The following is a 115,343-nucleotide window of genomic DNA, read 5'->3' as shown; positions in this document are numbered from 1 at the left end:
GCTTTACAAGAAAATTTAATTCAACGTGTTGGAGCAGATAAAGACATTAAAGTTGATGTTCGTGTTGTAGCGGCAACAAATAAAGATTTAAAAAAGGAAATTGAAGAAGGTCGTTTTCGTGAAGATTTATACCATCGTTTAGCAGTAATTTTAATAAAAGTTCCATCGTTAAATGATCGTAGAGAAGATATTCCTATGTTAATTGAGCATTTTACAACTAAAATTGCTGAGGAGCAAGGTATTGTAGAAAAAGTGTTTTCTAAAAAAGCAATTCAATTGTTACAAGAATACGATTGGACTGGAAATATTAGAGAATTAAGAAATGTAATTGAGCGTTTAATTATTCTTGGTGGAGCAGAAATTTCGGAACAAGATGTAAAATTATTCGCAAGTAAATAAATTTGCTTAAAGCTAATTGCTTAAAGCTTACAGCTTAATAAAATGAAATTAAAAAAAATTAACGAAGAGTTACAACAAGGTTTAATCTTACATGGATTAACTGAAGCAAATGAGTTGCAAAGAGATTCTTTCTCTACTTTAAAAAGTGGAGTAGATTGTGTTATTCAATCTGAAAGAAAATCAGGAAAAACAACAACAATTGTAATCAATGTATTGCAAAAATTAAAAGGTTCTTACGAAGAATCACCAAGAGCGTTGATTTTTGTTCAAGATAAGGAACAAGTCTTAGAAATGGTCAGACTATTTGACCAACTAGGAAAATTCAATGATCTAAGTGCTTATGGTGTTCATGAGAAAAGCGAATTAGACGAAGATAAAAATCAAATTTCAATGGGTGTCGATGTTTTAATTGGTACTCCAAATAAATTAAACATGTTGTTTTCTACCGCAGGTTTTAACGTAAACCGCCTTTTAATGGTAATTGTAGATGATGCCGATGTTATGTTTAAAAACAGATTTGACACTATAATTCATAGAATGTCAGAAAGTATAGGTAAAGCACAACGTATTTTCTTTTGTAATGAGATTACTGAAAAAGTTGAAATTTTGGCTGATAAAATAATGGTCGAACCTCTTTTTCTAGAAATAGAAAAAGATGATGAAGAGGTTGAAGGAAATGATGAAGATTAATTTTAACGTATAGTTAATTTAAAAAATAAAGATATGGCGGCAGTAAAGATTTTTTCGGGAAGTGAGATTTTAGCAACTGGTTTGCAACAAAAATTAAAGGAAATAGATATTTTTCCTATTGTTAAAAACAACATGCAAGCAGCAAGAACAGCAGGTTTTGGAAGTGCCGGTTTAGCTGTTGAGTTGTTTATTGAGGAACGCGAGTTGCCTTTGGCAGAACAAGTTATTGAAGATTTTAAAATGAGTCTTTAAAACAAAAAAGCCCTGAATTTCAGGGCTTTTTTTATAATTATTTTTGTTTTTTTATTCAAAAAGAACTGAACCTTTAATATCAACAAGATTCCAAGTTTTACTTACACCATCTTTTCCTTTGTGTAATTCATAACAAGCCTCGTTTATTGCAGCAATAGCTTTTTCTCCACCAAATTCTACTAAATTAAGTGTAGAAGTTAATGTGAATAATTTATTTTCATACGTATATTCCGTTACAATTTGTTTCGTTACATCATTCATTGTAAGTGTCATATAACATTTACCTTCTCTAAAGTTTATTGTCCCCGATAATAATTCAGTGTTTTTTAGAGCACCAAAGAAAATCGTTTTTAATTTATAATCTCTATCTTCATTATTAGTAAACAAACTGCTTACAGGAATTGTAAATGCAGCGCCTTCTAAAACTTCTTCAGGTGTTTCACCTGTTTTAGTGTCTTTTAATTCAATCGATTTAAAACTTCCACCAACAGCAACTTTCTCAGTTGTTTTAAATGCAGTCCAATTTACTTTTGTAGAATCGGTAATAATTTTTAAACCTGAAACCTCTGGAGTTGGTTCAACAACTATTTCTGGTTGTTCTTCTTTTTTACAGCTTGTAGTTAGTAAAGCTACAGCAAATGCAAATACTGCTATTTTCTTCATGTCTTTATATTTCAATTATATTTCAACCAAAGATAAGAAGTTATTTGAATGCAAGCAATTAACATAAGTTAAATCAATCTAAAGTAACACATTTTGCGATTGCTTCATTTCGAAATTAATCTATCTTTGCACCTTTAAAAAGAATTTTAGATTTTTAGATCGCTAGACGTGTCTAAATAATCTAAAACTAAATAATCAAGCAATCTAAGAAAGATGATTACAGTAAACGATATTGCGGTAGAATTTGGCGGAACAGTACTTTTTAGTGAGGTTACTTTTGCTATTAATGAAAATGATAAAATTGCCTTAATGGGTAAAAATGGAGCAGGAAAATCTACACTGCTTAAAATTGTTGCTGGTCAAAACAAACCCACTCGTGGAAATATTTCGGCACCAAAGGAAGCTGTGATTGCTTATTTACCACAGCATTTGTTGGCAAGTGACGATTGTACGGTTATGGAAGAAACATCTAAAGCTTTTGCAGATGTTTTAGACATGAAAAAAGAAATTGACGAAATCAATGAGCAATTGACTATTCGTACCGATTATGAAAGTGATGCCTACATGAAGTTGATTGAAAGAGTTTCGGAACTTTCTGAAAAATACTATGCAATTGACGAAGTAAACTACGAGGCAGAAGTTGAAAAAGTATTAAAAGGTTTAGGTTTTGAACGTAAAGATTTCAATAGACCAACTAAAGAATTTTCTGGAGGATGGAGAATGCGAATTGAATTAGCAAAAATCTTATTAAAGAAACCCGACTTAATTCTTTTAGATGAGCCAACGAATCACTTGGATATGGATAGTATTCAATGGTTAGAAGATTTCTTAATAAATCAAGCAAAAGCGGTTATGGTAATTTCACACGATAGAGCATTTGTAGATAATATTACTAATCGTACTATTGAAGTTACAATGGGAAGAATTTATGACTACAAAGCCAAATATTCTCATTATTTAGAATTAAGAAAAGACAGAAGAGTTCATCAGCAAAAAGCATACGACGAGCAACAAAAATTCATAGCAGATAATCAAGCGTTTATTGATCGTTTTAGAGGAACCTTCTCTAAAACAGAATCGGTGCAATCGCGTGTGAAGATGTTGGAAAAAATCGTTCCAATTGAAGTTGATGAAGTAGATAATTCGGCTTTAAAGTTGAAATTCCCGCCTTCAGTTCGTTCAGGGCAATATCCAGTTGTGGTGAAAGAGTTGCATAAAAGTTATGGAGACAATGTTATTTTTAAAGACGCTAACATTGTAATTGAACGAGGAGAAAAAGTTGCTTTTGTAGGAAAAAATGGAGAAGGAAAATCGACTATGATTAAGGCGATTATGAAAAAAATTGAAATCAACTCTGGAAGTGTAGAAGTTGGTCACAATGCACAAATTGGTTATTTTGCTCAAAACCAAGCCGCTTTATTAGATGAAAAAGCAACTATTTTTGAAACTATAGACAATATTGCAGTAGGAGATGTTCGTACACAAATAAAAAACATATTAGGAGCATTTATGTTCCAAGGAGATGATATTACTAAAAAAGTAAAAGTGTTATCTGGTGGAGAAAAAACACGTTTAGCAATGATAAAATTATTGTTAGAACCGGTTAATTTACTAATTCTGGATGAGCCTTCGAATCATTTAGATATGAAAACGAAAGACATCATCAAAGATGCTTTACGTGATTTTGATGGAACTTTAATTTTAGTTTCGCACGATAGAGATTTCTTAGATGGTTTGGCTACAAAAGTGTTTGAGTTTAAAGACAAAAGAGTAGTAGAGCATTTTGAAGACTTGAACGGTTTCTTAGCAAATAAGAAAATGGAAAGCATGCAAGAATTAGAGAAGAAATAGGTTTTAAAAAATAGATTTTAAACACAAATTCCATTAATAAACACAAATACTTTCGTGCTAATTAATGGAATTTGTGTTTAGAAAAATTAGTCTTTAGTACTGATATTATAATTAATTAGCGTTTTATAAAACCTTGGAAAAGCCCAACTTTTAGTTTTAATCTTTATTGCATTTTAAACATCTCAATTCTATTCATCCAGAAAATTTCGGATTCCAAAAAGACTACCCTCGTTTTAACTATTCGGTCAGTTTTGTCTCTTGGAGATTTTGTTACAAATCTCGCTTTTGAATTTGTAAAGTCTAAAGTGTATTTTTCATCGAAATCTTTTTGACTATCGGAATAAAATGAAATAATATTGTTTTTAACTGTCCACTTTCCTTTACCGTATTTATTTGATTCGGGTGGAATTCCAAACTTAATATTCGAATAATAATGGAAGTAAAATGTTCCATCTTGACTTAAAATTAATTTATATTCAAGTAAATTATTGTCTTTGGTTCCTCGTGTAAGGTTGTAATCGCCAACTATATCTTGCTCTTGCGAAAATATCGTCATACTCGAGATTAAAATTAAAACTGTAATAATTATTTTCATAGAATTAGTTTTTCATTTAATTAATTTACAGCTTCAACCAATCTTATAAACTCCGCTTTATAACCTTCTTTATCGATAGCTTTTCCTTGTAAAGCTAAAGTCTTAATGTCACTTGAAGTTTTGTTGTTTACCAATTTAGAATCGCGTAATTTTAATCCAAACCAAGCAACAGCAGTTGTAAATTTAAAATCTTCAGAAGCTTTTTCTAATGCTATTGATTTGTTCTCAATTACTTGAACCATTTCTATACTTTTATCACCATCTGGTTTTTTGTATCTGAATTTTACCGTTGCCAATTCATCTGAATACTTTTCAGGATTTGTTTTTTGTTCCGTGTATTTTAAAGGATCAATTGAATTGTCAAATGTACTTTCTACACCAGTTGGAATAATTTCGTACAAAGCTGTAACGGTGTGGCCGCTTCCTAATTCTCCAGCATCAATTGCATCGTTTTTGAAATCTTCCGGACGCAATTTTCTGTTTTCGTAACCAATCAATCTATAGTTTTGAACGTGTTTTGGATTGAATTCAATTTGAATTTTTACATCTTTTGCAATAGCAAACATACTTCCTTTAAATTCTTTACCTAAAAAGCGATTTGCTTCTTGAATGTTATCAATATAAGCGTAGTTTCCGTTTCCCTTATCGGCTAAAGTTTCCATTTTACTGTCTTTGTAATTTCCCATTCCATAGCCTAAACAAGTTAAAAACACACCCGATTTTCTTTTTTCTTCAATCAACGTTTCCATATCTTTATTTGAAGATGCCCCAACGTTAAAATCACCATCAGTAGCTAAAATCAAACGGTTATTTCCACCTTTAATGAAGTTTTCAGATGCGATTTTGTATGCCAATTCAATTCCGGCTCCGCCAGCAGTACTGCCTCCCGCATTTAAGTTTTCTAATGATTTGATGATTGTTTCTTTGTCGTTTCCAGAAGTTGGAGGTAAAACTAATCCGGCTGCTCCAGCGTAAACTACAATAGAAACTCTGTCTTTTTCTCTTAATTGATTAACCAATACTTTCATCGATTCTTTCAATAAAGGCAATTTGTTTTGCGAACCCATTGAACCTGAAACGTCAATTAAGAAAACAAAGTTAGAATTAGGTAAAACATCGCTATCAATTTCTTTTCCTTGTAAACCTATTTTAACTAATTTATGCTTTTCATTCCATGGGCAATCGCTATATTCTGTATGAATTGCAAAAGGATGTTTTGACGAAGGTTGTGCGTAATTGTATTTAAAGAAATTCATCATTTCTTCTACACGAACTGCATCTTTTGGTACTTTTTGTCCTTGGTTGATAAAACGTCTAATATTCGTATACGAAGCATTATCTACATCGATTGAGAAAGTAGAAAGGGGTTCACTTTTTGGACTTGTAAATTGATTTTCAATGAAAAGTTCGTAGTCTTCATTGTTTGGTTCAACTACTACAGGTAAAGGTTTTTTGATGTTCTTGATATCGCTTATGAATTTTGCTTTATCTTCTTTATTTAGTCCGTCTTTTGTAACGACCATAATAACGCCATTTACGCCTTGAGAACCATATAATGCAGCGCCTTGAGCTCCTTTTAAAACATGTGTTTCTTCAATTTTTTCAGGTGCTAATTTTTGTAATTCTTCAGCAGTTGTAATTTTATTATCAATAACGACTAAAGCTTGGTTATTAGTTGAAATTCCGCGATTTCCTCTTAAAACAATTCGAGTTGTAGAATTTACATTACTAGTTGAATTAACTTGTAATCCTGATACTTTACGTGATAAGGATTGTGCAGTATTTGAGTTTTGATAATATGCGGGTGCGCTATCATCTAAAATAGCATTTCCAACATATCCTTTTGTTTTTTCCTCTGTTCTTTTTTTAATACTAGTTGAACCTACAACTACTACTTCACTTGCAGTTAAAATATCTTCAGTCATGATTGCATTAACAATATTTGATTTTCCAATAGATAGATTTAACTTTTTCATTCCTGTATAGGTGAATTCTAAAATGTCACCTTCGTTTGCCACAATACTGTATTTTCCATCGAAATCAGTTGTAGTTCCATTTTTGGTTCCTTTTACCAATACATTTACACCTCCAATTGGTCCAAGAGCATCGCTTACAATTCCTGTAATGGTTTTGTAGTTTGTTGCTACATTTAAATGATTTGTTGTTCCGAAATTAAGGAAAGTTATAAGCATAGCTATCCCTAATGAAAAGATTTTGATTTTTTTCATGATACTTTAATTTAATTAAACGAATGATTTATTTAGAAGATTTTATTTCTTTGGTTTACCGTCCTTAGTAGTTATAATTACGACACCCTTTTTACCTTTATCACCATATTCTTTTTCAGCATCTGCTTCTTGTAAGATTACGGTTTTAATGATGTTTTGTTTTGTTAATGGCGCATACGGACTTGTTGGGTTTGGCCCAAAAAGCTCTTGTTCAGAATATTGCACGCCATTAATAATATATAATGGTTCTTTTAATACTATGATAGAATCAAGTTGTGTATTGTTAATATTTCTAAGTTCCTTTTCGTTACTTACTTTCCCATCTATAACTACTAACGGAGATAGTTTTTTAGATTGATAGGTAGTGTCATCATTGATGCTTGAATAATTAGCTTCAAATTGTTCTTTTTTGACACCTTTTGTACTGGTATATTTAGGAATATTGGTTGAAGCAGCATTAAAATAGCCTCTTGATGTTAGTTCTTCTTGTTGGTTTTTACCAAAAGGAATTAATTCAATTTCTTCTTTTGAAACGACTTTATCTTTTTTATCAGCTCTAATATAAGTCACAATTTCATCGTTATTAACAATATTAATTTCTTCTGGATAAATTGTGGCTTTCTTTTTTATAGGACTTGTTGCAACAACAGTTTCGCTAGCGGGTTTATTGATTTGGTTATCCAAAATTACGTCTGCTTCTTCTGAACTTATGATTTGGTTTTCTTGTGTTTCTACTAGAACTTCATTCAATTCTAGAGGTTCTATTTTAGTTTCGTTTACAATTGTAGTCTTGTTTACTGTTTCAGTAGTTGTGTAAAATTGATATCCAATTGTTCCAACTAATACAATTGATGCTGCAACTGCAATTTTTTTCCAATTTGAAGTCTCTTTTTTAGCCACATTAGTGTCTAATTTTTCTTCTACACGTGCCCAAATCTTATCTATTCCTGGAAAGTCTTTTTGTTCAGCATTTTCAGCTGCGTGTTTTATTTTGTTATATAATTTATCTTCTGTTCCCATGACTTATTTTGCTTTTTGATAGTAAAAAGTGTTTACCAATTCTTTTAATTTGCTTTTTGAAGCATTTAATTGCGATTTTGAAGTTCCTTCTGAAATTCCGAGTTGTTCGGCAATTTCTTTATGACTGAATCCTTCAATGACAAATAAACTAAAAATGGTTCTACAACCTTCAGGAATATAATTTAAGAAATTCAGTAAATCCGCTTCTTCTAGTTCGGTAACATCATCAGCTAAAGGTTGGTTGCTGTAACTCACTTCATCAATATATAAATTAAAGTTGATGTTCTTTTTCAGTTGTAACAAACATAAGTTTACTGTTATTTTTCGTGCCCAAGCTTCAAAAGCATAATCTTCTTTTAATTGCTCTATTTTGGTAAAGATGGTATAAAAGGCATCTGCCATTACTTCCTCTATGTCTTCTTCCTTTTTAAGGTACCTCTTGCAGGTATAATACAACTTAGAACCCATTTGCTCATATAATAAGCGCTGGCCTTCTCTTTGTTGTTTTCTACAAGCTTGTATAATTTTTACATCCATTGTATGTGTTGCTTTCTTATATAGAGCATTAAAGTTGGTAAAAGGTTGGGACGACCTTAAAATATTTTTTTAAAATTATAAAAAAAAAGGCGTTAGAAATAGATTCTAACGCCTTTTTAAGATTTATATTAATTGTTATTCTTTAAAAACCATATCAATACACATAACTGCTGCAAGTATTAAAGGTCTAATTTTATCATCTTCAGCAACATTTGAGTTAATATTTAGTACATAATTGTCTGCACTAGTAAAAAACTCTTTTCCTATACCAGCCCATTTTTTTGAAACAGTAGCTAATTCAGTAGTATCTTTCAAAAATTTAAAATTCCAACCAGTCCACTTACCTTGTAAAGTACATAAGTGTTTGTCGTTATTGTCGTGAATTTCAAATTTCCCTCCAAACGAGAAAAACTTTTGTTTGAAAATCCCAATTAAACGATCGTTTTCGTCTAAGACTTCAATATCAGATCTAAAAAAGGTTACACCTCTTTTTACGCTTAGTATTTTTTTGTTTTGATTATCGCTAATCACAATGTTAAATGGAGTCATTTTTTTGTAACTCGTAAAACGGAATATCTTTGTAAAAGCTCCAAGATTTGGTTCTCTACAAGTCATCATTTGAGAACCGTTTTCTGGATTAAAAATATCGAAATTGTTTGATGCTTTAAACATACCAACGTGTTCTTTTACTAAAAACACATTTTTTGTTAAGATTTGATTCATTAAAAAGGATTATTTAGGTTTTTATTTTTTCGGTTATAAAAATACATTTTATCTTTAGAACTTAAATCGAAAGAAATGAAAAACATATCTCTTAATTCGTTAAAAGTTTCCAGTCCAATAAAACTGAAAGATTTACCAACATATATTGATGTTGCTACTTCTGAAAAGAAGAAAGAAAAACAATTGCAAAAAATTAGAGAGAAGTTAAGCAAACTTCAGGATAAAATGTATGCGCATAATAAACAAGGTGTACTTATTTGTTTGCAAGGAATGGATACTGCTGGAAAAGATAGCTTAATAAGAGAAGTTTTTAAAGAATTTAATGCGCGTGGAGTAGTGGTACATAGTTTTAAAACGCCAAATACTAATGAATTAGAACACGATTTTTTATGGCGTCATTATTTGGCTTTGCCAGAAAAAGGTAAGTTTTCGGTTTTTAATAGAACACATTATGAAAATGTTTTGATTACAAGAGTTCATCCAGAATATATTATAAACGAAAATATTCCAGGGATTGAAAAAGTGGAGGATATTACTCCTGAATTTTGGAAAAATAGATTAGAAAGCATCAATGCATTTGAAAAGCATGTTACGTCGAATGGAGTTATCCTATTAAAATTCTTTTTGCATCTAAGTAAAGAAGAACAACGCCAACGTTTATTAAGAAGATTAGAAAAAGAAAAACACAATTGGAAATTTTCTCCAGACGATTTAAAAGAAAGACTGCTTTGGGACGACTATCAAAAATGTTATGAAGAAGCTATTAATAAAACTTCAAAACCATACGCACCTTGGTTAGTTATTCCTGCCGATAATAAGGAAACTGCTCGTTACTTAGTTGCGAAATCTATTTTAGAAGAACTAGAAAAATACGAATTTCATTATCCGGAATTAGAGGATGAGGTAAAAGATAACATTAAAATGTATCACGATAAATTGGCAAGTGAAAAATAGAATTATGAGAGCAGTTTTAACAAATTTTTACTCATTCCCTGAAACATTTTGCCTCAAAAAAATAGTACCTTTGCAGGCTAATTGCAAAAAAAATGACTTTATCTACTTACACAAAAGAGTTTTCATATAATTTAAGATTGGCCTATCCTATTATTTTAGGAATGTTAGGTCATACGGTTGTAGGAATTGTAGATAATATAATGGTTGGTAAACTTGGACCAACAGAATTAGCAGCAGTTTCTCTCGGAAATAGTTTTGTATTCATTGCAATGTCACTAGGAATCGGATTTTCTACAGCTATTACACCCCTTGTTGCTGAAGCTGATGGAAAAAAAGATGTTGATGGAGCAAGAAGTACTTTTCATCACGGATTGTATTTATGTACTATTCTTGGAGTAGCTTTATTTACTATTATCTTTTTTTCTAAGCCAATTATATCATTCATGGGACAACCTGAGAATGTTGTAGAATTGGCAAAACCCTACTTAGATATCGTAGCTTTTTCGTTGATTCCATTAATCATGTTTCAAGCGTATAAGCAATTTGCCGATGGAATGAGCGAAACGAAACTATCAATGTGGGCAACTATAATTGCAAATATTGTAAACGTAGTGCTAAATTACTTATTGATTTACGGAATTTGGTTCTTTCCAGAATTAGGAATCGTAGGTGCAGCTATCGGGACAATTGTTTCTCGATTTGTAATGTTAGCCTATATGCATTACATGATGAATTTAAGAGAACGTTTTCATCCCTACTTTAAAGGATTCAGTCTAAAAGAAATTAAGAAATCAGTCAATATTCAAATCATAAAGTTAGGAACTCCATCAGCAATGCAAATGTTTTTTGAAGTGGCGCTGTTTACAGGAGCAATTTGGCTTTCGGGACGATTAGGAACAACAAGTCAGGCTGCCAACCAAGTTGCGTTGAGTTTGGCATCGTTTACCTTTATGTTTGCAATGGGATTAAGCGTTGCAGCAATGATTAGAGTAGCCAACCAAAAAGGATTAGAAGATTATAGTAAATTACGTTTAGTTGCAGTTTCTATATTTTTACTTGGAGCTATAATGGCGGTTGGTTTTGCATTAGTATTTATGCTGTTTCATGTGCAATTACCAAAATTATTTGTCGATATGAATGATGTATCTACTTTAGTTGAAAATACAGAAGTAGTTACTATAGCTGCCGAACTATTATTAGTTGCAGCAGTTTTTCAAATTTCCGATAGTTTACAAGTGGTTGCTCTTGGAGCTTTACGTGGATTACAAGACGTAAAAATTCCTATGTACATGACTTTTATTTCTTACTGGGTAATTGGTTTTCCAATTTCTATTTATTTAGGGCTTTATACCTCATTTGGAGCATCCGGAATTTGGATTGGGCTTTTAGCAGGATTAACTACTGCTGCTATTTTATTATTCATTCGATTTAATTACCTTACTAAAAAATTAATTATTACTAATAAAAAATAGCTTTATGATTTTAACTTCAATATTAGGTTTTATTTTAATTGTTTTCAGTTTTATTCTTAAAGCAGGAAACCCTAGTTTTTTCAAATTAGTAAATCCGTTAAAATACATAGGAATACTTATTGTCTTACTTGGCGTAATATCTTCTTTATTTGTACAAGTATCTGCAGGGAATGTTGGTGTTAAATCTTTATTTGGAGAAGTACAACCTACCATTTTAGAAAGTGGTTTACATATTGTAAATCCATTAATGGATGTTACTTCATTTGATATTCAAACACAAAATTATACGATGTCTGCCTTAAATGAAGAAGGTGCAAAAACTGGCGATGATGCAATTAGAGTTTTATCTGCCGATGGTTTAGAAGTAGTAATTGATTTAACGGTTTTATATAGAGTTTTACCAACAGATGCTCCAATTATTTATAAAAAATTAGGAGTAAATTATTCTGATAAAATTGTACGCCCGGTTACAAGAACAAGAATACGAGACAACGCAGTTTTTTATGATGCAGTAGCATTATATTCTTCAAAAAGAGAAGAGTTTCAAACCAGAATTTACACTTCTATTGAAAAAGATTTTAAGAGTAGAGGTTTAATTTTAGAGCAATTATTAATTAGAAATATTAATTTACCAAATTCGGTAAAAACTACAATCGAATCTAAAATTAATGCTGAGCAAGAAGCGCAAAAAATGACTTTTGTATTGCAAAAAGAAAAACAAGAAGCCGAAAGAAAAAGAGTAGAAGCACAAGGTATTGCCGATTATCAGCGTATTATTTCATCTGGTTTAACAGATAAGCAATTACAATACGAATCAATACAAGCGCAATTAGAATTGGCAAAATCACAAAATTCTAAAGTAATTATAATGGGCGGTAAAAATACACCGTTTATTATTTCAGACAAATAATCAAATAAAAACATAAACAATAAAATTTAAAATATGGACTTTCCAAAATTTGTAATAGGAGATAACACAGATTACCCAGAAGATATTTTTGTAATTCATTTAGAGTATCCTCGTTTCATTATTAATTTAAAAGATGATGATGTAGAGTTTATGGAAGATTTAGAAGAAGAAAACGAATCGGAATTAGAATCAGAAATGGAACATTTAATTACTATTGCAGGCGAATTCTACGATAGAGAAATGGAACGTTACGAGAAAGCTTAACTTAATATTAAATTTCAGAATTTTTATTAATGAGTGAAAAAGAAATTTGGAGGGAAAGATGGCTTGTCTCAATCAATGAGTTAACATCGATAGATTTACAAAAGAAATCTTGGTTAATGAAAGAGAATGAAAATCCTCATTGGTCTTTTATTGAATTTACAAGTTGTTATTTTGATGACTTATGTCTTGATGATGATTATTTAGATGTTTTAAAAAGTAATTGGGTGTCAACTGAAGAATTTGAAATATTAAAAAATTGGCACTTTAAATTGAAAAGCTATAATCCTCCAAATGATGATTGTTATAATCATGAATTAATATTAAAAGATATAAATTGGATTGAATTAGTCGAATCTGGTAAAAAAGTTAGGGTAGAACTTTTGAATTTTTTTACAAATCCAGAAAACTAATCACTTCCCAAAATACTTTTCTAATAAAATTTGAGCGGCAGCAAAAGGTGAAACTTCATTATTTTGCACCGCTTTTTTATTTTCTTCCAGCAACGTTATAATTTCAGCATGGTTGTAGAAACTATTTTTTAACTGTTCGTTAATGGTTTCCATCATCCAAAATTGGTTTTGTTCTTGGCGTTTATTTTGAAAGTGGTTATTTCCTTTTGCCAATTCAAAATATTCGGTAATTAATTGCCAAACGTTATCAATTCCGTCTTTTTCAATAGAACTACAAGTTGTTACTTTAGGCATCCAACCACTTTTTTTAGCAGGAAACATGTGTAAAGCTCTATTAAATTCGGCTTTTGCTAATTTTGCTTTTGCAATATTATCGCCATCGGCTTTATTAATTACAATAGTATCTGCCATTTCCATGATTCCGCGTTTAATACCTTGTAATTCATCGCCAGCACCAGCAATTTTCAACAATAAAAAGAAATCAACCATACTGTGTACAGCAGTTTCACTTTGGCCAACACCAACCGTTTCAATAACAATCGTATCAAAACCACAAGCTTCACATAAAATAATAGCTTCACGTGTTTTACGAGCAACACCGCCTAAACTGTCTCCAGAAGCACTTGGTCGAATAAAAGCATTTGCATCTTTTACTAATTCTTCCATTCGGGTTTTGTCTCCCAAAATACTTCCATGACTAATAGACGAACTTGGGTCAACCGCTAAAACAGCTACTTTTTTGCCTAAAGAAGTTAAGTGTTTTCCAAAAGCTTCAATAAACGTACTTTTTCCCACACCAGGAACACCTGTAATTCCAATTCTAACCGATTTGTTTGCATGCGGTAAACAACCTTGTATAACTTCCGTGGCTTTTTCTAAATGGGAAATATTAGTGCTTTCTACTAAAGTTATAGCACGACTTAAAGCGGTTTTGTCGCCTTTTAAAATAGCTTCAATTAATTCAGTTGCAGACGGTTGTTTTCTTCTAAATTGCTGAATTTGTTTCGCAACAACATTACTCACCGCTTCGGGTTGGTTAATACCATTTACTTCTGATAAAGCCGATTTGTTTTTTGGTTCTTCCAAAGTCTTTAAGTCTTTGTGTAAAAGTACGAAATTTTTGAAAAAATTACACTTTCATATCAATAATCGAATAATGCTTTTAACTTTGCCTTTCAGTAAAAAGTATGGATAATATTATATTAATTTTTCTTTGTTTGTTTACGGGAGTTGCTTTTCAGTACATAAAAGCATTTCCTGGCAACATGCATGTTTCGTTAAATCAATTTGTAATTTACGTTTCTTTGCCCGCTTTGGCTTTGTATTATATTCCCAAAATTGAAATTTCTACAGCGCTTTTGTATCCGTTAGGAATTGCTTGGTTGGGCTTTGGATTATCATTTCTTTTCTTTTACAGTATTGGTAAATATTACGGTTGGTCTAAAAAGCTAATTGGCTGCCTTGTATTAACTGCGGGATTAGGAAACACATCTTTTGTTGGGTTTCCTGTTGTAGAGGCTTTATACGGCTCTAAAGGTCTTGAAACGGCAATTATTATAGATCAGCCTGGTTCGTTTGTAGTAATGGCGACTTTAGGGATTTTAGTAGCAACAATGTTCTCAAGAGATGCATTGAATCCGCAATCGATTTTAACCAAGATCTTACTTTTTCCACCTTTTATTGCTTTTGGAATTGCCATTATCATCAATATTTTGAAAGTTGACTTTCCAGAACAATTACAAACCGTTTTTCATAGAATAGGCGATACCGTTACGCCAATTGCTTTAATTGCCGTTGGCTTACAACTTAAAATTGAACGAAAGAGCAAACATTTTGGCTTTTTAGGATTGGGTTTGTTTTTCAAATTGATTATTACACCTGCTTTCTTTTATATTTTCTATAAAAAAGTTTTAGGAGGAACAGGTTTAATGATAGATGTTTCTATTTTAGAAGCAGGAATGGCGCCTATGATTACGGGTACAATTTTAGCATCAAATTACGGATTGAAACCAAAGTTAAGTAGCATGATGGTTGGTGTGGGAATTCCGTTATCTTTTGTAACTTTAGCTTTTTGGTATTGGGTATTAATTACTTTTTAAATTATGGTGAATTTAGATCAAAATATAATTTCTTCTTTACAGAATATTGTAGGTTCTTCATTTGTTTTTACAGACGAAGCAACTCGTAAAGACTACGGACACGATGAAACGGAAGATTATAATTTTCCGCCACATGTTGTAGTAAAACCGGCAAATACTTTAGAAATTTCTGAAATAATGAAATTGGCTAATGCCAATGCCATTCCGGTCGTTCCAATTGGTGGAAGAACAGGTTTAAGTGGTGGCGCATTATCTATTCATGGAGGAATTGGTCTTTCTATGGAGCGGTTGAATAAAATTTTAGCTATAGATGAGCAGAATCTGCAAGTTATTACCGAACCTGCTGTAATTACACAAGTTTTAAAAGAAGCTGTTTTAGAAAAAGGTTTGTTTTATCCTGTTGATCCAAGTAGTATGGGAAGTTGTTTTATTGGTGGAAATATTGCTGAAAATTCTGGTGGAGCAAGAGCTGTAAAATATGGAGTTACCAAAGATTATGTATTGAATTTAGAAGTGGTTTTGCCAAACGGAGAAATTATTTGGACAGGTGCCAATACGCTTAAAAATTCTACAGGTTATAATTTAACGCAATTAATGGTGGGTAGCGAAGGAACGCTAGGAATTGTAACTAAAATTGTTTTAAAGCTTTGGCCAAAAAATAATCATAATGTATTAATGTTGGTTCCTTTTTACAAATCGGAACAAGCGTGCGAAGCTGTTTCTGCTATTTTTAGAGCAGGAATTGTACCAAGTGCTTTAGAATTTATGGAACGTGATGCTTTAGATTGGACAATGAAATTTATAGACGGCGTTAGCGTTCCAATTAAAGAAAATATACAAGCACACTTATTGATCGAAGTAGACGGAAATTATCCCGATATTTTATTTCAAGAAGCCGAAAAAATAATGAATGTAGTGGAAGCCTTTAATATTGATGAGGTTTTATTTGCCGATACAGAAGATCAAAAAAATGCACTATGGAAAATGCGTAGGGCAGTAGGAGAAGCGGTGAAATCCAATTCTGTTTATAAAGAAGAAGATACGGTTGTACCAAGATATGAATTGCCTACTTTATTAAAAGGCGTGAAAGAAATTGGAAATAAATACGGATTTCAGTCGGTTTGTTATGGTCACGCTGGTGATGGAAATTTGCATATTAATATTGTAAAAGGAAACATGACAGACGAAAATTGGAAAACAGAAGTGCCAAAAGGAATTACTGAAATTTTCGAATTAACGGTTGCGTTAAAAGGTACACTTTCTGGTGAACATGGAATAGGTTATGTGCAAAAAGAATATATGCCAATTGCTTTTAGTACTATGGAGTTGCAATTAATGAAAGGAATTAAAAAGGTATTTGATCCAAACAATATTCTAAATCCAGGAAAAATATTTCCAGACAATTTATAATAAAAAAGACCTCAATTTGAGGTCTTTTATTATTTTCCTAAGTACTCTAACAATACAGCGTCTGCATTTTTAAATGTTGGGGCTTGTTCAATTATACTGACTGCTTTCTTCTTATTAATTTTCAGCGTAATATCAGCTTCAGTTGTAAACAATAAACCTGTGAAAAATGGAGCTGTGAAATAAGGTGTTAATTCAGATTCTAAATTTTCAATTTCATGAATAGATGTTATCTCATGTTTTTCACCATCATATATTTTTTTAGTATGAGTGCATTTTAAAGTATTTTCTTCTACTATTAGTTTTATGTAAATATTTTGTAGTTCAGGTTTTCCAATCGTTTTTGCTAAAGTCAATTTAGCAAAAGTACCTTTAGAAATACTTTCGTAAACTGCTTTGAAAAACGCAGTGTATGTGATGTTGTTTTCCATTATAAACCTAATTCAGCTTTTACCTTTTCATCGAAAAGCATTGAAAACAATTTGTTTTCTTTGTCTTTGTTTAAAAATTTCCATTTATTATTTGTTAACTCATCTGCCACAGCAATAAGAGTTGAACGCATTTTTATTCTAAACGCATTTTTTTCTTTGTTGTAAGTAACTTCTTCAGCTTTCATTGATGTTTTGAAAATATCAGTCATCATTTCTGCATCTTCCATTGGCTCATTGAAAGTCATTTCCATTACATTATCATGGTCAACTAAACAAAAAGTTTGTTTTCCAATTTTTTTAATAGTACCAAATTTAAAATTAGGTTCTACTTGTACTAGTTTGATAGTAAATTGTTCATTAGACATCATTTGTTCGAACATTTTTTTCATTTGTTCTTTTGGAATGATATCAAATACTTTTGGATATGTTGTTTCAAAAATTGCATCGTAATTCATGTTTGCAGATGATTCGTATGCTTTTTTAGCATCTACTTGTAAAGCAGCCATGTCTTGTGCAATTGCTGAAAAGGTTGTGCTTACTATAAAAGCAATAAGTATGATTGATTTTTTCATTTAGTTATGTTTATTAAAAATTAATGAATTTTCTCCGTCAAAATTTGTAGGACGTTCATCTTCAAAACCTATGGCAAAGTTTAATTTATTTTTAGATATAAATTTTGCAATACATTTTTGTTTTTTTACAATTTTAGTTCCTTCTATAGAAATGATCAGGTCTATTTTAAACGGATTTGTTTTATCATCAACTGTATATTTCATCGATCCTTTTTTTCCTTCCATTACAAAACTTTCTCCTCCAAATTTTTGATTGCCCATAACAAAATAGGCGTAACCATTTTTTTGAAAAACTAATTTTCCAATCTCTCCTTTATCATTTCCTATCCATTCCCCTATTAAGTCATTTTTAGTTTCTAATGGTGCAAATGAGGTAAGTCCAAAAAGGGTAAGTAATAATAATATTAATTTTTTCATTTAGTTATGTTTTTTCAAATATAAAAAATCCTCAACTCTTTTTATGATGTTGAGGATGATTTATTGAATATTATATGTGTTAATTTATTCGTTTACTAAAACCCATTCTCCAGAAGCTAACATTGATTCAGCTTTTTTGAATTTCATACTTTCGCTTTTTCCACTCATAACATGCTTAATTGTAACCGTATCGTTACGGTTAATTTTAGGCATTTCTCTTGTAATCGTTTCCGTTACTTGAGGTCTGTTTTGGGCTTGTTGACCAGCATCTCTATTACGAGAAGCCAATTCATCACTATTTAATACTTCTTCTTTAGATTCAGTATAGTTGCCTTTTTGAGTTACTTGCTTTGCTTCACTAATTTCATTAGGATTTTGAGAAGGTAAATCAGCTTTGAATAAGAACGAAATCACTTCTCTATTCACATTATTCATCATTTTTTTGAATAAGTTGAATGCTTCAAATTTATAAATTAATAAAGGATCTTTTTGCTCGTGAACGGCTAACTGAACAGATTGTTTCAATTCGTCCATTTTACGAAGATGCTTTTTCCAAGCTTCATCAATAATTGCAAGAGAAACATTTTTCTCAAAATCAGTAATTAAAGATTTTGCTTCTGTTTGATATGCTTTTTCTAAATTGGTAACAATGTTTAACGATTTAATTCCGTCTGTAAAAGGAACAACAATACGTTCATACTTACCGTTATTGTTTTCGTATACGTTTTTAACAACTGGAAACGCTTCTATTGCATTACGAGCAATTTTATCAGTATAGTGAGCTAAAACAGCTTTATATGTTCTTGCAGTTATTTCAGTTTCTGAAAGTTTAGCAAATTCGCTTTGTGAAATAGGAGCACTGATTGAGAAACTACGAATTAATTCAAATTCATAATTTTTAAAGTCATTTATAGCTTTATTATCTTGAACAATGATTTCACTTGTGTCAAACATCATGTTTGCAATGTCAACATTTAAACGTTCACCGTGCAATGCATGTTTTCTTCTTTTGTAAACTACTTCTCTTTGAGCATTCATTACGTCATCATATTCTAATAAACGTTTACGAATACCAAAGTTATTTTCTTCTACTTTTTTCTGAGCTCTTTCAATAGATTTAGTCATCATAGAATGTTGAATAACTTCACCTTCTTCAAGTCCCATTCTGTCCATAACTTTAGCAACACGTTCTGAACCAAATAAACGCATTAAGTTATCTTCAAGTGAAACGTAAAATTGTGAACTACCCACATCTCCTTGACGTCCTGCACGACCTCTTAACTGACGGTCAACACGACGAGAATCATGTCGTTCTGTTCCTACAATTGCTAAACCACCAGCAGCTTTTACCTCGGCAGATAATTTAATATCCGTTCCACGACCAGCCATGTTTGTTGCAATTGTTACTACTCCTGGATTACCAGCTTCTGCAACAATTTCGGCTTCACTTTTGTGCATTTTTGCATTCAATACATTGTGATGAATACCACGCATTTTAAGCATTCTACTCAATAATTCAGAAATTTCTACTGAAGTTGTTCCAATTAATACCGGACGACCTGATTGTGATAATACAACTACGTCTTCAATAACAGCATTGAATTTTTCACGAACCGATCTATAAATGAAATCTTCTTTATCTTTTCTTGCAATTGGTCTGTTTGTTGGAATTTCTACAACATCTAATTTGTAGATTTCCCAAAACTCACCTGCTTCTGTAGTGGCAGTACCTGTCATACCAGCAAGCTTGTTGTACATTCTAAAGTAATTTTGAAGTGTTACAGTTGCAAATGTTTGCGTTGCAGCTTCAATTTTCACATTTTCTTTTGCTTCAATTGCCTGGTGTAATCCGTCTGAGTAACGACGACCGTCCATAATACGACCTGTTTGCTCATCTACAATCATTACTTTATTATCCATAATTACATATTCGGTATCTTTTTCAAATACTGTATATGCTTTTAGTAACTGTGTTAAAGTATGAATACGTTCAGATTTTATAGAGAAATCTTTGTATAATTCTTCTCTTTTTTCTGCTTCATCTTCCGTTGAAAGACCTAATTTTTCAATTTTCGCAATTTCAGTTCCAATATCTGGTAAAAGGAAGAAATCTCCTTCTGTATCTTGTGATAAGAATTGAACTCCGTTATCGGTTAATTCAACTTGGTTGTTTTTTTCTTCAATAACAAAGTATAAAGCCTCATCAATTTTAGGCATTTCTCTGTTATTGTCTTGCATGTAATGGTTTTCTGTTTTTTGAAGCAATTGTTTAATTCCTTCTTCCGATAAAAACTTAATTAATGCTTTGTTTTTAGGTAATGCTCTGTAAGTTCTAAATAAATAAAAACCTCCGTCTTTAGTGTTACCTTCTTTAATTAATCTTTTTGCTTCAATTAAACACTCGTTAGCTAACTTACGTTGTAAACCAACTAAGTTTTCTACTTTAGGTTTTAATTCTAAGAATTCATGACGATCACCTTGAGGAACTGGTCCAGAAATAATCAACGGTGTACGAGCGTCATCAATTAATACAGAATCGACCTCATCAACAATTGCAAAATTATGTTTACGTTGTACTAAATCTTCTGGTGAATGCGACATATTATCTCTTAAATAATCGAAACCAAATTCGTTATTTGTTCCATAAGTAATGTCAGCATTATAAGCAGCTCTTCTTTCTTCAGTATTTGGTTTATGATTGTCAATACAATCTACAGTTAAACCATGAAATTCAAATAAAGGTGCTTTCCAAGTACTATCACGACGTGCTAAGTAATCATTCACTGTTACTAAGTGAACTCCGTTTCCAGTTAATGCATTTAAATACATTGGTAAAGTTGCAACTAACGTTTTTCCTTCACCCGTTTGCATTTCAGCAATTTTACCTTGATGTAAAACTACACCACCAATTAATTGAACATCATAATGAATCATGTCCCAAGTAATAGGCTTACCAGCTGCATCCCAAGAGTTAGCCCAATTAGTTTGGTCGCCAACAATTGTAATATATGGTTTTATAGCAGATAGTTCTCTGTCTTTTGCAGTTGCAGTAACTGTAATAGTATTGTTGTCTTTGAATCTACGAGCCGTTTCTTTTAAAACAGCAAAAGCTTCTGGAAGAATGTCGTTTAATACTTTTTCAGAAAGCTCATAAGCTTCTTTTTCAATAGCATCAATTTCTACATAAATATCTTCACGAGCATCTATGTCTTGTGTAGTGTCGGCTTGGACCTTTAAGGCAGCAATTTGGTTGTCTTTTTCTAGCCTAGCTTCTTTGATTAATGCTTTGAACTCTTGTGTTTTTGCCCTTAATTCATCATTTGATAAAGCAGCAAGTTTAGATTCAAAAGTCTTAACTTTATTAACTAGCGGCTGAATAGCCTTTATATCTTTTTGGGACTTGTCGCCCACAAACATTTTTAATACAGAATTTAGTAAACTCATTTTTATTTTTTTCTATAATGGTGAACAAATGTAACCAAAAAAAAGCCTCAATAGGAGACTTTTTTATGTTGTATTCTTTATTTCTTAATACTCATCCTCATTCCAAAGATAATCTTCGTCAGTTGGATAATCGGGCCAAATTTCTTCGATAGACTCATAGATTTCACCTTCGTCTTCAATAGACTGTAAGTTTTCTACCACCTCTAAAGGTGCACCAGTTCTAATAGCGTAGTCGATAAGTTCATCTTTGGTAGCTGGCCAAGGTGCATCACTTAAATATGATGCTAATTCTAATGTCCAATACATCTTATATCGATTTTAGTTTTTGCAAAAGTAATTTTAATACTTAAAAAAGCAATTTTTTTTAGTGTTTTTCTTTAAATTTAAGAACGTTTTCTTTTTGTGTTTAGGAATTTGCATTCCTTTTTGAATATTCACGTAGCAATAGGACTCTTATTTTCGAGGTATCCATTGTACCTCATCTGCCTTTAAATCTAAAGACAACTTTCGTGCCAACACAAAAAGATAGTCAGAAAGTCGGTTTAGGTATTTCATTACTTGTTCATCTGTAGGTTCTATGTCATTTAAATGGGTTGTTAAACGCTCTGCTCTACGACAAACGCATCTTGCAATATGACAATATGACACTGTTGTGTGGCCTCCAGGTAAAACAAAATGTGTCATTGGCGGAAGGCTTTCTTCCATAATGTCAATTTCATTTTCTAAATACTCAATATCTGTTTCTTGAATTCCCAAGTTTTGTAATCTTGGCTGTCCGTTTTTCAACGTTTCTTTTTCTGGTGGAGTTGCTAAAATTGCACCAATTGTAAAAAGACGATCTTGAACTTCGATTAAAGCATTTTTATATAAAGTGTTTATGTCTTGATCGCGAATTAAACCAATGTGAGAATTTAATTCGTCTACAGTTCCATAACTTTCAATGCGGATGTGGTGTTTTGGTACACGTGTACCCCCAAAAAGAGCAGTTGTTCCTTTATCACCTGTTTTAGTATATACTTTCATTTTATGAGTAAATGGTGTTTAGTCTTTCTTAGTTCTTTTAATATTGAAAGGTTTTCTATGGTTTAAGTTTTTAGCTCGGTTTTTTGTAGCCAATCTTAAAGCTATATAGAGAAAAAGCAATATTCCAACTAAGTAAAACATGTTTAGATTAAATTTTATCAAAGATAAGAAAAAGTAGTTTTGACAAGGGCAATATCAACATCAATTTCAAAAGACAATGTTTAAATAATAATATTTTGTGTTTTGTTAGTAATATAGAATTTTACTAATCACTAATTATTTATTTTTTAACATCACTTTCAACAACACCATCTCTTAGTCTGATGATTCTATGTGCATGTTGCGCTACCTCTTCTTCGTGAGTAACTAAAATAACTGTATTACCGTTTGCATGAATATCATCAAAAAGAGTCATGATTTCTAAAGAAGTTTTACTGTCTAAGTTTCCAGTAGGTTCATCGGCAAGAATAATAGATGGTTTGTTTACCAAAGCCCTTGCAACGGCAACTCTTTGTCTTTGTCCACCTGAAAGTTGGTTGGGTTTATGATCCATTCTGTCTGAAAGGCCAACTTGAGTAAGTACTTCAGTTGCTCTTTCGTTTCTATCGCTTTTAGAAAAACCTGCATAAATCATAGGAAGTGCTACGTTGTCTAAAGCTGTAGTTCTAGGCATTAAATTAAAAGTTTGGAAAACGAATCCAATTTCTTTGTTTCTAATTTCGGCTAATTCTTCATCTTCCATTTCACTTACACGCTTTCCGTTTAAAACGTAAGTTCCTCCTGTTGGCGTATCTAAACAACCTAGTAAATTCATAAGTGTAGATTTTCCTGAGCCTGAAGGTCCCATTAAAGCTACATATTCTCCTTTGTCTATAGTTAAATCTATTCCTTTTAAAACATTAACAATTTCATTTCCAAGAGGGAAATCTCTAGTAATATTTTTAATTTCGATTATTGGTTGTGCCATTTCTATTTAGAATTTAGAATTTAGAATTCTGAAAATTTGAATTCTTAACTATTCATAAGTAGAAAAAGAGATGATTTTGTTACAATTAGACTCTTATTTTTTCAAAAATAAAAGAACTTAAAGTTTTATTTGGGTTGATGATGAAGTGTTCTTTTTTTTGTTCTTTTCTAAAGAAAACAATTCCCCATTGAAAAGTATCGATTGTAACAGTAACTTGCGGATGATTTTTAATGACTTCCCAAGCTTTATCCATATCAGCAGACCAATGAATATCATCAAAAATCCAAACAGTGTCGTTCGTAATTGTTGGTAATAAAAGGTCAAAATAGTTTAAAGTCGCTTTTTTGGAATGATTACCGTCGAAGTATATTAATTGATAGTTGACAGTTGGTAATTGACAGTTTTTTAAATAACTTGAAAATTTGGTATTGATACAATCAATGTTTTTGAAATTGAATTTTTGAAATTGCGTTTGGGCTTGATTCATTGTGCTAGGGCAACCTTCTAAAGTGGTAATCTTAGCTTTTAGATTTCCAAGTGATAGAGCAGAAGTGGCTAAGCCTAATGAACTTCCAATTTCAAGGACATCTTCAGGTTGAAAATAATGTGTAATCCTAAATAAAAGTTCAGCGTTTTTTGAAGTAATTCCTGCTGTTTTTGCAATTTTTGAGATTTCCCTCGTATTCGATTTGAAAACTCTAGAGCCTGCGCCAAAATCAGTTACATTAATAGTGTTTTTGTTTACTAAAAGCGAATTTCTATAGTTTTTAAGAATTGAATATTCAGGATAATTGGTTTTGTCGTGAAAACATTTGGTAGCCAAATCATACACAAATGGCGAATGTACTCCGTGTTCGTTTTTGGAGTTGAAAAGGAATTTCAGATAGGATTTAATTATATGTTTCATCTTGTTTTAGTAAATAGTGATAAGTAACTAGTAATTAGTTTTGAATTTGAAAAGCTAATTACTAATTACTCTTTACTAAGAACTTAAATCTACTCAATTTTAGCCGAAAGTTCAAACCAACGTTCTTCTTTAGCTTCCATTTTTTTAATGATGTTTTGTAATTCGTTTGCCTTTTTTTCAATAGCATCGTCTGTTACTTTACCATCAGTAAATAATTGTTCTATTTTAGCTTTTTCGAATTCTAAATCTTTGATTTCTCTTTCGATTTTTTGATATTCTTTTTGCTCATTGAATGTTAAACTAGAAGTATTGTTTTGTTGTTTCCAGTCTTTTTTATCCGCTTTATTGTCTTCTTTTTGTTGAATGTCTGCAGAATCTTCATACGCTCTAAAGTCTGAATAATTTCCAGGAAAATCTTCTACTTCACCTTCACCACGGAAAACAAATAAGTGATCCACAATTTTATCCATGAAATACCTGTCGTGAGAGACTACTAATAAATTTCCAGGGAAATCTAATAAGAAACTTTCTAATACATTTAAAGTAACAATATCTAAATCATTCGTTGGCTCATCTAGAATTAAGAAATTAGGATTCTGAATTAAAACCGTACATAAATACAAACGTTTCAATTCCCCACCACTTAATTTGTCTACAAAATCGTATTGCTTTTTAGCATCAAACAAAAAGCGTTCTAATAATTGAGAAGCCGAAATAATTTTTCCTTTTGTAAGTGGAATATATTCACCGTATTCTTTAATAATATCAATTACTTTTTGCCCCGGTTTTGGATTAATTCCACTTTGTGTATAATACCCAATTTTGATTGTGTCACCTACAATTACCTTTCCAGAATCTGGCGGCATTGTTTGTGTCATAATATTTAAGAAAGTCGATTTACCTGTTCCGTTTTTTCCAATGATCCCAATACGTTCTCCACGTTGAAAAGCATAGGTAAAATCATCTAGAATGACTCTGTCTTTGAAACTTTTGTTCAGCTTAACCAATTCAATAATTTTGCTTCCCATTCGTTCCATGTTGATTTCTAGTTCAACTACATTCTCTTTTCTACGACTTTCAGCTTTTTCTTTAATTACATAAAAATCATCTTGACGCGATTTTGATTTTGTAGTTCTTGCTTTTGGTTGTCTTCGCATCCAAGCCAATTCTTTTACGAATAGATTTTGTGCTTTGTCAATACTAGAATTTTCTGAAGCAATTCGTTCTTCTTTTTTTTCTAAATAGTAAGAATAGTTCCCTTTGTATTGATATAGTTTATTGTTGTCTAATTCTATAATCTCGTTACAAACACGCTCCAAGAAGAAACGGTCGTGAGTAACCATAAATAAAGTAATGTTTTCTTTTGCAAAATATTCTTCTAACCATTCAATCATTTCTAAGTCAAGGTGATTGGTTGGTTCATCTAAAATTAACAAATCGGGTCTGTTAATTAAAATAATAGCTAACGATAAACGCTTTTTTTGTCCTCCAGAAAGTCCTTTTACTTTTACTTTTAAATCGTCTAACTTTAGTTTGGTAAGAATTTGTTTGTATTGTGTTTCAAAATCCCAAGCATTAAAGCGGTCCATGTCGTCAAAAGCGCGTTGATAAACGTCCTCATCTTCAGGATTTTCTAATGCTTTTTCGTAACGTTCAATGACTTTTAATATTTCGTTATCAGAAGCAAAAATGCTTTCTTCAATAGTCAATTCATCTTGTAGATTATTGTCTTGTGATAAAAAAGCCATATTAATACCTTTTCTAAGTATCACTTGGCCAGTATCTGGTTCGTCTAAGCCATTAATCATGTTCATGATAGTTGTTTTTCCAGAACCATTTTTGGCAATAAAAGCTATTTTTTGGTCTTTGTTAATTCCAAACGAAACATTGTCAAACAAAACACGTTCGCCATAAGCTTTTGATATATTTTCTACAGAAAGGTAATTCACAGTGAATTTGGTATTAAGATTTTAAAATGCAAAAGTAGTTTATTGCCTATAATGAAACAATGTTTTGATTGCAAATAAAAAAAGCTGCCTTTTCAGACAGCTTTCATTTCTTATTTTAATACTTCTACTTCAATATGACTTTCGTTGAAAATCTTGATGAAGGATTTAGTATAATCTTCTTTTTTAGCTAAATATTGATTGTCCAAAAACTTTTGTGGATTCACAGCAATCATTGGGTACCAAGTACTTTGAATTTGAATTTGGATTTTGTGTCCTTTTTTGAACGTATGTAAAACATCTTGTAATCTAAAATTTACTTCGGTAGCTTGATTTGGGGTTAAAGCTTCTGGTTTTTCAAAACTAGTTCTAAAACGTGCAGGCATAACTTCACTACGAACCATTTGATGATAATTTGCATACAGTACATTTGGCTTATCAGCATTTTGAGGCTCATTAGCAGGGTAAATATCAATTAATTTTACAATGAAATCTGCATCAGACGAAGAAGAAGCTATCTTTAATTTTGCCATGATTTCTCCTGCCAAAGTTATGTCTTCTGTTAAATATTCAGTGGTGAATGTTACAACATCAGGTCTGTTTAAAGCAAAACGTTGGTCTTCACTCATATAATTTCTTGGAGTAAACCCATTAAAATCACTATGGTTTATACTACTTGGAACCGGATTATTTGGGTCACTATAATATTCAGAAAACAAATCGTTTTGCGATTTTTCTTTTTCTAATTTTCCATTCGAACTTAAATAGAAATTTAATTTAGTACTGTTTTTTGGAGGCCAATTGGCGAATTCATTCCATACTTTTTTTCCAGTGTCAAACATATAAGCTTCAGGCAAGGCAACAGCATTTTTTGAATTACCTTTTAAATAATGTGTAAAGAACTTATATTCAATATTTTTTTGATAAAAAGTAGCAATGCTATCTCCAAAATAAATGTCATTATGGAAATGTTTTCCTGACTCTCTTCCCCATCCACCATGTGAAAAAGGGCCCATTACAATAGTGTTTTTTGCTTTTGGATTATTCTTTTCAATAGTTTTGTAAATGTTTAATGGTCCGGCTAAATCTTCAGCGTCAAACCAACCACCAACAGTCATTACAGCATGGTTTATCCCTTTTAAATGAGGTAATATATTTCTTGATTGCCAAAAACTATCATAATTTGGATGTTCGATGATTTCTTGCATAAAGAAATTGTCTTTATAATATTTGTCACTTGCTTCTTTTACCGTTCCAAGTTCATTATAAAAAATAGAACCATCTTGAGAAGTTGGTCTTATGAATTGACCCATATACCAACCGTCTTTTTCTACTTTCGTTTTTTGGACCCCAAAAACTGGAAAAGTTCTAAAATAACCCATTACAAACGCACCATTGTGATGAAAATCATCAAAAAAGAAATCAGAAATAGGAGCCTGTGGCGAAGATGCTACCAAAGCAGGATGATTTGCAATTGTTCCAGCTGCCGTATAAAACCCAGGATAAGAAGTTCCATATTGCCCAATTTTTCCATTATTATTTTTGATGTTTTTTACTAACCAATCAACGGTGTCATAAGTGTCTGTGCTTTCATCAATATTTTTTTTTGCTTTGTGTTCTACTTGAGGAGTCATATTAGTGAAAAGACCCTCACTCATATATCTTCCGCGTACATCTTGATAAATGAAAATGTATTTATCGTTTTCTAAAAAAGAATTTGGACCAAGTGATTCCTTGAATTTTTCTTCTCCATAAGGAGCAATACTATAACAAGTTCTTTGCATCAACATAGGATACTTTCTCTTCTTTGAAATATCTTTAGGTGTGTAAATGGCAGTAAAAAGTTTTGTGCCGTCTCGCATAGGAATATAGACTTCTTTTTTGTCATAATTTGACTTTATGTCTTCTTGCGAAAACATGTTTAATGACAATAGAATCAGTGATAATTTGAATAAAAATTTCATATTTATGAGCTATTTGTTTATTAATTTAGGAGTGTGAAATATTTTGCACTCCGAAGATATTAAGAATTTCTCAATTAAATAAATTGTTCTTACAAATAGTTTTAAAGTTTAATTATATTCGCACTATGCAACTATCGGTCATCATACTTAATTATAATGTGCGTTTCTTTTTAGAGCAATGTGTTTTTAGTGTTCAAAAAGCATTAGAAGGCATTGATGGCGAAATTATCGTAATTGATAATAACTCATCAGATGATAGTTGTTTAATGATGAAGCAGCTTTTTCCAAATATTAGATTAATTGAAAATAAAGAAAATTTAGGTTTCCCAAAAGGAAATAATATAGGTGTTGCAGAAGCTAAAGGCGAATATATTTGTATTCTAAATCCAGATACTGTAGTTGCTGAAGACACTTTTAAAAAGCTTTTAGCGTATAGCTGTCAGCTATCAGCTCATGGAATTATTGGTTGCAAATTAATCGATGGAACTGGAAACTTTCTTCCTGAAAGTAAACGTGGCGTTCCAACTCCTTGGGTTGCTTTTACAAAGATTTTTGGCTTGTATAAAATGTTTCCAAATTTTAACAGGTTTAATCAATATTATGCACAACATTTGAATGAAGATCAATCAGGAGAAGTTGATATTTTGGTTGGAGCATTTATGGTAATGAAGCGTAGTTTATATCTTGTAGTTGGTGGATTTGATGAAAACTGTTTTATGTATTCAGATGATATTGATTTAAGTTATTTAGTTAAAAAAACAGGAAGAGAAAATTATTATTTTGCTGACACAACAGTTATTCATTATAAAGGAGAAAGTACGGTTCGTGATGGATTTTATATGAAACGTTTTCGCGAAGCAATGCAGTTTTTTTATAGAAAACATTATAGAAAATCGATTTTTTTTGATGTAATGATGCAATTTGGAGCTTTTGTTTTTAGTTTTATTAAAGGAAAACAACAAAAAGTAACACAAGCTAAAATTGAGGAGTATATTGTTTTTTCTAAAAGCGAACTACAATTAAACTTAAAGAAAACAACTACTTGTTTTGCCAGTTTTGAGGATTTTATAAATAATAAAAAAAGGAATATTGAAATAATTTTTGATGCGAATAGTTTTTCGTTTAAAGAAATTATGGCTTTTATGGAAAGGAATAAAGCAACTAATATTACTTTCAAAAACAGAATATTTACAAGTAATTTTTTAATAGGAAGTAATAGCAGTAACGATAGAGGAGAAGTGATTTTAATAGACAACTTGAATAAATAAATAAAATTATGCAATTGATAGTGAAAGCTAAAAACTTTTATTAATTTTGCATTCCAAACTAAACATCACAACGATACAGTAAGAATATGGCAAAATTTGAATTAAAACTTCCTAAAATGGGAGAAAGTGTTGCGGAAGCAACCATTACAAATTGGTTGAAAAATGTAGGTGAAACTATAGAAATGGATGAAGCTGTTCTTGAAATAGCTACAGACAAAGTAGATAGTGAAGTTCCTTCAGAAGTTTCAGGAGTTTTAACTGAAATTCTTTTTAATGTAGATGATGTTGTTCAAGTAGGTCAAACTATTGCAATTATTGAAACAGAAGGTGGTGCTGTTGCAGCAACTCCAACTGCAGAAGTAGCTTCGGCTCCAGTTGCGGCTGTTGAAAAAGCATTAGAAGTTGCTAAAGAGACTGTTTCAAGTGCGGATTTTTCAGATTCAGATAAATTCTTTTCTCCATTAGTTAAAAACATTGCTAAAGAAGAAGGTATTTCGTTAGCTGAATTAGAATCAATTGCTGGTTCTGGTAAAGACGGAAGAGTAAACAAAGAAGATATATTAAATTATATTAAAAATAGAGGGAATCAACCAGTTGCAGTTGCTCCAGTTGCTTCTACTCCAATTGTTGCATTTAAAGATACGACTAAGGCTGCTCCCGTTTCTGTAAACGGTGGGGATGAAATTATTGAAATGGACAGAATGCGTAAGTTAATTTCGGGTTACATGGTAGCTTCGGTTCAAACTTCAGCTCACGTCCAGTCGTTTATTGAAGTAGATGTGACAAACATTGTAAAATGGAGAGACAAGCATAAAGCAACGTTCGAAAAGAGAGAAGGTGAAAAGTTAACTTTCACACCTATTATGATGGAAGCAGTTGCAAAAGCGTTAAAAGATTTCCCAGGAATGAATATTTCGGTTGATGGTGATTACATCATTAAGCGTAAAAATATAAATTTAGGTATGGCTGCAGCTTTACCAAACGGAAACTTAATTGTTCCTGTAATTAAAAATGCTGACCAATTAAATTTGGTAGGTATGGCAAAAGCGGTTAATGATTTAGGTGGTCGTGCAAAAGCAGGTAAATTAAAACCAGACGATACTCAAGGAGGAACTTATACGGTTACCAATGTAGGTACTTTCGGTTCTGTTTTTGGAACACCAATTATCAATCAACCACAAGTAGGTATTTTAGCTCTTGGTGCAATTAGAAAAGTTCCTGCAGTTATTGAAACTCCTGAAGGAGATTTCATTGGAATTCGCCAAAAAATGTTCTTATCGCACTCTTATGACCATAGAGTTGTAGATGGAGCTCTTGGTGGAAGTTTCGTTAAAAGAGTTGCTGATTATTTAGAAGCTTTTGATGTAAACAGAGACGTTTAAAAAATTATAATAAATATTAAACCCGACAAGTTTCTAAAACCTGTCGGGTTTTTTTATATTTGAAAAAAAGAAATCGATGAAAAAACTTTTTATTGTATCAGTTGTGTTTGCATTTCTAGGTTGTAAAGAAGCAATTAAAAACGAAGTATCTCAAAATCTAAAATTAGATGAGGTTTTGTATGAATTCGAAGAGCCTGTAGTTACCGAAAATTTAGTAATGACTACCAAAGAAGATTTGTTAGGTTATTGGGTTGGAGATTACACGAGTGATATAACACCTGAAGAAGAAGTTAAATTTAAAGATTCTGAAGATTATTATGAGGTTAATTATAATAAAAGAATTTCTATTTCTATTGATAATATTATAGATACAATTGTTAATGGGCATCCTGTTGTAAGCGGGAATATAAGGCCGTTTAAAGGTAGTTTGGTTGAAAATGAAAAAGGTTTCTATTTTAAAGTTTCAGAACCTGGAGATGATAAATATGATGGAAAGTTTGAATTTTCAATTTTAAAAAATGATAGTATTATTAATGGAAAATGGCAGGCGAATGAAGTTTTGAGAATAGACAGAAGGCGCTTGAAATTATATAAAAAAGTATTTGAGTACAATGCTGATAATGAGCTAAGTCACGAATATATAGATTGGGATAAGTCAAAAAAAGTAAAGTATAAAGACGTTGATAATGATAAAGAATATGAATGGGAAGACGAAGAATATTTTACAACTACTGGAGCTGTTCTTAAGGTAAATACTTCTAAAGATAAAGTAACGAAAGAATTTGCTGAGAATTTAACGAAAGCAGATATTTTTATTTTAAGAAACTCTATTTATGCGCGTCATGGATATTCTTTTAAAAACCGTCAATTGCGTTCTTATTTTGAAGATTACGATTGGTATATGCCAGTTTTTACTGATGTTAAAAAAACCTTTACCAAAATTGAAAATATAGATTTGCTGCTTTTATATGAAGAAAATGCAGAAGAATATTATGATAGATTTGGAAGATAATGAAAGTAATTAAAGCTTTATTATTAGGAAGTTACTTCTATTTTACATTTTTACTGCTTTTAATAACACTACAGTATGTTCCATTAAACTTTGATGTTATCTTTTTAAAATTAAAACAAGAAGAAGTTAAATTAACGTATTATAATGTTGCTTTTTTTACACATGTTTACTCAAGTGTTTTTTTAGTTTTAATTGGTTGGATTCAATTTTGGCCTTTTTTTAGAAAGAAATATTCCAACTTACATAAGCTAATTGGAAAATTTTACATTCTCGTAATTCTTTTGTTTTCAGGTCCTTCGGCTTTAATAATGGGGTGTCATGCAAATGGTGGAGTAGTGTCTAAAATATCGTTTGTAATATTATCTGTATTATGGATCTTTTTTACATATATGTCTTTTTATTATGCTAAAAATTTAAATTTTAAAGCACATCAAAAATTTGCAATTAGAAGTTTTGCCTTAACATTATCTGCAATTTCATTACGCCTTTTTAAATACATTATTGTATTTTTGTTTCATACTCCACCTATGGATACTTATCAAATAGTATCTTGGTTAGGTTGGATTTTTAATCTAATAATCGCCGAAATAATTATAATTTACATATTTCGAAAAAAAAATAAGAATGGAATTAAAATTAAATAGACCAATTTGCTTTTTTGACTTAGAAACTACAGGGATTAATGTTTCTAAAGATAGAATAGTTGAAATTGCAGTGGTTAAAATATATCCAAACGGAAATAAAGAGAGTAAAACCTGGTTGGTAAATCCTACGATTCCAATTCCTGCTGAAACTACTGCAATTCACGGTATTTCAGATGAAAAGGTTGCAAATGAGCCAACTTTCAATGAACTGGCTCCTCATGTTTACAATATGATTAAAGATAGTGATTTGGCAGGTTTTAATTCAGATCGTTTTGACATTCCATTATTAGCGGAAGAAATGCTCCGTGCGGGTGTAGATTTTGATATGAAAAACAGTGTTTCTGTTGATATTCAAACTATTTTTCATAAAAAAGAAGAACGTACTCTAAGTGCTGCTTATAAGTTTTATTGTGGAGAAACGTTAGAAAATGCGCATAGTGCAAATGCAGATACTGAAGCTACTTACGAGATATTAAAGGCACAATTAGATCGTTATCCGGATTTAGAAAACGATATGAAAACACTTTCTGAATTTACAACTCGTAAGAAGTCAGTTGATTTTGCTGGTTTTATTGCTATGAATAAAGAAGGTAAAGAGATTTTTTCTTTTGGAAAACATAAAGGCGCTTTAGTAGATGATGTTTTAGAAAATGAACCAGGATATTTTAATTGGTTGCAAAATGCCGATTTTCCGTTGTATACTAAAAAGGTTTTAACTGCCATTAAGTTAAGAAAATTGAATACTAAATAAGTGACTTAGTAATTACTATTATAAATGAAAATAATTTGTATCGGTCGAAATTATGCAGACCATATTTCTGAATTGAATAATGAAAAGCCTGAAGAGCCAGTAATCTTTATGAAAGCTGATTCTTCTGTATTATTAAAAAAGTTTCCATTTGTTATTCCTGAGTTTACTAATGATGTTCATCATGAAGTAGAATTGTTGGTAAAAATTAACAAAGTAGGGAAGTATATTGATAAAAAATTCGCTCATAAATACTATGATGAAATTGGTTTAGGAATTGATTTTACAGCTCGAGATTTACAGAGCAAGTTGAAAGAGAAGGGTTTGCCTTGGGAAATTTCGAAAGCTTTTGACGGTTCAGCAGTTATAAGTGACTTTTTACCGAAAAATAATTTTTCTTCACTAGAAAATGTTAACTTTGAGTTAAAGAAGAATAATGAAGTTGTCCAAACTGGAAATTCTAAATTAATGTTGTGGAAAATAGATGAGTTGATTTCTTATATTTCTCAATATTTTACTTTAAAAAAAGGAGATATCATTTTTACAGGTACTCCAAAAGGTGTTTCTAAAGTTTCGGCAGGTGATGTGTTAGAGGGTTTTATTGAAGATAAACAGATGTTTAAAATAAATGTAAAATAATATGGCTTTACAATACAATTTATCGAAAGTCTATGAAATTTCAGAAAATGATACTGATTTTGCACATCAAATTGTCAATCTTTTTCTTACTGAAGTTCCAGATGAAGTTGCTTCAATTAAAATGGGAGTAGAAGAAAAAGACTATACTAGAGTTTATGCCGCAGCTCATAAGATCAAACCATCTCTAGACTTATTAGGTATGGATATTGCTTATGAGGAGAATCTTCAAATTATGACTTGGGCTAAGTCTCAAGGAAAAAGAAAAGAAATAATTGAAGTTTTTAAATCTTTAAAAGATAGAGTAGATATGTCAGTTAAAGAAATTAAAAAAGACTTCAAAATCCACACTTAAAAATTTATGACTGCCTCAATTATAACCATTGGCGATGAAATACTCATCGGCCAAATTGTTGATACTAATTCCTCATATATTGCAAAAGCTTTAGATAAAATTGGGATTGAAACAGTAGAAATGCTTTCAATTTCAGATAAAGAAGAGCATATACTTTCTACATTTAAAAATTTACAAAATAAAGTTGATGTAATTGTTATCACAGGTGGATTAGGTCCAACGAAAGATGATATTACAAAAAAAACTTTTTGCACTTATTTTGATGATACATTGATAAATGATGCTGCAGTACTAAGTCATGTAACCGAATTAATAGAAGGGATTTATAAAAGGCCTATTTCTCAAATTAATAAAGATCAAGCTTTGGTTCCGTCAAAAGCTAAAGTGTTGTTTAATAAAGTGGGAACTGCACCAGGAATGTGGATGGAAAAGGAAAATACAATTTTCATTTCATTGCCAGGAGTTCCTTATGAAATGAAGTATTTAGTTGATGAAGAAATTATTCCATCTTTAGTTCAAAAATTTGAAAGACCATACATTCTACATAAGACCATGATGACTTATGGTAAGGGCGAAAGTTTACTTGCTGAAGAAATTGAAGATTGGGAAAACAACCTTCCGTTATTTATTAAATTAGCTTACTTGCCAAGTCCAGGAAGGGTTAGGTTGCGTTTAACGGCTAGAGGTAAAGATGAACAAGCTTTAAAAGATGCAATTCAAATAGAAGTTGAAAAACTTCAAAAATTAATCCCTAATGACATTGTTGGCTTTGACGACGACGAGCCTATTGAAAGAATTATTGGCAATTTGCTTAAAGAAAGAAACTTAACTCTATCTGCAGCGGAAAGTTGCACAGGTGGAAAAATTGCTCAATTGATAACCTCAATTCCTGGTGCATCTAATTATTTTAAAGGAAGTATGGTTACTTATGCAACTGAGGCAAAAATTAATTTGTTAGACATAAGCGAAGATTTAATTGAAAAATATTCTGTTGTTAGTAAAGAAATAGTTCAAGAAATGGCACTTTCAGTTCAGCGTATTTTAAAGACTGATTATGCGATTGCAACTACCGGAAATGCTGGACCTTCAAAGGGGGAATCGGATGTTGAGATAGGTACAGTTTTCATTTCTGTAGTCACTCCAAAACAAGTTATTATCGAAGAGTTTAACTTTGGACAACCTAGAGAAAAAGTAATAGATCGAAGTGTAAATAAAGCCTTAGAGATTTTATATAAAGAAATTTTAAAAAATTAATTAAAGAATGTTGTTTGATGTTATAAATTTTTGTTTCTTTGCACCCTGATTTTGAATAACGATATAAAGATTATAGAATAATGTCAAGAGTTTGTGAACTTACAGGAAAAAGAGCAATGGTTGGAAACAATGTTTCTCACGCTATGAATAAAACGAAGAGAAAATTCTTTGTTAATTTGTTTAAAAAACGTTTTTATATTCCTGAAGAGGATAAATGGGTTACTTTAAAAGTATCTACCGCTGCATTAAAAACAATTAATAAACTTGGTATTGCTGCTGTTTTGAAAAAAGCAAAAGCAGACGGATTTATAAAATAATTCGATAACCAATAATAACATAGAAAATGGCTAAGAAAGGCAATAGAATTCAGGTTATATTAGAATGTACAGAGCATAAAGCTTCAGGAGTTGCAGGGACTTCTCGTTACATTACTACAAAAAACAAAAAAAACACTCCAGACAGATTGGAAATTAAAAAATTCAATGCTGTTTTGAAAAGAGTTACTTTACATAAAGAAATTAAATAATTTAAATCATGGCAAAGAAAACCGTAGCAACTTTACAAACATCTTCTAAAAGATTAACAAAAGCTATTAAAATGGTTAAGTCTCCAAAAACTGGTGCTTATACATTTGTGGAATCTGTTATGGCTCCAGAATTAGTAGATGATTTCTTAAGTAAGAAATAATTAGTAAATACAAAATATATAGAAAAGCTACTTTCGTTTGAAAGTAGCTTTTTTATTTTTACATTTGTTTATAATTACAATAATAAAATGAGTTTCTTTAAAAAAATATTTTCTTCAGATAAAAAAGACCCTAACCTAAGTGAGCAAGAGAAACAAACTCTTGATAAAGGATTAGAGAAGTCTAAAACAACATTTTTTACTAAACTTTCTAAAGCTGTTGCTGGTAAGACAAAAGTTGATGATGATGTATTGGACAATCTTGAAGAAATATTAGTCTCTTCAGATGTAGGTGTAACAACTACATTAAAAATCATAGGAAGAATTGAAAAACGTGTTGCTGCCGATAAGTATTTAGGCACTAGTGAGCTAAATCAAATCTTAAGGGAAGAGATTGCAAGCTTGTTGTCTGAGAACAATACAGATGATGCAGTTGATTATTCAATTGTTAAAGATGTAAAACCTTATGTCATAATGGTTGTTGGTGTTAATGGAGTTGGAAAGACAACTACTATTGGTAAATTAGCAGGTCAGTTTAAAAAAGCGGGTTATAGTGTTGTATTAGGCGCTGCTGATACTTTTAGAGCAGCTGCAATCGATCAACTGCAAATTTGGGCAGATAGAGTAGGTGTGCCAATTGTAAGGCAACAAATGGGTAGTGACCCAGCTTCTGTTGCATTTGACACTTTGCAATCTGCAGTTTCTCAAAATGCTGATATTGTTATTATCGATACAGCAGGTAGATTACACAATAAAGTTAATTTAATGAATGAATTAACGAAGGTTAAAAGAGTTATGCAAAAAGTTGTACCAAATGCTCCGCATGATGTAATGTTAGTTTTAGATGGTTCTACAGGTCAAAATGCATTTGAACAAGCAAAACAATTTACTGCAGCTACAGAAGTAACAAGTCTTGCTGTTACTAAATTAGACGGAACTGCTAAAGGTGGTGTTGTGATTGGTATTTCTGATCAGTTTAAAATACCTGTTCGATATATTGGAGTAGGTGAAGGGATTGATGACCTTCAAGTATTTAATAAGTATGAATTTGTTGATTCTTTCTTTAAATAATTATGAAAATAGTTTCTTTTTTTAGAAATGCTTCGCCACTAAAATTAGTTGGTATAAGTGTAATTTTGGCTTTGCCAGCTACCTTTTTAGAAGAATCTTTTCCAACGATTTTTATTACACTTCGATTATTTTCTTTTGTACTGTTAATGTATGCAATTGTTAAGTTTCTTTTTAAGGATTAATTACTGCATTGATTTTCTGCCAAAGAACTTCATCAAAATCTGATAATGCAGCTGTTTCATTGTCAGCAGCATTTCCCATTCTAATGATTACTATTTTTCTACTTGGTATAACATAAATTTTTTGATCATTTTTCCCTAAAGCCATAAACATATCATTTGGCCCAGATGGAATAATGCTTCCATTGAATTCAAATTGCGTGCTTGGCAAATGATAACTTGATTTACCGTTAAGCCACCATAAATAGCCATAGCTTAAATTAATGTTTTGTGATGTATTAATTGACTGTGTAAAAAAGTTCTGATTAATAATTTGTGTTCCATTCCAATTACCATTATTTAAAGCAAGTAAGCCAAAACGAGCCATACTTCTAGTATTACTCCAATATACATTTTCAGTAACAGTTTGTAGCCATAAACCACTCATGCCAATAGGATTTTTTAATTTTGTATTAAAATAGTTATTCCAAGTTTGATTTGTAGCTTGGGAAATAACATCTTGTAATTTGAAAAATACGCCATGATAAGCCCATCTTGTCCCGGCGTCTGCAATATACTGAAGGCTTGCTGAATCAATACCATTGATGGAGTCATCTAATCCAGATGTCATTGTTAACAGATGTTTACAAGTAATTAAATTTTCTTTTGCTAAAGGCAAGCTTGTCCATCCTGTGCCAATATAATCTGATACTTTATCATTTATGTTTATGTGACCTTCCTCTTCAGCTATTCCTGTAACGGCTGTTGTAAGGGTTTTTCCTGCACTTGCCCAATACCAAGAACTATTGTCATTATGTCCGTTAAAGTAATATTCCATTACAATTTTTCCGTTATGTAATACTATAAAGCTTTTTGAGTTTTTTAATTCTAAATAATCTAATAAGGGTTGTACTTCGTTTTCATTCCAACCAAGTTCAGTGGTTGTTTTTGTTTCCCAAATAGAACTATTATTAGCTGGAAAATACATCGATTCTATTGGAGTATTTTCTTCAGATTTTGAACAACTGCAAATAAATATACTTAATGCAATTAACCTTGTGTAATTCCAGTTTTTCATACTTCACTTTTTTATTAGATATTAAAAATAAGAAATAGTTTAATTCCGTAATTAATATTGTAATTTTATTTTTTGAAAAGAATACTATTATGAAGCATATAAAAATCATTTTTGGACTGTTGTTTTTATCAATTTTATCTTGTCAATCTGATGTAAAACCAGAAAATTTGGTAGGATTAAATGGTTTTTGGGAGATTGAAAAAGTTGAAATGCCTGATGGCTCAACGAAAGAATTTAAAATTAATGAAACTATTGATTTTATTAAATTTGACAAAATGAGTGGTACAAGGAATAAAGTTATTCCGCAATTAGATGGTGGTTTGTTGTCTAATAATTTATTTGAAAATTTCACTATAGTAGAAAAAGAGAATGTATTTTGGTTTGACTACAAAACAGAACATGCTTCTTGGACTGAAGAGTTAATTAAGTTATCAAAAGAAGAATTAGTTGTGAAAAATAGTAATGATTTAATTTATTTTTACAAAAAAAGAACAGATTTAAAAAAGGAATAAGATGGCAAAGCGATTTAATGAAGAACAATCTATTCAAGATGTTTTAAAAAATTTTATTTCACACAATAAACTTCAAGGAGGAATTGATAAAATAGAAGTTAAAGAAGTGTGGTTTAGTTTAATGGGGAATGGTGTTGCAAATTATACTGAGGAAGTAGAATTAAGAAAAGAAACACTTTATGTGAAATTAACTTCATCAGTATTAAGAGAAGAACTGATGTTTGGTAGAGAGAAAATCATTAAAATGATTAACCAAGAAATAGGAAAAGAAGTTGTAAAAACTTTAGTTTTAAGATAATAAAAAAGCCCTGCATTGCAGGGCTTTTTTATTGAAATATATTTTACTAGAACATTTCTCTTCCAGAAAAATGGAAAGCACCTTCAATAGCTGCATTCTCATCACTATCAGAACCGTGAACTGCATTTTCTCCCATAGAAGTAGCATATTTTTTACGGATAGTTCCTTCTTCTGCATTTGCAGGATTTGTAGCACCAATTAAAGTTCTAAAATCTTCAACAGCGTTATCTTTTTCTAAGATAGCAGCAACAATTGGTCCGCGAGTCATGAACTCAACTAATTCACCATAGAAAGGTCTTTCAGCATGAACTGCATAAAATTCCTTAGCATCAGCTAAAGTAAGTTGTGTTAATTTTAGTGCTACAATTCTGAAGCCACCTTCAGTAATCATATTTAAAATTCCACCAATGTGTCCATTTTCAACACCATCTGGCTTAATCATTGTAAAAGTTCTATTCGTTGCCATAACGTTTATTTTAAATTTTGTGCAAAAGTAGTCTTTTTTTTATTTAGTTTAAAAAGTTTTACACAAACTATTTCCTTTATACACGGATTTAATTAACAATATGATTTTTGTAATAAAACAAGAATGTGAAAAATTGTGAATATCTATTCATGAAATAATAGTATTTTTTTTCTTTAAAAATTATCTTTGACATCCTAAAAAAAATATAAAGATATGAGTGCAACTTGGTATGAGTGTAAAGTTAAATATAGAAAAATTGATGAGAATGGAGTGCAAAAAGTTACAACAGAACCTTATTTAGTAGATGCGATATCTTACACTGAAGCAGAAAGAAGAATCAATGAAGAAATGTCGGCTTATGTTAGTGAAGAATTTAAAATCACCAATATTAAAGTAGCAAACTATGCAGAAATTCATCCTTTTGAAAAAGCTGATCGATGGTTTAGATCTAAAGTTTCATTAGTAGCCTATGATGAAGAAAGTGGAAAAGAGCGAAAAACAAATATGCATTTATTAGTTCAAGCAAATGATGTGAAAGAGGCTTATGATAACACTACTCATGTTATGAAAAATACTATGGGCGACTATACTATTCCTGTTATTTCAGAGTCACCAATTATGGATGTGTTTCCTTATTTTAGTGGAGAAGGAGAGGGTTTGGAAGCTTTAGAAAAATTCAATGCAACTAAAGTCTCTAAAATAGTAATTGAATCAATGGATGATCCATTAGACATTGAAGAAGTAGATACAATAGTTGCTGTAGAATAAGATGTTGAGTTTTAAAAAAATATAATTTAAAAATAAAAGCCTCATTTGAATTAATTCAAATGAGGCTTTTATCTAATTAGGTATAACTTTCTTTATTTTTTTAGTCTATTATTGAACGCGCAACTCTAAATCCGTAAAATTCATGTGTTTTAGATGGAATTGTTGAAATTCTATTTGCAGGACGTAAATAATTGATATTACTATCCCATGAACCACCTCTTACACTTTTTCTTTCTCCCATTGTTGGTCCTTTTGGATTATTTCCATCTTCTACTTTGTAATAATCTTTGTTGTACCAATCCCAGCACCATTCCCATACATTTCCGCTCATGTCGTAAATACCAAGTTCGTTTGGTAATTTAGTTCCTACAGTGTGAGGAGAACCTTTGCTGTTTGCTTTATGCCAGGCAATTTCATTTACAGTTGTGCTTCCGCTAAATTTAGTTTCTTTAGCTTTTTTTCCACCTTTTGCAGCATACTCCCACTCAGCTTCAGTTGGAAGTCTATATCCATTTGCATTAAAGTTACAAAATATATTTGGGCCATTTTGAGAATAAACTGGAGTTAACTTTTCTTTTTTGCTTAACCAGTTGCAATATTGAATTACTTCTTCCCAAGTAACATTGTTAATAGGATAATTATCTACAAAACCCCATGTTGGTTTAACAGGCATTTTTAATTTATTTGCTTTTACATATTCTTTCCATTGCCAAACAGTAACTTCAAATTTACATAATTCAAAATCTTTAACTGTAACAGTGTGTTCAGTTTGTTCGTCATTGTCAGCAGACCTGTCAGAATCCTTTGATCCCATTTTAAATGTACCTCCTTCAACTTTAGTCATAAAGTTAATAGGATTGTTTTCTGTAAAAGAGAAAAAAGTGAATACAGAAATTAAAAATGCGTAGGTTAAAAAAGTAGTTTTCTTCATAATCTTAAGTATGTTAAAATTTTTGCGCAAAGATATTAAAAATATAACATCATGCTTTTTTTTTGTGAAAAATGTAATGAAATATCTGTTTTATTGATAATAATTTAAAGACTAATGTTTTTTATCGATTATAACGCGCAGTTTATCGATTATTATATTTCAATAATAGTGAATTTTTGCTGAAGTGGATCCGTTTTTTGCAATAACTTTTCCAAAAAAGAAGGATAATTTTCTATTTTAACGAATTCTGATAGATTTTTATTACGTTCTTGAAGACTCTTGTTAGGAAATAACTCATTTTGAAGTTGGGTGATTTGAGTGATTTTTTCAGAATGCTTTTTTTTCTCTGCTTTCAATAACCTTTTTTCAAGGTTATCTAATCCTTTGTTTTGTTTTGCTTCTTGAGCTTTTACTGCTCCTATAAAAGATTTATCCGTTTTTTTCGCAATTTCGGTTAAATACTGAAATTGCTTTGATAAATGTAGCTTTTGCTCAGTGAAATCAATTTTAAATTGAGATAACTCTTTGGTTTTTTTCTCAATTAAATTTTCCTGATTTAAAAATAACTCAGCCCAACTTAAATTTAATTTATCCGCCTTTTTAATTTGCTTTTCAGTTGCAATCAAAACCGAATTTCTTAAAAGTAAAATTGGAAAAGTAACATTATTTACTTCAAAATTAGATTTTAATTCAAACCAATAAGCTAATTCACCACCACCACCTATATAGCATAAATTAGGAAGTATTGCTTCTTGATACAAGGGACGTAAAATCACATTTGGGCTAAAGCGTTCTGGGTAATTTTCTAATTCAGTTAAAATTTCAGATATAGAAAATTTCAGATTTGTATTGTTAATTGTGTAAAAATTATTTTCAAAAATTATTCTTTCCCTTAAATCATCAAGTATGTAAAAGAGGTTTATTTCTCTTGGGTTTACCTGAATTTTATATTCTTCTAGTAATTTATTTGTTTTATTTACTTCACTAAACGAAGTTTGGTTTAAAAGTTCGTTTTTAACTAATGGTGCAAATGATTTTTTTAATTCTTTATGATCTCCATCTATAATTACTAAACCTTGATCTTTAAAAAGTTCATTAGTAAGATACCTTGTAGCTTCTGTTAACGTGTTGTGATTTAAGTAGGAGGATTTAAAAAGCTCTCTTAAATAGTCTGCATTTTCTCCTTTTCCTAAAGCTGCTGAGAATTCTTCAAAAACAGTGTCTAAACCACCAGTTGATAATCTTCCAACAGGACCATTACTTTCTTTATTCCACTTGATTTTTTTATTGTTAAAATTAAAATAATTAATTTCTTCAAAATCGTGGTCTTCCGTTGCCATCCAATATATTGGCACGAAATTATATTCAGGATATTTAGCTTTTAGTTCTTTTGTTAAATTAATTACCGAAACAATTTTGTATAAAAAATAAAGTGGACCAGTAAATAAATTAAGTTGATGCCCTGTTGTAATTGTAAAGGTCTTTTCTTCTAATAATTTTTCAATATTTGAAGTTGTTTTATCTGAAGGTTCAATGTTTTGATATTGTTCCTTTAAAGCATCAACTAAAATAGTCCTTATGTCTAAAGAGAAATTTTGTTGTTTTTCTTCTATTTGAAGTTTAAAATTTTCTAATGTTGGAAATCGATTGTATAAAGGTTTTAGTTCTTCTTTCTCATTTAAATAATCTACAATTAGATTAGAAAAATAAGAGGAATTTTGATACGTAATACAGTCGTTTGGCATTTTAAAAATTATTTATTCAAAAATACTAAAAAATATTGAGTCAAAAATTGCTTTAACTTTTCCTTATTATCTAATTAAAGAAAAATGCCCTTTGTGCTCTTTTCCGTTTTCTCTAACTACAACAAACCAATAATCACTCGATACAGCTTGTTCTCCTAAATAAGTTCCGTCCCAGCCAATTGAGTTTGGGCCTAATTGTTTGATAAACTTCCCATATCGGTCAAATATCTTTATAATTAAATTAGGTTCGTTTTCCGAAAATTTAATTTTCCAAAAATCATTAATGCCATCATCATTTGGGGTAAAATATTTTGGATGCATTAATAAATATATTTCTTCAAAATTTATCCCACAGCCATTTTTATCTCTAATGTAAACTGTATATTCTCCGTTTTCTAAATTGTTAAAAACATTACTGTCTTGGTAATCTGCTCCGTTTAATGAATATTCATAATCTCCATTACTATTACTACTTAATGAAACAGAAATTGTATTTTCATTTGCAGTCCAATCAGATGAAATTATTTCAGATATTGTTCCAATATTTGAATTTACAACTGTAAAGTTTTTTGTTGTAGAACAAATAAGTGTTCCGTGATTTTCTGAAACAGTTAACGAATAATTTCCAGGCTGAGAAACTGTAATAGAAGATGTTGTTTCATTAGTTGACCAAAGATAATTATCAAATCCATTTCCTGCAGAAATAGTAATTGATGAACCTTCACAAATTGGCATTACGTCATTAATGTTTAAAACGGGTTTACTAAATAAAGTAAGATTCAATTCTACTACTTGATGACACGTGTTTGGAGAGTCAATTCGCACATAAATAATATGATTTCCGACAGTCAAATTATAATTTGACGAATTATTTATTTGTTCAGAAGCTAACTGATTTTCAGCACCATTTGAAGAAATATAATAACTAAATGTATTTCCAGTTGCTGATATTAAGTTAGAATTATAATTCGTTAGATTAACCGTTTCAGTTCCATTATTTAAATCATCACAAATAGATTCTGAATAATTTGTTGCGTTTAAAGTGTTAATTAAGCTGATTGTAATTGCCAAACGAGTTGGGCTCTCACAATTATTTACTGTTTGCGTTGCAAAATACGTTGAGTTGTTAGCCAATAAAGTTGAACTTGGTAAAATAGTATTTCCATTCTGACTATCGTACCAAATTAAATTTGAACCATTTATAGCAATGTTACCTAATGTTGCATTTGCAGTACTACAAAAACTTTGATTTCCATTTCCTGATGGAGCAGCTGTATTTTGAATAGTTATTGTAACAGGAACTCTATTACTTTCGCAACCGTTTATGGTTTGGCTAGCATAATACGTTATTCCATTTTGGAGAACAGTAGTTGTTGGTAAAAGGTTTCCACCTGTTTGTACATCGTACCAAAGTATATTTTGGCCTGTAATTTGAATGTAGTTTAATGTTGCGTTTTCTTGAATGCAGAATTGTTGAGGGGAAATTAATAAAGGGATGGGTGTGCTATTTACTAGAATTAGAACAGGAGCTTTATTACTTTCACAACCGTTAATTGTTTGACTTACATAATAGGTTGTATTGTTTTGAAGAATGGTATTATTTGAAATTTGATTATTATTGATATCGTACCAAGTTAAATTTTGGCCAGTTGCGTTAATATTATTTAATGTTGCATTTTCATTATCACAAAAACTTTGATTATTTGCAATTGGACTAGATGGTGATTGAGTAATATTAACGGTAACCTCTAGTCTAGTTATACTCTCTGGACAAGTTCCAGACTGATTTGATGCATAATAAGTAGTCCCATTAACTAAAGGTGTTGCACTTGGTAGATGTGTTGTTGACGTAGATGAGCTATACCATTTAATTATTCCTGAATTAGGAGTTAAATTAGAAATTGTTGGGTTTTGACTTGAACAAAAATACTGATTTGAATCACCTATTGGGATTGTTGAGTCACAGTTATCTAACTTTAATGTAAACCGTGAACCAAACTGACTATTTGAAGATAGTGTAAAAGTATCTGATGTTGGATCAAAATCTGCAGTATTACTATAATTACCAACAAAAAATTGACTTTCATTTTTAATTTTAAAATCTGTAAAATAAAAATTTAAGCAATTATTATTGTAATCACCAAGTTTGAAAGCATTTTCAAAATTTCGATTATTGTCAAATTTTATAAAGAAAGCATCCCTTACAAGAGGTGTTAAGAAACAATTATAATTTAATATAAAAGAATTACTTGAAGGATCAGCATCAAATGAATAGTTAAATTCACCAATAATATAAGTATTGTTATTTATGTCAAAATCAATTTTACTAAATTTAAAATAATTAAGTGGGTTTATAGGTGGATATTGTTTAACATCTATAAATTCTCCATTATTAGTAAGCCAGAGTATGTATCTTGTTGGAGCAATAAATACTGAAGTAGAATTAGGGTCAACATCGATGTTATTTCCATTTGGGTTTGATCCATTACCTGCTATAATAATATTATCAAGATAATCAATATTAAAAGTTATAGGAATTTGATTATCTAAAAAAAATTGCCATAGTGTTGATCCATTATTTGAATTAATTTTTTTTATAAAGTACCCAGTACTAATATTACTCTGATTATCTCCATTAGAATAAATTAATATTGGACTCTGTGAATTATCAATCTTAACTTCTTCATAATGATAATTTGTAAATCCAATTCCAAAATTTTTACCCCAAAGGATATTTCCATTATTATCAAACTTTAATAAAAATGAATCTCCACCTAAAGTGAAATTTAATTCAGGATTTGTCATATCAATTTTAAAAAAAGTTTTATAGGAACCTGTAATAAAAATATTATTCTGACTATCTAAAGCTAATGAAGACGAAGAAAAAACATCCGATTGATTAGGATTGTTAAGATTGGTGATTTTTTTTGTTAATAAAATATTACCTGAAACATCAATTTTAAAAATAGTAATGAATTTTTGTATAAATGAAGTTTGTTCATAAATGTCGGCTAAAAGATATATATTTCCATCAGAACCTATCTCAATATCTATTACCCTATCAGATGGTCCAAATATACTACCAAATGTTCTGCCCCAAATAAAATTACCGTTTGAGTCTAATTTTGTCAAAAACAAACTACATTCTGCACTTAAACTTTGTGGCGAATTGTCTATTATTTGTGTGCCAGAAATAGTTGGGTCAAGATCAAAAAAATCCTCAAGAATTATTCCAAAAGTATAACTGTTTTCATTATTGTCAACCTCAAGTAAACTTGAAGTTTCACCACTAAAAGAACCTGAACTAAACTCTCTAACCCAATTAAAATTCTGTCCAAATAAATTAATTTGATTAAAAAAAATTATAATTATAAAAAAACACTTATGTTTCATGTATTAAAAAGCAATAGAATTCATGTAAATATTGAACCAAATATAATCTTTTTCTCAATATAAAAAATACGGGTTTCAGTAATTCACCTAAAATAATTCTACATTTGCAAAAAAAATTCAATTGCAAAACATACTCCTAATTACACCACCTTTTACCCAACTGAATACGCCGTATCCAGCAACGGCTTATTTAAAAGGTTTTTTGAATACCAAAAGCATTTCGGCTTTTCAAATGGACTTAGGTATCGAAGTAATTTTAGAGTTGTTTTCAAAACAAGGTTTGCAAGATGTTTTTCAATTTATCACATCGAGTCCAGTCGAGATGTCGCCAAACTCTAGTAGAATTTATTCTTTACAAAACGAATACATTAAAACCATAGATTCAGTTATTGAGTTTTTACAAGGAAAGCAACCTACGTTAGCTCGTCAAATTTGCAGTGGAAATTTTTTACCTGAAGCTTCTCGTTTTCAATTTCCATTTTCAATCCAGCTCATTGGTAATGTTTCTTCCATTTGGACAAAACGAAGGTTCATTCTAATTTTATTGTCAGCTAAATCTGTTCTTGCTCCATTAAACTTTAGTTGAATATCAGAAACCTTTCCACCGGGTTTTACAATAAAATTATACTCCACAACTTTTGTAGAATCTTTTGGAATAAAAAATACAACATCAATATTGTTGTAAATGTTTTGATAGGTAACTTTTTGAAATTTATGAACATTAGTTATTCCGTTTGGCGCATGAACTACATTATAATAATTATCATAGTCTTAAGATTTTTCTTCAGAAATTAACTTTACATTTTGGTTAGCGTTTAAAAAGTCAATATCAATTCTATGAAAATTATATTTTAAAGAATAATCAGGTGTTTTTGTACCATTATCTAAACTTGAATTAGAAGAATGAAAATCTTTATCTTTTTTGGTTAACGGTATTTTTTCAGTATCATAAACGTCATAAGAAAACCCAGCAGTTCTTAATTGTACATTTAGCCCATTTGTGTTTAATAAAAACCGAACATTTTTATTTTCTTTTCCTTTTTGATCGACAATTTGTCCTTTATTCTCAATAAATCCAACAGACTTCGTTTGGTTTTGCCCAAAAAGACTAAACGTTATAATTGATAATATAAAAAGGTAAAATATTTTCATTACTAAACGAGAGTTAAATTATTAAATTATTTTTTAACGTATTAAAGAGAAATGCCCTCTGTGCTCTTTTCCGTTTTCTCTAACTACAACAAACCAGTAATCACTCGATACAGCTTGTTCACCAAAATAAGTTCCATCCCATCCAATTGCATTTGGACCTAATTGTTTGATAAGTTTTCCATATCTATCAAATATCTTTATAATTAAATTAGGTTCGTTTTCCGAAAATTTAATTTTCCAAAAATCATTAACACCATCGCCATTTGGGGTAAAATATTTAGGATGCATTAATAAATAGATGCCGTCTGAACTAATACCACAGCCGTTTTTATCTCTAACATAAACTGTATACTCTCCGTTTTCTAAATTATTAAAAACATTACTGTCTTGGTAATCTGTTCCGTTTAAAGAATATTCATAATCTCCTAATCCAGTAACATTTACAGTAATAGTATTATCTGTTGGTGTCCAGTCTGTCGGAATCAATCCTGAAATGGTTGCAGGGTTAGAAAGGACTACTCTAAAATTTTTAGTAGTTGAACATATTACAGTTCCATTTGTTTTTGTTACTGTTAAGGAATAATTGCCAGCTTGAGAGATTATAATGCTTGAATTTGTTGAGCCATCTGTCCATAAATAAGTTTCATGTGCAGATTCTTCATTTATTAAAACAGTATAATTTTCACATAGGTAGTAGATGTCTTCTAAATCAATTACAGGAGTAAGTATTAGTGTAAGATCTAATAAAGCTATGTTTGAGCAATTATTTGAGTCTGTAATTCTTACATAAAATATTTTGTTAGACTGATTTAAATCATATGAATTTAAATTTGTAATTAGTTCAGTGCTTATTTGATTTTGGGCTCCTTGTAATGTATGATAATGAGCAAAACTATAATTATTAGCATTGGTTATTAATTGAGCATTAAAGCTTGATAAATTTACAGATTCACTATTGTTATTTGAATTGTCACAAATTAGACTTGAAAAATTAGTTACAACTGGTAGCGGTAAATAATATGAATTGATAAATACATTAGTGGTCAAAGAAACACAATTGCCGTTTCTTCTAACTTTAATCAGTTTTGTTGTTACTCCGTTTAGGTTTGTTAAAACGTTAGATGTTGACCAAGTTAAACCTCCATCAAAACTAAATTCATCACCTACAGTGTTTATCGTCAATGTAGCATATTGATCACAGCCAGCAGGTATTATTGTGTATGTTGGGTAACTTGATTCAAATTTATTCAAATAAGCATATATATTTGGAGAAGTACATCCCAGATTGTTTCTAATTTGCAGAATATAAGTACCCGTACTCAAATTATTTTTAGTATTAGAAGTCTGCCATGTATTTCCTCCATCAAAACTATATTCGTCAGCATTAGTGTTGGTTATGGTAATGCTACCTAAGTTTGTACAATATGGATTAATAGTCGTATATGTTGGCGCACTTAAAAAGACTCCGTAAATACTTGCTACTCTTGGACTTGAAATACATCCGTTAGAATCTTTTACTCTAACTGAATAAGTTCCAATTGGTAAATCATTTGAAATATTACTTGTCGTCCAGGTTAAACCGTCGTCAAAACTATATTCTGAAGAAAAGGTATTGACTGTGATTTTTCCAAATGCTCCACAAGAAGTAGGTTGGGTAGTTGAAATATATGGAGAATTAGACAAAAAAGCTCTAATCGTTACTGTTGAACTATATGATTCACAACCTGTAATGGTTCTAATTTTAACATTATAATTACCAATTGGTAAATTGTTTGCAATTGAATTAGTTGTCCAAGTAATTCCTCCATCATAACTGTATTGAGATGCTGGTGAAGTAACTTCAATAATTCCATTAGGATTAAAACAATCTGGTTGTGTAATAATAATTGTTGGTAATACGGCAACTTGACCCGGTATAATTGTAACACTTGCACTTGAGCTACAACCAAATGAATCAGTTACGATAACGCTATATGTGCCATTGCTTGTAATAACAATGCTTTCTGTAGTTTCACCTGTTGACCATAAATGAGAAACTCCAGGTGAAGCTCTTAAAATTGTACTTCCACTACAAACGTTTAAAATACCTGAAATTGTTGCCGATGGATTTCTTACAACAAGTTGAATTGCAATAATTTTGTAGCAAGTAGCATCTTTAATGACTCTCACAAAGATTGTTGTTGTATAACTTTCATGGTTTGTTGGAAGAGCTATTGCATTTGTATTGTTAGTAGCATCTGTTAAAGTTCTATAATAGATAAAAGTTAAACCAGCTTGACTTCCAATAATTGTCGATTCAGCATCAATTAAATTAAAAAATTCTTTTCCATCACTATTAGTGTCACACAACGTTAAAGTTGCAGGAGCTAAATTATAACTACAATCTGGACTACAATTTAAAAATGAAATATCCCAACCAGGATTAGCATCACTATCTGTAGCAGTTGCAAAATTTGTTCCTGCACAAGTGGTCTGAATTGTACCATAATTGATACTTGCACTAATGTTATAGTTACCGGTTGTAGTATTAGGTAAGCTTCCATTATTTAATTCAAAACAAAATGTTTTATTTATAATGTCTAATGTAACTGGAGTTGAAGATGAATATACTAACGTATTTAATTCATTATAAACATTTATAGAAATAGAATTGACAGTTGCGGCAATACCACCAGAATTAGGAATAGTAAAAGTACCACAAACTGATATTGGTAAAGTAGGACAAATTAGATATAAAGGATCTAAATTGATGCTTCCTTGCAAATTTTCATCTGTATGAATTAAACAAATATCATCCACATAAGCGTATCCAAAATGACCATTCAAACCACATCTTGAAGCCATAAATTCTATAGTAAACTCTTCATTATTTGGAATCGATGAAATATTTAAATTTCCAGTCTGCCAGTTTTGAGTGTAGAGAATAATAGTTCCAGACTGGCTATTCCCTGCTTCTGTAAAAATACAATTTGTAGGGTCTCCAATTAAACAAAATTCATCTACAACAATGCCATTTTTATTAAGAATTCTACCTTTAAAGTAGGGTTGTTCATTTAAATGTCCAGATCCACTTATACTTTGTAAAACAGCTTTAAAGTTAAAAACGACATTGTTTTCATTATTTGTTTTAAACCTTTTTGCTTGTACTATAGATGATGTAGTGCTTGAGTTTTGATGATTGATTTTTAAAAGATATTGGTCAAATCCGTTTATGTTTCCAATGTAATTATCTATGTAATTAGAAGGAACGGTTGTGACCATTAAGTTGTTATTAGATGGATTGTATTGATTGATGTATTGATTTGCTGTAACATTGATAGACTTACATTGCATTGGTGAGTTTGGATTCCCTATAGTGTATTGGAAGTCTTTTAAAACATTACTACCTGCAACAGATTCAAACTCTTCAAAATTACCATTACTACACAAGTGTACAGCTGGTTGCAATTTGCTAAAAGGCATTTTACTTTTAGAGTTTAAAATAACTTCATCTTCCCTCTTTTGTAAAAAAGCAACTTTTTGAATCGAATCGGTTATGATTACTCCATTAATATCTTCAATTATTAAGTTTTCAAACTTATTATTGATTTCTTTGATTTCCTTATTTTGTGAGAATATTGAAATTGAAAATAAGAAGATTATAATGAAGGCGCAATTTTTCATTTTTTTATTTTTTTGCAAAAGTAAGTTTTTTTTTACCTTATAAGTAAGTTAATTCATTATGCATAAGAAATTTTAACATTTAGTGCATTTATTCTGTCGTTTTATATGTTCATTTATGAAATATTAGAAAGTTTTTTTATTTGTATAAAACTTTCGAAATAATACATAGATTAAGTAATATTGAATTTTTAATTTTAAAAATAATCACATTAAAATAATTTTACCTTTGTAAAAATAATTTTCAATTGAAAGAGATTCTATTAATCACTCCGCCTTTTACTCAACTGAATACTCCGTATCCTGCAACGGCTTATTTAAAAGGGTTCTTGAATACCAAAAACATTTCCACTTGCCAAATGGATTTAGGTATAGAGGTAATTTTAGAATTATTTTCAAAACAAGGTTTAATAGAAATGTTTGAAATCGGTGAATCAAAGGAAATTGATTTGTCAGATAACGTTCAGCGAATAGTAGTACTTCAAAACGAATATATTAAAACTATAGATTCGGTCATTGCATTTTTACAAGGAAAACAACCCACATTAGCGCGCCAAATTTGCAGTGGCAACTTTTTACCCGAAGCGTCTCGTTTTGAACAGTTAGATGATTTGGAATATGCATTTGGTTCAATGGGAATGCAAGATAAAGGGAAGCATTTGGCCACTTTGTATTTGGAAGATTTATCTGATTTTATTGTAGAATGTATCGATGAAAACTTTGGGTTCAGTCGCTATGCCGAAAGATTAGGAAGAAGTGCTAATTCTTTTGATGAATTGTATAATGAACTACAGAAACAAACAACCTTTATTGACGAGATTACTTTACGAATTCTAAAAGATAGAGTAGAAGAAGTTCAGCCAAAATTAGTTTTAATTTCAGTGCCTTTTCCTGGTAATTTGTACAGTGCTTTTCGTTGTGCACAGTTTTTGAAAGCCAATTATCCAGAGGTTAAAATTTCTATGGGAGGAGGTTTTCCAAATACTGAACTCCGTCAATTAAAAGATAAACGTGTTTTTGAGTTTTTTGACTTCATTACTTTAGATGATGGAGAATTACCAGTTGAACTTCTTTATCATGCAGTTTGTCACACTGAGCCTGTCGAAGTGCTTTTCAAACGCACTTTCCTTCTTGAAAACAATGAAGTTGTCTACAAAAACAACTCTACAAAACAAGATTACAAGCAAAGTGAAGTGGGAACACCAGATTATTCCAATTTACTTTTAGATCAATACATTTCCGTTATCGAAATTGCAAACCCAATGCACAGTTTGTGGAGCGATGGTCGTTGGAATAAACTGACAATGGCTCATGGTTGCTATTGGGGAAAATGCACATTCTGTGACATTTCACTCGATTATATAAAAATTTACGAACCTATTGCTGCTAAAATTTTAGTAGATAGAATGGAGGAGTTAATTGTTCAAACGGGTGAAAATGGATTCCATTTTGTAGATGAAGCTGCTCCGCCCGCTTTAATGCGTGAAGTAGCCTTTGAGATTTTGCGAAGAAATCTTTCTGTTACGTGGTGGACCAATATTCGTTTCGAAAAAAGTTTTACCCAAGATTTGTGTTTATTGCTAAAATTGTCGGGTTGTATTGCTGTTTCTGGCGGATTAGAAGTTGCTTCAGATAGATTATTAGAATTGATTAAAAAAGGAGTTACGGTTGAACAAGTAGCACAAGTAACACGAAACTTTACCGAAGCAGGAATAATGGTTCATTCTTACTTAATGTACGGTTACCCAACGCAAACGATTCAAGAAACAATTGATAGTTTAGAAATGGTGCGTCAGTTGTTTGAAATTGGCGTTTTACAATCGGGTTTTTGGCATCAATTTGCCATGACAGCGCATAGCCCAGTTGGAATTAATCCAGAGGCTTTTGGTGTTGTTCCAGTTACGAATGAAATAACATTTGCCAATAATGATGTTGCTTTTACTGATAAAACCGGAATTAATCACGATAAGTTCAGTTTCGGATTAAAGAAATCGTTGTTCAATTACATGCACGGAATTTGTTTCGATTATGATTTGCAGGATTGGTTTGATTTTAAAATTCCTCGTACAAAAATTGAACCCGACTTTATTCAGAATGCACTTCAAAAAGAAACTGTTTTTACAACAAAACCAAATGCTAAAATAGTTTGGACAGGCGGAATTCCTTTAGTGAAAAAGTTTACCAAATCTAAAAAAGGAAATTCTTGGGAAATGATGAATTTAACTTTCCATCAAAAAACACATTCATTTGAAATTACATTAGAAGAAGATAAAGGGAATTGGTTGTTAGAGAAATTAGAAACTTTGTCGGTTTCCAATGAAAAACGTATGACGTTCCAACAATTAAAAACTGATTTTGAAACTCAGTTAGAAGATTTTGAATTGTTTTGGTATTCAAAATCTATAAATAATTTAAAAACAAACGGATTATTAGTTTTGTGATAAAATCAACAAAGCAATGAATAAAGTTTGTTTTTATTGCTAATTTATTGAGAAAATAGTTATATATTTAATAAATAATGAAATATATTGATGCTATTTTTTAAAAATAAAAAAGAATCCACCTATACTAAAGTTATTAGCTTACTGTCCTTGGTATCTTTAAGCTTATTGCTTTTAGTGTTAGGTCTTTATTTTTATATGCGAATTCAAGAAAAAGAAATATATAATTCAAGTAATGAGTTGTATAATAATGAAATCCAGTCTTTGTTAAAACTGAATAGTGAATCGTATACTTCTCTTGCAATCGATGCAACTTATTGGGATGAATTTGTTGATTTTACAAAAACTAAAGATTTAAATTGGTTTAATACTTCAGTAGTAAATCTTATTGATACTTATAAACTTGAATACATAAGTGTTTATGACGCTGATAATGAGTTAATTACTCAGGTTTCAACTCCGAAAATTAAAACAAAAGATATAATCCCTAAAGAAGTAATTCAAAATTTATTAAAGAAAAAAGTTGATAAATTTTATTTAAAAATTCCAGAGGGAATAATTGAAGTATATGGAGCCACTATTCATCCATCTGATGATCCTTATAAAAATAAAACAAGCCCGTCAGGTATTTTTTTTATGGTACGCCTTTTAGATAACGAGTATTTTGCAAATATTGAAAAGATTAGCAGCTCAAATATTAATTTTTATACAGGTAAAGAAAAAGTCACTAAAACTGTTTATTCCATTGTTCCATTAAAGGGATATAAAGGCAATGTGATTTCAAATTTATTTTTTAAAAGAGCATATAATATAGATTTTTGGATTACTAAAACTATTTTATTGATTATGGCTTTTGCTATAATTTTTTCATGGTTTATTTATTATTTCTATGCAAACAAATGGGCGAAACTGCCGCTCAGTTTTATTAAAAAAATTCTTAAAGATGGAGATGTTTCTTCTATTAATGCTTTAAAAAGTATAAAAGGAGAATTTAGATACATAGGTATGCTTTTTGAGGAAAATAAATTTAAAGCAGAACAATTAAAAATTGCAAAAATAAAAGCTGAAGAAAGTGATAAGCTAAAGTCATCATTTTTAATGAACTTGTCACACGAAATTAGAACGCCTATGAATGCAATTATAGGGTTTACAGATTTATTGAGAAATTCAAGAATTTCAGAAGATGAAAAAAAGGAATATTTAGATATTATTAATGATAGCGGAAATAATTTGGTTGAAATTATTGATGACCTTGTAGAAATGTCAAAAATTGATTCCAATTTAATTAAACCAAATGTTGAAACTGTTAATTTGGAAGAATTGCTTTTTAATTTAGTAAGAACACTTAAAATACTTAATAAAAATGAAAATGTTGAATTTAAATTTAATACTCCAAAAAGTTCGTTAGATATTGATATTGTTACAGATAATGTTAAATTAAAAGAAATTATATCAAATCTTATTTTAAATGCTTTTAAATTCACTAATGAAGGCTTTGTGATTTTAGATTGTGAAATAGATGATCAGAAAGATAATATAACTTTCAGTATTCAAGATTCTGGAATAGGAATACTTGATGAATTTAAAGAAAATGCATTTAAACGCTTTAGTAAAATAAATACAAAAGGAATTTCTGCAAATGAAGGGTTGGGATTGGGATTAGCTATTTCTAAAGCTTATGTAGAAATGCTAGGCGGAAATATAAGTTTTCAATCTCAAGAGGGTGTAGGTACAACTTTTAAATTTTCAATTCCACTAAAAATTGCAGAAGGAATTAAGTTAGAAAAAAATGTATTTGACCCTAAAACACCAACAGAATTGGGTGATGAAGTTATTGTTCTAGTTGCTGAAGACGATAATATAAATTTTTTATTAATAGAAAAAATAATTAAAAATTTTAATTGCACAGTCGTTAGAGCGAAAGATGGTTTAGAGGCAGTTGAATTTTGTAAAACTAATAATGAAATAGATTTGGTGCTAATGGATATACGAATGCCAAATCTTGATGGTTATGAAGCCTTTAAGCAGATTAGAGAGTTTAATAAAGAACTTCCAATTATAGCACAAACGTCTTATTCTTTTCAAGAAGAGCTAGATAAAATTAAAGAACTTGGTTTTAATGGTTTTATATCGAAACCTTTAGATAAAAACAAATTGTATGAACTTATAAAAATCTATTTAAAAAAATAAATAATTAATCCAAAACGAGTTTCCTTTATCCTTTCTTTTCCTTATTTTTACGCCTCTTAAAAGTAAAAATATGAGTAATCATTATAAACTAAACGTAAACAATACTTTTCAATTTGATGTTGAGAATGATGTTGTTTCTCAATTAGATGCTGTAAGTGTTGAAAAAGATAAATTTCACATTTTAAAAGACAGTACACCTTACCAAGCTGAAATCATTGCAAGCGATTTTATCAATAAAACGTATACCGTTAAAGTAAACAATTCAACTTATACAGTTGCAATTGCAAACGCTTTAGACTTATTGATAAAAGAAATGGGATTTGAAGTAGGAGCATCTAAACAAGTAAATTTCATTAAAGCACCAATGCCAGGGTTGATTTTAGAAATTTCTGTATCAGTTGGTCAAGAAGTAAAAGAAAATGATCCTTTATTAATTCTAGAAGCTATGAAAATGGAAAATAGTATTTTATCTCCTCGTGAAGGTGTTATAAAATCTATTACTATGACAAAAGGAGCAGCGGTAGAAAAAGGAGCTTTATTAATTGAATTCGAATAAGATGAAAAAAATATTAGTTGCAAATCGTGGTGAAATTGCCATAAGAGTAATGCAAACAGCAAAGAAAATGGGAATCAAAACCGTTGCTGTTTATTCAGTTGCAGATAGAAATGCACCACACGTGAAATTTGCTGACGAAGCAGTTTGTATTGGAGAAGCACCTTCGAGTCAATCGTATTTAAGAGGTGATAAAATAATAGAAGTTTGTAAACAACTTGGCGTAGACGGAATTCATCCTGGATACGGATTTTTAAGTGAAAATGCAGACTTTGCTGATTTAGTAGAAAAAAATAACATCACATTCATAGGGCCAAAATCTAAGGCAATGCATATGATGGGGAATAAATTAGCTGCTAAAGACGCTGTTAAAGATTACGATATTCCTATGGTTCCTGGTGTAGATGAAGCAATTACTGATATACCAAAAGCAAAGAAAATTGCCGTTGAAATTGGTTTTCCAATTTTAATTAAAGCAGCAGCTGGTGGTGGTGGTAAAGGAATGCGTGTTGTAAATAATGAAGGTGAATTTGAATCACAAATGGATCGTGCAGTTTCTGAAGCAGTTTCTGCTTTTGGAGACGGTTCTGTTTTTATCGAAAAATATGTAGGTTCGCCACGTCATATCGAAATTCAAGTAATGGCAGATAGCCATGGAAATATTATTTACCTTTTCGAAAGAGAATGTTCCGTACAACGTCGTCATCAAAAAGTTGTTGAAGAAGCACCTTCATCGGTTTTAACACCTGAAATCCGTAAAGCAATGGGTGAAGCAGCAGTTAAAGTTGCTAAAGCTTGTGATTATTTAGGAGCAGGGACGGTTGAGTTTTTATTAGACGAAAACAAAAATTTCTATTTCTTAGAAATGAACACTCGTTTACAAGTAGAACACCCGGTTACAGAGTTAATCGCTGGTGTTGACTTAGTAGAAATGCAAATTCGTGTTGCTCGTGGAGAAGCACTTACTATTAAACAAGAAGACTTACAAATTACAGGTCATGCAATGGAATTACGTGTTTATGCAGAAGACCCATTAAACGACTTCCTACCAAGTGTTGGAAATTTAGAAGTATATCAATTGCCTGTTGGAGAAGGAATTCGTGTAGATAACGGTTTCGAACAAGGAATGGATGTGCCTATTTATTACGATCCAATGTTAGCGAAGTTAATTACATACGGAAAAACGCGTGAAGAGTCTATCGAGTTAATGATAAAAGCGATTGCTGATTATAAAGTAGAAGGAATTAGTACAACGTTGCCTTTTGGGACTTTTGTAATGGAACATGAAGCTTTCCGTTCAGGAGATTTTGACACACATTTCGTAAAAAAATACTATGATGCTGAGGTATTGAAAGCACAAGCGGCAAAAGAAGCAGAAATAGCTGCTTTAGTAGCTTTGAAAAAATATTTAGAAGACCAAAAAGTTTTACGCTTACCAATCAACTAATTGACATGCAAGACAAAATAAAAACATTAGAAGATAAACTAGCCCAAGCCTATTTAGGTGGTGGTGAAAAAAGAATAGCAAAACAACACGAAAAGAAAAAGTTAACGGCTCGTGAGCGTGTTAATTATTTAATGGACGAAGGTTCTTTTGAAGAAATTGGAGCGTTGGTAACCCATCGAACTACCGATTTCGGAATGCAAAACGAAATCTATTATGGTGATGGTGTAATTACAGGCTACGGAACTATTAATGGACGACCAGTGTATGTTTTTGCACAAGATTTCACTGTTTTTGGTGGAGCATTGTCAGAAACACATGCAGAGAAAATTTGTAAAGTAATGGACATGGCTTTAAAAGCGAATGTTCCTATGATAGGTTTAAACGATTCTGGTGGAGCACGTATTCAAGAAGGAGTTCGTTCATTAGGAGGTTATGCCGATATTTTCTATAAAAACGTACAAGCTTCTGGAGTAATTCCTCAAATTTCTGCAATTATGGGACCATGTGCTGGTGGAGCAGTGTATTCTCCGGCTATGACCGATTTTACCATGATGGTGGAAGGAAGTAGTTATATGTTTGTAACCGGACCAAGTGTTGTAAAAACAGTTACTAATGAAGAAGTAACTGCAGAAGAATTAGGAGGAGCAAGTACACATTCAACAAAGTCGGGAGTGGCACATATTACGTCTACAAACGATATTGAATGTTTAGAAGATTTGAAAAAATTATTGAGCTATTTGCCTCAGAGTAATAAAGAATTACCAACGAAATTACCTTACGAATTAAACGATGAGGTTCGAGAACAATTGGCAAGTCTTATTCCAGATAATGCGAATAAGCCTTACGATATGCATGATGTAATTAAAGGTATCATTGATGAAGATTCGTTTTACGAAATTCATAAAAATTATGCCGAAAACATCCTTGTAGGTTTTGCAAGAATTGGCGGTAGAAGTATTGGAGTAGTGGCTAATCAGCCTATGTTTTTAGCAGGTTGTTTAGATGTGAATTCGTCTATAAAAGCAGCTCGTTTTACACGTTTTTGTGATGCTTTTAATATTCCATTATTAGTATTAGTTGATGTGCCAGGTTTCTTACCGGGAACTGACCAAGAATGGAACGGAATTATTGTACACGGAGCAAAATTACTATATGCATTAAGTGAAGCAACTGTGCCAAAAGTGACTGTAATTACGCGTAAAGCTTATGGTGGTGCATATGATGTAATGAACTCAAAACACATTGGCGCCGACTTTAACTTTGCTTGGCCAAGTGCCGAAATTGCAGTAATGGGAGCAAAAGGAGCTTCTGAAATTATCTTTAAGAAAGAAATTAGCGAGGCAAATGATCCTGCAGCGAAACTATTAGAAAAAGAAGCAGAATACGCAGAGAAGTTTGCAAATCCATACAGTGCAGCACAACGTGGTTTTATCGATGAGGTTATTTTACCACAAGATACACGAAGAAAATTATTAAAAGCGTTTAGTATCCTAGAACATAAAACAGTAGATACGCCAAAACGTAAACACGGAAATATTCCTTTATAAAACAAAAAAAAACCACCACAAGGTGGTTTTTTTGTTTAACTTAATATTAAGTTAAAACATAAAATCCAATTCATAGTTTCTCTATCTTGCGACACTTTCTAAAAGAAATGTTTTTTAACTTAACTATCAGATAATGAGGTTTTTTAGTAATTGGATAATTGTTTTAATTCTAGCTTCAACTGGAGTTTTTGCGCAAAACAGTGTGAAACATAAAGTTGAACAAGGCGAATCTATATATTCTATTGCTAAAAAATACGATGTTAAAGAAAATGCTATTTATGATTTGAATCCAACTGTGAAAGGGAAACCTTTGCAATTAAAAACCGTTTTAATTATTCCTTCAAAAGGTAAACCACAAGTTGTAAATGTTATAGAGCTTCCAGAAAGTCATAAAGTATTAAAAAGTGAAACGTTTTATAGTATTTCTAAAAAATATAAAATAACTGTTGCGCAGTTAGAAGCTTTAAATCCAGAAATTTCACCTTCTAATTTAAAAATTGATGATGTTTTAAATTTGTCTAAAGATAAAATTGTTTCAGCACCAAAGTTGGAGTTGCCTAAAGAAAGCGCACCAATAGTTATAGTACAATCTACTGAATTAAGTTCTTTAGAAAATGAAATTGTGTATAAAGTACTTCCAAAAGAAACCAAATACGGAATTTCAAAAAAGTATAAAATTACCATTGATGAATTAGAACGGTTAAATCCTACTATTGTTGGTGGCTTGCCAATTGGAGCTGAGTTGGTAATTAAAAAGAAAGAAGCAGTTGTAAATGCTGTTGTTGAAGAAAATAGTAATGAGTCAGCTGAAAAACCAATTGACACCAATGTTCTTGCAAAAGCAGATTTTTTAATAGAAAAAGCTTCCAATAATTTGGGAACACGTTACAGAAGTGGTGGAACTACTTCAAGCGGTTTTGATTGCTCTGGATTAATGTTTACTACTTTTCAAGAGTTGGATATTAAATTACCAAGATCTTCTACTGATATGGCAAAATATGGATTTGAAGTTTCTAAAAGTAATGCGCAAAAAGGCGATTTAATTTTCTTTACTACCAATAGAAAAGGAACAATAAGCCATGTTGGTATGATTACGGACGTTACTGATGATGAAATTAAATTCATTCATTCATCTACTTCTTCAGGCGTTATTATTTCATCAAGCAATGAAGATTATTATTCAAGAAGATTTGTACAGATTAATCGTGTTTTGAATTAATTTTTTTCAATTATTGGTACCCAAACTTCTTCTTCTGTTTCAGGGTTTTCATGTCCTAAATATTTATCACCCATTACTGTAAAATGAGGTTTATCGTCTAATTTGTATTTAGATTTTGGAAGCCATTCTCCATAAATATATTGTGAAGTATTATAAAAATTGGCACTTGTTCCTTTGTGAATAAAAACCGCATAATCCCCAGCTGGAATTTCGAATGTTTCAAATCCTTCAGGTATAAAATCATAGTTTTTTACTTCAACTAGAGCGTATTTAGTAAATTCAGTGTTAGATTTAAACTCTTCAAAACTTTCTCCGTTATATACTTGAAGTGAAAAAAAATCGGCACTTGCTGCATTTTTTATTTCTTTTAAACGCGGCATTAATTGTTGCCAAATTTTCACAGTTTGATCATTTTCCATTGTTGTTTTAATTGAAAAACCAATGGTTTTTTTGGCTTGTATGTTTTGAATTTTTGGTTCCATATTTTAATTTCCTTTTACGCGTATAAATATTTTGTGTAATAACTCTTTAAAGTTATCGGGTCTTTTTTGACTTAGTTCATAGCTACCGTCTTTATTGAAAGTTAGAGGAAAAATAAAAATTGCTTTTCCATTTTCAATACTCATTGGTCCAAATTTAGTTCCATAAACCATCATTTTATCACCTTCTTTTCTTGCTAATTCAAATCCTTCTGTAAAATTAAAAAAAGGATCTAGTTCCGCAATTTTCATTTTTTCTGTAATAAAAGCAGTATCGTTTTTTTCGTAATGAAAATTCAATATTTTTTTGCTATCAAATAAACTATAATCTGAAAAATAAATTCCTTCTTTGGTCTTTACAATTCCCTGCCAAAAAATAGTATTGAATGGAGTAGGTACAATTTTCAATTTTTCGTAAACTATATTTTGTCTTTTTAACTCCTCTTCAAAATGATTTTTTACAAATAAATTCGCAAATAAACCAAAGAGCAAATAAGCTGTAGAAATCACTAATGAATATTTAATAACAGTTATTCGATTAGCATTACTGTTTTTCATTATAAGTAATGTAATACAACCTATTAGTAGCCAAATGGTGTATAAAGGATCAATTACAAACACATTGTCTAATGCGAAATAAGATTTGTTTATTGGATAGAATATTCGCGTCCCATAAGTAGTACAAATATCTAATAAAGGATGTGTGAATAGTGCTAAAAAACTTGCCAAAAACCAACCTTTATAAGGTGTTTTGTGTTTATATGAAAACCATTTTGCACAAAGTAAACTTAATAGTATTGAAAAAAAGATAGAATGTGAAAAGGCTCTATGAATTGCCAATTGTTCTATAGTGTTGAGAAACGGGTTTAGTAAAATGTCTAAATCGGGAATTGTTCCTAGAATAGCTCCGTACAGTAAGGCCTTTTTTCCGATTTCTTTATCTTTTACTAATGCAAAAGTCGCTGCACCAAGTACAATTTGAGACAATGAATCCATTTATATTTAAGTATGTTTTGTTATGAATTGAGTAATAATTCATCAATAGCATTTGCTAATTTTTCATCTCTTTCGGTAACAATATTTCCTTTGTCGTGTGACGTGAGTTTTATTTCAACTTTGTTGTACACATTTTTCCATTCTGGATGATGATTCATTTTTTCGGCAATTAAAGCAACTTTGGTCATAAACGAAAAAGCCTCTATGAAGTTTTCAAATTCAAATTGCTTTATTAATACATTGTCAGTTTCTTTCCACATAATTATTTGTTTTTTCTAGCTTTTAACTTCGCTTTATAAAATGGTTTAGTGCTTATGTAGATTGTTTTCTCTACAACTGCAAAAATTTGGTTTTTAGAACTTTCAATTTGTAACGTTTTAATTAAATCTATTTCGTTGTTTTGAGCAACGTCTTCTTTGATTTGAGTAATTTCTTCTTTCGAGAATTCAAAAACAGCATAAGAATGTTCGTTAGCAGGTTTTTTAAACCGAATGTTTGTTGATTTATCCCAAACTACATAATCATCTCCTAAAATTTGTAATAACTGAATCATATATATTGGATCAGTTGCTGAAAGCATGCTGCCTCCAAACATGGTTCCCATATAATTCTTGTTTTTGTAATTTAGAGAAATTTTTATTTTTACGCTATGGATATCTTTTGAAACTTCAGTTAATCGTGCATTTGTTCTACGATACATTGGTGAAATGTTAAACAGTATTTTAAATAAAGTATTCTGTTTAAAAAATCTAGATAAGAAAGCGAAAATTGCTTTGTACATTTTTTTATACAAATATAAAAAAATCCTTTCCAAATGAATGGAAAGGATTTAAAGTTTAGTTTTAAAATTTGTTGGTTTAATTTTTATTTAAATAAGTATATATATGATCTTTTATACGAACTCTTTCTACTCTAAGGTTATTTAATACATCGTCTGAAGCTGGCTCTGAATCTGTTTCAATTCTATATATTTCATGATCCAACTTGTCATATTCTTCAAATAAATTTTTGAAATGATTATCGTTTACTTTTAAATCATGAATTTTCACTTCAAATTCTGGAAAATCAACTGTTAATTGGTGTTTTTTTATCATGTTCTTCTCTTGTTTTAATTAGTATACACAAATTTACTACTTACAATAATTATAGGAAATGATATTTGTCATATGAAAATAAAAAAATCCTCACTATATGTTAGTGAGGATTCTTTTATCTTTTGTTATTTGAAATGGATTTATGTTAATGGTTCTGCATATAAATCAAACTCAGTAGCATCTGTAACTTTTAGCATTACAAAGTCTCCAGTTTTTAAATAATGTTTGGAAGCATCAACTAAAACTTCGTTATCTACATCTGGGCTATCAAATTCAGTACGACCTATAAAATGCTCGCCTTCTTTTCTGTCAATTACGCATTTGAATACTTTTCCAATTTTTTCTTGATTTAAATCCCAAGATATTTGTGCTTGTATATCCATGATTTCCATTGCACGTTGTTGTTTTACTTCGTTTGGAACATCATCAACTAATTTGTAAGCATGTGTGTTTTCTTCGTGAGAATAGGCAAAACAGCCTAAACGCTCAAAACGCATTTCTTCAACCCAATTCTTTAAAATTTGGAAATCTTCTTCTGTTTCACCAGGATATCCAACGATTAAAGTAGTACGAATAGCCATTTCTGGAACCGCTTTTCTAAAATCTTTTAAAAGATTGGTAGTTTTTTCTTGAGTTGTTCCTCTTCTCATCGATTTCAAAATGCTATCTGAAATATGTTGCAACGGAATATCAATATAATTACAAATTTTAGGCTCTTTTTTCATTAAGTCTAAAACTTCCATTGGAAAACCTGTAGGGAAAGCATAATGCAAGCGAATCCATTCGATACCTTCAACTTTCACTAAGTTTTCAAGCAATTCAGCAAGATTTCTCTTTTTGTAAATATCTAAACCGTAGTAAGTTAAATCTTGAGCAATTAAGATCAATTCTTTAACTCCGTTTTTTGCTAGTTTTTCGGCTTCTATTACTAAATGTTCAATAGGAGTAGAGACGTGTTTTCCTCTCATTAAAGGAATAGCACAAAAGCTACATGGTCTATCACAACCTTCAGCGATTTTTAAATACGCATAATTTTTTGGAGTTGTTGTTAAACGCTCACCTATTAATTCATGTTTGTAATCAGCGCCTAAAGCTTTTAATAATAAAGGTAATTCTGTAGTACCAAAGAATTGGTCAACATTTGGAATTTCTTTCTCTAAATCGGGTCTGTATCTTTCAGATAAACATCCGGTAACAAAAACTTTGTCAACTAAACCTTGTTCTTTCTTTTCAGCATACTCTAAAATTGTATTTACTGACTCTTCCTTTGCATTGTCAATAAAACCACAAGTGTTAATTACAATGATGTTTCCTTCATCTTCTGTAGCTTCATGAGTCACTTCTTTACCATTGGCTTTTAGTTGTCCCATTAAAACTTCACTATCATAGACATTTTTAGAACATCCTAGTGTAATTACATTGATTTTATTCTTCTTTAACGACTTGGTTCTCATGCTTTTATAAATTGAGCTGCAAAATTACGTAATTTATTCCATTACGAGTACTTGCTTATAGATGTTTTTTAAAAGTAATTTTAGTTCACAAAAAACCCGACAAGATTAAGTATTTGTCGGGTTTGAATATTGTTTTTAAATTTATTTAAAAATTTACAGAATAAGTCACTGTAATATTATTGTTTATTTGTCTCATTCTTGCAGTGTCATTCATTCCTGATGAAATTAAGCTTTGGTTGTAATTTCTATGATCATTTGAATAAGATAAGTCTAGTTTGCTTTCGCCAAAATTATACCCAATTCCTCCAGAATATCCAGTTAAATCTCCCATTGCGTAATCAACTTTATAAGGGCTTTCTTCAAAACGATATCCAGCTCTAACACTGAATTGTTTGATTTTGTATTCGCCACCAATTCTATACTCAATGGTATTGTTTAGCTCTTGACTCATTTGGTTGTTTAAACCTCTAAAGAAAGAATCATTAGTTGGTTTGAACTTTGTGTTGCTGTAGTCCTTGGTAATTACATCAACACTAATTAATCCTTTTTTATTTACAATATAAGCCATACTTCCTGTCCATTTACTAGGAGTTTGAATTTTGTAAGTAGGATAGATGTTGATTACATTAGGCGCTATTGTGCTATTGAAATCTGTAGTTCCATCAGTTGTACTTGTATATAAGCGTTGAGTCAGTTCATCATTTAATGTATACCAAGTCGATGATTCATACGCTAAACCTAATCGTAAGTCATCAGTAACTTTTGCAATTGCACCTAAATTAAATGAAAAACCTGATCCATAAGTAGAAAGCTCATTGTTAAATTGAAGCTGTTCAACAGTAAGTCCACTTGAATATAATGGATTATTGTTTCTTTCATATAATGAAGATGTCTTAATGTAATCTGTAAAATGAACATTTAAATTCATTCCTAAGAATATTTTGTCTTTGTATGCAGTAGCAACGTTTGCAGTTACTTTACCATTGTATCCTGTACTTTGAATATAATTTTCTTGATAATAATTTCCGCCAGTTGGAATATTTGTGTAATAATCAACATTATTTGGGTCATTATCGTCAAATGCTTCAAAAAGTAATCCTTGGTACCCTAGTAAAGCTTGTTGAGCTGGAAAACCCAACCCACCTGTTTCTCCTAAATAATTATATAAACTAGATATGCTTTCTCCAGATTGTAATTGCAAATTGCTTAAAGGTAGTCCTTGAGCAAAGTTTATGAAATAATTACCTATTGAATTGTTGGGATTAATTCCTGCAGAGAATATATTATTGTCAAAATTATTGGTGTTTTCATAATTTAAAGCAATTGCAATTTTATTCCAGCCGTTATTTTCTTCAGGACTAGAATTGAACACCAATACTGCTCCAATTTGATTGATGTCTAATATTCCATAAGTTTCCTTAGTAGTTGTATTGAAGTAATTTGACTTATTGTATTTGTTGTAATTTGTTGCAGTAATACTTGCGTAATTATTTGCAAAAATTACTGATCCAGCTGGATTAATATTTAAGGCAGATAAATCTCCTCCTACAGCACCAAAAGCCCCACTCATACCTCTAAATCTAGCAGTCCCGTTAAGGTTGTCAATTGAATATCTCAAAGCATCTTGTATAGTTGTTTCTTGACTAAACCCCAATAAGCTGCTACTTATTAATATAGTAAATAATATCTTTTTCATAAATAGTTTTTTTATAGCAATTTTTAATTGAGTAAATTACAACCCACCTCTACCACCTCTAGAGCCACCACCTGAACTTCCTCCAGAACGACCGCCGCCAAAACTTCCACCTGAAGAAGAACCGCTTCTAGGTGAAGAATAGTTATTGTTACTTCTAGGTGAAGAGTTATTGTTGTTATTAGATCTTGGTGAACTTGTGGTTCTTGGCTTTACATTTCCATTATTTTGAGAGCTTCTTGGGTTTTGAATTGTAGAATTATTATTTCTAGGTTGTGTACTTCTCGGCTGAAAATTGTTGTTTCTAGGATTAGATGTTGTACTATTTCTTGGTGAAGAAATAGTATTTCTAGGCGAAGCTGCACTTATGTTATTATTTCTTCCTCCATTATTATAGCTAGATCTTCCTCCATTTCCATAATATCCATTTCCACCTCTTCTTCCGCCATTATGTGCATAATGATTATTGTGTCCATATCCGTTTCCATAATAACCGCCATAGTAAGGGTTTCCGTAACCACCCCATCCATTACCGTACCATGAGTTCCATCCCCATCCCCAGTTAGATCCGTACCAACCATTCCATCCCCAGTTGTTTCCGTACCAACCATTCCATCCCCAGTTTGCACCATACCAATTGTTCCAACCACCACCCCAATAAGGTGAGTTCCAATTATTCCATCCCCATCCAGAGTTATTGTTGTAATAGTTAATCGTTACATCGCTAGAGTTATTTCCCCAGCCAGAATAGTTTCTAGAATTCTCATCATTCTGATAAACTACTACAACTGTATCTTGATCTGTTGAAGTATAATTATCCACATCAGTAAAATAGTCATATTCATTTTGCATGTTTTTAAACTGAGATGCATATTGATTAGACTGTTGAATATTTTGTTCAGAATATCTATTGTTATAGTTTTCTTGTGGACGCTCATTTGTACCATAAACTCCATCATTGTCATAATATGATGAATTTTGGTATGAACCACATGAAACAAGTAGTAAACTCAATAGTCCGATTAAGGAAAATGAGTTATATTTTCTTAAATTAAGTAGAATAGCTTTCATATCTTTTTTTTTTATTGTTGCACAACACAAAAATAGTTAGTTTTGCAGAACTATTTTATATAGTATAAATATAAACAAATTTTGTGCCAAAATATTAAAAATGAGCAAGAACCTAACGAAAAGAGAAGAAGATTATTCTAAATGGTATAACGAATTAGTTGTAAAGGCTGACTTAGCAGAGAATTCTGGGGTTAGAGGTTGTATGGTTATTAAGCCATATGGTTATGCAATTTGGGAAAAAATGCAAGCAGAATTAGATAGAATGTTTAAAGAAACAGGGCATCAAAATGCATATTTTCCTCTTTTTGTTCCCAAAAGTATGTTTGAAGCAGAAGAAAAAAATGCTGAAGGTTTTGCTAAAGAATGTGCAATTGTTACACATTACAGGTTAATGAATGATCCAGATAATAAAGGAAAGTTAATAGTTGATCCAAAAGCTAAACTAGAAGAAGAATTAATAGTTCGTCCAACTAGTGAAGCAATTATTTGGAGTACTTATAAAGGTTGGGTGCAGTCTTATAGAGATTTACCATTGTTAATTAATCAATGGGCAAATGTTGTAAGATGGGAAATGCGTACTCGTTTGTTTTTAAGAACTGCAGAATTTTTATGGCAAGAAGGGCATACCGCACATGCTACAAAAGCTGAAGCGATCATAGAGTCTGAAAAAATGATGAATGTGTATGCTGATTTTGCTCAAAATTTTATGGCAATGCCAGTTAGAAAAGGATTAAAAACAGAATCTGAACGTTTTGCTGGAGCAGAAGAAACGTATTGTATTGAAGCTTTAATGCAAGACGGTAAAGCATTACAGGCTGGAACTTCTCACTTTTTAGGACAGAATTTTGCAAAAGCTTTCGATGTGAAATTTGCAAATAAAGAAGGGAAGCAAGAATATGTTTGGGGAACTTCTTGGGGTGTTTCTACACGTTTAATGGGTGCTTTGGTTATGACGCATTCAGATGATAACGGATTGGTATTACCTCCAAATTTAGCGCCAATACAAGTGGTAATTGTGCCTATTTATAAAACAGATGAGCAATTTGAAGCAATTTCAAATGAAGTTAATGAGTTGGTTAATTCTTTAAGAAAAATAGGAATATCTGTTAAATACGACGATAGAGATACTCAAAAACCTGGATTTAAATTTGCGGAATGGGAATTAAAAGGAGTACCAATTAGAATTGCTATTGGTCCAAAAGATTTAGAAAATGGAACTTATGAAGTAGCAAGAAGAGATACGTTATCAAAAGAGACCGTTTCTAAAGAAGGAATTGACGTTTTTATTCAAAATAAACTAAATCAAATTCAGGAAGAATTATTTACTAAAGCTGTTGATTATAGAGCAGATCATACAACTGAAGTAAATGATTTTGAAGAGTTTAAAAAAGTTTTAGACATAAAAGGAGGCTTTATTTCTGCACATTGGGATGGAACAGTGGCTACAGAAGAAAAGATAAAAGAACTTACAAAAGCAACTATTAGATGTATTGCTTTAGATAGAATAGAAGAGGCGGGAAGCTGTGTTTTTACTGGTAATCCATCAATTGGAAGAGTGCTTTTTGCAAAGGCGTATTAAAAATATTTTTTTTTTTTTATTCAGGACTTGCAGAAGTAAAAAAATGTTGTATTTTTGCAACCGCAATTAGAAAAATAATGGCCCGTTCGTCTATCGGTTAGGACGCATGGTTTTCATCCATGTAAGAGGGGTTCGATTCCCCTACGGGCTACAATTAGTTGTAGATTAGTTTTATAAAATGGAAGTTAGTGTCTCTAATTTTTGTTTTATTAGTTAAAACCAAAGTGATTATTTTAATTGTGGGAGGTTTTTCTTTTTAGGCTAGTAGTTTATAATAATTATTACAATTAAAAAAATTAAAAAATGGCAAATCACAAGTCAGCTTTAAAGAGAATTAGAAGCACAGAGAAAAAAAGAGTATTAAATAAATACCAACATAAGACTACGCGTAATGCTATAAAAGCAATTCGTATAGCTACTGAAAAATCTGAAGCGTTAACAAAGTTACCGTCAGTATTTTCTATGATTGATAGATTAGCAAAGAAAAACATTATTCATTCGAATAAAGCAGCTAACTTAAAATCAAAGTTAACTAAACATGTAGCAAAACTTTAATTAGTTTTAATATAATATTTACAAAAGCCTAGTATTTTTACTAGGCTTTTTTGTTTTATAATTAATTCAATGCTAAATAATTAATTTTTATATTAAAATAAAGCGTACCTTTGCACCTCCAAAAAAAGAGTTAAATGACATCTATTAGAAACATCGCAATTATTGCACACGTTGACCACGGTAAAACTACTTTGGTTGATAAAATTATGTATCACTGTCAGTTATTTCGTGATAACGAAAACACAGGTGATTTAATCCTTGACAACAATGACTTAGAACGTGAAAGAGGAATTACTATTACGTCTAAAAACGTTTCTGTTCAGTATAAAGGAACAAAAATTAATATCATTGACACTCCAGGTCACGCCGATTTCGGTGGTGAAGTTGAACGTGTATTAAACATGGCCGATGGTGTTTGTTTATTAGTATATGGTTTTTAAGGACCAATGCCACAAACGCGTTTTGTATTACAAAAAGCAATTGATTTAGGTTTAAAACCTTGCGTTGTTATCAATAAAGTTGATAAAGAAAACTGTACTCCTGAAGAAGTTCATGAAAAAGTTTTTGACTTAATGTTTGAATTAGGTGCTACTGAAGAACAATTAGATTTCCCTACAGTTTATGGTTCTGCTAAAAACAACTGGATGTCTGATCATTGGGAAAACGTAACTGATAATGTTGAGGCAGTATTAGATATGGTTATTAAAAATGTACCAGCTCCTAAAGTTTCTGAAGGAACTCCACAAATGTTAATTACATCTTTAGACTTTTCAAGTTTTACAGGTCGTATTGCAATTGGACGTTTAGAAAGAGGTGTTTTAAAAGAAGGAATGCCTATTTCTTTAGTAAAAAGAGATGGTAAAGTAATAAAATCTAGAATTAAAGAATTACATACTTTTGAAGGTCTTGGGCGTTTAAAAGTACAAGAAGTTGTTGCAGGAGATATCTGTGCAATTATTGGTGTAGAAGGTTTTGAAATTGGTGATACTATTGCTGATTTTGAAAACCCAGAAGCCTTACAAACAATTTCTATTGATGAACCAACAATGAGTATGTTGTTTACAATTAACGACTCTCCATTCTTTGGTAAAGAAGGTAAATTTGTTACTTCTCGTCATATTAGAGAAAGATTAACAAAGGAATTAGAGAAAAATTTAGCCATGAAAATGGGTGAAACTGATTCTGCTGATAAATTCATGGTGTTTGGTCGTGGAGTACTTCATTTATCTGTTCTTATTGAAACAATGAGAAGAGAAGGTTATGAATTACAAATTGGTCAACCACAAGTTATCATTAAAGAAATTGATGGTAAAAAATGTGAGCCTATTGAAGAATTAACAATTGATTTACCAGAAAATCTTTCTGGACGTGCAGTAGAATTTGTTACTATTCGTAAAGGAGAAATGTTAAGTATGGAAGGTAAAGGTGAACGTATGATTATTAAATTTAATATTCCATCTCGTGGAATTATTGGATTACGTAATCAATTGTTAACTGCTACTGCTGGTGAGGCTATTATGTCACACCGTTATATTGGATACGAACCTTTCAAAGGATCAATTCCAGGACGTAATAATGGTTCATTGATTTCTATGGAAAATGGAAAAGCAATTCCTTATTCTATCGATAAATTACAAGACCGTGGTAAATTCTTCGTTGAGCCTAATGCTGAAATCTATGAAGGTCAGGTAATTGGTGAAAACAGTCGTAGTGATGATATGTGTATAAACGTAACAAAAGCTAAGAAGCAATCTAACGTTCGTTCATCTGGAAATGATGAAAAAGCAAGAATTATACCTCCAATTATTTTCTCATTAGAGGAAGCTTTGGAATACATTCAAAAAGATGAATATGTTGAGGTTACTCCAAAATCTATTCGTTTAAGAAAAATATATTTGACAGAAACTGATAGAAAACGTTTTAAGATCTAATAATCTTTAATGTTTTATAAAAATAGTATTTTTGAACCACGCTTTTAAAGCGTGGTTTTTTATTAAAATAATAAGTATGGAAATTAAATTAAAATTTGGAATTGATAAACTTCTTTTTGGAATGAAACAAAAAGACGTTGAAGCAATTTATGGTAAGCCAAATGCGCAATACAATGATGAAGAAGATAATATTGTATATGTTTATAATGATTATAAAATGCGTTTGACTTTTTATGATGATGAAGATTTGCGATTAGGTTATATTACTTCTACAAATGAAGATTTAGAATTGTTTGGAGAACAAATTATTGGTCAGAATTGGTTAAGTGTAAAAAACATTTTGGCTGAAAAAAAACTAACTCAATTTGAAACAGAAGTTGTAGACGGTACTGAGAATTATTTCTTTGAAACAAACTGGTTGTTTGTGAATGTAGATTATGGTAATGTTTTTAAAATTGAAATAGGTGCAAACTTTACAGATAATGATGATGATTTCGATTGGAAATTTAAAGCATAAAAAAAGCTCCACAAATTGTGGAGCTTTTTTTATAAAAATATTTTAATTATTGTTGAGGCATTTTTTCTAACATCTCAACTTCAAATATAATTGTTGAGTTTGGTGGAATTACATTTCCAGCACCTTGAGCTCCATAGCCTAATTTAGCAGGAATAATTAATAACGCTTTATCTCCATAGTTCATGTTTTCTAATCCCTCTATAAAACCAGCTATTAATCCTTTCTTTTCGCCATATTTAAATGGAAATGGTAAATATTGTTTTGCTGCAGCTCTGTTTGGATCTAATTTACCGTTTTCTTGCGCAACATGTTCGTAACTTGTGTCAAATAAATTACCATTCTCTAAAAAACCAGCGTAGTGAATGTATACTTCTGTTCCGTTAGCGGGTTTTTTACCTTCACCCTTAGTTAAAATTTGATAAGTTAAACCAGATTCAGTTTTTGTTCCACTAGCTTTAACTTTTGCAAATAAAGCTAACTTCTCAGTCTCTGATTTTTTTCTTTTTTCTAATGCTTTCTTGTGATTTTCTGCTTCAACTGCGTAATAGTCTTTGAATATTTTTGCGGCATCAAATTTTTTAGCATCTTTCCCTTTTCTTATAATTGTGATTTTTTCAATAACATCATCTCCGACAATTGAATTAACAACATCCATACCTTCGATAACTTCACCAAAAACAGTATGTTTTCCGTCTAGCCAAGGAGTTTCTTTGTGGGTTATAAAAAACTGACTACCGTTAGTTCCAGCACCAGCATTAGCCATTGATAAAATCCCTCCTTTTGTATGTTTTAGATCAGGATGGAATTCATCTTTAAATTGGTATCCTGGTCCTCCAGAGCCGTCCCCAAGTGGGTCGCCGCCTTGAATCATAAAATCAGGAATAACCCTATGGAATTTTAAACCATCATAATATGGTTTTCCTTTATATTTTTCTTCTACAAATGGATTTTTTCCTTCAGCTAACGAAACAAAGTTAGCAACAGTAATTGGTGTTTTTTCAAACTCAAGTTTTAAAATAATTGTTCCTTTTGATGTTTTTACATCAGCATACATTCCATCTTCTAACTTGTCTGTAGGGTTAGTACAAGATGTAAATAAAGCAAATAAGCTTAAGAATAGACTTGTCATTGATTTCATTTTTTAAATTAATTAGTTCTTTCAGTTTTTGGAGTTTCTTTTTTAATTTCATTAATTGTAACTATACATATTAACGGTTCGTTTGATCCTATTTTTTCATTGTCTCCATGGTAACCAAATGCCATGTGAGAGGGAAAAAGAAAAGTAATAGTCTCTCCCTTTTTCATTAATTTGATTCCATCCCTTAATCCCATCATTATATTTTCTTTATCTACAAAATATTCTTGAGGTTGAAGTTCTTCTTGGGTATAAATTATTTTATTTTTTAAATCTCTTATTTCATAATTAAAATAAGCGATGTCTCCTCTTTTAGGCAAAATAGTATCATTTTCTGTTTTCACATCATACTTATACCAATATCCTTTAGATGAAGCAATGTATTCTTTTAAAGTGTCGTTTGAGATAATGTTTTCAATTAATTGTTCTTCTTCTGCAATTAATTTCTTGTTTCTATCAATAGACTCTTGGATAAAAGTTCCTGAAGTTTGAGAAACTGGTTTTCTAGCTTGTTGTTTAGAACAACTAGTAAACAAAATTCCCAAAAATAAGATGGTTAATAAGGAGCGTATGTTCATTTTTAATGTTTTTCTTCTGCTAAAATAGCAATAAATTTTTTTACAGTTTCTTCTAAATTTAAAAAAGATTTTCCTCCTGCAGCATTTATATGTCCTCCACCATTAAAGTGAGCTCTTGCAAATTGGTTTACATCTACATTACCTTGTGAACGGAATGAAATTTTAATGATACCTTCTTCTTTATTTTCAATGAAACAAGCAGTCATATTAATTCCTTCTAAACTTAGACCATAATTTACAATTCCTTCAGTATCCCCTTTTTTATAGTTAAAAGTGTCTAGTTCATCTTGAGTTAAAGTTATATAAGAAGCATTGTACTCTTTTAAAAGTTTTAAGTTTTGTAATGCTCTTCCTAGTAATTGTAACCTGCTGTAAGAAGCATTATCAAATAGTAAATTATGTATTTCACTATTGTTGATTCCTTTACTGATTAAATCGGCAACACAATTATGTGTTTTAGCTGTTGTTTTTGGAAAACGAAAACTACCTGAATCGGTAGTAATACCAACATATAGGCAAGTTGCAATTTCTTTATTTATAATGTGGTTGTATCCTAATGCATTTATGAAATCATAAATCATTTCACAAGTTGACCCATAATTAATATCAGAAAAAGTGTAAAGCGGGTAGCTATCCGGTGCTTGATGATGGTCAATCATTATCATAGGTACAGTTAAACCTTGTAATGCTTTTTCCATAAACTCTCCTGTTCTATGTAGTGCATTGAAATCTAGTGTAAAAATATAATCACTTGATTTTAAAAGTTCAATAGCTTTGTCTGTTTCTTTTTCAAAAATAACAGTATTTTTAATATTCGGAATCCAAGCTAGAAAATCAGGATAGTCATTTGGTGAAATAAAATGTACTTCGTGTTTTAATTCTTTTAAAAAATGAAGTAATCCTAAAGATGAACCAACTGCATCACCATCTGGATTACGATGTGAGACAATTGTTATTTTTTTAGGAGTTTCTAATTTTAATTTTAAGGCTTTTAATTCGTTTTCGTTCAGCATGTTATTTTGATAAATATATTCCAACACCTACAAAAGCTATTCCAATTATTATAGAAGCAGCAATGTATAATAGTGAAGTGATGTAATTTTGAGATTGTAATAAGTTGTAGTTTTCTAGTCCAAAAGTTGAAAAAGTAGTAAAACCTCCACAAAAACCTGTGATTAAAAGTAATTTTAATGATTCGTTATTCGTATTGTTTTTTTGAAGATAACCTATAAGTAAACCTATAAGTAAGCATCCAATAATATTTACTAAAAATGTAGCATAATAAGCTTTAAAAGGCCATATTTTACTAACATTTACGTTTGCTAAATAACGAAGTGTACTTCCTAATCCACCACCTAAAGCTATTAATATTAAGTTTTTAATCATTCTATCTTTTTAAAGCAAAATGGCTACTTACAACTTTACCATTAGGTTGTTCCATAAGAAACCAATAATCAGTTGATGGTAGAGGAACTCCATTAAAAGTGCCATCCCAACCTTGGTCTAAAGGGGTGATTTGTTTTAGTAATTTTCCGTATCTATCAAATATATAAATTTTACTAGCTTCAATCCCTCTTTTTTCTAGGTCCTTTATATACCATGTGTCATTATATCCGTCGTTATTTGGAGTAAAAAACTTTGGGTAATCTAAAATATAAAAAGATTTTGTACTAATACCACATCCTTTTTTATCTTGAACAAAAATAACATAGTCACCACCATCTAAATTAGTAAAGATTGAACTATTTTGATAATTTATTCCATCTAATGAATATTCATAGTCACCATTTCCTGAAACAATTATTTGTGCTGAATTCTCGTTAGATAAGTCATTTATTATTATTTCATTTATAGTAGCTTTTTCGGAACTTCTTACTGTAAAGGTTTGTGTTGCAAAACATTCATAAGTACTTATAATATCTACAGTATATATTCCTTGTGTATTTACACTTATTGATGAGGTTGTTTCACCGGTACTCCATAAATAACTAAAACCTTGCTCAGCTTGAAGATATACATCATCTTCTTCGCAAATGTTAACGGTTATATTTGGTGTGTTTAATTCAAAAATATTGACCGAAATAGTTATTGGAATTGTGTCAAAACAGTTTGAATTAGTAACCTTAGCATATATAACTTGAGAAAATGCAGTAGTGTTGAAAAAAGGAATTGTTAATGGAGTAATATCTGTAGGTGTTTTGAATAATTCTACGGTATAATAACCAGGTAAGTTCAAATATAAATTAGATTTCATATTGACAATATCAATAGGATTAAAATAAGTTAGTCCATTTTGAACACCATCGTCATCGCACTTAGTATAAGATGTTTGGTTTAAGACTAGTCCTTCTGTAAATTCTAAATTTATTTCCCCTTTTTTCTCGCATAATCCACCTTCATTTACATAGATTTCGTAAATACCATCCATAGATGAAGTATATGGTGGTACAAAATTTAGTGTTGGGTTTGTTTCACCTGGAATAGGACTTCCATTAAAATACCAATTGTATGTAGCAGGATTAGCATCACTAGCATCCAAAGTAAAGCTTTCATCAAAACATATTGGATTCTTGTTTAAAAAAGTTCTGTCATTACCTAAATCAACACCAAAATTAAAGCTTCCACCTCCAAGAAAAATAGCCGAATCATATCTGTAATTTCCTTCATCAGCAATAACTAATTTAATGTGATATTGTGTGCCAGGAATAACATTTGCTTGTGCGGTTAATATTTTTGTTTGTCCGTTGAAATTAGTTGGATGATTCGCATCATTAAAAGCATCAAAGTATTGTTCGTTTTCTGGGAGGCAAATCGTACCAAAACCCCTCACGGTATTCACTTTAACAGGAGTTGAAGTTCCTGGGACCAAAGCAAGGTTTTGATAAGTTGATGTGCCTACTTCTTTTAATAAGAACGCAAATCCATCAGTAAAGTCACATTGATTAGATGTTGGGTTTGATAAATATTGTTCAGAAGAAAACATATAATCAAAACTTATCTTGTCGCCAAGAGGTATAAAGTCAAATTCTAAAATTGTAGCATTAAATGAGTTTGAAATTCCTAATGCATTTTGTAAGTCAATATCTCCTCCCCATCCCATGCTTCCTCCATCTTCAAGAATACTTGTATTGGGACCAGGAGCATTTGCAATTTTACCAGTACTTAAAATAATTCCATCTTGAAATGGAAAAATAGCGCCATTATTATTAAAGTAGCCCCAACTTTTTTCTCCACTTGCAAAATTACCTCCTGATACAGTAACATTTGAAACTGAAGCTGAAGCACAAGGGTTTGAAAATAAAACGTTTTGAATTAAGTTTTGGGCAGTATAAGTCTCATCTACAGTTATGTTTTGAGAAAAAACTGCAGTAATGTTTGAAAAAACAATAATAATTAAAAGATATAATTTATTCATAGCTTCTGCAAAGATACTATAAATCTCGTTTTTTAAGAATATAAAAAGATGTTAAAATAAATATAAAAGTCCAAACAATTACAATACTCACTTCTCCAAAATGAACACCATAAAAGCGCCATACTTTTTCACCGCCAATTGCTGTTTCTAAGTTGCTAATGGCTGAAAGTCTTGTGAAAGGCTCTTTTATTAAGTTACTCATTGCTTCAAGCGGAAACAAATCATAAACATCGTTTGCCATTTTATCAGATAAAAAATTCTTTTTTAAAATTCCAAAAGTAATTCGCTCTCCAATATATTGAATCATTAAAAAACCAAGCGCAAAAGCACTCCTTTTAATCAAAATTCCTAAAAACAAACAGAAAGAGAAGAATCCTACAAGCTTTATAAAGTAAGCAAATAGATATTCCATTTCAGTTGTAACTATAGATATTTCATCATAAGAAGAAAAAGAGTAGCCTAAAATTAATGATAAAATAAAAATGAAAACAGTTGACACAAATGCAAACAATAATATTGTGTAAAATTTAGATAAAATGAATTCTTTTTTGCTCATTCCATCAATTAAATTTTGTTTTAAAGTACCATAACTGTATTCGTTTGACATCATAGAAACAATTACTATTGCTAAAAACAATTTTAAAATAGAAGCTATATATGTGTTAAAATGCCAAATATATGGAAAGTTAAAAATCCCTTGTTCGGCAATATTTATTTCAAAACTTCCAATATTAAATTTTAAAGAGGCAATCAAAGCAATTAGAGAAAGCAATACAAAATATGCTAAAATTAAAATTTTACTTGATCTGTTTTTAAATAATTTTTGAAGTTCTATAGAGAGTAATCTTTTCATTTTTTAGGAATTAATTGTTGTTTGTTAGTTGTAAAAATTGCTCTTCTAAACTGTTTTTTCTTTTTACTAAATGATTTAAAACAATATCGTTTTGGAATAAATAAGTATTTAATTCTTTGGCTTCTAAGACATTATTTAGATAAACTAATAATTTCCCTTCTTCAGTAACTATTTTGTCAACAGATGGATGTTTTGCAAGTGTAGCTTCAAGTAAATGCATGTCGTCGGCTTGCAATTCAAAGAAACCTTCGCTAGAAAGCATTCCTTCGACCGTTCCTTGGTATAACATTTCTCCTTTTCGTAAAACCACAACATGGCTACATACTTTTTCTACTTCGTCTAATAAATGTGATGCTAATAAGATAGTAGTCCCTTGTGAAGCAATAACTCTAATTAAATCTCTAATTTGTCTAATTCCTTGTGGGTCTAAACCGTTTGTAGGCTCGTCTAAAATTAAAATTTCTGGATCATTTAGAAGTGCAGAAGCAATAGCTAGTCGTTGTTTCATTCCTAATGAAAACGTGCTAAATTTGTCATCTTTTCTATCCAATAAACCTACTAACTCTAATTTTTCTATTACTTTCTGAAATGGAATACTTTTAATTTTACAAACAAGTTTCAGGTTTTCTTCTGCTGTCATGTAAGGGTAAAAATTTGGGCGCTCAATTATTGCTCCAACTTTTTTTAGTGCTTCATGCGTTTCCATGGCACCATCAAACCATTTGTAATCTCCTGAAGTTTTATTTACAACATTAAGCGTTATCCCTAGTGTTGTAGATTTCCCTGAACCATTTGGTCCTAAAATTCCGTAGACATTTCCTTTTTTTATTTCGAAAGAAAGATTTTTCACAGCGTGTACTTTTCTGCCGTAAATCTTATTTAGATTTTGAATGGTAAGTATTGTTTCCAAAGTAATTGATTTTATTACAAGACGAGAATAAATGTATTATGTTACATTTTATTCTGAATTATAGAGATTGAAGCTTAATATTATTTTAAAAAATAATTATTTAGGAAATAAAACGGTTATAATTTCATCATAACTAGTTAATTCAATAGGATGAATTCGCATTTTTAAATTTACTTTACCTTTATTTTTTTTAATTTGTTTAAAATCTTCTTTTGTAAAGTATGCCAATTTTCCCTCATTAGTTAATCCCCAAAGTAAATTATCGTTTTCAGGATTAAATTTTATTTCATTCTTGTATCTATATAAAGAATTCCTACCCGTTTCAACAAGAACGATCTCCTTTAAGGCTATTTTATTATTGTTTTCATCTACATAAATCGGACTAATATTTCCTCCTTGAGGAAAATCTATTGGTCTATCTATATTTACAAATCCAAACTTGTTTACTTCTAAACTTCTAATGATTTTTTGACTTCCTTTTGTTTTTTGAATTTCGTTTTTAGCGAAAAAAAGTCTGTATTCTTCTAATTGGTTATTATAAATAGTCCAATCTCTTTCAATTTTATCTCTTTTATCCTTATCTTCTTTAATTCTTTTGGCATATTTATTTTGATACTTTTTAAGCGCTTTTGAATACTCTTTGTCGTTATTGAAAGCTAAACGGCAAATTACTTTTGTTTCTGAGTTTTCATTTAAATCAAATAATGAATGAAAAGTAACTTCATAAGTCCCATTTTTCAAATCTTTTATTTTAATATCTTTTGTGCTATTACGAACTTGTTTTCCGTCTATTGGTTCAAACCAAACATCTTTATATTCGGCTAAAGTATTCGATTCTTCCCTTTCATCTATAATTTGAAATGCAGCCTTTGTTGATAATTTTGGTGCAATAGGTAATTCGGGTAATTTAGCTAAAGCTTCTTCTTTTGATGATTCGCTTATTTTATCTTTTCCAGTTTCAACCCAAACTTTTGTGTCGTTTTCTAAGTCATAAGTGTTGAAATTGCTATCATTACTAAAACTATTTAACGTTACGTTTATTTTATTTTTCGGGTTTACTCTTAAATTTTCTTCAGGCAAATTTGCATTTATTTCAAACATACCAGCTGATTCAAATACTAATTGTACTTTTTTGTTAGTTGTAAAATTCATTGGAACTCCGGCTAAATAAATCTCCAAAGGATTAGATAAAGTTCTAAATTGAACGTCTACAAAATCGGTTACAACTTCTCCTTTAGAATTTAAAAATGCATTTTTTGGAATTTCAAGAACAGCTCCAGATTTATGATATATAACAGTATCCTTATTAGGATTAATTTTATAAGCATCATACTTTATATCAGCCTTTGGAATTGGTGTGTTTATTCCAGAAACTAAATCATCATTTTCAGAATTTATTGCCTCTTTTTTACAAGAAATGAACAAACAAATTAAAGCTAGAAATCCAATGTAGTTTTTGTATGGTTTCATTAGTAAATGGTTTTGGAGTGATTTTCTATTAACGCATGATAGTCCTTAATATTGTTGTATTTAACAAATGTTTTTTTACAATTAAAACTTTTCAAAAATACCTAGACCAAATAATGCAAAATCATATTTTGAAGGATCAATTGGGTCTAATTTCCGAAGATTTGTATCTAACTCTAGTAAAGCTTTTGCGTCGTTTTGTTTTCTTGTAAGTAGGCCTAGTTTTCTAGCAACATTTCCAGAATGAACATCAAGCGGACAAGAAACGGCACTTGGAGAAATGGATTTCCATATTCCAAAATCTACACCAGCATTATCTTGTCGAATCATCCAACGTAAAAACATGTTAATTCTTTTTGCTGCAGAGCCATTCATAGGGTCAGAAAAATGTTTGGTAGTTCTTTGTGGGTGTTCCAATTCGAAAAACACTTTTTTAGCTTCCGAAATACTTTTTTGTAGACTAGTTGTTTCTTGATTTTTAGCAAAAACAGTTTCTAAGCCTTTATGATTTTGGTAAATATTTTGGAGAGATTTTATAAAATAAACAGCATCGATTGCGTTAAATGTGCGATGAACAAAATTGGATAATGGTTCTAAATCATTTTCTTGGTGATTCATTACAAAATCATAAGGCGAATTGCCCATTATATTCATTAAGCGTTTAGCGTTGTTAATAATCATTTTGCGATTTCCCCAAGCAATTGTTGCGCTTAAAAAAGCGGAAATTTCAATATCTTCTTTTAAGGTAAATGAATGAGGGATTTGTATAGGATCGCTATCAATAAATTTCGGATTATTGTATAAAATTACTTTTTCGTCTAAAAATTCTTTGAGCTCAGATTGTGTCATGCTTATTTAAACAATGTTTCCGTCTACCATAACCAGTTTTCTATCGGCCATATTGGCTAATTCTTCGTTATGTGTAACAATTACAAAAGTTTGCCCAAATTCATCACGAAGTTTGAAAAACAATTGATGTAAATTTTCGGCAGTATTTGTATCCAAATTTCCAGAAGGTTCATCAGCAAAAATTACAGCAGGTTTGTTTATTAGAGCTCTTGCAACTGCTACACGTTGTTGTTCACCACCTGAAAGTTCATTTGGCTTATGGTTAATTCTATGCGAAAGACCTAAGAAATCTAATAACTTCTTAGCTTCATCTTCTACATCTTTTTTATTTCTTTTAGCAATAAAACCCGGAATACATACATTTTCTAATGCTGTAAATTCGGGTAATAATTGATGAAATTGAAAAATAAAACCTAAATTTAAGTTTCTAAATTGAGACATTGCTTTGTCTTTCATATTCAAAATATCTTCTCCATTAATAACTAGTGAAGTTGAAGCTTCTTTTGAAGGTAAATCTAAAGTGCCTAATATTTGTAAAAGTGTTGTTTTTCCTGCTCCTGAGGCACCAACAATAGAGACAATTTCCCCTTTTTTAATGTGCAAACTAACTCCTTTTAAAACATGAAGTTCGTCGTATTTTTTATGTAAGTTATTCGCAATAATCATAATCTAGCTTTGTACAAAGAAACTATTTTTTTTTCCTACTTAAAATCTATTTTATGTTTTATTTACGTATATGAAATATAATTTTTAGTTAAATATGTAAATTTGTTTAATTAAAAGCATACTTTTGTTAAACAAAATAATAATATTATGAAAAATTTATTAGTAGCATTATTATTCATTTTTCAATCTTGTCAATCACAAGAAAAGAAATCTGAAATTAAAGAATTTAAAGAACCTGTAAAAATGAAGATTGAAAATAATATGGAAATTGCCACGTTTGCTGGTGGATGCTTTTGGTGTACCGAAGCTATTTTTAATGAATTAAAAGGAGTTAAGAAAGTGATTTCTGGATACACAGGTGGAACGGTAAAAAACCCTTCTTATAGAGAGATTTGTAATGGAACTACTGGTCATGCAGAAGCTATTCAAATTACTTTTAATCCAAACGAAATAGCTTTTGAAGATTTATTAGAAGTGTTTTTTGGAACACATGACCCAACTACATTGAATAGGCAAGGTGCAGATGTGGGGACACAATACAGAAGTGAAGTTTTTTATCACTCATTGGAGCAAAAAGAAAAAACAGAAGCTTACATTCAATTTATTGAAAAAGAGAAATTGTATAGTAAAGCTATAGTTACGAAAATTTCATCGGCTGTTATTTTTTATGAAGCCGAAGAATATCATCAAGATTATTATGCATCAAATAGTGAACAAGGTTATTGTCAGATGGTGATTGCACCAAAATTGGAAAAATTGAGAAAATATTATAAATCAAAACTTAAATAGAAGGGGAAATTGCTATGAAAACTACTATTGAAAAAGAAATTTTTGATATTATTGGAGATAATCACCAAATGACATCTGCCGAAACACCAATGAGAGCTGATGCATTTGTGAAATCTGATGAAGAAAAAATGCTAGTTATTTCAAAACATTTTGAAGTAATTATGAATGAATTAGGACTTGATTTAACAGATGACAGCTTACGAGGTACTCCTCACAGAGTTGCAAAAATGTTTGTTAAAGAAATATTTTCAGGATTAAACCCTTTAAATAAGCCTAAAATTTCTGTATTTGATAATTCTTATCATTATGATAAAATGTTGGTTGAAGCTAATATAAGTTTTAATTCAACTTGTGAGCATCATTTCTTACCTATTGTTGGCAAGACTCATATAGGTTATATCTCATCTGGTAAAGTAATTGGATTGTCTAAACTAAATAGAATTGTTGATTATTATGCTAGAAGACCACAGGTGCAAGAGCGTATGATTATGCAGATATTTAATGAGTTAAAAACAGTTCTAGAAACCGAAAATGTTATGGTTGTAGTTGAAGCAAAACATTTATGTGTATCAAGTAGAGGTATTAAAGATGAATCAAGCTTTACTTCAACATTACAGTATGGTGGAGTTTTTAGTGATAGAGCATTTAGGGAAGATTTTTATAAATTAATTAGTAAAGAATAACTAATGGCATTCAATTTGATTATTAGAATTTAATTATTGTTACTTTTTAATATGAAAAATAAATTACAAATAAACGAAGATAAAAAACAATCAAATAAATTCAAAAAATTATATGCAGGTATTGTTTTCGATTTAATAGGAATGATTTCCTATCTAATACCTGTTTATGCTGAATCAATTGATTTAATTTGGGCTCCAATATCAGGAATACTTTTAATGAAAATGTATAAAGGTACAACTGGTAAAGTTGCCGGTGTAATAGGTTTTATTGAAGAGATATTACCTTTTATAGATGTTTTACCAACATTTACTTTAACTTGGCTCTATACTTATGTTTATAAAAAATAAAAGCTCCTTTTTGGAGCTTTTATTTTAATTTACTGTCTACATAATCAACTATAAAATCAAGTTTCATTCTGTATAACATTTTCTTTTCAAACTCCCAAAAGAATTTAAACTGTCCAAACAATGCTCCTATAAAAACTAGCAGTACTTGGTAAATTGGGAATAAAAGGAGTATTCTTAAAGGCCAATATAGCCAAAGTGACATGAGTTCTTTTGAAATTCCTAATATATTTGTTACTGGTTTAGATAAGTAAGTAGCTGTAGAGCCTGTAATTGCAAATACTATAAAAATGATTATTAATTGCCAATTATTGTCAATATTCCAACGTTCTTTTAATTTATTCATTTCTTAAATTCTTGGAGTAAAACCTCCTAATTTAGTTTTGTGTTTTAATTGAAAATACACCAAGTAATTATAAAGCATATAATTCACTTCATAACCAAAATTCACACTACTATCATAATTTATAAGCCAATCGTATATTGAGTTTAGTTGTGGTGAACGATTCACTCTGTAATTCCACTCCTGAACCCATACTTGATTTCTTATTTCTAAGTACGATTGTGAATAAAAACCTCTTGGTCTTGCAAAGGTATTAAACCAAGACGTAAAACCACCATCAATAATAATAATTTCATATTCTAAGGCTTCATTTGCAATTCTAATAGTGTCAGATTCAAGTTGTGTATTACTGTTTTTAAATTCAGTATTATTATTCTGACTTTTACAAGAAAAGATAAGCCCAATTATGCTCAAAATGATAATTATATATGTTTTCATGTCTTAGAAATTTTGTCTTATAAAGATAAAAAAAAGCACCAACAATGTTGATGCTTTTTAAATATAGCTATAATAATCTTATTTTTTTCCAAAAAGTCCGCTTAGTAAACCACCAAGACCACCTTTTTTCTTTCCGCTTAACGCAGACATAGCATCGCTAATATCTAATTTCCCATCTCCGTTTTGGTCTAATACTGATGTTAACATTGAGTTACCACCTGCGCCACCTAAAAGTCCGCCTAACATTCCGCCTAAATCAGAACTGTTAGAAACACCTTTACTTTTAGTTTGTTTTCCTAAGTAACCCATAACAATAGGAGCAAGCATAGGTAATATTTTAGAAATAATACTAGAATCAACTCCTGTTTTAGAGCTTAATCCTTGCACCATTGTGTCTTGATTTCCTCCTAAAACGTGTCCTAAAATTTTTGAACCATCAGAAAAATCACTACCATTTAAAAAGCTACCAAGGTTATCTAAGACACTTCCATCGTGCTTACCACTAGTTAAAGCGCCTAATAGCCCTGAAGCGCCTTCAGACGAGCTTAAATTGTTTTGCATGGCTCCCATAAGAGCTGGTAATCCAGATGAAACTACGTTTGTAGCTTGTGAAGCATTAATTCCTGTTTTTTGAGAAATTGAACTTACAAGTTCTTTACCCATAGCACTGTTTAATAAATCTGTAATTCCTGACATAATTTTATTTTAAATTTAATCTATAAAGCTACAAAAATAAATATTAACTGTTTTTAAGTAAGCTTATAATTTGTTCTGCAAGTTCAGTACCAATTCTATCTTGTGCTTCATTTGTTGCTGCTCCAATATGTGGAGTTAAAGATATTTTAGTATTCATTAAAATTTTCATTTCTGGTGTTGGTTCATTTTCAAAAACATCTAAGCCAGCAAATAAAACTTTTCCTTCGTCTAATGCTTCTACTAATGCTACTTCATCAATGACACCGCCACGAGCCGCATTCACGATTCCAACATCATTTTTCATTATTTTTATTTCATCTCTTCCTATTAAATAGCCATCTTGAGCAGGAACATGTACAGTAATGAAATCAGAATGTTTGAATAAATCTTCTAATGGTTCTGTTATAATATCAACATTGATAAATTGTCCGTTATAAAAATCAACTCTAATTACTGCTTCTCCAACATATTTATCAGATGCAATTACTTTCATGCCAAGTCCAAGAGCAATTTTAGCAACTGCTTGTCCAATTCGTCCAAAACCGATGATACCTAAAGTCTTTCCTCTTAGTTCTAAGCCATTTCCATAAGCTTTCTTTAAGCCATTAAAATTGGTATCGCCTTCAAGAGGCATTGTTCTATTAGCATCATGTAAAAAACGAACGCCAGAAAATAAATGTGCAAAAACCAATTCAGCTACTGATTCTGAGGATGCAGCTGGAGTATTGATAACATGTATTCCTTTACTACGAGCATAGTCTACATCAATATTATCCATTCCTACACCACCACGCCCAATAATTTTCAAACTTGGACAATTGTCAATAATATCCTGTCTTACTTTAGTTGCACTACGCACTAAAAGGACATCAATTGAATGTGTGTTTAGGTAATTTGCAACTTGCTCTTGAGCAACTTTTGTAGTAATAACTTCAAATCCTCCTTTTTCTAAGGCTTTAATTCCCTTTTTAGAAATTCCATCATTTGCTAATACTTTCATTTTTATGCTGAATTTATTTCAGCATCTTTCGATGCCAATTATTAATTTATTAAATATTTTTTTCTAACTCCTGCATTGCGTTTACCAATACTTGTACACTTTCTAGAGGTAAAGCATTATACATTGATGCTCTATATCCTCCCACAGAGCGGTGTCCATTTATACCAGTAACGCCTAGTGCTTTCCATATTTTATCAAACGCTTCTTTATGGTTTTCATCTACTAATAAAAAAGTAGCATTCATACTAGAACGATCTTCTTTATTTGCAGCTCCTTTAAATAAAGGGTTTCTATCTATTTCAGCGTAAAGCAAAGCTGCTTTTGTTTCATTCTCTTTTTCAATTGCTGCAATTCCGCCTTTAGCTTTTAACCATTGTAAAGTTAGTAATGATGTATATACAGCAAATACTGGTGGAGTATTATACATACTTTCTTTAGCAATATGCTGTTGGTAATTTAAAATATTAGGAATATTTCTACTTGTTTTTCCTAATAATTCTTCTTTAATAACTACTAAAGTAGTTCCAGCCGGACCCATATTTTTTTGAGCACCTGCGTAGATTAAATCAAATTTTGAAAAGTCTAAACTACGTGAAAAAATATCCGAACTCATATCACAAACAACAGGAATTGAAGTTTTAGGAAAAGATTTCATTTGTGTTCCAAAAATGGTGTTGTTTGAAGTACAGTGAAAATAATTTGCGTCTGAAGGAATTGAATAGTCTTTAGGGATAAAAGTATAGTTTGCATCATTAGAAGATGCAACAACAATCGTTTCGCCAAATGCTCTCGCTTCTTTAATGGCTCCATTTGCCCATGTTCCAGTGTCTAAATAAGCTGCTTTTCCATTTTCGTGCATTAAGTTTTGAGGAATTCTTAAAAATTCTAGACTAGCACCTCCTTGTAAAAACAAAGCTTGGTATCCTTTTCCTTCTAAGCCTAGAAGTTCTAATGCTAAAGCTCTTGCTTCTTCCATAACCGAAACAAAATCAGCGCTTCTATGTGAAATTTCTAAAATTGACAAACCCGAATCTTTGAAATTTAAAACTGCTTGAGCTGCTTTTTCAAAAACTTCTTGGGGTAAGATGCAAGGTCCTGCACTGTAATTGTGTTTTTTCATTTTTTAATATGAATAGTAGTTAGTTGTATTGTGCTACAAATTTCGTAAATACTCCATTAAAGGAGTGTTTATTTTAATTAAAATTTTACTTAATTGTTAACAATTAAAGTGAATAACATTTAATTAGTTTAGAGAATTTAAAAAGTCTAAAGTATCTACATTATCAGCATAATCCCAAAGATGTGGTTTTTGAGTTTGTCCAAATTCAATACTATTTTCCAATAAATTATTAGAAACAACACACTGAATTTGATTTGAATCATTTTCTAAACGCGTTTTTAGGTCGTTGATGTCTTCATAAAATTCATAAAATACACTTGAAATTGGAGATGAATAACTAGTGTCTTCTTTTAAAGTTAAAAATTCATTGTCTAGTAACTTGTAAAGACTCATTAAGAAAACAGCTTTGTTGTAGTCGTAATTATTAGCATATCTATCATAAAAAATAACATCTTTATATTTAAAAATAGATTCAAAAAAATGTTTAAAATCATATCCTTTTGGTACAAATAATTTTGAAACATTTCTACAGCCTAAACCAAAATATCTAAAAATGTCTTCACCAAGATTTTCTAACTCTTCAGTAGTTTCTTTTCCATTTAAAACCGCTACTGAATTTCTGTTTTTTCTAATGATACTTGGTTTTTTTTTGAAATAATATTCAAAATAACGAGAAGTATTGTTGCTGCCTGTTGCAATAACAGCATCAAAATTTTCTAATTTTCCTTCAACGAATGTTGTTTTCTCTTCTAACCTTTTGTCAATAGAAATTAGATAGTTGGCTAAAAATTTTATTAAATGTTGGTCGTTAGAAGAAGTTTTTACCAAAACATTATTCCCTGATATTAAAACCGATAAGAAATCATGAAAACCAACTAGCGGAATATTTCCAGCTAAAATGATTCCTATATTCTTATTCGAATTTTCTTTAAAAGTATAGTTGCTTAACCATTTGTTTAGATTTTCTTCTGTCAAAGCTTCTGCCCATGAAGTAATTGAAAAATATACTTGTTCTGGCGTAAACCAGCCATTATGAGATTGAGACAACTCTATTAAAGTTACAAATTCATCAAAATACAATGCATTGTTTTTTACATCAGATTTTTTTTCATTTTTTTCTAATGAATACTGACTTAAAAACTTACCTAATTCAATAAAACAATTTTTAATTTCAATTTGTAACATCTGTAACTTGTATATATGTGGTTTACATTGTAATTTTGCACAAAAATAAGGTTTTAGTTGTTTGTTAGAAAGTTTTTAACTCTTAACTTTATAACCTAGTAATTTATAATTTGAAGAAATGGCAATAATTATAACAGACGAATGTATTAATTGTGGAGCTTGTGAGCCAGAATGTCCTAATACAGCAATATACGAAGGCGCAGATGATTGGAGATACAAAGACGGAACAAAGCTAAACGGTAAAATTATTTTACCTGACGGTACAGAAGTTGATTCAGATGCAGCTCAAACACCTATTTCTGATGATGTGTATTACATTGTTCCAGGAAAATGTACCGAATGTAAAGGTTTCCATGAAGAGCCTCAATGCGCTGCAGTTTGCCCTGTTGATTGTTGTATTCCAGACGATGAACATGTAGAAAGCGAAGAAACGCTCTTAAACAGGCAAGCGTTTTTACATAACGAATAAATATAAGCTCCTCATTATGAGGAGTTTTTTTTGTTAAAAAATTGTCTATTTAAAGAATATTTATATATTTATACTAAGTAATTGCTAAATTATGAAATATACCTACATAATTATTTTAGCTTTATTTTTTGCAAATAGTTATTCTCAAGATAATGAAAAAACCATTATTTTGATGGATAAGGAATTCGACACTCCAATCGAAGATGCAACAATTACAATACTTAGAACCAATCAAGGCCTTATCAGTAATAAAGAAGGAGTTTTTAAAATTAATTTAAGTAGATCTTCAATTATTGAGATTTCGCATGTTTTTTATAAAGATCTAAGAATCTCTTCTAATTCTTTAAAAGAAAAAGAAAACATCATTTATCTAGAAAGTAATGCTAATAATTTAGAAGAAGTTGTTATTACAAATAAAGATCCTCAGGATATTTTAAAATCAATAGTTGAAAAATCTAGAAAAAAAATAACTGTTCCTGCAAATTTAAAAGTTTATACTAGAGAGTTCTTTAAGAAGAATGATATTTATAGTTACTATAACGATGGTTTGTTGAACTTTCAAATTCTTGACGATAACAATAAAGTAAAAACTGATATCCTTGTTGAACAAAACAGATCTATTGGTTTTTTAGATGATTTTGATAAAAGTATTTTAGGATACGACTTAAATAATTTAATGGAAAATTATTACATGTTTACCTATTTAGAAGATTTGTTGCATTCTAGGGCAAAAAAAATATATACTTTTCAAATTAGAAGTTATGCTCAAAATGATGCTTATAATTATGTAATTGTTAAGCCATTAACTTCAGTTCTTGGCGAGTTACATGAATATTCTGTTTTATACGATTCTAAGAATGAATTAATAATGGAAGTAAGTTCTGTTTTACCCAATGATAGAGTGTCAAAAGATAAAAGCTTATTAGATTTTAATAGAAAAAATATTTTCAAATCGGAGTATAAGAATGTCTATCGTTATGAAAGTCATCGCTATTATTTGGCAAGTTCTAAAGAAGAAATTGGATTTATTTCACATTCTAAAAAGAAAGAAGTAAAAGTTGAGATTAAAAATTACTTCATAACAACCGAATTCAGACCAAAAACGTTTAAATATAAAAATGAAGAAATATTTAAAGGAAAAACTTTAATAAATAAAACCAATAGTGTTCTTACCGACTATTGGGAACTTGATTCAGGGATTATCCTAACAAAAGATGAAGAATCCATTTTAAAAAGCTTAGTTGTTATTGATTAAAAAAAAGCCCTTCAATTGAAGGGCTTTTTAAACTAAAAACTACTTAAACTAAACTAGATTATTGTTCATTTTCAATTACATACTTTTCCTTAATCATACTATCTGTTTTTGGATCGTATGTTTCTAAAACTAAATTACCGTTTTCATCAAAATAACCTACAGATACTTTGTTTTTACTTCTAAAAAGATAATTATTATTTGATGTTTTTCTCAATATTCCATTAGCAGTTTTTTTATTTCTGTTTAATAAAATATACCCTTTATTATCTGATTTTATTTCATATTTAGTTCCGTCTAAATCATAATAAGAAGAATGATCAACATCTATATATTTTGTTTCTCCATCTACTTTTACTTCGTTAGTAGTAGTTACAATTACTGGAGTTGGCTTCATGTCTTTGTTCAATTTTTTAGAGTTCGCATTTTCAAACTCAATTTCCTGAACTTCTTTAATTTCTTCTGTTTTTACAATTTTACTTTCTCCTTTAGAGTCTTTAATAGTTGTAGTTGTCGTTTTTGTTTCTTCTTTTACGTTTTTGTTTTGTCCAAAAACTGTGCTTGTCATAAAAATTAATGATAGCACCATGATTATTGTTTTCATAATATAATGTTTTATATGTTAATTAGTTACAAATCTAGCCCCGTTTACTTCAACTTATGTTATATAACTAATTGTTAATTTTACATAATTCCCACTTCTATATTAATCTCATTTTTGTGCTTTAAACATAATTAGCTTTTTGTTAAACTTTGTTACTCAATAACTTTTAAACTATATTTGCACACTTTTAAAAAATACATTCACAATGAAAGCAGGAATTGTAGGATTACCAAATGTTGGAAAATCAACTTTATTTAATTGTTTGTCAAATGCAAAAGCACAAAGCGCAAACTTTCCTTTTTGTACAATTGAACCAAATATTGGTGTTGTAAACGTACCCGATCCAAGAATTAACCGTCTAGAAGAATTGGTTAAACCAGAAAGAGTACAAATGGCAACTGTTGATATTGTTGATATTGCAGGATTAGTAAAAGGAGCAAGTAAAGGAGAAGGATTAGGAAATCAATTCCTTGGAAACATTAGAGAGTGTAATGCAATTATTCACGTATTACGTTGTTTTGATAACGATAATATTATTCATGTTGATGGAAATGTAAATCCTATTCGCGATAAAGAAACAATTGATATCGAATTGCAGTTAAAAGATTTAGAAACAGTTGAAAAACGTTTAGAAAAAACAAATCGCGCTGCAAAAACAGGAAATAAAGAAGCGCAAGTTGAAAAAGCGTTGTTAGATAGAATCCGTGAAGCTTTATTACAAGCAAAATCGGCTCGTACGGTTGTTGCTCAAAATGCTGACGAAGAAGCTTTAATGGAAGAATTCCAATTAATTACTTTAAAACCTGTTTTATATGTATGTAATGTAGATGAAGAATCTGCAGTTAAAGGAAACACATATGTTGAGCAAGTAAGAGAATTAGTAAAAGACGAACAAGCAGAAGTGATTATTCTTTCAGTAGGAGCAGAAGCTGATATTACTGAATTAGAAAGCTACGAAGAAAGACAAGTATTTTTAGAAGACATGGGATTAACAGAGCCAGGTTCGGCAGTGTTAATTCGTGCAGCATATAAATTATTAAACTTACAAACGTATTTTACAGCAGGAGTTAAAGAAGTAAGAGCTTGGACTATCAATGTTGGAAATACTGCACCACAAGCTGCTGGAGTTATCCATACTGACTTTGAAAAAGGATTCATTCGTGCAGAAGTTATTGCATTTGAAGACTATTCAAACTTTGGAACAGAAGCAAAAGTAAAAGAAGCTGGTAAATTAAGAGTAGAAGGAAAAGAATACATCGTTAAAGATGGTGATGTAATGCATTTCCGTTTTAACGTATAGTTAATATAACTGTCACACTGAGCTTGTCGAAGTGATGTGAAATTTTTAAAAACCTGTAAAGAGATTTACAGGTTTTTTTATTTTTAAAATTTGAAAACAGAAAACATTCATAAATTCAATTATATTTGTTTCTACTTATAATCCTATTTTCAAAATGAAAAATTATTTATTATTATTTACTTTCTTTTTATTATTTGGGAATGCTTTTGCTGAAAATAAAAATGTTGTAAAAACTAAATTTAGTGAAATTACCGTAACATTAAATGATGGACAAGTAAAATCGGGGAAAATAAAACATCCTTATGATTTAAATAAAAAAATAGAAATTATTTTAGCATCTGGAGAGAAAGTTAAAATCGATAATTTACTGGTAAAACAAGTTGTTATTAAACATGAAAGTGGTTTCAATTTAACATTTCAAAATGTCACTTATTATGCTAGTAAACTAAGATTAAATTATAAAATTAGTAAAAAACCAAAATTGATGTTAGTTGTAATGAAAGAACTTTTAACAATCTATTTTGATAATGGAGTAAGCTATACAAATATGTCTGCTAATGGATTAATAACTTCAACAAATTATAATAATTATTATGCATTTAGAGAAGGAGAAGAAGCTGCTTATTTAATTTCTGGCTATGTTAATGGTCAGCTTAATCCAAATGTTTTATTTAAAACATTTGCTTCAAAATATTTTGAAGATTATCCTGAACTTTCTAAAAAAATTGAAGATAAAGAATATAAATACACAGATATAATAACCGTTTGTGTAGAATATATAAATTGGAAAAAATCAAAAAACTAATTTTTTAAGCCGCAATTTTATTGCGGTTTTTTTTGGTTCAATATTTTTTTTAACTGTAAAAATTGGTCACGTGATTTATTTTTAACAATTATTAATCTCAAATTTTACTACGCCATTTTTACATTTAATGATAACAGGTATTTTTTCAAAAGTGCAACGAGGCTCAATAGTAAACTGAATAAACCCATTAATTTCAAAATCTTCTGTAGTGGTAATTTCAAGTTTTTGTTTATAGGATGTATTTACGCCTACCCAGCTTGTCAAACCTTTGTCATTTGTACTGGAATCATAGTTTTTATTAGTGAGCGGTGTTTCAATAAAATTGTTTTTTAGTATAAAGAAATCATTATTGTTTACAAAAAAAGCAAATTTTCCAGATAAATCTCCTTTGGCATTTGGAGAAGCATAATAAGCATTATTGTATAGTAACATTTGTATCTCTAAATCATAAATTCCATTACTTAATTTATGTACGTCTAGTATTAGTTCATAAGGTTCAGATGGAAGATTCGGACCGTAAACAGGTTGCATACTAACTTCTGATTTTGGAATTTCTGCCAAAACGGTTTCGGAATTAAGTTTAGTTTTTGAATGATCTATTTTGCAACTTAGTAAGATAAATAAGCTAAAGAAAAGAATTGTGTTTTTCATTTTTATTGTTTTTAGGAATTACTATTGAGTTAAAAATGGCAACAATTTTGGTTATTATTTGAATACAGAGTAAAGCTACTATTAGTTCAATCTTAAAGTGTCAAAAAAATGTAAAAAAAGTGTCAATAGTTATAAAATGTCATGAAATTGTATAATATTTACAAATGATTATGAATTACTGTATCAAAAATCTACTTAAATTCTTGACCTTTTTCGGGTTGTTCCTACTAATGTTTTCATGTTCAAATGAGTCACATAACGACGCTTCTGGACTTGTAAAAGTTGTATTACGCAATGTAGGACATCAATTGCTATTTCTCAACCAAGATTCTATATCGATAGTAAAACCTGTTAAAAAATTAGACGAATTGAAATTTCAATTATCGTTTGAAAAGAGTTTAGTTATACATCCCGATAGTTTGGTTTACCTTGTTAAATACAACTTTCAAAAAGCAAACTTACCACAACATTATTTGGTTGAAGTAGTGCAATGTGAAGACAACGAAGTAGCTTATAGTTACCAAATGCAACAAAATAGAGAAAAAAGCATACTTCCTTGTGGTGGAAGGCAATTAAAAAGAGGCTGTTATCTCATAAACATAAGATTTACAAAGAGTATAGAGGCTGATAAAAGTTATTCTTATTCTTGGTTGCTCTATATCTTATTAATTGGAATTTTTGTAGGTATAATGCTTTTTTATTTCAAACTAAAAGCTAAATTTTTTCCTGAAGAATATTCCGAAAATTATACATCCATTGGAAAGTATAAGTTTTATCCTGAACAAAATAAATTGATAAAAGAAGCTCTTGAAATTAGTCTATCCAAAAAAGAATGTGAATTGTTAGCTGTTTTTATTTCTAAGCCTAATCAAATTATTAAAAGAGAGGAATTGTCTAAAAAAGTTTGGGAAGATAACGGTGTATTTGTAGGAAGAAGCCTTGATACTTATATTTCAAAACTTAGATTGAAATTTAAATCGGACGAGTCTGTTAAAATTATAAATATTCATGGAGTTGGTTATAAATTAGAGATTTGCAACTAATTTATATTATTTTCTAAAAAACATAAATAAAAAACCTGTAAAGAAATTTACAGGTTTTTTTGGTTCAATATTTGATGATAAATAACAAAAGCTACTATGAAAAAAATATTTTCACTACTCTTTGTTTGTACCGTTATTGCTTCTTGTAGGGAAATAGCTTCTGTTCCTGTAGGAAACACATTTTATTTCGATAATCCACAGCCTATAAACGATTCCGAATTAAAATCATTTCCTAGTAAGTTTTTAGGCATTTATATGAATTCTGATTCTACTTTCTTAGATTTTCAGAAAGAGGTTATTTTAGAAAATTTTATATGGAAGAGTAAAATTCCGTTAACTGATTTAGATTCTCTGAAATTAGAATTTGATTTCTCCGATAATGAAATGATATCAAAAGATAGAAGCTTGAAATTTTCATTTCGTCGATTAAAAGATTCTATTGAAATTTATGAAAAAAGAATTGATACCATTTTTAGCTTTTCATCTTTTCAAAAAGTCAAGCGAATAAATGGAAATTTAGTAATAAGTGAAAAAGATTCTGCTTATTGGAATATAAAATTATTAAGCTTCGATAAAGACAAACTAACTGTAAAACAATTGTATTCTGATTCTGATTTAAAGAAAATGGATTCTATTATGAAAGTAAAGTCTAAAATGATTGACTCAACCACATATGTGATTTCACCTTCAAGAAGTGAATTTAAGAAAGTGTTTAAGTTAAAGAATTTTGGATATGACAGTAGATATAAAAAAATTGATTAATGAAACACTTTAAAAAAGCATTTAAACTTCTTTTAAAAACCTTAATTGGTTTTGTGGCATTTCTATTAATCTATGTGCTTTTGGTTTTTATATTCTCTATAATTCCAATTAATTCAGCTGATAACAACGATTCTAAAGAAATTGAAATTTATATTCTCACAAATGGAGTGCATACAGATATTGTAGTACCAATAAAAAACGACATAAAAGATTGGTCTAGGGAGATTTCATATTTACATACAAAAAAGAAAGATTCCACAATGAGTCATTTAGCTTTTGGTTGGGGAGATAGAGGTTTTTATTTAGACACACCTACTTGGGCAGATTTAAAAGTTTCAACAGCTCTTAAAGCAACAACAGGTTTAAGTTCTTCAGCAATGCATGTTACCTTTTATAAAAGCTTGCGAGAAGATGAAAGTTGTAAGAAGATGAAAATTTCAGCAGAAAACTATAAAAAACTAATGCAATATATAAGCGCAAGTTTTTTATTAGACAAACAAAGTAAAATACAACGAATTGGCAACCATTCTTATGGTGTAAGTGATGTTTTTTACGAGGCAAAAGGCAGTTATAACTTATTTTATACCTGTAATTCTTGGGCAAATGGAGCTTTAAAAGCTGCCAACCAAAAAGCAGCACTTTGGACGGTTCTAGATAAAGGGATTTTTTGGCATTATGAGTAATTTTGGCAAAAAATAAAATTAGAAAGTATGCTCTTGCCTAAGTCATTTCTTTTAACTGCTGTTAGCAGTTCGGTTTTTATAATTTAGTAGTATTTATTTTTCTGTTTTCACTTTATTTAGTTTTGATTTTAAGCTTTTATTTTTTTAACGGAATTACTATTTTAAACCATTGTAATTCGCCTTTGCTTTTATAACTAACAGATATTTGAATTTCACCATTTTTTAAATGATCTTCAGTTGGTGATATATCTATTAAAATTTCATTTTGATTTGATGATTTTGGATTAGAAAACGTTACTGTTGGTCCAACAAATGCGCATATTTGTGGGTCAATATTTTCAAAAGTAAATTTTGTATTTGTTGTTTTGTTTATTTCTAGATATTTATTTCCAGTTAATATTTCAAAAGTAATTTTTTCAGCGCCATTTATAAATTCAAAACTTTCATTAGAAGGGATATTTTTTTTCATACCGCAATTCGTTATAAACAAAATACTTGTAAGAATTAAAATTAATTTCATTTTACAAAACTTCATGTCTTTTTTTTTAATAGGTTTTTCTAAGTTCCGTTAAACTGACGGCTAACTAGTGTATATATTCAACTAACAAATCGCTATAATCATTTGTAAGTATTTACAGTCAAATATAAATAAAAAATATATAAAATCTCATCATTTATTCAACTTCTGTTTTCTAACTTATTTTTGTCAATAACTTCTACTTGGCCTGCTTTTATTTTTTATAGATATATGGTATATTGCACAAAATCCAAAAATTACAAATGGCTGACGAAATTAAATACGACGAAGACAATATACGATCGCTCGATTGGAAAGAGCACATCCGTATGCGTCCCGGAATGTATATTGGAAAGTTGGGTGATGGGTCGTCACCAGATGATGGAATTTACATTCTTCTAAAAGAAGTTATGGACAACTGTATCGATGAATTTGTCATGGGTGCAGGAAAAACTATTGAAGTTACTATTAAAGAAAAAATGGTTACGGTTCGCGATTACGGGCGTGGAATTCCGTTAGGAAAAGTAATAGACGTTGTTTCTAAAATGAATACCGGTGGAAAGTACGACTCTAAAGCCTTCAAAAAATCGGTTGGTTTAAATGGAGTAGGTACAAAAGCGGTAAACGCACTTTCTAATTATTTTCGTGTAGAATCTGTTCGTGATAACCAACAAAAAGCAGCCGAATTCTCTGCAGGTAATTTAACGCTTGATGAAGATGTTATAGAATCTACAAAGCGAAAAGGAACAAAGGTTTCTTTTATTGCCGATGAATTAATCTTTAAAAATTATAAGTATCGTAATGAGTACATCATTAAAATGCTTAAAAATTACTGTTACTTAAATCGTGGGTTGACCATTATTTATAACGGTGAAAAATACATTTCTGAAAACGGATTAAAAGATTTATTAGACGAAAATATCTCGGAAGAAGATATGGTGTATCCAATTATTCACATTGAAGGTGAAGATATTGAAGTAGCCATTACGCATAGTAAAACGCAATATTCAGAAGAATACCATTCATTTGTAAACGGACAAAATACAACGCAAGGAGGAACGCACTTAACTGCTTTTCGTGAAGCAATTGTTCGTGCTATAAAAGAATTTTACAATAAGAATTTCGAAGCTTCAGATGTTCGTAAATCGATTGTTTCTGCAGTTTCGGTTAAAGTAGAAGAGCCTGTTTTCGAAAGTCAGACGAAAACCAAATTAGGTTCTATGGATATTGGTCCAAATGGCCCTACGGTTCGAACATTCGTAAATGATTTCATTAAAGTAAAGTTAGATAACTTCTTGCATAAAAATCCAGAAGTTGCCGATGCGTTATTGCGTAAGATATTACAAGCAGAACGCGAACGTAAAGAGCTTTCAGGAATTCGTAAGCTTGCAAAAGATAGAGCTAAGAAGTCTAATTTACACAATAAAAAACTACGCGATTGCCGTGTGCATTTAGGAGATGCTAAAAATCCAAGAAGTTTAGAAAGTACGCTTTTTATAACCGAGGGAGATTCGGCTTCGGGTTCTATTACTAAATCGCGAGATGTAAATACGCAAGCGGTTTTTAGTTTGCGTGGTAAGCCTTTAAATTCGTACGGGATGTCTAAAAAGATCGTGTACGAAAACGAAGAATTCAACTTATTGCAAGCAGCTTTGAATATTGAAGAAGACATGGAAGATTTGCGTTACAATAATATTGTAATTGCAACTGATGCTGATGTCGATGGAATGCACATTCGTTTGCTTTTAATTACTTTCTTTTTACAATTCTTTCCAGAGTTAATTAAAGACGGACATTTGTATATTTTACAAACGCCTTTATTTAGAGTTCGAAATAAAAAGGAAACCATTTATTGTTATAGCGATGAAGAACGAAAAGATGCCATTGAAAAGTTAAAACCAAAACCAGAAATCACCCGATTCAAAGGGCTTGGGGAAATTTCACCAGATGAGTTTAAGTTTTTTATTGGAGAAGATATACGTTTAGATCCTGTTATGTTAGATAAGGCAACTTCAATAGAAACCTTATTAGAGTTTTATATGGGTAAAAATACACCAGACAGACAAGAATTCATCATCAATAATTTGAAGGTGGAGTTAGATGTAATTGAAAAAGAGTAATAAAAGCATAAATGAACGAAGACGAAGAAAACATAAACTCAAACGAAGACGAAAATAACCAAGAGTTAAACGATTCGAATACTAATGAAGGTTTTGAGGATATAAAAACATCCGGACATCATTTTTATGAGAATAACGAAAACCCTGAAGATACCATTACTAAAGTAACCGGTATGTATAAGGATTGGTTTTTAGATTATGCTTCGTATGTAATATTAGAACGTGCCGTTCCGGCTATTGAAGACGGATTTAAGCCAGTGCAACGCCGTATCATGCATTCTATGAAAGAGTTGGATGATGGTCGTTATAATAAAGTGGCGAACATTGTTGGACATACCATGCAGTATCATCCACATGGAGATGCGAGTATTGGAGATGCAATGGTACAAATAGGTCAGAAAGAACTAATTATCGACATGCAAGGAAACTGGGGTAATATCCTTACCGGAGATTCTGCCGCAGCTTCTCGTTACATTGAAGCGCGTATTTCTAAATTTGGTCACGATGTATTATATTCTCCTAAAATTACAAATTGGGGAACTTCTTATGATGGTCGTCGTGCCGAACCGGTAAATTTACCAGTTAAGTTTCCATTGCTTTTAGCGCAAGGAGCTGAAGGTATTGCTGTAGGTTTGTCTACTAAAATATTACCGCATAATTTTGTAGAATTAATCGATTCGTCAATAAAAATATTAAAAGGGAAGCCTTTTACTTTATATCCCGATTTTCCTACTGCTGGTATTGCAGATGTTTCTAACTATAATGATGGTTTACGAGGCGGACGTGTTCGTGTTCGTGCGAAAATTGCACAATTAGATAAAGCAACTTTAGTAATTACTCAAATTCCGTTTTCAACAAATACATCAACATTGATTGATAGTATTTTGAAAGCGAATGATAAAGGGAAAATCAAAGTCAAGAAAATTGAAGATAATACAGCTGCTGAGGTAGAAATTTTAATTCATTTACCTTCAGGAGTTTCTCCAGATAAAACAATTGATGCTTTATATGCTTTTACAGCTTGTGAAACTTCGGTTGCGCCATTAGGTTGTGTTATTGAAAACAACAAACCTTTGTTTATTGGCGTTTCTGATATGTTGAAAATTTCAACAAACAGAACCGTTGGTTTATTAAAAAGCGAATTAGAAATTCAGTTAAGCGAATTAGAGGAACAATGGCATTTCTTGTCTTTAGAGCGTATATTTATTGAAAACAAGATATATCGTTTAATTGAAGAAGAAACTACAAGAGACGGAGTTATTGAAGCAGTAGGCACTGGATTAAAACCATTTGTAAAAAATCTAAAAAGAGAAGTTACCGAAGCGGATATTTTACGATTGTTAGATATTCGAATCATGCGAATTTCTAAATTTGATAGTAATAAAGCACAAGATAAAATTGAATCTCTGGAAGGAGATATAGAAAAAGTAAAATTCGATTTAGATCATATTATAGATTTTGCAATTGCTTTTTTTACGACTTTAAAAGAAAAGTACGGAAAAGGAAAAGAGCGCCAAACCGAATTAAGAAGTTTTGATACTATTGAAGCAACGAAAGTAGCTTTACGTAACACAAAACTATATGTAAATAGAGAAGAAGGTTTCTTAGGAACTGGACTTAAAAAAGATGAATACCTTACGGACTGTTCAGATATTGACGATGTTATTGTTTTTCTTAGAGATGGTAGAATGGTAATTACCAGAGTAGACGATAAAAAGTTTATTGGTAAAGACATAATTCACATCGCTATTTTTGATAAAAGCGACAAACGTACCATTTACAATGTAATTTATCGTGATGGAAAAACGGGCGCTTCATTTATAAAGCGTTTCCATGTTTCTGGAGTTACAAGAGATAAAGAGTACCATATTACACAAGAAAAACCAGGTTCTCAAATTTTATATTTCTCATCTAATCCAAATGGAGAGGCAGAGGTTATTACAATTTTATTACGTCAAGTAGGAAGTGTAAAGAAACTGAAATGGGATTTAGATTTTACCGAAGTTTTAATAAAAGGAAGAGGTTCTAAAGGAAATACGGTTTCTAAATATCCAATTAAGAAAATTGAATTAAAAGAGAAAGGTATTTCAACACTTCGTCCTCGAAAAATTTGGTTTGACGATACCGTTCAAAGATTAAATACGGATGCAAGAGGAGAACTTTTAGGAGAGTTTAAGCCAAACGATAGATTGTTGATTATTAATCAATCAGGAAAGTTAAAAACCATTATTCCTGAACTTACAACACATTTCGATGGAGATATGATTGTTCTTGAAAAATGGAAACCAAGCAAACCTATTTCTGCAATATATTTTGATGGAGAAAAAGAACGTTATTACGTGAAGCGTTTCTTAATTGAAAATGAAAATAAAGAAGAAATTTTTATTACTGAACACGATAAATCGCAATTAGAAATTGTTTCTACAGATTGGTTGCCAATGGCTGAGGTAGTTTTTGCTAAAGTAAAAGGAGATCAAAAGGAAGCTATTCAAATAAATTTAGAGGATTTTATTGCTGTAAAAGGAATAAAAGCATTGGGTAACCAATTAACAAGTGATAAAGTAAAACAAATAAATTTATTAGAATCTTTACCATTTGAAGAACCAAAAGAACCTGAACCTGAAAAAATGGAAGTAACAGACGAAGAATCTGTTTCTGAAGACATTAAAACAGATTTAGAAGACGATGGTCAAATTACTTTAAGCTTGGATTAATTATAAATATATTAACAAGCTTGTTAAATATTTTTTTTACATTTGTTACATAGATGAGTAAAAAATTACACATATTAGCCTTACTTTTTACACTAGGTCTGTTTGCAGTACCAAGTGTAGGGTATGCATGTGGAACTAAATCTGTGAAAACTGAAAAGACTTGTTGTTCAGAAAAAACATCTATTAAAAAGGAGTCCAAATCTTGTTGTGACTCTACATCTACAAAAGATGAAGATAATTCTTGTAAGGGAAAATGTGGTCATTCAAACTGTACAACTGTTTCTTCCGTTGGTTTTAGTTTGTTTGTATATAATGAAATAGAATTCACTAATAATAATTTTGATTTTTCTACAAAAAAATCAAAATTTCACCATTCTGAAAACTTACTTTCAGATGGTTTTGTTTCTATATGGCTTATTCCTAAAATAGGCTAAATACAAAACGCGACAGCCAATGGTATGTCAAATTCAAAGCATTTGCTTTAAAAACAGCAGTTTATTTATTTTCAATTAAGGCATTCTTAGAGTGTTATTTAATTCTATTTACATTATTCTGCATTTTCAAAAAATTATTATTATTCATTAATCAAAGAAGAATCTTTGGTTAAATAAAACCTTTCAAAATGAAAAATTCTATTATAAAAGTAATGGTAGCAATGGTTGTATTGCTAACTTCAACAGTAAACGCGCAAATTAGAAATGCAAAAACAGAAACATTTAAAGTTTATGGTAATTGCGGTATGTGCGAATCAAAAATTGAAAAATCAGGTAGTGTTAAAAAAATAGCTAAAGTAGATTGGAACCAAGAAACAAGTATGGCAACAATAACGTATGATGCAAAAAAAACAACTTCCGATGAAATTCTTAAACGAATTGCATTAGCAGGTTATGATAGCGATAAGTTTCTTGCGCCTGATGATGTTTATAGTAATTTACATGGATGTTGCCAATACGATAGAGTTGCAAAAACGGAAGTTATCAGCACTATTGAAGCGGAAGAAGAAATTATGGAAAATCATAGCAATCATCAAGACCATTCAGAAATGAATGTTGCTATTGAAAAGGATAATATGCAACTGAAATCTGTTTTTGATAATTATTTCCTTTTAAAAGATGCTTTAGTGAATACGGACGGTACAGTTGCTTCAAAAGTTGCTAAAGAGTTAGTTGTAAATATAGAATCTGTAAAAATGAACGCATTAGAAATGGATGTTCATATGGTTTGGATGAAAGTGATGAAGGAACTTAAAAATGATGCAACAGTTATTTCAAATACAAAAGACACTAAAATACAAAGAGCTTCTTTCGACTCTTTATCTATTGCTATCTACAAGCTTATAAAAGTTTCAAAAACTGAAACACCAATTTATTATCAACGTTGTCCTATGGCAAATGGTGGTAAAGGTGCAACATGGTTAAGTAAAGAGTCCGCGGTTAAAAATCCGTATTATGGTTCAATGATGATGAGCTGTGGTAAAGTAATTGAGACAATAAAATAATCTTTAAAAATATAAAATGAAAATAATAAGCATACTATTTCTCTTTATTTCAATTAGTATACAAGCTCAATTAAAAGTTGGAGATTCAATCCCAAACTTTATGTTGCCTAATGCAAATAATGAAGAAATAAGTAATATGTCTTTTCAAAATAAGTATCTCTTGATTGATTTTTGGGCCTCTTGGTGTGGTCCATGTAGAGTAGCAAATAAAAAGATTGTTAAATTTTATAAAGAGATAGATAAAACTAAAATCGAGTTTATTGGTATATCATTAGATAAAGACAAATCAAAATGGATTAAAGCCATAGAAAAAGATAAAATAACATTTACTCAATTAAATGATCCTAATGGATTTGATGCAAAAACGGCTGTTTTATTTAAAATTGAAGAGTTGCCAACTCAATACTTATTTAATGAAAATGGAATTTTAATTGGAATTAACCCAACAGAAGAAGAAATAATTAACTTTTTAAAATAAAACAAAATGAAAAAAATATTTTTAATAATCACAGTAATAACTTTAGGGATGTTTAACGCAAATGCTCAAATTTCCAAAGCAGAAATTAGAGCTATGGGATTAACATGTTCTATGTGTTCTAATGCTATAAATAAGCAATTAAAATCTATAGATGGAGTTGAAAGTGTGGAAACAGATTTAAATACAAACACTTTTACAGTTACTCTAAAAGAAAACAATACATTAAGTCCAAAAGTATTTAAAGAAGGCGTTGAGAAAGCTGGTTTTTTTATTGGTTCTTTAATAGTAACTTCAAATTCAGAAACTATTAATAATGCAAATTATATTTTGATTAAGGAAAATGATTCTGCATCAAAAGAAATTAAATTTCAAGTTTTAGACAAAGGTTATGTAACGGATAAAGAGTTTAAGAAATTATCGAAATCGTTTAAAAACATTACAACTTATGCAATAAATAATGAAGACGATTTTCATATTAAAACTTTAAATTAATGAAAAAATTATTTTTATTATTAACTATTATAACATTCCAAAACATTTTAAGTCAAGAGTTATTTGTTGTTACAGACCCTGCGAGTAATGTTCCAGCAAATTCATTGGCAGTAAATGTAATGCAATCTCTTTTTAAAGAGAAGTATGCTTCAGGATATAACTACCATCTTATGCCTGAAATTAGTTATGGTTTAAACAAAAATTTAATGTTTAGAGCTACTTCTTTTGTCAGTGAAAATAATGGATTGAATGTTGAAGGAGGAGGATTTTATGCGAAATATCGTTTTTTTTCTTCAGATGATTTGAATAGTCATTTTCGAATGGCTGCTTATGGAAGATTTAGTTTTAATAATTCCGACATTCATCAGGAACAAATTGAAATTCAAGGTCATAATTCAGGTTATGAAGTAGGTTTGGTAGCTACAAAACTTATTCATAAAGTAGCTATAAGTTCAACTGTAAGTTTTGAAAAAGCGTTTGATAATAAATCAAAAAACCCTTTTCCAAATACACTAGGGAATAACGCAACTAATTATACTTTATCCTTTGGGAAATTGATGTATCCTAAAACGTATACTAGTTATAAACAAACGAACATTAATTTAATGTTAGAATTAGTTGGGCAAACTATTAACGAAAACGGGAAGTCATATATAGATGCAGTTCCAGCAATTCAATTTATTATTAATAGTCAAGCTCGTATAGATATAGCTTACAGACATGAATTAATGAGTTCAATGAATCGTTCTGCTCCTAATGGTGTTTATTTCAATTTGTATTATACTTTTTTTAATCTTTAGGTCTTTTGAGTAACATATAATTTTAATAAAAACGAATGTTAAATAAAATCATAAAATACTTCCTTGAGAATAGATTAGTTACTGTGCTAATTCTTACTGTGCTAATTGTATGGGGTATTGCCACAGCACCTTTTAATTGGAAAATACCATTCATTCCTTCAGATGCTGTTGCGGTTGATGCTATTCCGGATATTGGTGAAAACCAACAAATTGTTTTTACACAATGGCCCGGTAGATCACCACAGGATATTGAAGACCAAATTTCTTATCCATTAACCACTTATTTATTAGGTATTCCAGGCGTAAAATCTATTAGAAGTAATTCCATTTTTGGTTTTTCAAGTATTTATATAATCTTCGATGATGATATTGAATTTTACTGGTCAAGATCCAGAATACTTGAAAAATTAAACTCATTACCTAATAGTTTATTACCTGAAAACGTTAAACCATCACTAGGCCCAGATGCAACGGCATTAGGACAAGTATATTGGTATACAGTTGAAGGAAGAGATAAAGATGGTAATCCAACAGGTGGATGGGATTTACAAGAAATTAGAACGGCACAAGATTTCTATATTAAATATGGCTTAAACGCTGTTAAAGGAGTTTCAGAAGTAGCATCTATTGGAGGTTTTGTCAAAGAATATCAAATTGACGTTAACCCTGATGCATTGAAGGCTTACAATATTAGTTTGATGCAAGTTATGACTGCCGTTCAAAAATCAAATAAAGATGTTGGAGCTAAAACAATTGAAATCAACCAAGCCGAATATTTAGTTAGAGGACTTGGTTATGTAAAAAAAGTAGAAGACATTGAACTTGCTGTTGTTGCAGTAAAAGATAATGTTCCAATACGTATAAAAGATATTGGTGTAGTTGCATTAGGGCCGTCAACAAGAAGAGGGATTTTAGATAAAGGTGGTGCAGAAGCGGTAGGAGGTGTTGTTATTGCACGTTATGGTTCTAATCCGTTAGAAGTAATAAATGGTGTAAAGTCTAAAATCAGTGAAATTGCATCTGGTTTACCAAAAAAGACATTAGCTAATGGAGTAGTTAGTCAATTAACTATTATTCCTTTTTACGACCGTACAGAATTAATTCAAGAAACAATAGGTACATTAGAAACAGCGCTTTCTCATGAAGTTTTAATTAGTATAATTGTTGTTTTACTTTTAGTTTTTAATTTAAGAGCATCTTTAATTATTTCCAGTTTATTACCAGTTGGTGTATTAATGACTTTTATTGTCATGCGTTATTCTGGTGTAGATGCTAATGTTGTTGCTCTATCCGGAATTGCTATTGCTATTGGTGTCATGGTAGATGTAGGTGTCGTTTTTGTTGAAAATATTATTCGACATCTCGAAATGCCTCATAATGAAGGAGCAAAAGGGAAACAATTAATGCAAGTAATTTATGAAGCAACTACTGAAGTTGCGTCAGCAATTACAACTGCTTTAGCCACAACAGTTGTTAGTTTTATCCCTGTTTTTGCAATGGAATCAGCCGAAGGGAAGCTATTTAGACCTTTAGCATTTACAAAGACTTTTGCATTGTTAGGAGCATTTGTATTAGGTATAGTAGTACTTCCTTCTTTAGCTAACTATTTATTTGGAATTGACTTCGATAAAAAAAGAGTAAAGCGTTTTTGGTCGTATGTATTTATTTCTGGTGGTATATTATTAAGTGTTTATTTTAAAATTTGGCTTCCTTTAGGATTAGTCTTAATGGGACTATATGACTTGTTTAATCATAAAATTCCTGAAAAATTTCAACCATTTACAAAGCATTTTAATTTAGTTGTAGTAGTATTTCTTGTTTCGTTTTTCTTAACTGAAGAATGGATGCCTTTAGGTCCACAAATAAGTGTGATAGGTAATTATCTTTTTGTAATTGTACTTTTAGGAATAATATTATCTGCACTTTTAACCATAGTCAAATCTTATGAAAAAGTACTACGTTGGTGTTTAGAGAACAAAGGTAAATTCATGTTATTACCAATAATAACATTATTTTTTGGAGTTTTGGTTTGGATTGGTTTTGACAGTACTTTTGGAATTGTGGCAAAAGGGTTTGATAGATTAGGTTGGAATATTAGAGCAACAAAAGCATGGTCAGTTCCATCTCATACTTTTCCAGGTATTGGTTCCGAATTTATGCCAACGCTTAACGAAGGAAGTTATTTATTAATGCCAACTTCTATGCCGCATGCTGGTGTAGAACAAAATAGAAAAGTAGTAGGGCAACTCGATATGCTTCTAAATCATATTCCCGAAGTCGATATGGCTGTTGGTAAATTAGGTCGTGTAGAAAGCGCTTTAGATCCTGCTCCTATTTCTATGTATGAAAATATTATCAATTATAAACCGGAATTTATTTTGGATGCTAAAGGGCATCGTATGCGATTCAAGACAGATAATAAAGGTCGTTTTATCACTAAATTTGGTGATAGTCTTACGCATGATGATGCTTTAAAACAAGCTATTTCTATTAAAAATTTAATTGCTGATGAAGATGGTACTTTCTACAGAAATTGGCGGGATATAATTCAATCACCTGATGATATTTGGAACGAAATTGTAAAAGTGTCAAAAATACCAGGAGTTACTTCTGCTCCAAAATTACAGCCTATAGAAACACGGCTAGTAATGCTTCAAACAGGAATGAGAGCACCCATGGGAATAAAAGTTTTTGGTCCCGATTTAAAAACAATTGAAGAATTCGGTTTAGAACTTGAAGGTATTATAAAAGAAGTGCCTTCCGTTAAAAAAGAAGCTGTTTTTGCAGATAGAATTGTAGGTAAACCTTATTTACATTTAAATATTGACAGAGAAAAAATTTCTCGATTTGGCTTAAACGTAGAAGATATTCAACAAACAATTGAAACAGCAATTGGAGGAATGAAAATTTCTTCAACGGTGGAAGGTAGAGAACGTTATCCAATACGTGTTCGTTATCCTAGAGAATTACGAGATAGCCCTGAAGCATTGGGCAAAATATTAGTTGCTACTCCAACAGGGGCACAAATTCCATTAGGTCAATTGGTGCAATTTGAATACAAAAAAGGCCCTCAAGCTATTAAAAGTGAAGATACTTTTTTAGTCGGGTTTGTACTATTCGATAAAAATGATGGTTATGCAGAAGTCGACGTAGTGAATGATGCACAAAAAGCAATTCAAACTAAAATTGATTCAGGTGAGTTAATAGTTCCACAAGGAGTTAATTATAAATTTTCAGGGAGTTATGAAAATCAAATTAGAGCTATGAAAAGGCTTTCTATTGTAATTCCTATATGTTTAGTAGTTATCTTTTTATTACTCTATTTCCAATTCAAAACAGTTATTGCATCATCAATTCATTTTTCTGGAGTTTTTGTTGCTTTTGCAGGTGGATTCATCATGTTATGGTTATACGGACAAGATTGGTTTATGAATTTTGCTGTTGCAGATGTAAATATGCGGGACTTATTTCAAATGCATTCCATAAATTTGAGTGTCGCAGTTTGGGTAGGTTTTATTGCATTATTTGGAATTGCAACAGATGATGGAGTAATTATGGGTTCCTATATTCATCAAGTTTTTAAAGAAAAAGATCCACAAACAGTTTCTGAAGTTCGTGATGCTGTAGTTGAAGCTGGTAAAATGAGAGTTAGACCAGCAGTTATGACAACTGCTACAACAATCATTGCTTTACTTCCGGTTTTAACTTCAACAGGAAAAGGTTCAGATATTATGATTCCAATGGCAATTCCAACATTTGGAGGAATGACCATTCAGATTATGACCATGTTTATTGTGCCTGTTCTTCAAGCATATTGGAGAGAAACAGTAATTAAAAATAAAGAAAAAAGAAATGCGTAAATTAATAATTATATCACTTTTATTTTTTGCTTATAATGTTGAAGGACAATCTATAAACGATTATTATACTATTGCTGCGGAAAATAATCCGGAATTAAAAGCAAAGTATAAAGAGTTTGAAGCTGCCATGCAAAGAATACCGCAAGTTAGTTCTTTGCCAGATCCTAATCTTTCCATGGGGTATTTTATTTCTCCAGTAGAAACGAGACTTGGACCTCAAAACTTTCGCTTTTCACTATCACAAATGTTTCCTTGGTTTGGTACTTTAAAAGCACAAAAAAATGCTGCAACTTTAATTGCTGAAAGTAAATATCAAGCCTTTTTAAATGCTAAAAATCAATTGTATTCTCATGTTGCTACTGCTTATTATCCTTTGTATGAGCTATTAAAATTAAAAGATATTGAACAAGAAAACATCAAAATTTTAGATTCATATAAAAATATTGCCAATGCAAAATTTGAAAATGGAAAAGGAAGTTTAGTAGATGTTTTACGTGTAGATATTATGATAAAAGAGGCTCAAACTAATTTAGGCATTTTAACTAAAAAAGAGCCTTCATTAACCTCGTGGTTCAATAGTATTCTAAATAGGCCGTATAATGAAAAAATTGTTATTTCTAAAGATTTGCAAATTATGCCATTACCAATTGAATACCGCAAAGATTCTATAACCACTAACCCAATACTACAAGAATTGGAATTAAAAAAACAAGCTTCAGAAGTGTCTATTGAAGTAGCCAGAAAACAAGGATTACCTAAATTAGGTCTTGGTTTAGATTATGTTTTGGTAGGGAAAGGAATGAATAACTTTCCAGATTCGGGTAAAGATATCATCATGCCAATGGTTTCTGTTAGTTTGCCAATTTTTAGAAAAAAATACAATGCAGCAACTAATGAAGCAAAATTAATGCAAGAAAGTTATTCTTTTCAAAAAGAAGCGTATGAAAATAAATTAAATGGTACATACTACAAACTTGTTTTTGAATTAGAAAAGGAAAGAGATTTATTAAAATTATATGAAGGTCAAGTCATAACACTTTCTAAAAGTTTGAACCTATTATTTGCTTATTACAGTAATGCTAATAAAGATTTTGAAGAAGTATTACGCATGCAACAAGAACTTTTAAAGTATCAAAAAATGCAATTGTTAAGTATAAGTACTTTTTATATAAAATTAGCTGAATTGGATTATTTAACAGCAAAACAATTTTAATCATGAACATAGATAAAAAAACTAAAATATTACTAGGGCTTACATTAGTTGTAGGTATTCTATTAGGCGCATTGTTTTTTGGAGGAGACTCTAAAGAAGAAGAACAAAAAACAGAAGTCACTTCAAAAGTAGAGGTTTGGACATGTTCTATGCATCCACAAATTAGACAACCAGAGCCTGGTGATTGCCCTATATGTGGAATGGACTTAATTTCATTGGAATCTGGAGATGATAGTATCGACCCAGATGCAATTAGTATGTCTGAATCAGCTATGATTATTGCTGGAATCTCTACCTACAAAGTAGGAAATACCGATGGTGTAAAAGAAATAGCATTGAATGGAAAAATTGAAGTGAATGAAAAGACAGTTTATAGTCAATCTTCACATATACCAGGGCGTATTGAAAAAATCCAAGTTTCTTTTGTAGGCGAATATGTAAAGAAAGGACAAGTGGTAGCTTATGTGTATTCTCCAGATTTAGCGAGTGCACAACAAGAGCTAATTGAAGCATACAGTGTTAAGGATATACAACCTCAATTATTAGAATCCGTAAAAACAAAACTAAAAAACTGGAAAGTTTCGGATGCTACTATTAATAGTATTATTTCTTCAGGAAAAACACAAGATAAATTCCCTATTTACGCGGATGTTTCAGGATATATAATCAAGAAAAATGTAGAATTAGGAGATTATATTCAAAAAGGGCAAACCTTATATGATGTTGCAGATTTATCAACCGTCTGGGTGCTTTTTGAAATTTACGAATCGGATTTGAGCTGGGTTAAAAAAGGAGATAAAGTAAACTACACAGTTGCTTCTTTTCCCGGCAAAACATTTTCAGGGGCAATTACATTTATTGACCCATTTATAAATCCAATGACAAGAATTGCAAAAGCAAGAGTTGAAGTAAGTAATTCTGGTTTAAAATTTAAGCCAGAAATGTTTGTTTCAGGGACTTTAAAAACTAAAATAGTTGGAAATAAAGCAACTTTAAGTGTTCCTAAATCAGCGGTAATGTGGACAGGTAAACGATCAATTGTGTACATTAAAAATGAAACAGATAAAGGAATTTCATTCAAATTAAGAGAAGTTACTTTAGGACCTTTATTAGGAAATGATTACATAATTGAAGAAGGTTTAGAAGTTGGCGAAGAAATAGTAGCAAATGGTACTTTTAATGTAGATGCTGCAGCACAATTAGCAGGAAAACCAAGTATGATGAATTTAGAAGGGGGTAAAGTAAAAACAGGTCACAATCATGGAGATGCAACTATGGTAATGAGCGAAGATAAAAAAGTAGTTTTAAAAGAAGATAAAACAACTATTAGTGCTGAAGCTAAAAAAAGTTTACAAGGCTTATATAAAAATTATTTTGAGTTTAAAGATGCCTTAACAAAAGATGATTTTAATTCCGCTAAAAAAGCCCTTTTAGAATTTGAAAAAACACTCGGTAAAATAAATATGAGTATATTTAAAGGAGAATCTCATAAAGTATGGATGAATTATCAGACAGAACTTAAAAAAAATACGCTTCATGCTACACATATAAAAAACATTAATGAATTGAGAATGTCTTTTGAACCTATCTCAAATGTAATGATAGCCATGACAAAAGCTTTTAATCCTTTAAATAAAAGTGCTTACGTGCAATTTTGTCCTATGGCTAATAATGATAAAGGAGCAAATTGGTTAAGTAAAGAAAATAAAGTAGTAAATCCATATTTTGGTGCATCTATGCTAAAATGTGGAGAAGTAAAGGAAACCGTAAAATAAATTACAAATCTTTATAAATTTTAAGATCATAAAAAAAGCGAATTAAATAATGAAACAGTATAAAAAAAACAGTATAACGCTTAAAGGGGCAGTTGCACTCGGCACCGGTGTTATGATTGGTGCAGCCATTTTTGCTCTTCTAGGTCAGGTGGCTGAATTATCTGGGTCATTATTTCCTATTGTCTTTATAGTCGGAGCGCTAATTTCAGGATGTAGTGCATATGCCTATGTAAAAATGTCAAATGCTTATCCTTCCGCGGGTGGTATAGCCATGTATTTAATGAAGGCTTATGGTAAAGGCGCCATAACGGCAGTGGCGGCTCTTTTAATGGCTTTTGCAATGGTAATTAATCAAAGTCTGGTAGCACGTACTTTCGGGTCTTATACCATGCAATTATTTGAAGGAAGTCAAAACGATTTCTGGATACCATTGCTGGGTGTATTGTTACTTGTAGTTACTTTTTTAATCAATATCGCAGGAAATAAGGTCATCGAAAAAATTTCTTTTACCATGGCTATTCTCAAGATTGGTGGGATAGCCATTTTTGCAATCGGTGGGCTTTGGGTAGCTGGATTTTCTTTTGGCAAAGCCATTCCTGAAGAAATTTCGGGAGGCTTTTCAATAGCAAGTTATCTGGGAGCCCTTGCCCTTGCTATTTTAGCGTATGCAGGATTTACTACCATAACCAATAGTGGTGCAGAAATTGTAAAGCCTCACAAAAATGTGGGTAGAGCTATTCTGATTTCGCTTGTTATCTGTACAATAGTATATTTATTGGTAGCATTTGCAGTATCGGCCAACCTGTCCGTACCGAAAATTATAGAGGCAAAAGATTTCTCTTTAGCAGAAGCAGCAAAACCTGCTTTTGGTAAATATGGGCTTTGGTTTACAGTAGGCCTTGCCATCGTTGCAACTGTATCAAGCGTTTTAGCCAATGTATTCGCCATTTCTAGGATGACTGCAATGCTTACCGAAATAAAACTGATACCCCATAAGCATTTCGGAATGCCTGGTAACCTTCAACAGCATATGTTAGTTTATACAATTGTTATAGCTATTACATTAACCATATTTTTTGACCTCAGCAGGATAGCTTCTTTAGGAGCTATCTTTTATCTGATTATGGATATTATTGTCCAATGGGGTGTTTATAAACATTTACGAAAAAAAATCAAAGCAAACGGTTCTTTACTTTTGATCACAATTGCGCTTGATGCAACTGTTTTGACGGCTTTTATATGGATGAAAATACAGAGTGATATGTTGCTTATTATCATTGCGGCTGTTTTATTACTATTGATATTTATAGGGGAGAAATGGTTTTTATATAGAAAAGAAAATGAATAGAAAAGAAAATGTTGTCAATAATAATAAACTTCAACAATTTAATAAATAAGCAGGTAAGCCGAAAACGGATCAGAGTAGGCAATAAATACAAATTATGATAGGACCCGAGCGAAGCGAACAGGCGAAGCAATTAGATATGACTAATAATAATAATAATAATAATAATAATCAATAAATATAAACACATGAAAAAAGTAATCGGAATTTTAGCAGTAGCTTTATTAAGCTTAACAGTATCTTGTAAAGATAATAAAGAGCATGAACACCATGAGGATACAATGCATAACGAAGAAATGCAAATGGATTCACATGAAGGTCACGACCATTCTAAAATGGAAGAAACAGCTGCAATGTATTATTGTCCTATGAAATGTGAAGGCGATAAAACGTATGACAAAGCTGGAGAATGCCCAAAATGCGGAATGGATTTAGTTGTTGTAGAAAAAGAATAAATCTATGACAAAGTTATACATCAAAAAGAGGCTTTGTAACCGATGTATTCTAGTAGTTAAGTCTGAGTTAGAAAAACTCGGACTTAACTTTCTATCTGTTGAGTAGGGTGAAGTTACCTTTCAAAAGGCAATATCTTTAGAAGAAAAAAATAAAAAATCATGAAACTATTTATCAAAAACATGGTCTGTAGTCGCTGCGTAAAAGTGATTAAACAAGAACTTGAAAGTCTTGGTGTAAAAGTTACATCAATCGAACTTGGTGAATTAGTTGTTGATGATACAAATGGTAATCATGATGAGATTATCTTTCAAATTGAAAAAGTATTACATGCTAATCATTTTGAAATAATTCATAGTTCAGAAGAAAATCTTGTCGAAAAAATCAAACATTTTCTATTTAATAAAATAGAAGAACTACCCTTAGATTCTATAATTAATTTATCACAAGCTTTGAGTACAGAACTCAATCACGAATATAAATCATTAAGTAAACTATTCTCGCATTCAGAAAAAATTACAATTGAAAAATACTTCATTCGATTAAAAATTGAAAAAGTCAAAGAGTTAATTCAATTGAAACAACATACTTTTTCTGAAATAGGATATTTATTGGATTATAATAATGTCAACCATTTATCAAGACAATTTAAAGAAGTTGTTGGAATGAGTATGACAGAATATAAAAATTATGATGATTCAAAACGAAATCATTACGATGAAATTATATAGATTTTAACGATAATTGTGTAACTGATTTAAAATAGTATTAAATACCTTTATTAGTATTATAAATCAGCACACTATGAAAAATAATCACTGGATATGGATAGTTTTAGGCCGTGTTCTACCATTACTATTCATCTTTTTAACACCTACTTTTGGTATAGGAAGCAGTCATTCACTTTTCCTTTTCATCATTTTTATGTTTGCTTGTCGCCTATTTATGCCTCTTTTGGTTTGGGAGGTTCTGTATTTACACAGGACATCGAACGTGGAAAAAGAGTAGCGGATCAGATTGATACAGGTACGGTATTCATTAATCACCCCCCCCACATGGACACAAGCGAACTTACCGTTTGGTGGAACGAAGAATTCGAGTTACGGTAGAGAACTTTCTGAACTCGGTATTGACGAGTTTGTAAATAAAAAATTGATACGTGTTAGTGGGCTTTCAGACCCTTTTTAAAAAAACAGCTGATATTGCTTTTCCTAATAAATGGTTTATTAATTATAACACTACATGAAAATATGGAACATTTCAAAAATCTTACCGAATCAGAAAATAAAGCTTTACTTAAATTTCCAGTCTATATATCCCTGCTTGCCGCCAATGTTGATGGCAAAATGGATGAGGCTGAAAAAAAAGAAGCTATAAAATTTTCACATATAAAAACCTATTCCGCAGATGAACTGCTTATTGGATTTTATGAGGAAGCCGATGCTGTTTTTGAAAACAATATCAGCCAACTTGATAATGCGTTGCCAAAAGAAAAAAACAGCAGGGAATCAGCTATCAAATACGAATTATCGAATCTTGAAAAGTTGGTATTGAAGTTAGGTGATAAAGATCGTGCTGCCCTGCATCATAGCATGAGAACATTTAAAGAACATGTGTCTCAAGCACATCATAGTGTTTTAGTAGATTTTATTTTTCCAATTCCAATTAAGGGATTTACCTATTAGGGAAGAATAACGAAAGGAAGCAAAAATAATATCACTGAAAAATAGATTTCAAGAAGTTAAAAATATGAAACTATTTATCAAAATCATGGCCTGTAATCGTTGCTTAGAAGTAATTAAAGAAGAGCTTGGAGAATTAGTTATTGATGAATCAAAACTAAATCAATACGATGAAATTATATAGGTTTTAACGAAAATTGTGTAGCTGATTTAAGATAGTATTAAATAC

111 protein-coding genes, 1 tRNA gene and 3 pseudogenes (1 of these 115 only partly in view) are annotated in these 115,343 nt (G+C 30.5%); 64 read left to right on the top strand and 51 right to left on the bottom strand.

Going from position 1 to position 115,343, the window contains the following annotated elements:
- The 3 genes in view from UXY25_RS06340 to UXY25_RS06330 are tightly spaced (at most 42 nt apart) and all read left to right on the top strand, a layout consistent with a single transcriptional unit that may run on beyond the window.
- Positions 1 to 399, top strand: the 3' portion of a protein-coding gene (locus tag UXY25_RS06340) for a sigma-54 dependent transcriptional regulator (protein ID WP_320815167.1). The gene continues 765 nt to the left of window position 1, outside the view; only the last 399 of its 1,164 coding nucleotides appear in the window; its start codon lies beyond the left edge, outside the window; the stop codon is at positions 397 to 399.
- 42 nt (positions 400 to 441) lie between these two features.
- On the top strand, positions 442 to 1,089 hold the full coding sequence (locus UXY25_RS06335; protein ID WP_320815166.1) for a DEAD/DEAH box helicase: 648 nt from the start codon (positions 442 to 444) through the stop codon (positions 1,087 to 1,089).
- A 33-nt stretch (positions 1,090 to 1,122) separates the two neighbouring features.
- Positions 1,123 to 1,341: a DUF2007 domain-containing protein gene (locus UXY25_RS06330; RefSeq protein WP_320815165.1), complete on the top strand. Its 219-nt coding sequence runs from the start codon at positions 1,123 to 1,125 to the stop codon at positions 1,339 to 1,341.
- Positions 1,342 to 1,392: 51 nt separating this feature from the next.
- Here UXY25_RS06330 and UXY25_RS06325 read toward each other — a convergent pair whose 3' ends face one another.
- Positions 1,393 to 2,004 (bottom strand): YceI family protein, encoded by a 612-nt coding sequence (locus UXY25_RS06325; RefSeq protein ID WP_320815164.1) that lies wholly within the window; start codon positions 2,002 to 2,004, stop codon positions 1,393 to 1,395.
- A gap of 213 nt (positions 2,005 to 2,217) precedes the next feature.
- Between UXY25_RS06325 and UXY25_RS06320 the strand changes: the two genes are divergently transcribed.
- Positions 2,218 to 3,855 carry an ABC-F family ATP-binding cassette domain-containing protein gene (locus UXY25_RS06320; RefSeq protein WP_320815163.1) on the top strand — a complete coding sequence of 546 codons (1,638 nt, stop codon included), beginning with the start codon at positions 2,218 to 2,220 and terminating at the stop codon, positions 3,853 to 3,855.
- Positions 3,856 to 4,018: 163 nt separating this feature from the next.
- Here UXY25_RS06320 and UXY25_RS06315 read toward each other — a convergent pair whose 3' ends face one another.
- The 5 genes from UXY25_RS06315 to UXY25_RS06295 all read right to left on the bottom strand — a co-directional run bounded on the left by UXY25_RS06315 (position 4,019) and on the right by UXY25_RS06295 (position 8,958).
- Entirely contained in the window at positions 4,019 to 4,450 is a 432-nt protein-coding gene (locus UXY25_RS06315; RefSeq protein WP_320815162.1) for a hypothetical protein, read from the bottom strand.
- Positions 4,451 to 4,470: 20 nt separating this feature from the next.
- Complete coding sequence (locus tag UXY25_RS06310) at positions 4,471 to 6,678, bottom strand: YfbK domain-containing protein (RefSeq protein WP_320815161.1); 2,208 nt, start codon at positions 6,676 to 6,678, stop codon at positions 4,471 to 4,473.
- 42 nt (positions 6,679 to 6,720) lie between these two features.
- Positions 6,721 to 7,698 (bottom strand): hypothetical protein, encoded by a 978-nt coding sequence (locus UXY25_RS06305; RefSeq protein ID WP_320815160.1) that lies wholly within the window; start codon positions 7,696 to 7,698, stop codon positions 6,721 to 6,723.
- A gap of 3 nt (positions 7,699 to 7,701) precedes the next feature.
- The gene (locus tag UXY25_RS06300; RefSeq protein WP_320815159.1) at positions 7,702 to 8,235 is read right to left on the bottom strand and encodes a sigma-70 family RNA polymerase sigma factor; all 534 of its coding nucleotides are present in this window, start codon (positions 8,233 to 8,235) and stop codon (positions 7,702 to 7,704) included.
- A gap of 135 nt (positions 8,236 to 8,370) precedes the next feature.
- Positions 8,371 to 8,958 carry a phospholipid scramblase-related protein gene (locus tag UXY25_RS06295; RefSeq protein ID WP_320815158.1) on the bottom strand — a complete coding sequence of 196 codons (588 nt, stop codon included), beginning with the start codon at positions 8,956 to 8,958 and terminating at the stop codon, positions 8,371 to 8,373.
- 75 nt (positions 8,959 to 9,033) lie between these two features.
- On the opposite strand from UXY25_RS06295, the gene UXY25_RS06290 reads away from it, so the two are divergent.
- From UXY25_RS06290 to UXY25_RS06270, 5 genes are all read left to right on the top strand, one after another.
- Complete coding sequence (locus UXY25_RS06290) at positions 9,034 to 9,912, top strand: PPK2 family polyphosphate kinase (RefSeq protein ID WP_320815157.1); 879 nt, start codon at positions 9,034 to 9,036, stop codon at positions 9,910 to 9,912.
- Positions 9,913 to 10,004: 92 nt separating this feature from the next.
- Complete coding sequence (locus tag UXY25_RS06285) at positions 10,005 to 11,384, top strand: MATE family efflux transporter (RefSeq protein WP_320815156.1); 1,380 nt, start codon at positions 10,005 to 10,007, stop codon at positions 11,382 to 11,384.
- A gap of 4 nt (positions 11,385 to 11,388) precedes the next feature.
- A complete protein-coding gene (locus tag UXY25_RS06280; protein WP_320815155.1) occupies positions 11,389 to 12,294 on the top strand; it encodes a prohibitin family protein in 906 nt (301 codons plus the stop codon).
- A gap of 33 nt (positions 12,295 to 12,327) precedes the next feature.
- The gene (locus UXY25_RS06275; protein WP_320815154.1) at positions 12,328 to 12,558 is read left to right on the top strand and encodes a hypothetical protein; all 231 of its coding nucleotides are present in this window, start codon (positions 12,328 to 12,330) and stop codon (positions 12,556 to 12,558) included.
- 29 nt (positions 12,559 to 12,587) lie between these two features.
- The gene (locus tag UXY25_RS06270; protein WP_320815153.1) at positions 12,588 to 12,968 is read left to right on the top strand and encodes a hypothetical protein; all 381 of its coding nucleotides are present in this window, start codon (positions 12,588 to 12,590) and stop codon (positions 12,966 to 12,968) included.
- Here UXY25_RS06270 and meaB read toward each other — a convergent pair whose 3' ends face one another.
- Positions 12,969 to 14,054, bottom strand: a complete 1,086-nt coding sequence (meaB, locus tag UXY25_RS06265) for a methylmalonyl Co-A mutase-associated GTPase MeaB (RefSeq protein ID WP_320815152.1) — start codon at positions 14,052 to 14,054, stop codon at positions 12,969 to 12,971.
- Between the two features lie 101 nt (positions 14,055 to 14,155).
- Here meaB and UXY25_RS06260 point away from each other — a divergent pair, with 101 nt between their 5' ends.
- Positions 14,156 to 15,067 (top strand): AEC family transporter, encoded by a 912-nt coding sequence (locus tag UXY25_RS06260; RefSeq protein ID WP_320815151.1) that lies wholly within the window; start codon positions 14,156 to 14,158, stop codon positions 15,065 to 15,067.
- A 3-nt stretch (positions 15,068 to 15,070) separates the two neighbouring features.
- Positions 15,071 to 16,477 carry an FAD-binding oxidoreductase gene (locus tag UXY25_RS06255; protein WP_320815150.1) on the top strand — a complete coding sequence of 469 codons (1,407 nt, stop codon included), beginning with the start codon at positions 15,071 to 15,073 and terminating at the stop codon, positions 16,475 to 16,477.
- Between the two features lie 29 nt (positions 16,478 to 16,506).
- Here the strand turns inward: UXY25_RS06255 and UXY25_RS06250 are convergent, their stop codons facing one another.
- The 10 genes from UXY25_RS06250 to UXY25_RS06205 form a co-directional block, all read right to left on the bottom strand.
- Positions 16,507 to 16,905, bottom strand: a complete 399-nt coding sequence (locus tag UXY25_RS06250) for a hypothetical protein (protein ID WP_320815149.1) — start codon at positions 16,903 to 16,905, stop codon at positions 16,507 to 16,509.
- On the bottom strand, positions 16,905 to 17,477 hold the full coding sequence (locus UXY25_RS06245) for a hypothetical protein (RefSeq protein WP_320815148.1): 573 nt from the start codon (positions 17,475 to 17,477) through the stop codon (positions 16,905 to 16,907). Before UXY25_RS06245 ends, UXY25_RS06250 begins: the two co-directional genes overlap by 1 nt.
- Positions 17,478 to 17,894, bottom strand: a complete 417-nt coding sequence (locus UXY25_RS06240) for a hypothetical protein (protein WP_320815147.1) — start codon at positions 17,892 to 17,894, stop codon at positions 17,478 to 17,480.
- A gap of 84 nt (positions 17,895 to 17,978) precedes the next feature.
- Positions 17,979 to 21,338 carry a preprotein translocase subunit SecA gene (gene secA, locus UXY25_RS06235; protein ID WP_320815146.1) on the bottom strand — a complete coding sequence of 1,120 codons (3,360 nt, stop codon included), beginning with the start codon at positions 21,336 to 21,338 and terminating at the stop codon, positions 17,979 to 17,981.
- Positions 21,339 to 21,422: 84 nt separating this feature from the next.
- Complete coding sequence (locus tag UXY25_RS06230) at positions 21,423 to 21,644, bottom strand: DUF2795 domain-containing protein (protein ID WP_264558128.1); 222 nt, start codon at positions 21,642 to 21,644, stop codon at positions 21,423 to 21,425.
- A gap of 147 nt (positions 21,645 to 21,791) precedes the next feature.
- A complete protein-coding gene (locus UXY25_RS06225; protein WP_320815145.1) occupies positions 21,792 to 22,361 on the bottom strand; it encodes a cob(I)yrinic acid a,c-diamide adenosyltransferase in 570 nt (189 codons plus the stop codon).
- 280 nt (positions 22,362 to 22,641) lie between these two features.
- Positions 22,642 to 23,328: an ABC transporter ATP-binding protein gene (locus tag UXY25_RS06220; protein ID WP_320815144.1), complete on the bottom strand. Its 687-nt coding sequence runs from the start codon at positions 23,326 to 23,328 to the stop codon at positions 22,642 to 22,644.
- Positions 23,329 to 23,413: 85 nt separating this feature from the next.
- Complete coding sequence (locus UXY25_RS06215; protein WP_320815143.1) at positions 23,414 to 24,235, bottom strand: class I SAM-dependent methyltransferase; 822 nt, start codon at positions 24,233 to 24,235, stop codon at positions 23,414 to 23,416.
- An 89-nt stretch (positions 24,236 to 24,324) separates the two neighbouring features.
- Positions 24,325 to 26,184 carry an ABC-F family ATP-binding cassette domain-containing protein gene (locus UXY25_RS06210; protein WP_320815142.1) on the bottom strand — a complete coding sequence of 620 codons (1,860 nt, stop codon included), beginning with the start codon at positions 26,182 to 26,184 and terminating at the stop codon, positions 24,325 to 24,327.
- A 110-nt stretch (positions 26,185 to 26,294) separates the two neighbouring features.
- Positions 26,295 to 28,145, bottom strand: coding sequence for a CocE/NonD family hydrolase (locus tag UXY25_RS06205; protein ID WP_320815141.1), 1,851 nt, complete (start codon positions 28,143 to 28,145; stop codon positions 26,295 to 26,297).
- A gap of 125 nt (positions 28,146 to 28,270) precedes the next feature.
- Here UXY25_RS06205 and UXY25_RS06200 point away from each other — a divergent pair, with 125 nt between their 5' ends.
- The 13 genes from UXY25_RS06200 to UXY25_RS06140 all read left to right on the top strand — a co-directional run bounded on the left by UXY25_RS06200 (position 28,271) and on the right by UXY25_RS06140 (position 37,381).
- Positions 28,271 to 29,413, top strand: coding sequence for a glycosyltransferase family 2 protein (locus UXY25_RS06200; protein ID WP_320815140.1), 1,143 nt, complete (start codon positions 28,271 to 28,273; stop codon positions 29,411 to 29,413).
- Between the two features lie 86 nt (positions 29,414 to 29,499).
- Positions 29,500 to 30,795 carry a dihydrolipoamide acetyltransferase family protein gene (locus UXY25_RS06195; protein WP_320815139.1) on the top strand — a complete coding sequence of 432 codons (1,296 nt, stop codon included), beginning with the start codon at positions 29,500 to 29,502 and terminating at the stop codon, positions 30,793 to 30,795.
- A gap of 76 nt (positions 30,796 to 30,871) precedes the next feature.
- Entirely contained in the window at positions 30,872 to 31,807 is a 936-nt protein-coding gene (locus tag UXY25_RS06190) for a YARHG domain-containing protein (RefSeq protein ID WP_320815138.1), read from the top strand.
- Positions 31,807 to 32,451 (top strand): DUF2306 domain-containing protein, encoded by a 645-nt coding sequence (locus UXY25_RS06185; RefSeq protein ID WP_320815137.1) that lies wholly within the window; start codon positions 31,807 to 31,809, stop codon positions 32,449 to 32,451. The genes UXY25_RS06190 and UXY25_RS06185 overlap by 1 nt, the downstream gene beginning before the upstream one ends.
- Entirely contained in the window at positions 32,432 to 33,202 is a 771-nt protein-coding gene (locus UXY25_RS06180; RefSeq protein WP_320815136.1) for a 3'-5' exonuclease, read from the top strand. Before UXY25_RS06185 ends, UXY25_RS06180 begins: the two co-directional genes overlap by 20 nt.
- A 24-nt stretch (positions 33,203 to 33,226) precedes the next feature.
- Complete coding sequence (locus UXY25_RS06175; RefSeq protein ID WP_320815135.1) at positions 33,227 to 33,838, top strand: fumarylacetoacetate hydrolase family protein; 612 nt, start codon at positions 33,227 to 33,229, stop codon at positions 33,836 to 33,838.
- Between the two features lies 1 nt (position 33,839).
- Positions 33,840 to 34,190, top strand: a complete 351-nt coding sequence (locus tag UXY25_RS06170) for a histidine kinase (protein WP_320815134.1) — start codon at positions 33,840 to 33,842, stop codon at positions 34,188 to 34,190.
- A 6-nt stretch (positions 34,191 to 34,196) separates the two neighbouring features.
- Positions 34,197 to 35,444: a CinA family nicotinamide mononucleotide deamidase-related protein gene (locus UXY25_RS06165; protein ID WP_320815133.1), complete on the top strand. Its 1,248-nt coding sequence runs from the start codon at positions 34,197 to 34,199 to the stop codon at positions 35,442 to 35,444.
- Positions 35,445 to 35,524: 80 nt separating this feature from the next.
- Positions 35,525 to 35,761 (top strand): 50S ribosomal protein L28, encoded by a 237-nt coding sequence (gene rpmB, locus UXY25_RS06160; protein ID WP_320815132.1) that lies wholly within the window; start codon positions 35,525 to 35,527, stop codon positions 35,759 to 35,761.
- A 26-nt stretch (positions 35,762 to 35,787) separates the two neighbouring features.
- Positions 35,788 to 35,970 (top strand): 50S ribosomal protein L33, encoded by a 183-nt coding sequence (rpmG, locus tag UXY25_RS06155; RefSeq protein WP_320815131.1) that lies wholly within the window; start codon positions 35,788 to 35,790, stop codon positions 35,968 to 35,970.
- An 8-nt stretch (positions 35,971 to 35,978) separates the two neighbouring features.
- On the top strand, positions 35,979 to 36,131 hold the full coding sequence (locus tag UXY25_RS06150; RefSeq protein ID WP_320815130.1) for a DUF4295 domain-containing protein: 153 nt from the start codon (positions 35,979 to 35,981) through the stop codon (positions 36,129 to 36,131).
- Positions 36,132 to 36,218: 87 nt separating this feature from the next.
- Positions 36,219 to 37,199 carry a signal recognition particle-docking protein FtsY gene (gene ftsY, locus UXY25_RS06145; protein WP_320815129.1) on the top strand — a complete coding sequence of 327 codons (981 nt, stop codon included), beginning with the start codon at positions 36,219 to 36,221 and terminating at the stop codon, positions 37,197 to 37,199.
- Positions 37,200 to 37,201: 2 nt separating this feature from the next.
- Entirely contained in the window at positions 37,202 to 37,381 is a 180-nt protein-coding gene (locus UXY25_RS06140; protein ID WP_320815128.1) for a hypothetical protein, read from the top strand.
- On the opposite strand, the gene UXY25_RS06135 is transcribed toward UXY25_RS06140, so the two are convergent.
- Complete coding sequence (locus tag UXY25_RS06135; protein WP_320815127.1) at positions 37,371 to 38,435, bottom strand: serine hydrolase; 1,065 nt, start codon at positions 38,433 to 38,435, stop codon at positions 37,371 to 37,373. The genes UXY25_RS06140 and UXY25_RS06135 overlap by 11 nt on opposite strands.
- An 89-nt stretch (positions 38,436 to 38,524) precedes the next feature.
- Between UXY25_RS06135 and UXY25_RS06130 the strand changes: the two genes are divergently transcribed.
- Entirely contained in the window at positions 38,525 to 38,947 is a 423-nt protein-coding gene (locus UXY25_RS06130; RefSeq protein WP_320815126.1) for a hypothetical protein, read from the top strand.
- 1 nt (position 38,948) lies between these two features.
- Positions 38,949 to 39,245 carry a DUF721 domain-containing protein gene (locus UXY25_RS06125; RefSeq protein ID WP_320815125.1) on the top strand — a complete coding sequence of 99 codons (297 nt, stop codon included), beginning with the start codon at positions 38,949 to 38,951 and terminating at the stop codon, positions 39,243 to 39,245.
- A gap of 46 nt (positions 39,246 to 39,291) precedes the next feature.
- Here the strand turns inward: UXY25_RS06125 and UXY25_RS06120 are convergent, their stop codons facing one another.
- The gene (locus UXY25_RS06120) at positions 39,292 to 39,711 is read right to left on the bottom strand and encodes a nucleoside-diphosphate kinase (protein WP_320815124.1); all 420 of its coding nucleotides are present in this window, start codon (positions 39,709 to 39,711) and stop codon (positions 39,292 to 39,294) included.
- A 213-nt stretch (positions 39,712 to 39,924) separates the two neighbouring features.
- Here UXY25_RS06120 and UXY25_RS06115 point away from each other — a divergent pair, with 213 nt between their 5' ends.
- Positions 39,925 to 40,479: a DUF4494 domain-containing protein gene (locus tag UXY25_RS06115; RefSeq protein WP_320815123.1), complete on the top strand. Its 555-nt coding sequence runs from the start codon at positions 39,925 to 39,927 to the stop codon at positions 40,477 to 40,479.
- Between the two features lie 100 nt (positions 40,480 to 40,579).
- On the opposite strand, the gene UXY25_RS06110 is transcribed toward UXY25_RS06115, so the two are convergent.
- The 3 genes from UXY25_RS06110 to UXY25_RS06100 form a co-directional block, all read right to left on the bottom strand.
- The gene (locus tag UXY25_RS06110; protein ID WP_320815122.1) at positions 40,580 to 41,410 is read right to left on the bottom strand and encodes a formylglycine-generating enzyme family protein; all 831 of its coding nucleotides are present in this window, start codon (positions 41,408 to 41,410) and stop codon (positions 40,580 to 40,582) included.
- 152 nt (positions 41,411 to 41,562) lie between these two features.
- Positions 41,563 to 43,155 carry a bacillithiol biosynthesis cysteine-adding enzyme BshC gene (gene bshC, locus UXY25_RS06105; protein WP_320815121.1) on the bottom strand — a complete coding sequence of 531 codons (1,593 nt, stop codon included), beginning with the start codon at positions 43,153 to 43,155 and terminating at the stop codon, positions 41,563 to 41,565.
- 66 nt (positions 43,156 to 43,221) lie between these two features.
- Positions 43,222 to 46,548: a T9SS type B sorting domain-containing protein gene (locus UXY25_RS06100; RefSeq protein ID WP_320815120.1), complete on the bottom strand. Its 3,327-nt coding sequence runs from the start codon at positions 46,546 to 46,548 to the stop codon at positions 43,222 to 43,224.
- Between the two features lie 121 nt (positions 46,549 to 46,669).
- Between UXY25_RS06100 and UXY25_RS06095 the strand changes: the two are divergent.
- Positions 46,670 to 47,017: pseudogene (locus UXY25_RS06095) on the top strand (radical SAM protein); the annotation flags it as partial.
- Between the two features lie 302 nt (positions 47,018 to 47,319).
- On the opposite strand, the gene UXY25_RS06090 reads toward UXY25_RS06095, so the two are convergent.
- Together UXY25_RS06090 and UXY25_RS06085 are read right to left on the bottom strand one after the other, a co-directional pair.
- The gene (locus UXY25_RS06090) at positions 47,320 to 47,700 is read right to left on the bottom strand and encodes a hypothetical protein (protein ID WP_320815119.1); all 381 of its coding nucleotides are present in this window, start codon (positions 47,698 to 47,700) and stop codon (positions 47,320 to 47,322) included.
- A 33-nt stretch (positions 47,701 to 47,733) separates the two neighbouring features.
- Positions 47,734 to 51,363, bottom strand: coding sequence for a T9SS type B sorting domain-containing protein (locus UXY25_RS06085; protein WP_320815118.1), 3,630 nt, complete (start codon positions 51,361 to 51,363; stop codon positions 47,734 to 47,736).
- Positions 51,364 to 51,608: 245 nt separating this feature from the next.
- On the opposite strand from UXY25_RS06085, the gene UXY25_RS06080 reads away from it, so the two are divergent.
- The 6 genes from UXY25_RS06080 (at position 51,609) to UXY25_RS06055 (ending at position 60,757) form a co-directional block, all read left to right on the top strand.
- A complete protein-coding gene (locus UXY25_RS06080; RefSeq protein WP_320815117.1) occupies positions 51,609 to 53,801 on the top strand; it encodes a B12-binding domain-containing radical SAM protein in 2,193 nt (730 codons plus the stop codon).
- A 150-nt stretch (positions 53,802 to 53,951) separates the two neighbouring features.
- Positions 53,952 to 55,991 (top strand): response regulator, encoded by a 2,040-nt coding sequence (locus UXY25_RS06075; protein WP_320815116.1) that lies wholly within the window; start codon positions 53,952 to 53,954, stop codon positions 55,989 to 55,991.
- A gap of 70 nt (positions 55,992 to 56,061) precedes the next feature.
- A complete protein-coding gene (locus UXY25_RS06070; protein WP_320815115.1) occupies positions 56,062 to 56,547 on the top strand; it encodes an acetyl-CoA carboxylase biotin carboxyl carrier protein subunit in 486 nt (161 codons plus the stop codon).
- Position 56,548: 1 nt separating this feature from the next.
- Positions 56,549 to 57,991, top strand: a complete 1,443-nt coding sequence (accC, locus tag UXY25_RS06065) for an acetyl-CoA carboxylase biotin carboxylase subunit (RefSeq protein ID WP_320815114.1) — start codon at positions 56,549 to 56,551, stop codon at positions 57,989 to 57,991.
- Between the two features lie 5 nt (positions 57,992 to 57,996).
- Positions 57,997 to 59,538: an acyl-CoA carboxylase subunit beta gene (locus tag UXY25_RS06060; protein WP_320815113.1), complete on the top strand. Its 1,542-nt coding sequence runs from the start codon at positions 57,997 to 57,999 to the stop codon at positions 59,536 to 59,538.
- A gap of 133 nt (positions 59,539 to 59,671) precedes the next feature.
- Positions 59,672 to 60,757: an NlpC/P60 family protein gene (locus UXY25_RS06055; protein ID WP_320815112.1), complete on the top strand. Its 1,086-nt coding sequence runs from the start codon at positions 59,672 to 59,674 to the stop codon at positions 60,755 to 60,757.
- Here UXY25_RS06055 and UXY25_RS06050 read toward each other — a convergent pair.
- The 8 genes from UXY25_RS06050 to UXY25_RS06015 all read right to left on the bottom strand — a co-directional run bounded on the left by UXY25_RS06050 (position 60,754) and on the right by UXY25_RS06015 (position 67,544).
- Positions 60,754 to 61,239, bottom strand: a complete 486-nt coding sequence (locus tag UXY25_RS06050) for a GyrI-like domain-containing protein (protein WP_320815111.1) — start codon at positions 61,237 to 61,239, stop codon at positions 60,754 to 60,756. The genes UXY25_RS06055 and UXY25_RS06050 overlap by 4 nt on opposite strands.
- Before the next feature lie 3 nt (positions 61,240 to 61,242).
- Positions 61,243 to 62,232, bottom strand: coding sequence for a metal-dependent hydrolase (locus UXY25_RS06045; RefSeq protein ID WP_320815110.1), 990 nt, complete (start codon positions 62,230 to 62,232; stop codon positions 61,243 to 61,245).
- 20 nt (positions 62,233 to 62,252) lie between these two features.
- Positions 62,253 to 62,492, bottom strand: a complete 240-nt coding sequence (locus UXY25_RS06040) for a 4a-hydroxytetrahydrobiopterin dehydratase (protein ID WP_320815109.1) — start codon at positions 62,490 to 62,492, stop codon at positions 62,253 to 62,255.
- A gap of 2 nt (positions 62,493 to 62,494) precedes the next feature.
- On the bottom strand, positions 62,495 to 63,013 hold the full coding sequence (locus tag UXY25_RS06035; protein WP_320815108.1) for a DUF4442 domain-containing protein: 519 nt from the start codon (positions 63,011 to 63,013) through the stop codon (positions 62,495 to 62,497).
- A 76-nt stretch (positions 63,014 to 63,089) separates the two neighbouring features.
- Positions 63,090 to 63,326 (bottom strand): YdcH family protein, encoded by a 237-nt coding sequence (locus UXY25_RS06030; protein ID WP_320815107.1) that lies wholly within the window; start codon positions 63,324 to 63,326, stop codon positions 63,090 to 63,092.
- 140 nt (positions 63,327 to 63,466) lie between these two features.
- The gene (rimO, locus tag UXY25_RS06025; RefSeq protein WP_320815106.1) at positions 63,467 to 64,780 is read right to left on the bottom strand and encodes a 30S ribosomal protein S12 methylthiotransferase RimO; all 1,314 of its coding nucleotides are present in this window, start codon (positions 64,778 to 64,780) and stop codon (positions 63,467 to 63,469) included.
- Positions 64,781 to 64,925: 145 nt separating this feature from the next.
- Positions 64,926 to 66,476, bottom strand: a complete 1,551-nt coding sequence (locus tag UXY25_RS06020; RefSeq protein WP_320815105.1) for an OmpP1/FadL family transporter — start codon at positions 66,474 to 66,476, stop codon at positions 64,926 to 64,928.
- Between the two features lie 36 nt (positions 66,477 to 66,512).
- Positions 66,513 to 67,544 carry a hypothetical protein gene (locus tag UXY25_RS06015; RefSeq protein ID WP_320815104.1) on the bottom strand — a complete coding sequence of 344 codons (1,032 nt, stop codon included), beginning with the start codon at positions 67,542 to 67,544 and terminating at the stop codon, positions 66,513 to 66,515.
- A 100-nt stretch (positions 67,545 to 67,644) separates the two neighbouring features.
- On the opposite strand from UXY25_RS06015, the gene proS reads away from it, so the two are divergent.
- From proS to UXY25_RS05990, 5 genes and pseudogenes are all read left to right on the top strand, one after another.
- Positions 67,645 to 69,123, top strand: coding sequence for a proline--tRNA ligase (proS, locus tag UXY25_RS06010; protein WP_320815103.1), 1,479 nt, complete (start codon positions 67,645 to 67,647; stop codon positions 69,121 to 69,123).
- A gap of 79 nt (positions 69,124 to 69,202) precedes the next feature.
- Positions 69,203 to 69,274 (top strand) — tRNA-Glu (locus UXY25_RS06005).
- A gap of 152 nt (positions 69,275 to 69,426) precedes the next feature.
- Positions 69,427 to 69,678, top strand: coding sequence for a 30S ribosomal protein S20 (gene rpsT / locus UXY25_RS06000; protein ID WP_320815102.1), 252 nt, complete (start codon positions 69,427 to 69,429; stop codon positions 69,676 to 69,678).
- A 134-nt stretch (positions 69,679 to 69,812) separates the two neighbouring features.
- A pseudogene (gene typA / locus UXY25_RS05995) lies at positions 69,813 to 71,609 on the top strand (translational GTPase TypA).
- 76 nt (positions 71,610 to 71,685) lie between these two features.
- A complete protein-coding gene (locus tag UXY25_RS05990; protein WP_320815101.1) occupies positions 71,686 to 72,126 on the top strand; it encodes a hypothetical protein in 441 nt (146 codons plus the stop codon).
- Positions 72,127 to 72,172: 46 nt separating this feature from the next.
- Here UXY25_RS05990 and UXY25_RS05985 read toward each other — a convergent pair whose 3' ends face one another.
- The 10 genes from UXY25_RS05985 to UXY25_RS05940 all read right to left on the bottom strand — a co-directional run bounded on the left by UXY25_RS05985 (position 72,173) and on the right by UXY25_RS05940 (position 81,999).
- A complete protein-coding gene (locus UXY25_RS05985; RefSeq protein WP_320815100.1) occupies positions 72,173 to 73,264 on the bottom strand; it encodes a peptidylprolyl isomerase in 1,092 nt (363 codons plus the stop codon).
- 8 nt (positions 73,265 to 73,272) lie between these two features.
- The gene (gldI, locus tag UXY25_RS05980; protein WP_320815099.1) at positions 73,273 to 73,839 is read right to left on the bottom strand and encodes a gliding motility-associated peptidyl-prolyl isomerase GldI; all 567 of its coding nucleotides are present in this window, start codon (positions 73,837 to 73,839) and stop codon (positions 73,273 to 73,275) included.
- 2 nt (positions 73,840 to 73,841) lie between these two features.
- Positions 73,842 to 74,852: a bifunctional oligoribonuclease/PAP phosphatase NrnA gene (locus UXY25_RS05975; RefSeq protein WP_320815098.1), complete on the bottom strand. Its 1,011-nt coding sequence runs from the start codon at positions 74,850 to 74,852 to the stop codon at positions 73,842 to 73,844.
- Between the two features lies 1 nt (position 74,853).
- The gene (gene crcB / locus UXY25_RS05970; protein WP_320815097.1) at positions 74,854 to 75,225 is read right to left on the bottom strand and encodes a fluoride efflux transporter CrcB; all 372 of its coding nucleotides are present in this window, start codon (positions 75,223 to 75,225) and stop codon (positions 74,854 to 74,856) included.
- Between the two features lies 1 nt (position 75,226).
- A complete protein-coding gene (locus UXY25_RS05965; protein ID WP_320815096.1) occupies positions 75,227 to 77,254 on the bottom strand; it encodes a choice-of-anchor L domain-containing protein in 2,028 nt (675 codons plus the stop codon).
- Between the two features lie 16 nt (positions 77,255 to 77,270).
- Positions 77,271 to 78,107 (bottom strand): ABC transporter permease, encoded by an 837-nt coding sequence (locus UXY25_RS05960; protein WP_320815095.1) that lies wholly within the window; start codon positions 78,105 to 78,107, stop codon positions 77,271 to 77,273.
- A gap of 10 nt (positions 78,108 to 78,117) precedes the next feature.
- Positions 78,118 to 79,017 (bottom strand): ABC transporter ATP-binding protein, encoded by a 900-nt coding sequence (locus UXY25_RS05955; RefSeq protein ID WP_320815094.1) that lies wholly within the window; start codon positions 79,015 to 79,017, stop codon positions 78,118 to 78,120.
- A 96-nt stretch (positions 79,018 to 79,113) separates the two neighbouring features.
- Entirely contained in the window at positions 79,114 to 80,487 is a 1,374-nt protein-coding gene (locus tag UXY25_RS05950; RefSeq protein WP_320815093.1) for a hypothetical protein, read from the bottom strand.
- Between the two features lie 81 nt (positions 80,488 to 80,568).
- Positions 80,569 to 81,333 carry a TIGR02757 family protein gene (locus tag UXY25_RS05945; protein WP_320815092.1) on the bottom strand — a complete coding sequence of 255 codons (765 nt, stop codon included), beginning with the start codon at positions 81,331 to 81,333 and terminating at the stop codon, positions 80,569 to 80,571.
- Positions 81,334 to 81,339: 6 nt separating this feature from the next.
- A complete protein-coding gene (locus tag UXY25_RS05940; RefSeq protein WP_320815091.1) occupies positions 81,340 to 81,999 on the bottom strand; it encodes an ABC transporter ATP-binding protein in 660 nt (219 codons plus the stop codon).
- A gap of 147 nt (positions 82,000 to 82,146) precedes the next feature.
- On the opposite strand from UXY25_RS05940, the gene msrA reads away from it, so the two are divergent.
- The 3 genes from msrA to UXY25_RS05925 are packed head-to-tail and all read left to right on the top strand — an operon-like array spanning position 82,147 to position 83,819.
- Entirely contained in the window at positions 82,147 to 82,788 is a 642-nt protein-coding gene (msrA, locus tag UXY25_RS05935; RefSeq protein ID WP_320815090.1) for a peptide-methionine (S)-S-oxide reductase MsrA, read from the top strand.
- A gap of 14 nt (positions 82,789 to 82,802) precedes the next feature.
- The gene (gene folE / locus UXY25_RS05930; protein WP_320815089.1) at positions 82,803 to 83,471 is read left to right on the top strand and encodes a GTP cyclohydrolase I FolE; all 669 of its coding nucleotides are present in this window, start codon (positions 82,803 to 82,805) and stop codon (positions 83,469 to 83,471) included.
- A 51-nt stretch (positions 83,472 to 83,522) separates the two neighbouring features.
- Positions 83,523 to 83,819, top strand: coding sequence for a hypothetical protein (locus UXY25_RS05925; RefSeq protein ID WP_320815088.1), 297 nt, complete (start codon positions 83,523 to 83,525; stop codon positions 83,817 to 83,819).
- 19 nt (positions 83,820 to 83,838) lie between these two features.
- On the opposite strand, the gene UXY25_RS05920 is transcribed toward UXY25_RS05925, so the two are convergent.
- From UXY25_RS05920 to UXY25_RS05895, 6 genes are all read right to left on the bottom strand, one after another.
- Positions 83,839 to 84,162 (bottom strand): DUF6787 family protein, encoded by a 324-nt coding sequence (locus UXY25_RS05920; protein WP_320815087.1) that lies wholly within the window; start codon positions 84,160 to 84,162, stop codon positions 83,839 to 83,841.
- Between the two features lie 3 nt (positions 84,163 to 84,165).
- The gene (locus UXY25_RS05915; protein ID WP_320815086.1) at positions 84,166 to 84,597 is read right to left on the bottom strand and encodes a DUF6146 family protein; all 432 of its coding nucleotides are present in this window, start codon (positions 84,595 to 84,597) and stop codon (positions 84,166 to 84,168) included.
- Between the two features lie 78 nt (positions 84,598 to 84,675).
- A complete protein-coding gene (locus tag UXY25_RS05910; RefSeq protein ID WP_320815085.1) occupies positions 84,676 to 85,293 on the bottom strand; it encodes a DUF937 domain-containing protein in 618 nt (205 codons plus the stop codon).
- A 43-nt stretch (positions 85,294 to 85,336) separates the two neighbouring features.
- Positions 85,337 to 86,293, bottom strand: a complete 957-nt coding sequence (locus UXY25_RS05905) for a D-2-hydroxyacid dehydrogenase (protein ID WP_320815084.1) — start codon at positions 86,291 to 86,293, stop codon at positions 85,337 to 85,339.
- Positions 86,294 to 86,342: 49 nt separating this feature from the next.
- Positions 86,343 to 87,413: a 3-phosphoserine/phosphohydroxythreonine transaminase gene (serC, locus tag UXY25_RS05900; protein ID WP_320815083.1), complete on the bottom strand. Its 1,071-nt coding sequence runs from the start codon at positions 87,411 to 87,413 to the stop codon at positions 86,343 to 86,345.
- Positions 87,414 to 87,536: 123 nt separating this feature from the next.
- Positions 87,537 to 88,598, bottom strand: a complete 1,062-nt coding sequence (locus tag UXY25_RS05895) for an acyl-CoA reductase (RefSeq protein ID WP_320815082.1) — start codon at positions 88,596 to 88,598, stop codon at positions 87,537 to 87,539.
- A gap of 118 nt (positions 88,599 to 88,716) precedes the next feature.
- On the opposite strand from UXY25_RS05895, the gene UXY25_RS05890 reads away from it, so the two are divergent.
- Complete coding sequence (locus UXY25_RS05890) at positions 88,717 to 89,067, top strand: 4Fe-4S dicluster domain-containing protein (RefSeq protein WP_320815081.1); 351 nt, start codon at positions 88,717 to 88,719, stop codon at positions 89,065 to 89,067.
- Positions 89,068 to 89,158: 91 nt separating this feature from the next.
- Positions 89,159 to 90,322 carry a carboxypeptidase-like regulatory domain-containing protein gene (locus UXY25_RS05885; protein ID WP_320815080.1) on the top strand — a complete coding sequence of 388 codons (1,164 nt, stop codon included), beginning with the start codon at positions 89,159 to 89,161 and terminating at the stop codon, positions 90,320 to 90,322.
- A 58-nt stretch (positions 90,323 to 90,380) separates the two neighbouring features.
- Here UXY25_RS05885 and UXY25_RS05880 read toward each other — a convergent pair whose 3' ends face one another.
- Positions 90,381 to 90,923: a hypothetical protein gene (locus UXY25_RS05880; RefSeq protein WP_320815079.1), complete on the bottom strand. Its 543-nt coding sequence runs from the start codon at positions 90,921 to 90,923 to the stop codon at positions 90,381 to 90,383.
- Between the two features lie 205 nt (positions 90,924 to 91,128).
- Between UXY25_RS05880 and ychF the strand changes: the two genes are divergently transcribed.
- Together ychF and UXY25_RS05870 are read left to right on the top strand one after the other, a co-directional pair.
- Entirely contained in the window at positions 91,129 to 92,223 is a 1,095-nt protein-coding gene (ychF, locus tag UXY25_RS05875) for a redox-regulated ATPase YchF (protein WP_320815078.1), read from the top strand.
- Positions 92,224 to 92,377: 154 nt separating this feature from the next.
- The gene (locus UXY25_RS05870) at positions 92,378 to 93,028 is read left to right on the top strand and encodes a hypothetical protein (protein WP_320815077.1); all 651 of its coding nucleotides are present in this window, start codon (positions 92,378 to 92,380) and stop codon (positions 93,026 to 93,028) included.
- A gap of 81 nt (positions 93,029 to 93,109) precedes the next feature.
- On the opposite strand, the gene UXY25_RS05865 is transcribed toward UXY25_RS05870, so the two are convergent.
- A complete protein-coding gene (locus UXY25_RS05865) occupies positions 93,110 to 93,679 on the bottom strand; it encodes a hypothetical protein (protein WP_320815076.1) in 570 nt (189 codons plus the stop codon).
- 230 nt (positions 93,680 to 93,909) lie between these two features.
- Between UXY25_RS05865 and UXY25_RS05860 the strand changes: the two genes are divergently transcribed.
- From UXY25_RS05860 to UXY25_RS05850, 3 genes are all read left to right on the top strand, one after another.
- Positions 93,910 to 94,722 (top strand): winged helix-turn-helix domain-containing protein, encoded by an 813-nt coding sequence (locus UXY25_RS05860; protein WP_320815075.1) that lies wholly within the window; start codon positions 93,910 to 93,912, stop codon positions 94,720 to 94,722.
- A 96-nt stretch (positions 94,723 to 94,818) separates the two neighbouring features.
- The gene (locus UXY25_RS05855) at positions 94,819 to 95,484 is read left to right on the top strand and encodes a hypothetical protein (RefSeq protein WP_320815074.1); all 666 of its coding nucleotides are present in this window, start codon (positions 94,819 to 94,821) and stop codon (positions 95,482 to 95,484) included.
- Complete coding sequence (locus UXY25_RS05850; RefSeq protein ID WP_320815073.1) at positions 95,484 to 96,167, top strand: TIGR02117 family protein; 684 nt, start codon at positions 95,484 to 95,486, stop codon at positions 96,165 to 96,167. The genes UXY25_RS05855 and UXY25_RS05850 overlap by 1 nt, the downstream gene beginning before the upstream one ends.
- Positions 96,168 to 96,303: 136 nt before the next feature.
- Here the strand turns inward: UXY25_RS05850 and UXY25_RS05845 are convergent, their stop codons facing one another.
- A complete protein-coding gene (locus UXY25_RS05845) occupies positions 96,304 to 96,636 on the bottom strand; it encodes a hypothetical protein (RefSeq protein WP_320815072.1) in 333 nt (110 codons plus the stop codon).
- Positions 96,637 to 96,947: 311 nt separating this feature from the next.
- Between UXY25_RS05845 and UXY25_RS05840 the strand changes: the two genes are divergently transcribed.
- The 15 genes and pseudogenes from UXY25_RS05840 to UXY25_RS05770 all read left to right on the top strand — a co-directional run bounded on the left by UXY25_RS05840 (position 96,948) and on the right by UXY25_RS05770 (position 115,117).
- A complete protein-coding gene (locus tag UXY25_RS05840) occupies positions 96,948 to 98,804 on the top strand; it encodes a DNA topoisomerase IV subunit B (RefSeq protein ID WP_320815071.1) in 1,857 nt (618 codons plus the stop codon).
- An 11-nt stretch (positions 98,805 to 98,815) separates the two neighbouring features.
- The gene (locus UXY25_RS05835; protein WP_320815070.1) at positions 98,816 to 101,518 is read left to right on the top strand and encodes a DNA gyrase/topoisomerase IV subunit A; all 2,703 of its coding nucleotides are present in this window, start codon (positions 98,816 to 98,818) and stop codon (positions 101,516 to 101,518) included.
- A gap of 53 nt (positions 101,519 to 101,571) precedes the next feature.
- Positions 101,572 to 101,952 carry a hypothetical protein gene (locus UXY25_RS05830; RefSeq protein WP_320815069.1) on the top strand — a complete coding sequence of 127 codons (381 nt, stop codon included), beginning with the start codon at positions 101,572 to 101,574 and terminating at the stop codon, positions 101,950 to 101,952.
- Between the two features lie 188 nt (positions 101,953 to 102,140).
- Positions 102,141 to 103,016 carry a DUF3347 domain-containing protein gene (locus UXY25_RS05825; protein ID WP_320815068.1) on the top strand — a complete coding sequence of 292 codons (876 nt, stop codon included), beginning with the start codon at positions 102,141 to 102,143 and terminating at the stop codon, positions 103,014 to 103,016.
- 16 nt (positions 103,017 to 103,032) lie between these two features.
- Positions 103,033 to 103,494, top strand: a complete 462-nt coding sequence (locus tag UXY25_RS05820; RefSeq protein WP_320815067.1) for a TlpA disulfide reductase family protein — start codon at positions 103,033 to 103,035, stop codon at positions 103,492 to 103,494.
- Between the two features lie 6 nt (positions 103,495 to 103,500).
- A complete protein-coding gene (locus UXY25_RS05815; RefSeq protein ID WP_320815066.1) occupies positions 103,501 to 103,986 on the top strand; it encodes a heavy metal-associated domain-containing protein in 486 nt (161 codons plus the stop codon).
- Entirely contained in the window at positions 103,986 to 104,786 is an 801-nt protein-coding gene (locus UXY25_RS05810; RefSeq protein WP_320815065.1) for a hypothetical protein, read from the top strand. Before UXY25_RS05815 ends, UXY25_RS05810 begins: the two co-directional genes overlap by 1 nt.
- Before the next feature lie 35 nt (positions 104,787 to 104,821).
- A complete protein-coding gene (locus UXY25_RS05805; RefSeq protein WP_320815064.1) occupies positions 104,822 to 108,646 on the top strand; it encodes an efflux RND transporter permease subunit in 3,825 nt (1,274 codons plus the stop codon).
- A complete protein-coding gene (locus UXY25_RS05800; RefSeq protein WP_320815063.1) occupies positions 108,639 to 109,859 on the top strand; it encodes a TolC family protein in 1,221 nt (406 codons plus the stop codon). Before UXY25_RS05805 ends, UXY25_RS05800 begins: the two co-directional genes overlap by 8 nt.
- 2 nt (positions 109,860 to 109,861) lie before the next feature.
- Positions 109,862 to 111,634 carry an efflux RND transporter periplasmic adaptor subunit gene (locus tag UXY25_RS05795; RefSeq protein ID WP_320815062.1) on the top strand — a complete coding sequence of 591 codons (1,773 nt, stop codon included), beginning with the start codon at positions 109,862 to 109,864 and terminating at the stop codon, positions 111,632 to 111,634.
- 49 nt (positions 111,635 to 111,683) lie between these two features.
- Positions 111,684 to 112,982: an APC family permease gene (locus UXY25_RS05790; protein WP_320815061.1), complete on the top strand. Its 1,299-nt coding sequence runs from the start codon at positions 111,684 to 111,686 to the stop codon at positions 112,980 to 112,982.
- A 353-nt stretch (positions 112,983 to 113,335) separates the two neighbouring features.
- A pseudogene (locus UXY25_RS11910) lies at positions 113,336 to 113,416 on the top strand (heavy metal-binding domain-containing protein); the annotation flags it as partial.
- A 177-nt stretch (positions 113,417 to 113,593) separates the two neighbouring features.
- On the top strand, positions 113,594 to 114,163 hold the full coding sequence (locus UXY25_RS05780) for an AraC family transcriptional regulator (protein ID WP_320815059.1): 570 nt from the start codon (positions 113,594 to 113,596) through the stop codon (positions 114,161 to 114,163).
- A gap of 93 nt (positions 114,164 to 114,256) precedes the next feature.
- Complete coding sequence (locus tag UXY25_RS05775; RefSeq protein ID WP_320815058.1) at positions 114,257 to 114,541, top strand: aldehyde dehydrogenase family protein; 285 nt, start codon at positions 114,257 to 114,259, stop codon at positions 114,539 to 114,541.
- A gap of 141 nt (positions 114,542 to 114,682) precedes the next feature.
- The gene (locus tag UXY25_RS05770; RefSeq protein WP_320815057.1) at positions 114,683 to 115,117 is read left to right on the top strand and encodes a hypothetical protein; all 435 of its coding nucleotides are present in this window, start codon (positions 114,683 to 114,685) and stop codon (positions 115,115 to 115,117) included.
- Positions 115,118 to 115,343 lie beyond the last annotated feature (226 nt).

The organism is Flavobacterium sp., from assembly GCF_034111225.1.
Taxonomy (GTDB): Bacteria; Bacteroidota; Bacteroidia; order Flavobacteriales; family Flavobacteriaceae; genus Flavobacterium.
This window is presented reverse-complemented; position numbering and strand designations above follow the sequence as displayed.

What these genes read in the sequence shown, in the direction of transcription:
- UXY25_RS06165 (WP_320815133.1), top strand. Translation starts at nt 34,197, where the DNA reads ATGACTGCCTCAATTATAACCATTGGCGATGAAATACTCATCGGCCAA.
- UXY25_RS06090 (WP_320815119.1), bottom strand. Translation starts at nt 47,700, where the DNA reads ATGAAAATATTTTACCTTTTTATATTATCAATTATAACGTTTAGTCTT.
- UXY25_RS06270 (WP_320815153.1), top strand. Translation starts at nt 12,588, where the DNA reads ATGAGTGAAAAAGAAATTTGGAGGGAAAGATGGCTTGTCTCAATCAAT.
- UXY25_RS05910 (WP_320815085.1), bottom strand. Translation starts at nt 85,293, where the DNA reads ATGTCAGGAATTACAGATTTATTAAACAGTGCTATGGGTAAAGAACTT.
- UXY25_RS05845 (WP_320815072.1), bottom strand. Translation starts at nt 96,636, where the DNA reads ATGAAAAAAAATATCCCTTCTAATGAAAGTTTTGAATTTATAAATGGC.
- UXY25_RS05805 (WP_320815064.1), top strand. Translation starts at nt 104,822, where the DNA reads ATGTTAAATAAAATCATAAAATACTTCCTTGAGAATAGATTAGTTACT.
- UXY25_RS06305 (WP_320815160.1), bottom strand. Translation starts at nt 7,698, where the DNA reads ATGGGAACAGAAGATAAATTATATAACAAAATAAAACACGCAGCTGAA.
- UXY25_RS06260 (WP_320815151.1), top strand. Translation starts at nt 14,156, where the DNA reads ATGGATAATATTATATTAATTTTTCTTTGTTTGTTTACGGGAGTTGCT.
- UXY25_RS05920 (WP_320815087.1), bottom strand. Translation starts at nt 84,162, where the DNA reads ATGAATAAATTAAAAGAACGTTGGAATATTGACAATAATTGGCAATTA.
- UXY25_RS06300 (WP_320815159.1), bottom strand. Translation starts at nt 8,235, where the DNA reads ATGGATGTAAAAATTATACAAGCTTGTAGAAAACAACAAAGAGAAGGC.
- UXY25_RS06195 (WP_320815139.1), top strand. Translation starts at nt 29,500, where the DNA reads ATGGCAAAATTTGAATTAAAACTTCCTAAAATGGGAGAAAGTGTTGCG.
- UXY25_RS06035 (WP_320815108.1), bottom strand. Translation starts at nt 63,013, where the DNA reads ATGTACAAAGCAATTTTCGCTTTCTTATCTAGATTTTTTAAACAGAAT.
- rpmB (WP_320815132.1), top strand. Translation starts at nt 35,525, where the DNA reads ATGTCAAGAGTTTGTGAACTTACAGGAAAAAGAGCAATGGTTGGAAAC.
- UXY25_RS05915 (WP_320815086.1), bottom strand. Translation starts at nt 84,597, where the DNA reads ATGAAAACATATATAATTATCATTTTGAGCATAATTGGGCTTATCTTT.
- UXY25_RS06285 (WP_320815156.1), top strand. Translation starts at nt 10,005, where the DNA reads ATGACTTTATCTACTTACACAAAAGAGTTTTCATATAATTTAAGATTG.
- UXY25_RS05770 (WP_320815057.1), top strand. Translation starts at nt 114,683, where the DNA reads ATGGAACATTTCAAAAATCTTACCGAATCAGAAAATAAAGCTTTACTT.
- UXY25_RS06020 (WP_320815105.1), bottom strand. Translation starts at nt 66,476, where the DNA reads ATGAAAAAGATATTATTTACTATATTAATAAGTAGCAGCTTATTGGGG.
- UXY25_RS06180 (WP_320815136.1), top strand. Translation starts at nt 32,432, where the DNA reads ATGGAATTAAAATTAAATAGACCAATTTGCTTTTTTGACTTAGAAACT.
- UXY25_RS05855 (WP_320815074.1), top strand. Translation starts at nt 94,819, where the DNA reads ATGAAAAAAATATTTTCACTACTCTTTGTTTGTACCGTTATTGCTTCT.
- ychF (WP_320815078.1), top strand. Translation starts at nt 91,129, where the DNA reads ATGAAAGCAGGAATTGTAGGATTACCAAATGTTGGAAAATCAACTTTA.
- UXY25_RS05865 (WP_320815076.1), bottom strand. Translation starts at nt 93,679, where the DNA reads ATGAAAAACACAATTCTTTTCTTTAGCTTATTTATCTTACTAAGTTGC.
- UXY25_RS05815 (WP_320815066.1), top strand. Translation starts at nt 103,501, where the DNA reads ATGAAAAAAATATTTTTAATAATCACAGTAATAACTTTAGGGATGTTT.
- UXY25_RS06320 (WP_320815163.1), top strand. Translation starts at nt 2,218, where the DNA reads ATGATTACAGTAAACGATATTGCGGTAGAATTTGGCGGAACAGTACTT.
- UXY25_RS06290 (WP_320815157.1), top strand. Translation starts at nt 9,034, where the DNA reads ATGAAAAACATATCTCTTAATTCGTTAAAAGTTTCCAGTCCAATAAAA.
- msrA (WP_320815090.1), top strand. Translation starts at nt 82,147, where the DNA reads ATGAAAAATTTATTAGTAGCATTATTATTCATTTTTCAATCTTGTCAA.
- UXY25_RS05960 (WP_320815095.1), bottom strand. Translation starts at nt 78,107, where the DNA reads ATGAAAAGATTACTCTCTATAGAACTTCAAAAATTATTTAAAAACAGA.
- secA (WP_320815146.1), bottom strand. Translation starts at nt 21,338, where the DNA reads ATGAGTTTACTAAATTCTGTATTAAAAATGTTTGTGGGCGACAAGTCC.
- UXY25_RS05985 (WP_320815100.1), bottom strand. Translation starts at nt 73,264, where the DNA reads ATGAAATCAATGACAAGTCTATTCTTAAGCTTATTTGCTTTATTTACA.
- UXY25_RS06280 (WP_320815155.1), top strand. Translation starts at nt 11,389, where the DNA reads ATGATTTTAACTTCAATATTAGGTTTTATTTTAATTGTTTTCAGTTTT.
- UXY25_RS05945 (WP_320815092.1), bottom strand. Translation starts at nt 81,333, where the DNA reads ATGACACAATCTGAGCTCAAAGAATTTTTAGACGAAAAAGTAATTTTA.
- UXY25_RS06190 (WP_320815138.1), top strand. Translation starts at nt 30,872, where the DNA reads ATGAAAAAACTTTTTATTGTATCAGTTGTGTTTGCATTTCTAGGTTGT.
- UXY25_RS05790 (WP_320815061.1), top strand. Translation starts at nt 111,684, where the DNA reads ATGAAACAGTATAAAAAAAACAGTATAACGCTTAAAGGGGCAGTTGCA.
- UXY25_RS06125 (WP_320815125.1), top strand. Translation starts at nt 38,949, where the DNA reads ATGGCAAAGCGATTTAATGAAGAACAATCTATTCAAGATGTTTTAAAA.
- UXY25_RS06325 (WP_320815164.1), bottom strand. Translation starts at nt 2,004, where the DNA reads ATGAAGAAAATAGCAGTATTTGCATTTGCTGTAGCTTTACTAACTACA.
- UXY25_RS05775 (WP_320815058.1), top strand. Translation starts at nt 114,257, where the DNA reads ATGGATAGTTTTAGGCCGTGTTCTACCATTACTATTCATCTTTTTAAC.
- UXY25_RS05830 (WP_320815069.1), top strand. Translation starts at nt 101,572, where the DNA reads ATGAGTAAAAAATTACACATATTAGCCTTACTTTTTACACTAGGTCTG.
- UXY25_RS06240 (WP_320815147.1), bottom strand. Translation starts at nt 17,894, where the DNA reads ATGAAAAAATTAATATTATTATTACTTACCCTTTTTGGACTTACCTCA.
- UXY25_RS05940 (WP_320815091.1), bottom strand. Translation starts at nt 81,999, where the DNA reads ATGATTATTGCGAATAACTTACATAAAAAATACGACGAACTTCATGTT.
- UXY25_RS05965 (WP_320815096.1), bottom strand. Translation starts at nt 77,254, where the DNA reads ATGAATAAATTATATCTTTTAATTATTATTGTTTTTTCAAACATTACT.
- ftsY (WP_320815129.1), top strand. Translation starts at nt 36,219, where the DNA reads ATGAGTTTCTTTAAAAAAATATTTTCTTCAGATAAAAAAGACCCTAAC.
- UXY25_RS05850 (WP_320815073.1), top strand. Translation starts at nt 95,484, where the DNA reads ATGAAACACTTTAAAAAAGCATTTAAACTTCTTTTAAAAACCTTAATT.
- UXY25_RS06295 (WP_320815158.1), bottom strand. Translation starts at nt 8,958, where the DNA reads ATGAATCAAATCTTAACAAAAAATGTGTTTTTAGTAAAAGAACACGTT.
- UXY25_RS05975 (WP_320815098.1), bottom strand. Translation starts at nt 74,852, where the DNA reads ATGCTGAACGAAAACGAATTAAAAGCCTTAAAATTAAAATTAGAAACT.
- UXY25_RS05860 (WP_320815075.1), top strand. Translation starts at nt 93,910, where the DNA reads ATGTTTTCATGTTCAAATGAGTCACATAACGACGCTTCTGGACTTGTA.
- UXY25_RS06050 (WP_320815111.1), bottom strand. Translation starts at nt 61,239, where the DNA reads ATGGAACCAAAAATTCAAAACATACAAGCCAAAAAAACCATTGGTTTT.
- UXY25_RS05880 (WP_320815079.1), bottom strand. Translation starts at nt 90,923, where the DNA reads ATGAAAACAATAATCATGGTGCTATCATTAATTTTTATGACAAGCACA.
- rimO (WP_320815106.1), bottom strand. Translation starts at nt 64,780, where the DNA reads ATGAGAACCAAGTCGTTAAAGAAGAATAAAATCAATGTAATTACACTA.
- UXY25_RS06060 (WP_320815113.1), top strand. Translation starts at nt 57,997, where the DNA reads ATGCAAGACAAAATAAAAACATTAGAAGATAAACTAGCCCAAGCCTAT.
- UXY25_RS06250 (WP_320815149.1), bottom strand. Translation starts at nt 16,905, where the DNA reads ATGGAAAACAACATCACATACACTGCGTTTTTCAAAGCAGTTTACGAA.
- UXY25_RS05840 (WP_320815071.1), top strand. Translation starts at nt 96,948, where the DNA reads ATGGCTGACGAAATTAAATACGACGAAGACAATATACGATCGCTCGAT.
- UXY25_RS06335 (WP_320815166.1), top strand. Translation starts at nt 442, where the DNA reads ATGAAATTAAAAAAAATTAACGAAGAGTTACAACAAGGTTTAATCTTA.
- UXY25_RS06185 (WP_320815137.1), top strand. Translation starts at nt 31,807, where the DNA reads ATGAAAGTAATTAAAGCTTTATTATTAGGAAGTTACTTCTATTTTACA.
- serC (WP_320815083.1), bottom strand. Translation starts at nt 87,413, where the DNA reads ATGAAAAAACACAATTACAGTGCAGGACCTTGCATCTTACCCCAAGAA.
- UXY25_RS06055 (WP_320815112.1), top strand. Translation starts at nt 59,672, where the DNA reads ATGAGGTTTTTTAGTAATTGGATAATTGTTTTAATTCTAGCTTCAACT.
- proS (WP_320815103.1), top strand. Translation starts at nt 67,645, where the DNA reads ATGAGCAAGAACCTAACGAAAAGAGAAGAAGATTATTCTAAATGGTAT.
- UXY25_RS06220 (WP_320815144.1), bottom strand. Translation starts at nt 23,328, where the DNA reads ATGGCACAACCAATAATCGAAATTAAAAATATTACTAGAGATTTCCCT.
- UXY25_RS05810 (WP_320815065.1), top strand. Translation starts at nt 103,986, where the DNA reads ATGAAAAAATTATTTTTATTATTAACTATTATAACATTCCAAAACATT.
- UXY25_RS06100 (WP_320815120.1), bottom strand. Translation starts at nt 46,548, where the DNA reads ATGAAACATAAGTGTTTTTTTATAATTATAATTTTTTTTAATCAAATT.
- UXY25_RS06150 (WP_320815130.1), top strand. Translation starts at nt 35,979, where the DNA reads ATGGCAAAGAAAACCGTAGCAACTTTACAAACATCTTCTAAAAGATTA.
- UXY25_RS06040 (WP_320815109.1), bottom strand. Translation starts at nt 62,492, where the DNA reads ATGTGGAAAGAAACTGACAATGTATTAATAAAGCAATTTGAATTTGAA.
- UXY25_RS06205 (WP_320815141.1), bottom strand. Translation starts at nt 28,145, where the DNA reads ATGAAATTTTTATTCAAATTATCACTGATTCTATTGTCATTAAACATG.
- UXY25_RS06045 (WP_320815110.1), bottom strand. Translation starts at nt 62,232, where the DNA reads ATGGATTCATTGTCTCAAATTGTACTTGGTGCAGCGACTTTTGCATTA.
- UXY25_RS05990 (WP_320815101.1), top strand. Translation starts at nt 71,686, where the DNA reads ATGGAAATTAAATTAAAATTTGGAATTGATAAACTTCTTTTTGGAATG.
- UXY25_RS05820 (WP_320815067.1), top strand. Translation starts at nt 103,033, where the DNA reads ATGAAAATAATAAGCATACTATTTCTCTTTATTTCAATTAGTATACAA.
- UXY25_RS06130 (WP_320815126.1), top strand. Translation starts at nt 38,525, where the DNA reads ATGAAGCATATAAAAATCATTTTTGGACTGTTGTTTTTATCAATTTTA.
- UXY25_RS06230 (WP_264558128.1), bottom strand. Translation starts at nt 21,644, where the DNA reads ATGTATTGGACATTAGAATTAGCATCATATTTAAGTGATGCACCTTGG.
- bshC (WP_320815121.1), bottom strand. Translation starts at nt 43,155, where the DNA reads ATGCCAAACGACTGTATTACGTATCAAAATTCCTCTTATTTTTCTAAT.
- UXY25_RS05835 (WP_320815070.1), top strand. Translation starts at nt 98,816, where the DNA reads ATGAACGAAGACGAAGAAAACATAAACTCAAACGAAGACGAAAATAAC.
- rpsT (WP_320815102.1), top strand. Translation starts at nt 69,427, where the DNA reads ATGGCAAATCACAAGTCAGCTTTAAAGAGAATTAGAAGCACAGAGAAA.
- UXY25_RS05895 (WP_320815082.1), bottom strand. Translation starts at nt 88,598, where the DNA reads ATGTTACAAATTGAAATTAAAAATTGTTTTATTGAATTAGGTAAGTTT.
- UXY25_RS06120 (WP_320815124.1), bottom strand. Translation starts at nt 39,711, where the DNA reads ATGGCAACGAATAGAACTTTTACAATGATTAAGCCAGATGGTGTTGAA.
- rpmG (WP_320815131.1), top strand. Translation starts at nt 35,788, where the DNA reads ATGGCTAAGAAAGGCAATAGAATTCAGGTTATATTAGAATGTACAGAG.
- UXY25_RS05825 (WP_320815068.1), top strand. Translation starts at nt 102,141, where the DNA reads ATGAAAAATTCTATTATAAAAGTAATGGTAGCAATGGTTGTATTGCTA.
- folE (WP_320815089.1), top strand. Translation starts at nt 82,803, where the DNA reads ATGAAAACTACTATTGAAAAAGAAATTTTTGATATTATTGGAGATAAT.
- UXY25_RS05800 (WP_320815063.1), top strand. Translation starts at nt 108,639, where the DNA reads ATGCGTAAATTAATAATTATATCACTTTTATTTTTTGCTTATAATGTT.
- UXY25_RS06110 (WP_320815122.1), bottom strand. Translation starts at nt 41,410, where the DNA reads ATGAAGAAAACTACTTTTTTAACCTACGCATTTTTAATTTCTGTATTC.
- UXY25_RS06030 (WP_320815107.1), bottom strand. Translation starts at nt 63,326, where the DNA reads ATGATAAAAAAACACCAATTAACAGTTGATTTTCCAGAATTTGAAGTG.
- UXY25_RS05885 (WP_320815080.1), top strand. Translation starts at nt 89,159, where the DNA reads ATGAAATATACCTACATAATTATTTTAGCTTTATTTTTTGCAAATAGT.
- UXY25_RS06225 (WP_320815145.1), bottom strand. Translation starts at nt 22,361, where the DNA reads ATGAAAGTATATACTAAAACAGGTGATAAAGGAACAACTGCTCTTTTT.
- UXY25_RS06115 (WP_320815123.1), top strand. Translation starts at nt 39,925, where the DNA reads ATGAGTGCAACTTGGTATGAGTGTAAAGTTAAATATAGAAAAATTGAT.
- UXY25_RS05795 (WP_320815062.1), top strand. Translation starts at nt 109,862, where the DNA reads ATGAACATAGATAAAAAAACTAAAATATTACTAGGGCTTACATTAGTT.
- UXY25_RS06085 (WP_320815118.1), bottom strand. Translation starts at nt 51,363, where the DNA reads ATGAAAAATTGCGCCTTCATTATAATCTTCTTATTTTCAATTTCAATA.
- UXY25_RS05905 (WP_320815084.1), bottom strand. Translation starts at nt 86,293, where the DNA reads ATGAAAGTATTAGCAAATGATGGAATTTCTAAAAAGGGAATTAAAGCC.
- accC (WP_320815114.1), top strand. Translation starts at nt 56,549, where the DNA reads ATGAAAAAAATATTAGTTGCAAATCGTGGTGAAATTGCCATAAGAGTA.
- UXY25_RS05925 (WP_320815088.1), top strand. Translation starts at nt 83,523, where the DNA reads ATGAAAAATAAATTACAAATAAACGAAGATAAAAAACAATCAAATAAA.
- UXY25_RS06255 (WP_320815150.1), top strand. Translation starts at nt 15,071, where the DNA reads ATGGTGAATTTAGATCAAAATATAATTTCTTCTTTACAGAATATTGTA.
- crcB (WP_320815097.1), bottom strand. Translation starts at nt 75,225, where the DNA reads ATGATTAAAAACTTAATATTAATAGCTTTAGGTGGTGGATTAGGAAGT.
- UXY25_RS06245 (WP_320815148.1), bottom strand. Translation starts at nt 17,477, where the DNA reads ATGAAAAAATCAATCATACTTATTGCTTTTATAGTAAGCACAACCTTT.
- UXY25_RS05890 (WP_320815081.1), top strand. Translation starts at nt 88,717, where the DNA reads ATGGCAATAATTATAACAGACGAATGTATTAATTGTGGAGCTTGTGAG.
- UXY25_RS05780 (WP_320815059.1), top strand. Translation starts at nt 113,594, where the DNA reads ATGAAACTATTTATCAAAAACATGGTCTGTAGTCGCTGCGTAAAAGTG.
- UXY25_RS06215 (WP_320815143.1), bottom strand. Translation starts at nt 24,235, where the DNA reads ATGAAACATATAATTAAATCCTATCTGAAATTCCTTTTCAACTCCAAA.
- UXY25_RS05950 (WP_320815093.1), bottom strand. Translation starts at nt 80,487, where the DNA reads ATGAAACCATACAAAAACTACATTGGATTTCTAGCTTTAATTTGTTTG.
- UXY25_RS06200 (WP_320815140.1), top strand. Translation starts at nt 28,271, where the DNA reads ATGCAACTATCGGTCATCATACTTAATTATAATGTGCGTTTCTTTTTA.
- UXY25_RS06140 (WP_320815128.1), top strand. Translation starts at nt 37,202, where the DNA reads ATGAAAATAGTTTCTTTTTTTAGAAATGCTTCGCCACTAAAATTAGTT.
- UXY25_RS06175 (WP_320815135.1), top strand. Translation starts at nt 33,227, where the DNA reads ATGAAAATAATTTGTATCGGTCGAAATTATGCAGACCATATTTCTGAA.
- UXY25_RS06070 (WP_320815115.1), top strand. Translation starts at nt 56,062, where the DNA reads ATGAGTAATCATTATAAACTAAACGTAAACAATACTTTTCAATTTGAT.
- UXY25_RS06330 (WP_320815165.1), top strand. Translation starts at nt 1,123, where the DNA reads ATGGCGGCAGTAAAGATTTTTTCGGGAAGTGAGATTTTAGCAACTGGT.
- UXY25_RS06275 (WP_320815154.1), top strand. Translation starts at nt 12,328, where the DNA reads ATGGACTTTCCAAAATTTGTAATAGGAGATAACACAGATTACCCAGAA.
- UXY25_RS06135 (WP_320815127.1), bottom strand. Translation starts at nt 38,435, where the DNA reads ATGAAAAACTGGAATTACACAAGGTTAATTGCATTAAGTATATTTATT.
- UXY25_RS06015 (WP_320815104.1), bottom strand. Translation starts at nt 67,544, where the DNA reads ATGAAAGCTATTCTACTTAATTTAAGAAAATATAACTCATTTTCCTTA.
- UXY25_RS05870 (WP_320815077.1), top strand. Translation starts at nt 92,378, where the DNA reads ATGAAAAATTATTTATTATTATTTACTTTCTTTTTATTATTTGGGAAT.
- UXY25_RS06170 (WP_320815134.1), top strand. Translation starts at nt 33,840, where the DNA reads ATGGCTTTACAATACAATTTATCGAAAGTCTATGAAATTTCAGAAAAT.
- gldI (WP_320815099.1), bottom strand. Translation starts at nt 73,839, where the DNA reads ATGAACATACGCTCCTTATTAACCATCTTATTTTTGGGAATTTTGTTT.
- UXY25_RS06315 (WP_320815162.1), bottom strand. Translation starts at nt 4,450, where the DNA reads ATGAAAATAATTATTACAGTTTTAATTTTAATCTCGAGTATGACGATA.
- UXY25_RS06310 (WP_320815161.1), bottom strand. Translation starts at nt 6,678, where the DNA reads ATGAAAAAAATCAAAATCTTTTCATTAGGGATAGCTATGCTTATAACT.